The 115343-nt window shown below is 61.3% G+C and carries 108 protein-coding genes, 5 tRNA genes and 1 pseudogene (1 of these 114 running past the window's edge); 56 read left to right on the top strand and 58 right to left on the bottom strand.

The features are described from left to right. The 7 genes from LUB09_RS10215 to LUB09_RS10185 all read left to right on the top strand — a co-directional run. Positions 1-988, top strand: partial view of an ABC transporter substrate-binding protein gene (locus LUB09_RS10215; protein WP_209988547.1) — the 3' portion only. 617 nt of this gene lie to the left of the window's left edge; 988 of the gene's 1605 nt are visible here — the last part of the coding sequence; its start codon lies off the left edge, out of view; its stop codon occupies positions 986-988. 170 nt (positions 989-1158) lie between these two features. Then, positions 1159-2574: an OprD family outer membrane porin gene (locus LUB09_RS10210; RefSeq protein ID WP_231422508.1), complete on the top strand. Its 1416-nt coding sequence runs from the start codon at positions 1159-1161 to the stop codon at positions 2572-2574. A 79-nt stretch (positions 2575-2653) separates the two neighbouring features. Further along, complete coding sequence (locus LUB09_RS10205) at positions 2654-4249, top strand: ABC transporter substrate-binding protein (protein ID WP_209988541.1); 1596 nt, start codon at positions 2654-2656, stop codon at positions 4247-4249. 76 nt (positions 4250-4325) lie between these two features. After that, on the top strand, positions 4326-5336 hold the full coding sequence (locus tag LUB09_RS10200) for an ABC transporter permease subunit (RefSeq protein ID WP_003171721.1): 1011 nt from the start codon (positions 4326-4328) through the stop codon (positions 5334-5336). A 10-nt stretch (positions 5337-5346) separates the two neighbouring features. Beyond that, a complete protein-coding gene (locus tag LUB09_RS10195) occupies positions 5347-6258 on the top strand; it encodes an ABC transporter permease subunit (RefSeq protein ID WP_209988538.1) in 912 nt (303 codons plus the stop codon). Between the two features lie 10 nt (positions 6259-6268). Beyond that, positions 6269-7237: an ABC transporter ATP-binding protein gene (locus LUB09_RS10190; RefSeq protein ID WP_209988536.1), complete on the top strand. Its 969-nt coding sequence runs from the start codon at positions 6269-6271 to the stop codon at positions 7235-7237. Next, complete coding sequence (locus LUB09_RS10185; RefSeq protein ID WP_106578631.1) at positions 7237-8208, top strand: peptide ABC transporter ATP-binding protein; 972 nt, start codon at positions 7237-7239, stop codon at positions 8206-8208. Before LUB09_RS10190 ends, LUB09_RS10185 begins: the two co-directional genes overlap by 1 nt. Positions 8209-8365: 157 nt before the next feature. Here the strand turns inward: LUB09_RS10185 and LUB09_RS10180 are convergent, their stop codons facing one another. After that, a complete protein-coding gene (locus LUB09_RS10180; protein WP_209988534.1) occupies positions 8366-8611 on the bottom strand; it encodes a hypothetical protein in 246 nt (81 codons plus the stop codon). A gap of 659 nt (positions 8612-9270) precedes the next feature. After that, positions 9271-10854 (bottom strand): peptide chain release factor 3, encoded by a 1584-nt coding sequence (locus LUB09_RS10175; protein ID WP_209988531.1) that lies wholly within the window; start codon positions 10852-10854, stop codon positions 9271-9273. Between the two features lie 329 nt (positions 10855-11183). Between LUB09_RS10175 and LUB09_RS10170 the strand changes: the two genes are divergently transcribed. The 6 genes from LUB09_RS10170 to LUB09_RS10145 all read left to right on the top strand — a co-directional run bounded on the left by LUB09_RS10170 (position 11184) and on the right by LUB09_RS10145 (position 18925). Further along, the gene (locus LUB09_RS10170; RefSeq protein ID WP_004372306.1) at positions 11184-11900 is read left to right on the top strand and encodes an ABC transporter permease; all 717 of its coding nucleotides are present in this window, start codon (positions 11184-11186) and stop codon (positions 11898-11900) included. A gap of 20 nt (positions 11901-11920) precedes the next feature. Then, positions 11921-12814 carry a glycine betaine ABC transporter substrate-binding protein gene (locus tag LUB09_RS10165; RefSeq protein ID WP_209988528.1) on the top strand — a complete coding sequence of 298 codons (894 nt, stop codon included), beginning with the start codon at positions 11921-11923 and terminating at the stop codon, positions 12812-12814. A 12-nt stretch (positions 12815-12826) separates the two neighbouring features. Further along, entirely contained in the window at positions 12827-13480 is a 654-nt protein-coding gene (locus LUB09_RS10160) for an ABC transporter permease (protein WP_004372310.1), read from the top strand. Further along, entirely contained in the window at positions 13477-14634 is a 1158-nt protein-coding gene (locus LUB09_RS10155) for an osmoprotectant ABC transporter ATP-binding protein OsmV (protein WP_004372312.1), read from the top strand. The genes LUB09_RS10160 and LUB09_RS10155 overlap by 4 nt, the downstream gene beginning before the upstream one ends. Before the next feature lie 475 nt (positions 14635-15109). Continuing rightward, a complete protein-coding gene (locus LUB09_RS10150; protein WP_032861941.1) occupies positions 15110-16273 on the top strand; it encodes a type III PLP-dependent enzyme in 1164 nt (387 codons plus the stop codon). A 126-nt stretch (positions 16274-16399) separates the two neighbouring features. Further along, a complete protein-coding gene (locus tag LUB09_RS10145; RefSeq protein WP_231422507.1) occupies positions 16400-18925 on the top strand; it encodes a PepSY domain-containing protein in 2526 nt (841 codons plus the stop codon). Positions 18926-19103: 178 nt separating this feature from the next. Here the strand turns inward: LUB09_RS10145 and LUB09_RS10140 are convergent, their stop codons facing one another. The 4 genes from LUB09_RS10140 to ptsP form a co-directional block, all read right to left on the bottom strand. Continuing rightward, the gene (locus LUB09_RS10140; RefSeq protein ID WP_231422506.1) at positions 19104-20645 is read right to left on the bottom strand and encodes an alkaline phosphatase D family protein; all 1542 of its coding nucleotides are present in this window, start codon (positions 20643-20645) and stop codon (positions 19104-19106) included. A gap of 190 nt (positions 20646-20835) precedes the next feature. Beyond that, the gene (locus tag LUB09_RS10135) at positions 20836-22542 is read right to left on the bottom strand and encodes a PTS fructose-like transporter subunit IIB (RefSeq protein WP_209988519.1); all 1707 of its coding nucleotides are present in this window, start codon (positions 22540-22542) and stop codon (positions 20836-20838) included. Between the two features lie 11 nt (positions 22543-22553). Beyond that, positions 22554-23474 (bottom strand): 1-phosphofructokinase, encoded by a 921-nt coding sequence (gene pfkB / locus LUB09_RS10130; RefSeq protein WP_209988516.1) that lies wholly within the window; start codon positions 23472-23474, stop codon positions 22554-22556. After that, complete coding sequence (gene ptsP, locus LUB09_RS10125; RefSeq protein WP_231422505.1) at positions 23475-26333, bottom strand: phosphoenolpyruvate--protein phosphotransferase; 2859 nt, start codon at positions 26331-26333, stop codon at positions 23475-23477. A 294-nt stretch (positions 26334-26627) separates the two neighbouring features. On the opposite strand from ptsP, the gene cra reads away from it, so the two are divergent. Beyond that, positions 26628-27623: a catabolite repressor/activator gene (cra, locus tag LUB09_RS10120; protein WP_231422504.1), complete on the top strand. Its 996-nt coding sequence runs from the start codon at positions 26628-26630 to the stop codon at positions 27621-27623. A 2-nt stretch (positions 27624-27625) separates the two neighbouring features. Then, positions 27626-28402, top strand: a complete 777-nt coding sequence (locus LUB09_RS10115; RefSeq protein ID WP_209988508.1) for a TatD family hydrolase — start codon at positions 27626-27628, stop codon at positions 28400-28402. Here the strand turns inward: LUB09_RS10115 and LUB09_RS10110 are convergent. From LUB09_RS10110 to LUB09_RS10095, 4 genes are all read right to left on the bottom strand, one after another. Continuing rightward, positions 28349-28786, bottom strand: a complete 438-nt coding sequence (locus LUB09_RS10110) for a hypothetical protein (RefSeq protein ID WP_209988505.1) — start codon at positions 28784-28786, stop codon at positions 28349-28351. The two genes, LUB09_RS10115 and LUB09_RS10110, sit on opposite strands and share 54 nt — an antisense overlap. A gap of 241 nt (positions 28787-29027) precedes the next feature. Further along, entirely contained in the window at positions 29028-29864 is an 837-nt protein-coding gene (gene ampE / locus LUB09_RS10105) for a regulatory signaling modulator protein AmpE (RefSeq protein WP_209988502.1), read from the bottom strand. Beyond that, positions 29861-30424, bottom strand: a complete 564-nt coding sequence (ampD, locus tag LUB09_RS10100) for a 1,6-anhydro-N-acetylmuramyl-L-alanine amidase AmpD (RefSeq protein WP_231422503.1) — start codon at positions 30422-30424, stop codon at positions 29861-29863. Before ampD ends, ampE begins: the two co-directional genes overlap by 4 nt. A gap of 61 nt (positions 30425-30485) precedes the next feature. Then, complete coding sequence (locus LUB09_RS10095; RefSeq protein WP_231422502.1) at positions 30486-32636, bottom strand: DUF1631 domain-containing protein; 2151 nt, start codon at positions 32634-32636, stop codon at positions 30486-30488. Between the two features lie 235 nt (positions 32637-32871). Here LUB09_RS10095 and nadC point away from each other — a divergent pair, with 235 nt between their 5' ends. Then, on the top strand, positions 32872-33720 hold the full coding sequence (gene nadC, locus LUB09_RS10090) for a carboxylating nicotinate-nucleotide diphosphorylase (protein WP_209988493.1): 849 nt from the start codon (positions 32872-32874) through the stop codon (positions 33718-33720). A gap of 50 nt (positions 33721-33770) precedes the next feature. Here nadC and LUB09_RS10085 read toward each other — a convergent pair whose 3' ends face one another. Next, entirely contained in the window at positions 33771-34076 is a 306-nt protein-coding gene (locus LUB09_RS10085) for a DUF6388 family protein (RefSeq protein WP_209988490.1), read from the bottom strand. 262 nt (positions 34077-34338) lie between these two features. On the opposite strand from LUB09_RS10085, the gene LUB09_RS10080 reads away from it, so the two are divergent. Beyond that, entirely contained in the window at positions 34339-35334 is a 996-nt protein-coding gene (locus tag LUB09_RS10080; protein ID WP_231422501.1) for a hypothetical protein, read from the top strand. A gap of 10 nt (positions 35335-35344) precedes the next feature. Then, positions 35345-35896, top strand: a complete 552-nt coding sequence (locus LUB09_RS10075; RefSeq protein ID WP_209988485.1) for a transferase — start codon at positions 35345-35347, stop codon at positions 35894-35896. An 11-nt stretch (positions 35897-35907) separates the two neighbouring features. Here LUB09_RS10075 and LUB09_RS10070 read toward each other — a convergent pair whose 3' ends face one another. Continuing rightward, entirely contained in the window at positions 35908-37317 is a 1410-nt protein-coding gene (locus LUB09_RS10070; protein ID WP_231422500.1) for an O-antigen ligase family protein, read from the bottom strand. Between the two features lie 3 nt (positions 37318-37320). After that, complete coding sequence (locus LUB09_RS10065; RefSeq protein WP_122456787.1) at positions 37321-37734, bottom strand: pilin; 414 nt, start codon at positions 37732-37734, stop codon at positions 37321-37323. Between the two features lie 201 nt (positions 37735-37935). On the opposite strand from LUB09_RS10065, the gene LUB09_RS10060 reads away from it, so the two are divergent. The 7 genes from LUB09_RS10060 (at position 37936) to pdxR (ending at position 44656) form a co-directional block, all read left to right on the top strand. Continuing rightward, positions 37936-39144 carry a type II secretion system F family protein gene (locus LUB09_RS10060; protein WP_209988479.1) on the top strand — a complete coding sequence of 403 codons (1209 nt, stop codon included), beginning with the start codon at positions 37936-37938 and terminating at the stop codon, positions 39142-39144. Next, entirely contained in the window at positions 39141-40007 is an 867-nt protein-coding gene (locus tag LUB09_RS10055) for a prepilin peptidase (RefSeq protein WP_231422498.1), read from the top strand. Before LUB09_RS10060 ends, LUB09_RS10055 begins: the two co-directional genes overlap by 4 nt. After that, a complete protein-coding gene (coaE, locus tag LUB09_RS10050; protein WP_209988473.1) occupies positions 40004-40627 on the top strand; it encodes a dephospho-CoA kinase in 624 nt (207 codons plus the stop codon). Before LUB09_RS10055 ends, coaE begins: the two co-directional genes overlap by 4 nt. Beyond that, positions 40624-40824 (top strand): DNA gyrase inhibitor YacG, encoded by a 201-nt coding sequence (gene yacG, locus LUB09_RS10045; RefSeq protein ID WP_209988470.1) that lies wholly within the window; start codon positions 40624-40626, stop codon positions 40822-40824. Before coaE ends, yacG begins: the two co-directional genes overlap by 4 nt. Before the next feature lie 55 nt (positions 40825-40879). Next, a complete protein-coding gene (locus LUB09_RS10040) occupies positions 40880-41509 on the top strand; it encodes a DUF1780 domain-containing protein (protein WP_209988466.1) in 630 nt (209 codons plus the stop codon). Between the two features lie 150 nt (positions 41510-41659). After that, the gene (locus LUB09_RS10035) at positions 41660-42958 is read left to right on the top strand and encodes an NAD(P)/FAD-dependent oxidoreductase (RefSeq protein ID WP_209988463.1); all 1299 of its coding nucleotides are present in this window, start codon (positions 41660-41662) and stop codon (positions 42956-42958) included. Positions 42959-43240: 282 nt separating this feature from the next. Beyond that, positions 43241-44656: a MocR-like pyridoxine biosynthesis transcription factor PdxR gene (pdxR, locus tag LUB09_RS10030; RefSeq protein WP_231422497.1), complete on the top strand. Its 1416-nt coding sequence runs from the start codon at positions 43241-43243 to the stop codon at positions 44654-44656. A 9-nt stretch (positions 44657-44665) separates the two neighbouring features. On the opposite strand, the gene LUB09_RS10025 is transcribed toward pdxR, so the two are convergent. The 14 genes from LUB09_RS10025 to LUB09_RS09960 all read right to left on the bottom strand — a co-directional run bounded on the left by LUB09_RS10025 (position 44666) and on the right by LUB09_RS09960 (position 57680). Beyond that, a complete protein-coding gene (locus LUB09_RS10025) occupies positions 44666-45055 on the bottom strand; it encodes a RidA family protein (RefSeq protein WP_057006952.1) in 390 nt (129 codons plus the stop codon). Further along, positions 45052-45486 (bottom strand): acyl-CoA thioesterase, encoded by a 435-nt coding sequence (locus LUB09_RS10020; RefSeq protein WP_231422496.1) that lies wholly within the window; start codon positions 45484-45486, stop codon positions 45052-45054. The genes LUB09_RS10025 and LUB09_RS10020 overlap by 4 nt, the downstream gene beginning before the upstream one ends. Before the next feature lie 21 nt (positions 45487-45507). After that, complete coding sequence (locus tag LUB09_RS10015) at positions 45508-46113, bottom strand: anthranilate synthase component II (protein ID WP_057006954.1); 606 nt, start codon at positions 46111-46113, stop codon at positions 45508-45510. After that, entirely contained in the window at positions 46094-47617 is a 1524-nt protein-coding gene (locus LUB09_RS10010; protein ID WP_231422495.1) for an anthranilate synthase component I family protein, read from the bottom strand. Before LUB09_RS10010 ends, LUB09_RS10015 begins: the two co-directional genes overlap by 20 nt. Continuing rightward, entirely contained in the window at positions 47611-49236 is a 1626-nt protein-coding gene (locus LUB09_RS10005) for an AMP-binding protein (RefSeq protein WP_231422494.1), read from the bottom strand. The genes LUB09_RS10010 and LUB09_RS10005 overlap by 7 nt, the downstream gene beginning before the upstream one ends. Before the next feature lie 73 nt (positions 49237-49309). Further along, positions 49310-50518, bottom strand: a complete 1209-nt coding sequence (locus tag LUB09_RS10000; RefSeq protein WP_231422493.1) for an iron-containing redox enzyme family protein — start codon at positions 50516-50518, stop codon at positions 49310-49312. A 79-nt stretch (positions 50519-50597) separates the two neighbouring features. Further along, the gene (locus LUB09_RS09995) at positions 50598-51809 is read right to left on the bottom strand and encodes an MFS transporter (protein WP_231422492.1); all 1212 of its coding nucleotides are present in this window, start codon (positions 51807-51809) and stop codon (positions 50598-50600) included. Between the two features lie 33 nt (positions 51810-51842). Next, the gene (locus LUB09_RS09990) at positions 51843-52901 is read right to left on the bottom strand and encodes a 2Fe-2S iron-sulfur cluster-binding protein (RefSeq protein WP_069665390.1); all 1059 of its coding nucleotides are present in this window, start codon (positions 52899-52901) and stop codon (positions 51843-51845) included. A 17-nt stretch (positions 52902-52918) separates the two neighbouring features. Further along, positions 52919-53449, bottom strand: coding sequence for a 1,2-phenylacetyl-CoA epoxidase subunit PaaD (gene paaD / locus LUB09_RS09985; protein WP_269325486.1), 531 nt, complete (start codon positions 53447-53449; stop codon positions 52919-52921). Next, positions 53443-54213, bottom strand: a complete 771-nt coding sequence (gene paaC / locus LUB09_RS09980) for a 1,2-phenylacetyl-CoA epoxidase subunit PaaC (protein ID WP_231422490.1) — start codon at positions 54211-54213, stop codon at positions 53443-53445. Before paaC ends, paaD begins: the two co-directional genes overlap by 7 nt. Then, on the bottom strand, positions 54210-54494 hold the full coding sequence (paaB, locus tag LUB09_RS09975) for a 1,2-phenylacetyl-CoA epoxidase subunit PaaB (RefSeq protein WP_231422489.1): 285 nt from the start codon (positions 54492-54494) through the stop codon (positions 54210-54212). The genes paaC and paaB overlap by 4 nt, the downstream gene beginning before the upstream one ends. Continuing rightward, complete coding sequence (paaA, locus tag LUB09_RS09970; protein ID WP_231422488.1) at positions 54484-55461, bottom strand: 1,2-phenylacetyl-CoA epoxidase subunit PaaA; 978 nt, start codon at positions 55459-55461, stop codon at positions 54484-54486. Before paaA ends, paaB begins: the two co-directional genes overlap by 11 nt. Beyond that, a complete protein-coding gene (locus LUB09_RS09965) occupies positions 55458-57194 on the bottom strand; it encodes a class I adenylate-forming enzyme family protein (RefSeq protein ID WP_057006961.1) in 1737 nt (578 codons plus the stop codon). Before LUB09_RS09965 ends, paaA begins: the two co-directional genes overlap by 4 nt. Positions 57195-57224: 30 nt before the next feature. Next, complete coding sequence (locus LUB09_RS09960) at positions 57225-57680, bottom strand: hypothetical protein (RefSeq protein WP_057006962.1); 456 nt, start codon at positions 57678-57680, stop codon at positions 57225-57227. A 300-nt stretch (positions 57681-57980) separates the two neighbouring features. Between LUB09_RS09960 and LUB09_RS09955 the strand changes: the two genes are divergently transcribed. Next, entirely contained in the window at positions 57981-58709 is a 729-nt protein-coding gene (locus LUB09_RS09955) for an NAD-dependent epimerase/dehydratase family protein (RefSeq protein ID WP_231422487.1), read from the top strand. A 92-nt stretch (positions 58710-58801) separates the two neighbouring features. Next, the gene (locus tag LUB09_RS09950) at positions 58802-59602 is read left to right on the top strand and encodes an isocitrate lyase/PEP mutase family protein (protein WP_231422486.1); all 801 of its coding nucleotides are present in this window, start codon (positions 58802-58804) and stop codon (positions 59600-59602) included. 82 nt (positions 59603-59684) lie between these two features. Here the strand turns inward: LUB09_RS09950 and LUB09_RS09945 are convergent. The 7 genes from LUB09_RS09945 to rluD all read right to left on the bottom strand — a co-directional run bounded on the left by LUB09_RS09945 (position 59685) and on the right by rluD (position 64775). Then, positions 59685-59761, bottom strand: a tRNA-Pro gene (locus tag LUB09_RS09945). A gap of 94 nt (positions 59762-59855) precedes the next feature. Next, positions 59856-59931 (bottom strand) — tRNA-Lys (locus LUB09_RS09940). Positions 59932-59936: 5 nt separating this feature from the next. Beyond that, positions 59937-60013 (bottom strand) — tRNA-Pro (locus LUB09_RS09935). Between the two features lie 9 nt (positions 60014-60022). Continuing rightward, positions 60023-60098 (bottom strand) — tRNA-Asn (locus LUB09_RS09930). A 296-nt stretch (positions 60099-60394) separates the two neighbouring features. Beyond that, complete coding sequence (gene clpB / locus LUB09_RS09925) at positions 60395-62959, bottom strand: ATP-dependent chaperone ClpB (RefSeq protein WP_057006965.1); 2565 nt, start codon at positions 62957-62959, stop codon at positions 60395-60397. 131 nt (positions 62960-63090) lie between these two features. Next, the gene (pgeF, locus tag LUB09_RS09920; RefSeq protein ID WP_231422485.1) at positions 63091-63816 is read right to left on the bottom strand and encodes a peptidoglycan editing factor PgeF; all 726 of its coding nucleotides are present in this window, start codon (positions 63814-63816) and stop codon (positions 63091-63093) included. After that, complete coding sequence (gene rluD / locus LUB09_RS09915; RefSeq protein WP_015371141.1) at positions 63813-64775, bottom strand: 23S rRNA pseudouridine(1911/1915/1917) synthase RluD; 963 nt, start codon at positions 64773-64775, stop codon at positions 63813-63815. The genes pgeF and rluD overlap by 4 nt, the downstream gene beginning before the upstream one ends. A gap of 149 nt (positions 64776-64924) precedes the next feature. On the opposite strand from rluD, the gene LUB09_RS09910 reads away from it, so the two are divergent. Both LUB09_RS09910 and LUB09_RS09905 read left to right on the top strand, forming a co-directional pair. Then, on the top strand, positions 64925-65950 hold the full coding sequence (locus LUB09_RS09910; protein WP_004372374.1) for an outer membrane protein assembly factor BamD: 1026 nt from the start codon (positions 64925-64927) through the stop codon (positions 65948-65950). 126 nt (positions 65951-66076) lie between these two features. Further along, positions 66077-66310, top strand: a complete 234-nt coding sequence (locus tag LUB09_RS09905; RefSeq protein WP_231422484.1) for a PP0621 family protein — start codon at positions 66077-66079, stop codon at positions 66308-66310. Here LUB09_RS09905 and thiO read toward each other — a convergent pair. The 5 genes from thiO to pilV all read right to left on the bottom strand — a co-directional run bounded on the left by thiO (position 66297) and on the right by pilV (position 69587). Continuing rightward, entirely contained in the window at positions 66297-67406 is a 1110-nt protein-coding gene (thiO, locus tag LUB09_RS09900; protein ID WP_231422483.1) for a glycine oxidase ThiO, read from the bottom strand. The genes LUB09_RS09905 and thiO overlap by 14 nt on opposite strands. Before the next feature lie 62 nt (positions 67407-67468). Then, positions 67469-67870, bottom strand: a complete 402-nt coding sequence (locus LUB09_RS09895) for a type IV pilin protein (RefSeq protein WP_231422482.1) — start codon at positions 67868-67870, stop codon at positions 67469-67471. A gap of 11 nt (positions 67871-67881) precedes the next feature. After that, positions 67882-68373: a pilus assembly PilX family protein gene (locus LUB09_RS09890; RefSeq protein WP_231422481.1), complete on the bottom strand. Its 492-nt coding sequence runs from the start codon at positions 68371-68373 to the stop codon at positions 67882-67884. A gap of 36 nt (positions 68374-68409) precedes the next feature. After that, the gene (locus LUB09_RS09885; RefSeq protein WP_231422480.1) at positions 68410-69117 is read right to left on the bottom strand and encodes a PilW family protein; all 708 of its coding nucleotides are present in this window, start codon (positions 69115-69117) and stop codon (positions 68410-68412) included. Further along, positions 69114-69587 carry a type IV pilus modification protein PilV gene (gene pilV / locus LUB09_RS09880; protein ID WP_269325485.1) on the bottom strand — a complete coding sequence of 158 codons (474 nt, stop codon included), beginning with the start codon at positions 69585-69587 and terminating at the stop codon, positions 69114-69116. Before pilV ends, LUB09_RS09885 begins: the two co-directional genes overlap by 4 nt. Positions 69588-69793: 206 nt before the next feature. Between pilV and LUB09_RS09875 the strand changes: the two genes are divergently transcribed. Further along, entirely contained in the window at positions 69794-70375 is a 582-nt protein-coding gene (locus LUB09_RS09875) for a GspH/FimT family pseudopilin (RefSeq protein ID WP_209988428.1), read from the top strand. Here the strand turns inward: LUB09_RS09875 and ispH are convergent. The 6 genes from ispH to murJ form a co-directional block, all read right to left on the bottom strand. Beyond that, positions 70329-71276, bottom strand: a complete 948-nt coding sequence (gene ispH, locus LUB09_RS09870; RefSeq protein ID WP_209988424.1) for a 4-hydroxy-3-methylbut-2-enyl diphosphate reductase — start codon at positions 71274-71276, stop codon at positions 70329-70331. The two genes, LUB09_RS09875 and ispH, sit on opposite strands and share 47 nt — an antisense overlap. A gap of 165 nt (positions 71277-71441) precedes the next feature. Next, positions 71442-71894 (bottom strand): FKBP-type peptidyl-prolyl cis-trans isomerase, encoded by a 453-nt coding sequence (gene fkpB / locus LUB09_RS09865; RefSeq protein ID WP_231422478.1) that lies wholly within the window; start codon positions 71892-71894, stop codon positions 71442-71444. Beyond that, complete coding sequence (gene lspA, locus LUB09_RS09860) at positions 71872-72399, bottom strand: signal peptidase II (RefSeq protein ID WP_231422477.1); 528 nt, start codon at positions 72397-72399, stop codon at positions 71872-71874. The genes fkpB and lspA overlap by 23 nt, the downstream gene beginning before the upstream one ends. Next, the gene (ileS, locus tag LUB09_RS09855) at positions 72392-75223 is read right to left on the bottom strand and encodes an isoleucine--tRNA ligase (protein WP_231422476.1); all 2832 of its coding nucleotides are present in this window, start codon (positions 75221-75223) and stop codon (positions 72392-72394) included. The genes lspA and ileS overlap by 8 nt, the downstream gene beginning before the upstream one ends. A gap of 14 nt (positions 75224-75237) precedes the next feature. Then, positions 75238-76176: a bifunctional riboflavin kinase/FAD synthetase gene (gene ribF, locus LUB09_RS09850; RefSeq protein WP_209988410.1), complete on the bottom strand. Its 939-nt coding sequence runs from the start codon at positions 76174-76176 to the stop codon at positions 75238-75240. A gap of 119 nt (positions 76177-76295) precedes the next feature. Beyond that, positions 76296-77834, bottom strand: a complete 1539-nt coding sequence (gene murJ, locus LUB09_RS09845; protein ID WP_231422475.1) for a murein biosynthesis integral membrane protein MurJ — start codon at positions 77832-77834, stop codon at positions 76296-76298. Between the two features lie 253 nt (positions 77835-78087). Between murJ and rpsT the strand changes: the two genes are divergently transcribed. Then, complete coding sequence (gene rpsT, locus LUB09_RS09840) at positions 78088-78366, top strand: 30S ribosomal protein S20 (RefSeq protein ID WP_003188401.1); 279 nt, start codon at positions 78088-78090, stop codon at positions 78364-78366. Between the two features lie 281 nt (positions 78367-78647). Here the strand turns inward: rpsT and LUB09_RS09835 are convergent, their stop codons facing one another. Next, positions 78648-79133, bottom strand: a complete 486-nt coding sequence (locus LUB09_RS09835) for an FKBP-type peptidyl-prolyl cis-trans isomerase (protein WP_004372402.1) — start codon at positions 79131-79133, stop codon at positions 78648-78650. On the opposite strand from LUB09_RS09835, the pseudogene LUB09_RS09830 reads away from it, so the two are divergent. The 3 genes and pseudogenes from LUB09_RS09830 to LUB09_RS09820 all read left to right on the top strand — a co-directional run. Then, positions 79102-79230: pseudogene (locus tag LUB09_RS09830) on the top strand (DUF3565 domain-containing protein); the annotation flags it as partial. The gene LUB09_RS09835 and the pseudogene LUB09_RS09830 overlap by 32 nt on opposite strands. Positions 79231-79307: 77 nt before the next feature. Next, a complete protein-coding gene (gene pta / locus LUB09_RS09825) occupies positions 79308-81407 on the top strand; it encodes a phosphate acetyltransferase (RefSeq protein WP_209988404.1) in 2100 nt (699 codons plus the stop codon). Further along, positions 81408-82307 (top strand): acyltransferase, encoded by a 900-nt coding sequence (locus tag LUB09_RS09820; protein WP_209988401.1) that lies wholly within the window; start codon positions 81408-81410, stop codon positions 82305-82307. A gap of 98 nt (positions 82308-82405) precedes the next feature. On the opposite strand, the gene cysN is transcribed toward LUB09_RS09820, so the two are convergent. The 4 genes from cysN to LUB09_RS09800 all read right to left on the bottom strand — a co-directional run bounded on the left by cysN (position 82406) and on the right by LUB09_RS09800 (position 86673). Further along, positions 82406-84304: a sulfate adenylyltransferase subunit CysN gene (cysN, locus tag LUB09_RS09815; RefSeq protein ID WP_209988397.1), complete on the bottom strand. Its 1899-nt coding sequence runs from the start codon at positions 84302-84304 to the stop codon at positions 82406-82408. A gap of 53 nt (positions 84305-84357) precedes the next feature. Next, on the bottom strand, positions 84358-84699 hold the full coding sequence (locus tag LUB09_RS09810; RefSeq protein WP_209988394.1) for a four helix bundle protein: 342 nt from the start codon (positions 84697-84699) through the stop codon (positions 84358-84360). Between the two features lie 104 nt (positions 84700-84803). Next, the gene (gene cysD / locus LUB09_RS09805) at positions 84804-85721 is read right to left on the bottom strand and encodes a sulfate adenylyltransferase subunit CysD (protein WP_231422474.1); all 918 of its coding nucleotides are present in this window, start codon (positions 85719-85721) and stop codon (positions 84804-84806) included. A 193-nt stretch (positions 85722-85914) separates the two neighbouring features. Next, on the bottom strand, positions 85915-86673 hold the full coding sequence (locus tag LUB09_RS09800; RefSeq protein WP_231422473.1) for a Nif3-like dinuclear metal center hexameric protein: 759 nt from the start codon (positions 86671-86673) through the stop codon (positions 85915-85917). 102 nt (positions 86674-86775) lie between these two features. On the opposite strand from LUB09_RS09800, the gene algW reads away from it, so the two are divergent. Next, entirely contained in the window at positions 86776-87930 is a 1155-nt protein-coding gene (gene algW / locus LUB09_RS09795) for a Do family serine endopeptidase AlgW (protein ID WP_209988388.1), read from the top strand. A gap of 108 nt (positions 87931-88038) precedes the next feature. Next, a complete protein-coding gene (locus LUB09_RS09790) occupies positions 88039-90132 on the top strand; it encodes a TonB-dependent siderophore receptor (protein ID WP_231422472.1) in 2094 nt (697 codons plus the stop codon). Positions 90133-90506: 374 nt separating this feature from the next. Here LUB09_RS09790 and hemH read toward each other — a convergent pair whose 3' ends face one another. Further along, a complete protein-coding gene (gene hemH / locus LUB09_RS09785) occupies positions 90507-91532 on the bottom strand; it encodes a ferrochelatase (RefSeq protein WP_209988381.1) in 1026 nt (341 codons plus the stop codon). A 15-nt stretch (positions 91533-91547) separates the two neighbouring features. Continuing rightward, complete coding sequence (locus LUB09_RS09780) at positions 91548-92447, bottom strand: TIGR01777 family oxidoreductase (protein WP_209988379.1); 900 nt, start codon at positions 92445-92447, stop codon at positions 91548-91550. A gap of 213 nt (positions 92448-92660) precedes the next feature. Between LUB09_RS09780 and LUB09_RS09775 the strand changes: the two genes are divergently transcribed. The 12 genes from LUB09_RS09775 (at position 92661) to LUB09_RS09720 (ending at position 102670) form a co-directional block, all read left to right on the top strand. Beyond that, positions 92661-93647 carry an NAD(P)/FAD-dependent oxidoreductase gene (locus tag LUB09_RS09775; protein WP_209988375.1) on the top strand — a complete coding sequence of 329 codons (987 nt, stop codon included), beginning with the start codon at positions 92661-92663 and terminating at the stop codon, positions 93645-93647. Continuing rightward, positions 93644-93859, top strand: coding sequence for a TIGR02450 family Trp-rich protein (locus tag LUB09_RS09770; RefSeq protein ID WP_231422471.1), 216 nt, complete (start codon positions 93644-93646; stop codon positions 93857-93859). The genes LUB09_RS09775 and LUB09_RS09770 overlap by 4 nt, the downstream gene beginning before the upstream one ends. Positions 93860-93972: 113 nt before the next feature. Beyond that, on the top strand, positions 93973-94932 hold the full coding sequence (locus tag LUB09_RS09765) for a YbgA family protein (protein WP_209988368.1): 960 nt from the start codon (positions 93973-93975) through the stop codon (positions 94930-94932). A gap of 3 nt (positions 94933-94935) precedes the next feature. After that, positions 94936-95862, top strand: coding sequence for a MerR family transcriptional regulator (locus LUB09_RS09760; protein WP_209988365.1), 927 nt, complete (start codon positions 94936-94938; stop codon positions 95860-95862). Further along, positions 95863-97305, top strand: coding sequence for a deoxyribodipyrimidine photo-lyase (phrB, locus tag LUB09_RS09755; protein WP_231422470.1), 1443 nt, complete (start codon positions 95863-95865; stop codon positions 97303-97305). Continuing rightward, positions 97298-97723 carry a nuclear transport factor 2 family protein gene (locus LUB09_RS09750; protein WP_231422469.1) on the top strand — a complete coding sequence of 142 codons (426 nt, stop codon included), beginning with the start codon at positions 97298-97300 and terminating at the stop codon, positions 97721-97723. The genes phrB and LUB09_RS09750 overlap by 8 nt, the downstream gene beginning before the upstream one ends. Continuing rightward, on the top strand, positions 97720-98502 hold the full coding sequence (locus tag LUB09_RS09745) for an SDR family NAD(P)-dependent oxidoreductase (protein ID WP_231422468.1): 783 nt from the start codon (positions 97720-97722) through the stop codon (positions 98500-98502). The genes LUB09_RS09750 and LUB09_RS09745 overlap by 4 nt, the downstream gene beginning before the upstream one ends. Beyond that, on the top strand, positions 98499-99746 hold the full coding sequence (locus tag LUB09_RS09740) for an NAD(P)/FAD-dependent oxidoreductase (protein WP_231422467.1): 1248 nt from the start codon (positions 98499-98501) through the stop codon (positions 99744-99746). Before LUB09_RS09745 ends, LUB09_RS09740 begins: the two co-directional genes overlap by 4 nt. Next, positions 99743-100552 carry a DUF1365 domain-containing protein gene (locus LUB09_RS09735; protein ID WP_231422466.1) on the top strand — a complete coding sequence of 270 codons (810 nt, stop codon included), beginning with the start codon at positions 99743-99745 and terminating at the stop codon, positions 100550-100552. The genes LUB09_RS09740 and LUB09_RS09735 overlap by 4 nt, the downstream gene beginning before the upstream one ends. Beyond that, on the top strand, positions 100539-101810 hold the full coding sequence (locus tag LUB09_RS09730; RefSeq protein WP_231422465.1) for an SAM-dependent methyltransferase: 1272 nt from the start codon (positions 100539-100541) through the stop codon (positions 101808-101810). Before LUB09_RS09735 ends, LUB09_RS09730 begins: the two co-directional genes overlap by 14 nt. Further along, the gene (locus tag LUB09_RS09725; protein ID WP_231422464.1) at positions 101803-102312 is read left to right on the top strand and encodes a DUF2878 domain-containing protein; all 510 of its coding nucleotides are present in this window, start codon (positions 101803-101805) and stop codon (positions 102310-102312) included. Before LUB09_RS09730 ends, LUB09_RS09725 begins: the two co-directional genes overlap by 8 nt. 52 nt (positions 102313-102364) lie before the next feature. Then, positions 102365-102670 (top strand): YkgJ family cysteine cluster protein, encoded by a 306-nt coding sequence (locus LUB09_RS09720; protein ID WP_231422463.1) that lies wholly within the window; start codon positions 102365-102367, stop codon positions 102668-102670. Positions 102671-102726: 56 nt separating this feature from the next. Here the strand turns inward: LUB09_RS09720 and LUB09_RS09715 are convergent, their stop codons facing one another. The 6 genes from LUB09_RS09715 to hemA form a co-directional block, all read right to left on the bottom strand. After that, on the bottom strand, positions 102727-103245 hold the full coding sequence (locus LUB09_RS09715; RefSeq protein WP_209988344.1) for an acyloxyacyl hydrolase: 519 nt from the start codon (positions 103243-103245) through the stop codon (positions 102727-102729). Positions 103246-103357: 112 nt separating this feature from the next. Continuing rightward, on the bottom strand, positions 103358-104152 hold the full coding sequence (murI, locus tag LUB09_RS09710) for a glutamate racemase (protein ID WP_231422462.1): 795 nt from the start codon (positions 104150-104152) through the stop codon (positions 103358-103360). Then, positions 104145-104900 (bottom strand): molybdopterin-synthase adenylyltransferase MoeB, encoded by a 756-nt coding sequence (locus LUB09_RS09705; RefSeq protein WP_231422461.1) that lies wholly within the window; start codon positions 104898-104900, stop codon positions 104145-104147. The genes murI and LUB09_RS09705 overlap by 8 nt, the downstream gene beginning before the upstream one ends. After that, positions 104894-105724, bottom strand: coding sequence for a peptide chain release factor N(5)-glutamine methyltransferase (prmC, locus tag LUB09_RS09700; protein ID WP_231422460.1), 831 nt, complete (start codon positions 105722-105724; stop codon positions 104894-104896). Before prmC ends, LUB09_RS09705 begins: the two co-directional genes overlap by 7 nt. Then, positions 105725-106807 carry a peptide chain release factor 1 gene (gene prfA / locus LUB09_RS09695; protein ID WP_209988336.1) on the bottom strand — a complete coding sequence of 361 codons (1083 nt, stop codon included), beginning with the start codon at positions 106805-106807 and terminating at the stop codon, positions 105725-105727. After that, positions 106804-108093 (bottom strand): glutamyl-tRNA reductase, encoded by a 1290-nt coding sequence (gene hemA, locus LUB09_RS09690; protein WP_209988334.1) that lies wholly within the window; start codon positions 108091-108093, stop codon positions 106804-106806. Before hemA ends, prfA begins: the two co-directional genes overlap by 4 nt. 182 nt (positions 108094-108275) lie before the next feature. On the opposite strand from hemA, the gene LUB09_RS09685 reads away from it, so the two are divergent. The 8 genes from LUB09_RS09685 (at position 108276) to ychF (ending at position 115197) form a co-directional block, all read left to right on the top strand. After that, positions 108276-110000: a tetratricopeptide repeat protein gene (locus LUB09_RS09685; protein ID WP_231422459.1), complete on the top strand. Its 1725-nt coding sequence runs from the start codon at positions 108276-108278 to the stop codon at positions 109998-110000. Between the two features lie 4 nt (positions 110001-110004). Beyond that, positions 110005-110622: a lipoprotein insertase outer membrane protein LolB gene (lolB, locus tag LUB09_RS09680; RefSeq protein ID WP_231422458.1), complete on the top strand. Its 618-nt coding sequence runs from the start codon at positions 110005-110007 to the stop codon at positions 110620-110622. A gap of 1 nt (position 110623) precedes the next feature. Further along, positions 110624-111472: a 4-(cytidine 5'-diphospho)-2-C-methyl-D-erythritol kinase gene (gene ispE, locus LUB09_RS09675; protein ID WP_231422457.1), complete on the top strand. Its 849-nt coding sequence runs from the start codon at positions 110624-110626 to the stop codon at positions 111470-111472. Between the two features lie 37 nt (positions 111473-111509). Next, a tRNA-Gln gene (locus LUB09_RS09670) sits at positions 111510-111584 on the top strand. A 46-nt stretch (positions 111585-111630) separates the two neighbouring features. Next, the gene (locus LUB09_RS09665; RefSeq protein WP_003171603.1) at positions 111631-112572 is read left to right on the top strand and encodes a ribose-phosphate pyrophosphokinase; all 942 of its coding nucleotides are present in this window, start codon (positions 111631-111633) and stop codon (positions 112570-112572) included. A 138-nt stretch (positions 112573-112710) separates the two neighbouring features. After that, entirely contained in the window at positions 112711-113322 is a 612-nt protein-coding gene (locus LUB09_RS09660) for a 50S ribosomal protein L25/general stress protein Ctc (RefSeq protein ID WP_004372493.1), read from the top strand. Between the two features lie 168 nt (positions 113323-113490). Next, entirely contained in the window at positions 113491-114075 is a 585-nt protein-coding gene (pth, locus tag LUB09_RS09655; protein WP_003171596.1) for an aminoacyl-tRNA hydrolase, read from the top strand. Between the two features lie 21 nt (positions 114076-114096). Further along, positions 114097-115197 (top strand): redox-regulated ATPase YchF, encoded by a 1101-nt coding sequence (gene ychF / locus LUB09_RS09650; RefSeq protein WP_057007010.1) that lies wholly within the window; start codon positions 114097-114099, stop codon positions 115195-115197. Positions 115198-115343 lie beyond the last annotated feature (146 nt).

The raw sequence follows: 115343 nt of genomic DNA, 5'->3' as shown, positions 1-115343 counted from the left end.
CGGCACCGGGCCGTTTGTGTTCCAGCGCTACCAGAAGGATTCGCAGATCCGTTATGTGGCCAACAAGCAGTATTGGGACCCGAGCCGGGTCAAGCTCGACCAGTTGATCTTCGCCATCAACACCGATGCGTCGGTGCGTGTGCAGAAGCTCAAGGCCGGCGAATGCCAGGTCACCCTGCACCCGCGCCCGGCCGACGTCGACGCGCTCAAGGCCGATCCGAACCTGCAGTTGCTGACCAAGCCCGGCTTCAACCTGGGCTACATCGCCTACAACGTGCGCCACAAGCCGTTCGACCAGCTCGAAGTGCGTCAGGCGCTGGATATGGCGGTGAACAAGCAGAGCATCCTCAACGCCGTGTACCAGGGCGCGGGGCAACTGGCGGTGAACGCCATGCCGCCGACGCAGTGGTCCTACGACGACAGCATCAAGGACGCCGCCTACAACCCGGAAAAAGCCAGGGAACTGCTCAAGGCCGCCGGCGTGAAGGAAGGCACCGAGATCACCCTGTGGGCGATGCCGGTGCAACGTCCGTACAACCCCAACGCCAAGCTGATGGCCGAAATGCTGCAGAACGATTGGGCCAAGATCGGCCTGAAAGTGAAGATCGTCAGCTACGAGTGGGGGGAATACATCAAGCGCACCAAGAACGGTGAGCACGATGTGAGCCTGATCGGCTGGACCGGTGACAATGGTGACCCGGACAACTGGCTGGGCACGCTCTACAGCTGCGACGCCATCGGCGGGAACAACTACTCCATGTGGTGCGACCCGGCGTACGACAAGCTGATCAAGCAAGCCAAGGTCGTGACCGACCGCGAACAACGGACTGTTCTGTACAAACAGGCGCAGCAACTGCTCAAGCAGCAGGTGCCGATCACGCCAGTCGCCCACTCGACGGTCAACCAGCCGTTAAGCGCCAAAGTCGAAGGCTTCAAAGTGAGCCCCTTCGGCCGCAACGTGTTCTCGGGCGTCAGCATTACCCCATAAGAAAATAACCGGATTGCAGAGAGCGAATCGGGCTCTCGCGCAAACGTACGGCCTTTTGTAGGGAAATTTCCTACAGCAAACGTTTGCAACAGCTTGAACGAGTTACACACCCAATAGCCGGATCACCAAAAAAGACCGGCATTAAAAAGAGAACCAAAGGAGCTCCACCCATGAAACTGAGCAACAAAGCGCTTCTGGCCCTGGCCATCAGCAGCATCACGGCAACCGCCTTCGCTGACCCGATCAGCCAGGACTTCGTGCCGACCACACTGGCCGGTACCAGCGCCCAAAGCGAAGCCAAGGGCTTTATCGACGGTCAAAGCCTGGGCGGTACCACGCGTAACTGGTACTCCAATGAAATGAAGTTCCGCGGCCAGAAGTTCAGCTATTACAAAAATGCCGCCGATGAAACCGCTAAAGCAAAAACCAACGTTTCGCGCCGCTACAACTGGGCTCAGGGCACCATTCTCAACTACACCTCGGGCTTCACCCAAGGCACCGTTGGCGTCAGCACCGAAGTAGCCGCCTACAACTACATCGCGCTGATCGATGATCAAAAAGACATCGCTGGCGGCTCCAACCGCACGCTGGCTCACAAATATGGTGATGCTGTCGGCCAGTGGAGCAAACTGGGCCTGGCCAACGTCAAATTCCGCGTATCGAACACCACCTTGACCGCCGGCCGCCAGAACTTCAGCAGCGGCATCATGGACACCATCGGCAACCGTGCGCTGCCTTCGAGCTTTGAAGGTGTGAGTTTCAACAGCGAAGAGTTCAGCAACTTGTCGTTCCAGGGCGGCGTGTTTGACCGCGTTTCGCCACGTACCGAACAGAGCCTGTCGAAATTCCGCAGCGAATACAGCAGCAGCGGCGTTGAGACCGACAAGGTCTACACCCTGGGTTTCAACTACCAGCCGCTTAAAAGCCTGAAAACCAGCGTCTTCGCCGCCAACGTCAAAGACTTCTGGAACCAGTACTACTTCGGCGCGACCCACGAACTGGGTGATGCGCAGACGCTGAGCCTGACCACCGGCCTGAACTACTACAAGACCGTGGATGAAGGCAAAAAGCTGATGGGCGATATCGACAACGACACTTACTCGTTGTCGCTGGGCCTGACCCACCAGGCCCATAGCCTGACCTTCTCGTACCAGCAAGTGAACGGTAACGAGTACTTCGATTACCTGCACGAAACCAACGGCATCTACCTGGCCAACTCCCTGACCTCTGACTTCAACGGTCCGAACGAGAAGTCCTTCCAGGTTGCCTACGGCATCAACATGGCCGAATACGGCGTGCCAGGCCTGAAGTTCAACATCTACTCCGCTCGCGGCTGGGGCATCGACGGTACTCACTACCGCGGCGACAACGGTATCAAGGACTTCGCTTACAACGGCATCCAGTCCCAGGACGGCGAACACCACCAGGAATACGGCGTCGGCAGCTCCTACGCCATCCAGAGCGGCCCTCTGAAAGCCACCACCGTTCGTGCTACCTACGTGACACACCGCGCCAGCGAGAACCAGTCTGACGGCAACATCAAGGAATTCCGTCTGGTCACCACCATCCCGTTCAACATCCTTTAATTAGCACCAGGTAGACGGCGGGCTCCCAGGAGCCCGCCGTCTACGTTTGTCTGGTCCCATCGATTGCAGAGGGCTCTGAATGAAAATGCTCCCGCTACAAGCCGCCATTGCTGCTGCGCTGTTGAGCGTTGCGATCGGCGTTTCGGCCAAACCGCTGGTGGTCTGCACCGAAGCCAGCCCGGAAGGTTTTGACCCGGTGCTGTACACCACCGCCGTCACCGCCGACGCGGCGGCCGAAACCATGTTCAACCGTCTGGTAGACTTCAAGCCCGGCACTACCGAGATCGTGCCCGCGCTCGCCAACGCCTGGGAAATCAGTGAGGACGGCCTGACCTACACGTTCCATCTGCGCGACGACGTCAAGTTCCACACCACCGACTACTTCAAACCCACGCGCAACATGAATGCCGATGATGTGCTTTGGAGCTTCCAGCGCCAGCTGGACCCGAAACACCCATGGCACAACAAGTCCAACGTGGGCTACCCGTACTTTGAAAGCATGGGCTTCAAGGATCTGCTCAAGAGCGTGGAGAAGACCGACGACCACACCGTGGTCTTCACGCTGACGCGCCCTGAAGCACCGTTCCTGGCCGATGTTGCGATGCCGTTCACCGCCATCCACTCCGCCGAATACGCCGACAAGCTGCTCGCTGCCGGCAAGACCGAAGAGCTCAACAGCAAACCGATCGGCACCGGGCCGTTCATCTTCACCCGCTACCAGAAAGACGCCCAGGTGCGCTTCAAGGCCAACCCGGAGTATTTCCGTGGCAAGCCTCCAGCCGACCCGTTGATCCTGGCCATTGCGGTCGACAACAACGTGCGCCTGCAAAAGCTCAAGGCCAATGAATGCCAGATCGCGCTGTATCCCAAGCCCGATGACCTGCCCAGCATCAAGAACGATCCGAACCTGAAGGTCGCTGAACTCGCGGCGATGACCACCGCCTACACCGCCCTGAACACCACCCACAAATACATGAGCGACGCGCGGGTGCGTCACGCGATCAATATCGCGTTCGACAAAAAGGGCTACAACGAATCGCTGTATGGCAAAGGCAACGCCGTTGACGCCACCGGCCCGTACCCGCCGACCCTGCTGGGCTTCAGCGACAAGCTGAAAAACCCGCCGCGTGACCTCGACAAGGCCCGCGCCCTGCTCAAGGAAGCCGGCGTACCGGAAGGCACTGAGTTCACCCTGTTCACCCGTAACGGCGGCGGCCCGACCAACCCGAACCCGATGCTCGGCGCACAGCGCATGCAGGCGGATCTGGCGCAGATTGGCCTGAAGGTGAATATCAAAGTTATGGAATGGGGCGAAATGCTCAAGCGTGCTAAAAACGGCGAGCACGACATGGTTTCCGCCGGCTGGGCCGGTGACAACGGTGACCCGGATAACTTCCTCACGCCTAACTTGAGTTGCGATGCAGCGAAAAACGGCGAAAACTACGCCCGTTGGTGTAACAAAGAGTTTCAAGACTTGATCGACAAGGCGCGCGCCATCGCTGAACCCGCTCAGCGCGCCGCACTCTATGAACAAGCCATGGACGTTTTCGACAAGGATCAACCGTGGATTCCCATGGCCTACCCGAAAATGTTCACCGCCATGCGTAAAAACGTCGAGGGTTATATCCAAAGCCCTCTGACCACAAATAACTTCGCCACCACCCAGGTGAAGTAAATAAGAGAAACGCTCGGCACCGTCGACATTGACGGTGCCGAACCTGCCTAACCGGCTGATTGAGGTAAACGACAAGATGTTTAGTTTTATTGCCCGCCGACTGGGGTTATTGATCCCCACGTTCTTCGGCATCACGTTGCTGACGTTTGCGTTGATTCGCATGATCCCCGGCGACCCCGTAGAAGTCATGATGGGCGAACGCCGCGTCGACCCCGAGATGCACGCACAGGCAATGGAACGCCTTGGCCTTAACAAGCCCCTGTATGCGCAATACCTGGACTACGTCGGCAAGCTCGCCCAGGGCGACCTTGGCGAATCGCTGCGCACGCGCACCAGCGTGTGGACCGAGTTCACCGCCCTCTTTCCCGCGACCCTGGAACTGTCCATGGCCGCCCTGTTGTTCGCCGGCATCCTGGGCCTTCTGGCCGGGGTGATCGCGGCACTCAAGCGAGGATCCCTGTTCGACCACGGGGTGATGGGCATCTCCCTGGCGGGATATTCGATGCCAATCTTCTGGTGGGGCCTGATCCTGATCATGTTCTTCTCGGTGAGCCTGGGCTGGACCCCGGTGTCCGGGCGTATCGACCTGCTCTACGACATCGAGCCGCGCACCGGCTTCATGCTGATCGACACGCTGCTGGCTGACGAGCCGGACGCGTTCTGGGACGCGCTGCACCACCTGATCCTGCCGGCCATCGTGCTCGGCACCATCCCACTGGCGGTGATCGCGCGGATGACCCGTTCGTCCATGCTCGAAGTGCTGCGTGAGGACTACATCCGTACCGCCAAGGCCAAGGGCCTGTCGCCGGCGCGCGTGGTATTCGTCCACGGCCTGCGCAACGCGCTGATCCCGGTGCTTACCGTGGTCGGCCTGCAAGTCGGCACCCTGCTGGCCGGTGCGGTCCTGACCGAAACCATCTTCTCCTGGCCCGGCATCGGCAAATGGCTGATCGAAGCCATTGGCGCGCGGGACTACCCGGTGGTGCAAAACGGCATCCTGCTGATCGCCTGCCTGGTGATCCTGGTGAACTTCGTGGTGGATATCCTCTACGGCTTCGCCAACCCACGCATCCGTCACCAGCGCTGAGATCATGACCATGACCACACCTACTCCAGTGTCAGCAGTCGATCAAAGCCTGCTGTACCCGTCCCCGTACAAAGAATTCTGGCAAGCCTTCTCCAAGAACAAAGGCGCAGTTGCCGGCCTGGCGTTTATGTTGCTGATCGTGTTCTGCGCGATCTTCGCCCCCTGGGTTGCACCGCATAACCCCAGCGAGCAATACCGTGACTTCCTGCTGACCCCGCCGTCGTGGCTCGAAGGTGGGCAGATCCAGTTCCTGCTCGGCACCGACGAACTGGGCCGCGATCTGCTCTCGCGCCTGATCCAGGGCTCGCGCCTGTCGCTGCTGATCGGCTTGTCGTCGGTGGTGATGTCGCTGATTCCGGGCATCCTGCTGGGCCTGTTCGCCGGGTTCTTCCCGCGTTTGCTTGGCCCCACCATCATGCGTTTGATGGACATCATGCTGGCCTTGCCTTCACTGCTGCTGGCCGTTGCCATCGTCGCGATCCTCGGCCCTGGCCTGATCAACACCGTGATCGCCATCGCCATCGTCTCGCTGCCGTCCTACGTGCGTCTGACCCGTGCTGCGGTGATGGGCGAACTGAACCGCGACTACGTGACCGCCGCGCGCCTGGCCGGTGCCGGCCTGCCACGCCTGATGTTCATCACCGTGCTGCCCAACTGCATGGCACCGCTGATCGTGCAGGCCACGCTGAGCTTCTCCTCGGCGATCCTCGACGCAGCCGCCCTGGGCTTCCTCGGCCTTGGCGTACAACCGCCAACGCCTGAGTGGGGCACCATGCTGGCCTCGGCCCGTGACTACATCGAACGCGCCTGGTGGGTCGTGAGCCTGCCGGGTCTGACCATTTTGCTCAGCGTGCTGGCAATCAACTTGATGGGCGACGGCCTGCGCGATGCGCTGGACCCGAAACTCAAGAACGCCGCCTGAGGAGATTCCCATGTCACTGTTAGAAATCAAGAATCTCAATGTGCGCTTCGGCGACTCGACCGCCGTGCCGGTGGTCGACGGCCTCGACATTTCGGTCGACAAAGGCGAAGTGCTGGCCATCGTTGGCGAGTCGGGCTCGGGTAAATCCGTGACCATGATGGCGCTGATGGGCCTGATCGAGCATCCAGGCATTGTCACCGCCGATGCGCTGACCTTCGACGGCAAGGACATGCTCAAGCTGAGCAACCGCCAGCGCCGCCAGATCGTCGGCAAAGACCTGGCGATGGTGTTCCAGGACCCGATGACTGCGCTGAACCCCAGCTACACCGTGGGTTTCCAGATTGAAGAAGTGCTGCGCCTGCACCTGAAAATGTCCGGCAAGCAAGCGCGCAAACGTGCCATCGAGCTGCTGGAAAAAGTCGAGATCCCGGGCGCCGCCAGCCGTATGGACGCCTACCCGCACCAACTGTCCGGCGGGATGAGCCAGCGTGTGGCAATCGCCATGGCAATTGCCGGCGAGCCCAAGCTGCTGATCGCGGATGAGCCGACCACCGCGCTGGACGTGACCATCCAGGCGCAGATCATGGAACTGCTGCTGGCCCTGCAGAAAGAACAGAACATGGGCCTGGTGCTGATCACCCACGACCTCGCGGTGGTGGCCGAAACCGCCCAGCGCGTCTGCGTGATGTATGCCGGCCAGGCCGTGGAAGTCGGCCAGGTGCCGCAACTGTTCGACATCCCGGCGCACCCCTACAGCGAAGCGCTGCTCAAGGCGATCCCCGAGCACAGCCTGGGCGCCACGCGCCTGGCCACGCTGCCGGGCATCGTGCCGGGCCGCTACGACCGTCCGCAGGGCTGCCTGCTGTCGCCACGCTGCCCGTACGTGCAGGAAAACTGCCGCACCCAGCGCCCGACGCTCGACCCTAAAACCAACAGCCTGGCGCGCTGCTTCTACCCCTTGAACCAGGAGGTGGCGTAATGGCCGTCGTTCTTACCGCCCGCGACCTGACCCGTCACTACGAAGTGTCCCGTGGCCTGTTCAAGGGCCATGCACTGGTACGCGCGCTCAATGGTGTGTCGTTCGAACTGGAAGCCGGCAAGACCCTCGCCGTGGTAGGCGAGTCGGGTTGCGGCAAGTCCACCCTGGCCCGTGCTCTGACGCTGATCGAAGAGCCGTCTTCGGGCTCGCTGAAAATCGCCGGCCAGGAAGTCGCCGGCGCCGACAAGGCCCAGCGCAAGCAACTGCGCAAAGACGTGCAGATGGTGTTCCAGAGCCCGTACGCCTCGTTGAACCCGCGCCAGAAAGTCGGTGACCAGCTCGGCGAACCACTGTTGATCAACACCAACCTGTCCGCCGCCGAACGCCGCGAGAAAGTGCAGGCGATGATGAAGCAAGTGGGCCTGCGCCCTGAGCATTACCAGCGCTACCCGCACATGTTCTCCGGCGGCCAGCGCCAGCGCATCGCCCTGGCTCGCGCGATGATGCTGCAACCGAAAGTGCTGGTGGCGGATGAACCGACCTCGGCGCTCGACGTGTCGATCCAGGCCCAGGTGCTCAACCTGTTCATGGATCTGCAGCAGGAATTCAACACCGCCTACGTGTTCATCTCCCACAACCTGGCGGTGGTACAGCACGTTGCCGATGACGTCATGGTGATGTACCTCGGCCGCCCGGTTGAGGTGGGCCCCAAGGAAGACATCTACGCGCGTCCGCTGCACCCGTACACCCAGGCGCTGCTGTCGGCCACCCCGACGATTCATCCGGACCCGAACAAGCCGAAGATCAAGATCGTCGGCGAACTGCCCAACCCGCTGAACCCGCCGTCCGGCTGCGCGTTCCACAAGCGCTGCCCTTACGCGACCGCACGGTGCAGCAGCGAGGAGCCGCTGCTGCGGCCGCTGGATAATCGGCAGGTGGCTTGCCATTACGCGGAGCAATTCGTTGCTTAGGTAACCTGTGGGAGAGGGCGTGCCCGCGAAGGCGGTGGGTCAGTCGACAGCGCCGCGACTGACACTCCCGGATAGGTCAGCTCCCCTACATAGCGTTCTACAGCCCTTCCCGTCAGGTTGCGCATCAGCCTGGCGGGAGGGGCTTTCTTTTGGCGACTCAGGTGTCGCCGTCGTCGTAGGTTTCGCTGTCTTCCCCTTCGTTAAGCGGCTGCTCCGGATCTACCTGAGGCTGGGGTTGGGCTTGGGGTTGCCAACTGCCGGAATTGACTTCGTTCTGCTTTCTCTTGGTGACTGGGCCGGTGTCTTTCCATTGTGGGGTTCCTCTGTCCGCCGACGCGGGGAGAGCCGTCAGTCCCAGGGCCGCGGCCAATGCCAGATGGATTGCGTATTGAAGGTTTCGCACGGGGGGCTCCTTTTCAGTCGATAGGTAGACGCTAGACCCTATGTGGGGTTAGCGCCAATGGCTGGGCAGGGTGGGGTTGGATCGGGGGCATATCCGTTTTCGGGTGATAGCGGATATGGGTTCCGCCCTTACGGCGGGTCACTTTGGAAAGCCCCCAAAGTAACCAAAGGGCGCTTGCCCCACCACTCGGCACCTCGCTCAGGCTCGGTGTGCCCGCACACAGGCTTGAATCCGTGGGCCGCCGCAATGGGCCATCCCTGGCCCAGTGCGGCTAACCCGGCGTCCTGCCGGGTTACCCACGGATTCAAGCCTGCGTTCGGCCAGCGTGGTTAACGGGGCGCCTAAGATCAAGATCAAAAGCCAGAGCCAGAGCCAGAGCCAGAGCCAGAGCCAGAGCCAGAGCCAAGCAGATCAAAAACGGTGTGATACCTATCAGACAAATGGAGATCCAAATGTGGGAGGGGGCTTGCTCCCGATGGCAGTGGGTCAGCTACACATAAGTTGACTGACCCACTGCCATCGGGAGCAAGCCCCCTCCCACATTTTGTACAGCTTTCGGCAGACACTTGCAGCCGTTACCGCAGCAACGTATAGGTACACCCCACCCTAAAAAAGGGTGAAGCCATCACAGCTTCACCCTTCTATTTACCGCTCAGACTTTAGTGATGCTCACGCGTCGCGCGGAATTTCACATCCGGCCAGCGCTCTTCCATCAGCGCCAGGTTCACCCGCGTCGGCGCCAGGTAGGTCAAGTGCCCACCGCCGTCAATCGCCAGGTTTTCCACGGCCTTGTTGGAGAACTCTTCCAACTTCTTCTTATCGGCGCAATCGATCCAGCGCGCCGAATACACGGTGATCGGCTCATACGAGCACTCAACCTTGTATTCCTCTTTCAAACGGCTGGCGACCACGTCGAACTGCAGCACACCCACAGCGCCGAGGATGATGTCGTTGCTGCGCTCGGGGAAGAACACCTGGGTAGCCCCCTCTTCCGCCAGCTGCTGCAAACCCTGGCGCAATTGCTTGGACTTGAGCGGGTCACGCAGGCGTACGCGACGGAACAGTTCCGGGGCGAAGTGCGGGATGCCGGTGAAGCCCAGCGCTTCGCCTTCGGTGAAGGTGTCGCCGATCTGGATGGTGCCGTGGTTGTGCAGGCCGATGATGTCGCCGGCGTAGGCCTCTTCGAGTTGTTCACGCTCGGAGGAGAAGAACGTCAGGGCGTCGCCGATGCGCACGTCCTTGCCGGTGCGCACGTGGCGCATCTTCATGCCTTTTTCGTAGCGACCCGAGCAGATGCGCATGAAGGCAATACGGTCGCGGTGCTTGGGGTCCATGTTCGCCTGGATCTTGAACACGAAACCGCTGAATTTCTCTTCGACCGGCTCCACGGTGCGCTCGTTGGCGACACGGGCCAGCGGTTTCGGCGCCCAATCCACCACGGCATCAAGCACATGGTCGACACCGAAGTTGCCCAAGGCCGTCCCGAAAAACACCGGGGTCAGTTGGCCGTCGAGGAATTCCTGCTGGTTGAACGCGTGGCAGGCGCCCTGCACCAGTTCCAACTGGTCGACAAAGCGGTCGTACTCGTCACCCAGGTGGGCTCGGGCTTCATCGGAATCGAGCTTCTCGATGATTTTCACATCGGTGCGTTCATGACCGTGGCCGGCGGTGTAGACAATGATGTAGTCGTCGGCCAGGTGGTACACACCCTTGAAGTCGCGGTAGCAACCAATCGGCCAGGTGATCGGCGCGGCCTTGATCTTCAGGACGGCTTCGATTTCATCCAACAATTCGATCGGGTCGCGGATGTCGCGGTCGAGTTTGTTGATGAAGCTGACGATCGGCGTGTCGCGCAGGCGGCACACGTCCATCAGCGCGATGGTGCGTGGCTCGACGCCCTTACCGCCGTCGAGCACCATCAACGCCGAGTCCACCGCCGTGAGGGTGCGGTAGGTGTCTTCGGAGAAGTCTTCGTGGCCCGGGGTGTCAAGCAGGTTGACCATGTGGTCGCGATACGGGAACTGCATGACCGACGTGGTAATGGAGATACCCCGTTGTTTTTCCATTTCCATCCAGTCGGAGGTGGCATGGCGGTCGGATTTACGCGATTTCACCGTGCCGGCCACTGCGATTGCCTTGCCCATCAGCAACAGCTTCTCGGTGATGGTGGTCTTACCGGCATCGGGGTGGGAAATAATAGCGAAAGTGCGGCGTTTCGCGACTTCGGCGGCCTGGTGGGTCATGGGAAATCGCCTGGCAGGTGAGTCAAAAAAGGGGCGCGAGTATAGCGCAAACCCCACGGGTCGGACCACCGTTCACCCGATCAGGGGTGGCTAAATGCTGCCAAGTGTGGAACCTTTTAAAAGGTGGAGACGTCCACTCCCCTGTTATCGCACTCGTAACAGGGCTGAAAAATCAGCAAGTTAGCCTGACGGGGCTGCGCTCATGGCTCGATACATACCGCGTTGCCGGTATCGACGAGCTGCTTTTCGCGAACGCTTTCGCCGACAGCCAGCAATGGCATTGCCGCCGGAGAATGTGTTCGCCGACAAAAGAAAAAAGGAGTCCGCCTGTGGCTATTCGCTATGGCAAAGGGCTGATAGGAGGTGCGGTTGTCGTCGCGCTCCTGGCCCTGCTGGTCCACTGGATCGGCATCAACACGATCGAACTGTACCGCGACGATTTGTTGTTTTACCTGCAAGCTCATCTGATTCTGGTTTTAGTCTCCATGCTGGCCGCCCTGATTGTGGGCATCCCTGCCGGCATCCTGCTGAGCCGACCGAACATGGTCGGGCGCGCCGAGCGCTTCATGCAGATCTTCAATATCGGTAACACCGTCCCTCCCCTGGCCGTACTGGCCATCGCCCTCGGCGTCCTCGGCATCGGCAGCGGCCCGGCCATTTTCGCGCTGTTTCTCGCCTCCCTGCTGCCCATCGTGCGAAACACCTACGAAGGCCTGAAGAATGTGCAGGGCTCGCTGAAAGAAGCCGCCACCGGCATCGGCATGACCCCGCGCCAGGTGCTGTTTCGCGTGGAATTGCCCAATGCCGTGCCGATCATCATCGGCGGCGTGCGCGTGGCCCTGGCGATCAACGTCGGCACCGCACCGCTGGCGTTCCTGATCGGCGCCAACAGCCTGGGCAGCCTGATCTTCCCCGGCATTGCCCTGAACAACCAGCCGCAACTGCTGCTCGGCGCCGCGTGCACCGCGCTGCTGGCGTTGCTGCTTGACGGTCTGGTGACCATGGCCAGCCGCCTCTGGCTGGAACGCGGGCTGCGTCCGTCTTAAGGCTGGGTAAAGGAATTCACATGAAAAAACTAACGTTGATATTGAGCTGCGTCCTGCTGTGTGCAGGCATCGCGCAAGCCGCCGAAAAACCGGTCATCCGTATCGGCGCCCGGGTGTTCACCGAACAGACCCTGCTCGCCGAAATCACCTCCCAATACCTGCGCACCAAAGGCTATGACACCCGCGTCACTGGCGGCCTGGGCAGCAACCTGGCGCGCAGTGCCCAGGAAAGCGGGCAACTGGACCTGCTCTGGGAATACACCGGCGTGTCGCTGGTGGCCTACAACCACATCGACGAGAAACTCGACAGCGCACAGTCCTACGCCCGTGTGAAAGAACTCGACGCGAAAAAAGGCCTGACCTGGCTGTCGCCGTCGCGCTTCAGCAACACCTACGCCCTGGCGCTGCCGGACAAGGTGGCCAGGGAACATCCCGAAATCAACACTATCAGCGACCTCACCAAGGCCATGGCGGCAGATACCCGGGAACACCGCCTGGTGGCGCTGGACACCGAGTTCGCCAACCGCTCCGACGGCCTCGCCGGCATGGTCAAGCTCTACGACATGAACCTGACCCGCGAGAACACCCGGCAGATGGACGCAGGCCTGGTATACACCGCACTGCGTAACGGCCAGGTGTTTGCAGGGCTGGTCTACACCACCGACGGTCGCCTCAACGCGTTCAAATTGAAGCTGCTGGAAGACGACCTGCACTACTTCCCGGACTACACGGCCGCGCCGGTGATCCGTCAGGAATACCTCGACCAGCATCCGCAACTGGCCGCCGAGCTCAAGCCACTGGCCGATCTGTTCGACGATACAACCATGCGCCAGCTCAATGCGCGGGTCGACGTGGACCATGAGAGCCCGTCCGCCGTTGCCGCAGATTTCCTGCGCCAACATCCCATCAACTAACGAGGAGAAGACATGGAATTTTTAAACGCCTTTTCCCATCTTGATTGGGCCCAGGTGCTGCAACTGACCTGGCAGCACATCACTCTGGTCGGCATTGCCGTACTGCTGGCGATCTTCATTGGCGTGCCCCTGGGCGTGCTGATGACACGCTTCCCGACGCTCGCCGGCCCCTTGCAGGCCAGCGCCACGGTGCTGCTGACCGTGCCGTCGATTGCGCTGTTCGGCCTGTTGCTGCCGTTCTACTCCAAATTCGGCCAGGGCCTGGGACCGATGCCGGCGATCACCGCCGTGTTCCTCTACTCGCTGCTGCCGATCATGCGTAACACCTACCTCGCCCTGACCGGCGTGGAACCGGGCATCCGCGAGGCCGCCAAAGGCATCGGCATGACCTTCGGCCAGCGCCTGCGCATGGTCGAGCTGCCGATTGCAGTGCCGGTGATCCTCGCCGGCGTGCGCACCGCCGTGGTGATGAATATCGGTGTGATGACCATTGCCGCCACCATCGGCGCCGGTGGTCTGGGTGTACTTATTCTGGCTTCCATCAGCCGCAGCGACATGTCGATGCTGATCGTCGGCGCCGTGCTGGTCAGTCTTCTGGCCATCTTCGCCGACCTGCTTCTGCAATGGCTGCAACGCTCGCTGACTCCAAAAGGACTGCTCAAATGATCGAACTTCAAAACCTGACCAAGACTTTTCAAAGCAACGGCAAGACTGTCTCCGCCGTGAACGACGTAAGCCTGACCGTCAATGAAGGCGAAATTTGCGTATTCCTCGGCCCGTCGGGCTGCGGCAAGAGCACCACGCTGAAAATGATCAACCGCCTGATCAAGCCCACCTCGGGCAAGATTTTGATCAATGGCGAAGACACCACCGACCTCGACGAAGTGACCTTGCGTCGCAACATCGGGTATGTGATCCAGCAGATCGGTCTGTTCCCGAACATGACCATCGAGGAAAACATCGTGGTGGTGCCCAAACTGCTGGGCTGGGACAAGCAGAAATGCCACGACCGCGCCCGCGAATTGATGAGCATGATCAAGCTCGAACCCAAGCAATACCTGCACCGTTACCCGCGTGAATTGTCGGGCGGCCAGCAGCAGCGCATCGGCGTGATCCGCGCACTGGCGGCCGATGCGCCGCTGCTGCTGATGGACGAACCGTTCGGCGCGGTCGACCCGATCAACCGCGAGATGATCCAGAACGAGTTCTTCGAGATGCAACGCGCGCTGAACAAGACCGTGATCATGGTCAGCCACGACATCGACGAAGCCATCAAGCTGGGCGACAAGATCGCGATCTTCCGCGCCGGCAAGCTGCTGCAGATCGATCATCCGGACACGCTGCTGGCGCACCCGGCTGACGAGTTCGTGAGCAACTTCGTCGGCCAGGACAGCACCCTCAAGCGCCTGCTGCTGGTGAAGGCCGAAGACGCGGCAGACAACGCCCCGTCGGTAAGCCCGGAAACCCCGGTGGCCGATGCGCTGGAACTGATGGACGAGCATGACCGCCGTTATGTGGTGGTCACCTGCGCCGAGAACAAGGCGCTGGGTTATGTACGCCGCCGCGACCTGCACCGCCAGGCCGGTACTTGCGGCCAATACCTGCGCGAATTCAACGCCACGGCGGCGTATGACGAGCACTTGCGCATCCTGTTGTCGCGCATGTACGAGTTCAACCGCTCATGGCTGCCGGTAATGGACGCGGAGCGGGTGTTCCTGGGTGAAGTGACTCAGGAGTCGATTGCCGAGTACCTGAGTTCCGGCAAGTCCCGTGGGGGCAAGACCAGCATCGTTTCGCCTGCCGAGACTGCCCTGGCCTGATCTGACACCCTACGGTTAAAAATGTGAGAGGGGGCTTGCTCCCGATGGCGGTGTGTCAGTCACTTCATCTGTCACTGATCCACCGCTATCGGGAGCAAGCCCCTCTCACATTTCCCTCTCGGTGAGTCAGGGAAATCGCCTCGATTACCACTCAGCGGGGAACATCATTCCGTCACACCGGTCGGTTACATAAGTAGCTGCACGCGGTCGCGCGACGAACGCGTGCAAAAACGCGACATTTTTAGTTGATCCCACGCCCATCAAGCCCTAAAGTTCGCGCCGAACGTCCATGCTGGAAACGATCCATCCGGCTCAAGTACTGACGACGAGACAGCAAGGCCAAGGGACGCGTAAATCCCATGGCCTTTTTGCTTTCGGCGACATGCCTTGGGAAGTAGGCGAACCAAAGTGGGGATACGGAGGACGTTCATTTGCACCCATTGCTCAAATCAGTTTGCCCTTAGGAGTTCCCAGCATGTCGATCAACGTCGAAGATTATTTCGCGCGCGCCACCTTTGACAAAATGAAGGCGTTCGCCGACAAACAGGAAACCCCGTTCGTGGTGATCGACACCGCGATGATCAGCCAGGCCTACGATGACCTGCGCGCCGGTTTCGAATTCGCCAAAGTCTATTACGCCGTCAAGGCCAACCCTGCCGTCGAGATCATCGACCTGTTGAAAGACAAAGGCTCGAGCTTCGATATCGCCTCGATCTACGAGCTGGACAAGGTCATGGACCGCGGCGTCAGCGCCGACCGTATCAGCTACGGCAACACCATCAAGAAATCCAAAGACATTCGCTACTTCTACGAGAAAGGCGTGCGCCTATTCTCCACCGACTCCGAAGCCGACCTGCGCAACATCGCCAAGGCCGCACCGGGTTCGAAAGTGTACGTGCGCATCCTCACCGAAGGCTCGACCACGGCCGACTGGCCTTTGTCGCGCAAATTCGGCTGCCAGACCGACATGGCCATGGACCTGCTGATCCTCGCCCGTGACCTGGGCCTGGTGCCTTACGGCATCTCCTTCCACGTCGGTTCGCAGCAGCGCGACATCAGCGTATGGGACGCGGCCATCGCCAAGGTCAAAGTGATCTTCGAGCGTCTGAAGGAAGAAGACGGCATCCACCTCAAGCTGATCAACATGGGCGGCGGCTTCCCGGCCAACTACATCACCCGCACCAACAGCCTGGAAACCTACGCCGAAGAAATCATCCGCTTCCTCAAGGAAGACTTCGGCGACGAACTGCCGGAGATCATTCTCGAACCCGGCCGTTCGCTGATCGCCAACGCCGGCATCCTGGTCAGCGAGGTGGTACTGGTGGCACGTAAATCGCGCACCGCCGTCGAGCGTTGGGTGTACACCGACGTGGGCAAATTCTCCGGTCTGATCGAAACCATGGACGAAGCCATCAAGTTCCCGATCTGGACCGAGAAGAAAGGTGAGATGGAAGAAGTGGTCATCGCCGGCCCCACCTGCGACAGCGCCGACATCATGTACGAAAACTACAAGTACGGCCTGCCGCTGAACCTGGCCATCGGTGATCGCCTGTACTGGCTGTCGACCGGTGCCTACACCACCAGCTACAGCGCGGTTGAGTTCAATGGCTTTCCGCCGTTGAAATCGTTCTACGTGTAACCTCTGCCCGATCAAAAAGCCCACGCCTTGGCGTGGGCTTTTTGCATGTAAAAAGGAATGTTTCTCGACAACCCACGGCATACTACGCGCCGTCAATCCCTATCCTGCTTTGCGAGGCCGTACGACGTGTTGAAGAAAACCCTGTTCCAGTTGCACTGGTTCTTCGGCATCACGGCCGGGCTGGTGCTGGCCCTGATGGGGATTACCGGGGCAGCGGTGTCGTTTCAGGATGAAATACTCAGGGCGCTCAACCCCAGCGTATTGACGGTCGAAAAACGCGAAGCCGGCGTGCTGCCACCCGCCGAACTGGTGCGCAAGCTGCAGGCCACCGAAGGCAAGACCGTGGCGATGCTCTGGGTGGAAAGCGACAGCGGCAACGCGGCACGGGTGTTCTTCAGCGCGCCACCGGGTGAGCGACGTGGCCAGATGCGCTACTTCGACCCTTACACCGGCGACTACATGGGCGACGCGGTGGGCCAGGAGCTGTTCGGCTTTATCCTGCAAGTGCACCGCTTCCTCGCCATGGGTGAGACCGGGCGGCAGATCACCGGCGCCTGCACGCTGATCCTGCTGTTCTTTTGCCTGTCCGGCCTGTATCTGCGCTGGCCGCGCCAGGTGAAGAACTGGCGCGCCTGGCTGACCCTGGACTGGCGCAAAAAGGGCCGCAGTTTCAACTGGGACCTGCACTCGGTGTTCGGCACCTGGTGCCTGCTGTTCTATCTGTTCTCGGCGCTCACCGGCCTGTACTGGTCCTACGACTGGTACAACAAGGGCCTGACCCAACTGCTGTCCGACGCGCCGCAGAACGAACGGGTACGCACGCGTAACCCGGCGCCTGCAGACGCCCTGCCTGTGGCCAATTACGCCGCGATTTGGAGCAGCATCTACAGCAACGCCGGCCCCGGCTTGAGCGCCTACAACATCCGCATGCCGACCGTCGCCGGGCAGCCGGCCATCGTGTATTACCTGCTGCGCAACGCGTCCCATGACCGCGCACTGAATCAGATCAATCTCGACCCGGCCACCGGCGAGGTCAAATCCCATGACCGCTACGCCGGCAAAAGCCTCAAGTCGCAGCTGCTCACCAGCATTTATGCGCTGCACACCGGCAGCTACTTCGGCGTCGTGGGGCGGGTCATCCTCACTGTCAGCGCGCTGTGCATGCCGTTATTCTTCATCACCGGCTGGCTGCTGTACCTCGACCGCCGCCGCAAAAAACGCCAGGTGCGCGAGGCCCGCAGCGGCTTTGCGAACCACCACAGCCAGGCACCGGCCTGGCTGATCGGCTTCGCCAGTCAGAGCGGCTTTGCCGAACAACTGGCCTGGCAGACCGCCGGGCAACTGCAGTCCGCCGGCCTGCCGGTGAATGTGCAGCCCTTGGGCAGTCTCAGCCAGGATGAGTTGAGCCAGGCGCAAAACGCACTGTTCGTAATCAGCACCTTCGGCGATGGCGAAGCCCCCGACAACGCCCGTGGTTTCGAGCGCAGCATCCTGGGCCAGGACGTGTCCCTCACAGGCTTGAACTACGCCGTGCTGGCCCTGGGTGATCGCCAGTACCCACACTTCTGCGGCTTTGCGCGGCGCCTGCAGTTCTGGCTGACCCAACAGGGCGGCAACCCGCTGTTCGCCGCGGTGGAAGTCGACAGCGGCGACACAACCGCCCTGCTCGACTGGCAACAACAACTGGGCCAACTCACCGGCCACGCGCCACCAGCGGCCTGGCCGGTGGCGCAGTATGAACAGTGGACGCTGAGCCAGCGCACGTTGCTGAACCACGACAGTGCGAGCGCGCCGGTGTACCTGCTGGGTTTGACCTCAGCGTCGCCCCACGCCTGGCTGGCCGGTGATCTGGTGGAAATCCTGCCGTGCAATGGCCAGCACGCCATCGAACAGTTTCTCCAGGGCCTGGGCCTGAACGGCAGCGAAGGCGTGCTGATCGACGGCCTGCCACAACCACTCGCCCAAGCGCTGGCCACACGCCAGTTGCCGGCCAACCTTGCGCACATGGTCGGCCTGCACGCCCAGGCGCTGGTGGATGCACTGGTGCCGCTGGGCATGCGCGAGTATTCCATCGCCTCGATTGCCAGCGACGGTGTACTCGAACTGATCGTGCGCCAGGAACGCCACGCCGACGGCAGCCTGGGCCTGGGTTCCGGCTGGCTCACCGAACACGCCGCCATCGGCTCGGCAATCCGCCTGCGTCTGCGCCGCAACAGCGGCTTCCACCTGCCCGACGTACCGGTGCCGCTGATCCTGCTGGGCAACGGCACCGGCCTCGCCGGCCTGCGCAGCTTGCTCAAAGCGCGCATCGCCGAGGGCCAGCAGCGCAACTGGCTGTTGTTTGGCGAACGCACGCGCCAGCATGACTTCCTCTGCCAGGACGAGCTTCAAGGCTGGCTGGCCAGTGGTGACCTGGCGCTACTGGACCTGGCGTTTTCCCGCGACCAGGCGGAAAAAATCTACGTGCAGGACCGCCTGCGCGAATCGGCCGACGTGCTGCGCAAATGGCTGGCCGAGGGTGCAGCGATCTATGTGTGCGGGAGTTTGCAAGGGATGGCGACGGGGGTGGATCAGGCGCTGGCGGACATACTGGGCAGTGAGGCCGTGGCGCGGTTGATTGAGCAAGGGCGTTATCGGCGGGATGTGTATTGATGTGCCGAACGCTGTGCAAAATGTGGGAGGGGGGCTTGCTCCCTCCCACATTTGGATCTGCATTGGTCTGATGGAAATCACACTTTGAGGCTTTTTTTCCAAGGTGACCCGCGTAAGGGCGGACCCCATATCCGCCATCACCCAGAAACCGGATATACGCACCCAAAATGCCCCCGCATCAAACAGGCTGCAACCTCTGCTCAAACACAGAAACCCCATCCAGATCCCGCAAAACCACCGTCAACTCTCCCGTCTGCCCATCAATCTGCACCTCACCAAAAAACTGAAACCCGGCAAACGGTGAGGTGTTCTGCGCTGGCGGCGCCTTCTCGAACACCACCTCGGGGCCAAAGGTCTTGTCCAGTGGATTCGGCCCAAAACTCCCCGCATTCAAGGGCCCGGCGACAAACTCCCAGAACGGTTCAAAATCCTGAAACGCCGCGCGGTCCGGGTGGTAATGATGCGCGGCGCAATAGTGCACATCCGCCGTCAGCCACACATGGTTGCGCACCTGCTGCGCCCGCAGAAACCCGAGCAGTTCGGCGATTTCCAGTTCACGCCCCTGCGCCGGGCCCGGGTCGTTGTTGGCGATGGCCTCCCAGCGCGGCACGCCGGGGCTGACTTCGCCGTCGGGCACGCCAAGGCCGATGGGCATGTCGGCGGCAATGACTTTCCATTGGGCCGTCGAGGCCTTGAGTTCGCGCTTGAGCCAGTCCAGCTGCTCACGCCCGAGAAAGGGCTTTTCACCGCCCAGGTTGTCATCGTTGGGGCCGCGATAGCTGCGCATGTCGAGCACGAACACGTCCAGCAACGGGCCGTAGGCGAGCTTGCGATAAATCCGCCCGCCGGCATCGGCGCCCTGCCTGCGCATCGGCGAATATTCCAGCCAGGCCTGGCGTGCACGGCCGACCAGGGTGTTGATGTCCTTGACCTTGTAACGCTCGTCGAGCTGCTTGCCGGGCGACCAGTTGTTCACCACTTCGTGGTCGTCCCACTGCCAGATCTGCGGCACCTCGGCGTTAAAGCGCCGCACGTTTTCGTCCAGCAGGTTGTAGCGATAATTGCCGCGATAGTCGTCGAGGCTTTCGGCGACCTTGCTCTTGGACTCGGTGGTGAGGTTGCGCCAGATGCGGCCGCCTTCGGTGGGCAGTTGCGCCGGCACCGGGCCGTCGGCATAGATGGTGTCGCCGCTGTGGATAAAGAAGTCCGGCAGGCGCAGGCGCATGGCCTCGTAGATGCGCATGCCGCCGATGTCCGGGTTGATGCCGAAGCCTTGGCCGACCGTGTCGCCGCTCCACACAAAGCGAATGTCGCGGCGTTGTTGCGGCACGCTGCGCAGGTGGCCGAACCACGGTTCGCTGGCGACGCCGCTCTGGGCGTCCTCGAAATGCACGCGGTAGAAAATCGCCTGGTCGACCGGCAGGCCGGTGAGTTCGACGCGGGCGGTGAAGTCGTTGCGGCTGTCGGCCAGCGCCGAGACAAACCGGCGCGGGTTGCTGAACACGCTGCGGGTGTCCCACTCCACCACCATGCGCGCAGGGCGGTCGCTGCGGCTCCAGACCATCGCGCGGTCGCCCAGCAGGTCGCCGGACTGCACACCCTCGGTGAGCTGCGGCCGGTCCTTGACCGACGCGATCACGGCCGGGGCCAGGCCAGGCAACAACAGGCCGGCGCCGACGACTTGCATCACGCGGCGACGGCCGAGATCGAAGTGGCTCATGCGGGTGCCCTCTGGGTAGCAAAGAGGCCACTAAACCATGCCGATATGACACCGACCTTACAGCCAATAACGCGCTGAATGTGGGAGGGGGCTTGCTCCCGATCGCGGTGGGTCAGTCAGATATTCATCGACTGATAGACCGCTATCGGGAGCAAGCCCCCTCCCACATAAAGCTTCCCTGCCGAATCTTCTAGGCGGGCGCGACTGCCAGCTCTACCGCCTCCGGGCGTTTGATCAGCGCATACACGACACCGGTCACCACACTGCCGGCCACAATCGCCAGCAAATACAGCAACGCGTGATTCATCGCATTCGGAATGATCAGCACAAACAATCCGCCATGGGGCGCGGCCAGTTTGCAGCCGAAGTACATCGACAGCGCACCGGTCAACGCGCCGCCGGCGATGCTGGCCGGGATCACCCGCAGCGGGTCCTTGGCCGCGAAGGGAATCGCGCCCTCAGAGATGAAGCACATGCCCAGAATCATCGCCGCTTTGCCGGCCTCGCGCTCGGTCTGGGCAAACTTGCGCCGCGCCAGGAAGGTGGCGATGCCCATGCCAATCGGTGGCACCATACCGGCGGCCATGGTCGCGGCCATCGGCGCACCGCTGGAGGCCGCCAGCAGGCCGACCGAGAACGCATACGCGGCCTTGTTGATCGGGCCGCCCAGGTCGACGCACATCATGCCGCCCAGCAGGATGCCGAGCAGCACGGCGTTGGTGGTGCCCATGGTGCTGAGAAAGTCCGTGAGGCCGGTCAGCAGCCGCGCCACGGGCGGGCCCACCAGGTAAATCATCGCCAGACCGGTGAACAGACTGGCCAGCAGCGGAATGATCAGGATCGGCTTGAGCGCTTCCAGGCTCTGGGGCAACTTCACCGCGCGGGTGATCAGCTTGACGCAGTAACCGGCGAGGAAACCGGCGAAAATCCCACCGATGAATCCCGCCCCCAGCGTGCCGGCCAACAGGCCGCCGATCATGCCGGGCGCGATGCCGGGACGGTCGGCAATCGAGTAGGCGATATAGCCTGCGAGCAACGGCACCATCAGCATGAAAGCCTGGTCGCCGACGCTCTTGAGGGCCGCCGCCAGGGTGCCCTTTTCTTCGAAGGCATGGATGCCGAACACAAAGGACAACGCGATCAACAAGCCGCCCGCCACCACCATCGGCAACATGAACGACACCCCGGTGAGCAGGTGCTTGTAGACCCCGGTTTTTTCCTGCCTGGCCACCGCGCCGCTGGCGGCGCTTTCCACCGCACCTTCGGCCAGCGCCTTGTTGAGGGTCGCTTCCGATTGCTTGAGGGCGATGCCGGTGCCGCAGCGATAGATCTTCTTGCCGGCGAAGCGCTCGGTGGCGACTTCGATATCGGCCGCCAGCAACACTACGTCGGCCTCGGCGATGGCCTGCGGGCTCAAAGGTGTCCGTGCGCCGACCGAGCCCTGGGTCTCCACCTGCAGGTCGTACCCAAGGCGCTTGGCCGTCTGCTGCAAGGCTTCGGCGGCCATGAAGGTGTGCGCCACGCCCGTAGGGCAGGCGGTGATCGCGACGATACGCGGCGCCTGACTGGCCGCCTCCTGCGTGGCGACGTACACCTGAGCCTCTTCGGCCCCACGGCGCAATACCGCCTCGACATCGGCCAGCGCCTGGGCCGGCGTGCTCTGGAACACGCGCTTGCCGATGAACCGTTGCATGTCCACCGGCGTGCTGCTGACCAGCAACACCCACTCGGCATCGTTGAGGGTCGCTTCGGACAACTGACGTTCAGGGTGCTGCACATCGATCACTTCGACGCTGGTGCTCCACCCCTGGCGCTGCGCGGCGGCGTCCAGCAAGCGGGCGCACAGCACACTGGTGACCATGCCGTTCGGGCAGGCGGTAACGATGGCTAATTTCATGACAAACCCTCTTATTGTTCTGTCAGCGCGCGCACTTGGACGCCGCTCTGCAAAATGTCCAGCTGTGCGTGGTCGCCGATGCCGAAACCGACCTGCGTCACCGCCATCGCGGCAATCGCCGTGGCGCGGCCCAGGGTTTGCTCCGGCGTATCGCCACTGAGCAGGCCGTGGAGCATTCCGGCCAGCAGCGAATCGCCGGCGCCCACGGTACTGGCCACCGTTACGTTGGGCGGCGTGGCGTGCAGGGTTGCGCCGGGGCTGTACCAGCTCACGCCCGCAGCACCGTCGGAAACCACCACATGTTGCACGCCCAGCTGATGCAGACGGCTGATGGCATCCGGGGCATTGCCCAGCGCTTCGGCCAGCTCTTCGGTATTGGGTTTGACCAGCCATGGCCCGGCCTGGAGCCCTGCGCGCAGGGCTTCGCCGCTGGTGTCCAGAGCGACTTTCAAGCCTTGCGCCTTGAGCGTTTCCAGCAAGGCCTGAAACCACTGCGGGCTGACGCCGCGCGGCAAGCTGCCGGCGACCACCACCGCGTCGAACCGGGGGCCGATCTCTGCGAGCAGCTCGAGCAATTGCGCTTGCGCCTGCTCACTCACCAGCGGGCCCGGGGCATTGATGTCGGTGACGCGGCCATCGTGTTCGGCAATCTTGATATTGCTGCGGGTTTCGCCCGGCACGCGCACGAATGCGTCGCCGAAGCCACGGTGGGCGATCAGCGCATCGAAGGCCTGGGGGTTGGCGTCGCCGAGAAAGCCGCTCACGCTCAATTGATGCCCCAGGTCGGCGAGCACCTGGGCAACGTTCACGCCCTTGCCCGCCGCATGGGTGAGCATGTTTTCGCTGCGGTTGACTTCGCCCGGTGCCAGGCGCGGCAGGCGTACCGTGAGGTCCAACGCCGGGTTCAGCGTCAGGGTCAAAATCTTCGCCATTTACACGGCCTCCACAAGGGCTCGCACTTCGGCGGGCGAACCCACCGCCAGTGCTTTTTGCGCCAGGCTCTGGGCCTCGCTCAGGCTGAATTCACGCACCCGCGCTTTCACTTCAGGAATGCTGCGGGCCGACACGCTCAACTCGTCCACTCCCAGGCCCACCAGTACCGGCACGGCCAACGGGTCGGCGGCCAGCTCGCCGCACACACCCACCCATTTGCCATGGGCATGGGCCGCGCGCACGGTGATGTCGATCAGTTGCAAAACGGCCGGGTGCAGACCATCGGCCTGGGCGGACAACGTCGGGTGGCCACGGTCGATGGCCAGGGTGTACTGGGTGAGGTCGTTGGTGCCGACGCTGAAGAAGTCGACTTCTTTGGCGAGTACCGGTGCCAGCAGCGCGGCCGACGGTACTTCGATCATGATGCCCAACTGCAAGTCGGCCACCGGGATTTCCAGGCGCAGGCGCTCGGTCATGTCGCGGGCCGCGCGCCACTCATCGACGCTGCCAACCATGGGGAACATGATGCGCAGCGGGCGGTTGTCCGCCGAACGCAACAGGGCGCGCAGTTGCGCTTCCATGATCTGCGGGCGTTGCAGGGTCAGACGGATGCCGCGCACGCCGAGGAAGGGGTTTTCTTCCTGGGCAATGGGCCAATACGGCAGCGGTTTATCGCCGCCCACATCCAGGGTGCGCACCACCAGCGGGCGGCCGTCGAGGCCATCCAGCACGCGGCGGTATTCGGCTTCCTGGGTGGCTTCGTCCGGAGCCTGGGAGTGGGCCATGAAAATCAGCTCGGTGCGCAGCAGGCCGATGCCTTCGGCGCCCTGCTCCACCGCGCTGGCCACGCCGGCGCTTTCGCCGATATTGGCGAACACTTCCACCGAATGACCGTCGCGGGTGCAGGCCGGCTCGTGGCGCTGGGCCGAGGCGGCTTGCAGGCGTTGCTCGCGGGTGTCGCGCTCCACGGTGGCACGCTGCAGCGTGGCGGCATCGGGGTCGACATGCAGGCGACCGCGCTGGCCATCAAGCAGCAACGGCGTACCGGCAGCCAGCAGCAACACGGCCGGCCCGGCGCCGACCAACGCGGGAATCCCGAGCGCACGGGCGACGATGGCGCTGTGGGCCGTGGCGCCGCCACGGGCGGTGAGGATCCCGGCCACGCGAGTCGGGTCCAGACGTGCGACGTCCGAAGGGCCGACCTCGTCCATCACCAGAATGTAAGGCTCGCTCGGCTCCTGGGCGCTTTCGACGCCGCACAGTTGCGCCAGCACACGGCGGCCGATGTCACGCAGGTCGGCGGCGCGCTCGGCGAGCAAGGCGTCCTGCAGCGACTCCTGCTGTTTGGCGGCGCTTTCGATCACGCTCATCCACGCCGCCTGCGCGCTTTCGCCCTGCTTGAGGCGGGTGTCGACGTCGTCGGTGAGTTCCGGGTCGTCGAGCATTTCCTGGTGGGTGATAAAAATCTCGCGAATCGCCTTGGCCTGGCTGCGCTCGATCAGGCCCTGAATATCGCTGCGCACATCGGCCAGCGCGTCCTGCAGGCGCTGGCGCTCGATGGCGCAGGACTCGCCGCGCAACGGGTAATCAAACACCTGTTGCACCTGAATATGCGCAGGACCGATGGCGATGCCCGGCGCGGCGGCGATGGCCTGGCTCTGACTGCCGGCAACAGGTGCGCTGATCACCGGCTCGATATCGACCATTGCGGGCTCGGCGCTCACGGTCGGCAGCGGTTCGACGTCTTCGCCAAGGCCCTGCTCGACGGCGGCCAGCAAGGCCGGCAACGCGGCGCCGGCAATGCCTGGTTCGGCGACAAATTCCAGCACCTGGCCGCGACGAGCGCCGAGGCTGAGCAGCTTGCTCAAGCTTTTTGCCGACACGGCGCCCACGGCCCCATCGACAATGCGCAGGCGAATATCGCCGTCAAAGCTTTTCGCCAATTGCGCGAGAATCTTCGCCGGGCGCGCATGCAGGCCGTGGGCGTTGGCCAGGGTGATGCGCGCACTGGGCCAGTCTGGCGGCAGTTCGCCGCCGAGCACTTCGAGCACCGCGCGACTGCTGGTGGCGCGCCCCAATTCCTGGCCGCGTCCTTCGATCAACAAGGCGCACAGGCGTTCGAGCAAGGCCTGATGCGCTTCGCCCAGGCTCGCCAGGCAGAACAGGCCATTGAGGGGCTGGCCGAGGTAGCGCATGGGTTTGTCCGGGGTGACGAAGGCCAGGCCCGGACGCTTCACCGTTTGCTCGCTGTGCAGCCACCACAGGCCATCGCCCAGGGGCAGCGCCTCGACCTGCTGCAGCACCGCGGCGAAACCATTGCTCACGCAGTCGGCCTGGCGCAGCAGCCGGGCACCGCGCCATACGAGTTCTTCAAAATCATCGGCGGACACACCCAGGCTGATCATCTGGGCGTCCAGCGCCAGTTCCTGTGGCGCGCCTTGCAACAGTTTCAACAGCGCTTCGGCGCTTTCGGCGCGGCGCAGCGCCTGGCCCAGGTCGGTTTCACCGAGGGCGCGGGTCAAGAGTTGCAGCAGGCGCAGGTGTTCATCGGACTTGGCGGCGATGCCGATCGCCAGGTAGACGATCTGGCCGTCGCCCCAATCCACCCCTTCGGGGAACTGAAGCAGGCGCACGCCGGTGGAAAATACCTGGTCGCGGGTTTCCGGGGTGCCGTGGGGAATGGCGATGCCCTGACCAAGGAAGGTCGAGCCTTGGGCTTCACGGGCTTGCAGGCCACTGAGGTAGCCCTCGGCGACCAGGCCGTCGGTCACCAGTGTGTCAGCGAGCAGTTGCAAGGCAGCAGATTTATCCACAGCCACCTGGCCCATGGATATCTGCTCTACAGTGAGCTCAAGCATGCCGATCTCCTAGTTAGTGCGCGCAACGCACTAGGTATTGTTTTGAATAAAACAGTGTAAGCGTGTTTATGAACCAAACGGCTGATGGTCAATTGGCAGTAGCCAGTCAGTCGCGAACGTCGTAAAAATACGCTGGCTGAAACGTTTAATCTAGAATTTATGGCAGATTACGCGTTAATTGCGCAAGCTTGAAGGACCACTCGGCACTTGAGCTTGGACATTGGTCGCATGCCGGAATCGGTTACGATTGGACAAAATGTCGGGGCAAGCGCCAAAAAACAAGGAAATCCCGCTTTGAAACTCAGCGATATCGCACGCCTGGCCGGTGTTTCCGTGACCACCGCCAGCTACGTCATCAACGGCAAGGCCACACAGCAGCGCATCAGCAGTGCGACGGTCGAGCGGGTGCGTGCCGTGGTCGAGGCCCATGGCTTTACTCCTAACCCTCAGGCCGCCGGGTTGCGCAGCCGGCACACGCGCACCTTGGGCTTTATCCTGCCGGACCTGGAAAACCCCAGTTACGCACGCATCGCCAAGCTGCTGGAGCAAGGCGCGCGGGCGCGTGGCTATCAGTTACTGATCGCCAGCTCAGACGATGACGCCGACAGCGAGCGCCAGTTGCTGCAACTGTTCCGTGCGCGGCGCTGCGACGCGCTGTTCGTCGCCAGTTGCCTGCCGGCCAGCGATGACAGTTACCGCGAGCTGCAAGCCAAGGGCCTGCCGGTGATTGCCATCGACCGGGTGATGGAGGCCGAGCAGTTCTGTTCGGTGGTCAGCGACGACCGCCAGGCGTGCCAGCAATTGACCAGCAGCCTGCTGCGACCGCTGCCCGGTCAAATCGCGCTGATCGGCGCGCGGCCCGAGCTGAGCATCAGCCAGGAACGCGCCGCAGGTTTTCACCAAGCGCTGCAAGGCTTTACCGGCGACGTGATCATCGAACAGGGCGAGGCCTTCAGCCGTGAATGCGGCCGACAGTTGATGGAGCAATTACTGCAACGCCTGGGGCATTTGCCTGACGCGCTGGTGACGACGTCCTACGTGCTGCTGCAAGGCGTGTTCGATGCGCTGCACGATTATCCGCTCAAGTCGCAACCGCTGCGCCTGGGCACCTTCGGTGACACGCAACTGCTGGACTTCCTGCCGCTGCCGGTCAACGCCATGGCCCAGCAACATCAGTTGATTGCCGACGCGGCACTGCGCCTGGCCCTGGCCGCCATTGAAGCGGAACATTACCAGCCCGGCGTGCACGCCATTGGCCGCACCTTCAAGCAGCGCATTATCGAGGCCTGAGCGTGGAGCTGATCGACACCCACACCCACCTCGACTTTCCGGACTTCGACAGCGACCGCCGTGACGTCCTTGCGCATAGCCGACAGCTCGGCGTGCAGCGCATGGTGGTGCTCGGGGTGTATCAGCAGAACTGGCAGCGTGTGTGGGATATGGTGCAGACCGATGCCGGCCTGTTCGCGGCTTTTGGGCTGCACCCGGTGTACCTCGAGCAACATCGCACCGCCGACCTGACTGAACTCGGTGACTGGCTGACGCGCCTGCAAGGCCATCGGCAACTGTGCGCCGTGGGCGAGATTGGTCTCGATTACTTTCTTCAGACGCTGGACCGTGAGCGCCAGCAACCACTGTTCGAAGCCCAGTTGAAGTTGGCGGTGGACTTTCAGTTGCCAGCGCTGGTACATGTGCGCCGCAGTCATGCTGCCGTCATCGCCACGCTCAAACGCATCCGCCTCTCGAGGGGCGGCATCATCCACGCGTTTGCCGGCAGCCTGGAAGAAGCCCGCGAATACATCAGGCTGGGCTTCAAACTGGGCCTGGGCGGCGCAGCCACCTGGCCCCAGGCCCTGCGCATGCATCGGGTGCTTGCGCAACTGCCACTGGAGGCCGTGGTGCTGGAGACGGATTCGCCGGACATGCCGCCGGCCATGTACCCAGGCCAGCGCAACAGCCCGCAGCACTTGCCCGCCATCTGCGCGGCCCTGGCCGAACGCATGGGCATCAGCCCCCTAGTGCTGGCTGAGACGAGCACACGCAATGCGCGCGAGCTGTTCAATTGGTAGCACGTGGGCCGGGCTGACCACTTGCAGCTCCAGGATCATCCGCTGCTGGTGACGGACATAACGCAACACCAGAAAATGCACCAGCACCACGCCCAACGACAGGTTCAGTTGTTCAGTGAAGCGGATGAACCCGACCCACTGCGCCACCAGCGCCGCGATCAGCGTGGCACAGGTCAGCACAATCATGCCCGGCCGCACCAGCGCCCAGTGGTCCAGGGCCTTGAACCGGCGCAACTGCCTGGGGCAACTCAACTGCAGGATGCGCTGACAGTAAGGGCAGTCGAAGGGCTCCTGGATGGCGATGGCATTCATTTGCCAGGGCTTGAGTTCAAAGGTGATGTCGCAATGGGCGCAGTGCCCCTTGATGCCGATTGCAGCGGTCATCGTCGTGCCTCCATTGGAACGTGAGTGAATGATATAAATTCTCACTCATCCTCGTCGCCAAAAGCGCCACGCGGGGAAATCAGGATATAAACCACAACGCCGGACGAAACTGCTTACAACCTTCTCTCACCTACAAAATATGGAAAGCGCCGCCAAGCTTTCGACCTGGCTCTGCCACGCAGCAAACAGAGCCTCTGTGGTTGACTGAATCAGCTCATGCCCCACCAAAAGAGGCGCTTGATCAAGGCAACACGGTCCAGATGGCGAAGCCGGCATACCACAGCACGGCGGCGCGCAGCAGCAATTCCCACAGGCGATCGAGGCTGTTGATGCCTTCTGCACCCACGGCTGGCGGCGGGATTTCGGCGGCGACCAGGCCGACTTTTTCCACCAGCTGTGCGGCGCTGATGTCCCAGCTCAGCAATTCGTGAAGCATCACCCGGCCAACCGCGACGAAGTTGCCCACCAGGGCAAAACTCGCGGCCAGCAGGCGTACCGGCACCCAGTCAAACGCATGCCGCAGTTGCCCGGCACGCTCGGCGACCTGGGGGTTCTGGCTGTGCTCACTGGCCAGGGCCAGCAGGCGATACGCCAGGGCTGCGACCGGGCCCAGCAGGAAATACCAGAAAATCACCGCAAAAAAACTCTGGTACGCCTGCCACAGCAGGTGGCCCTGGACGCGCTCCAGCAACTGCTCGCCACTGTCGGCACCCACGTTCAAATCACGTTCGGCCACATGTTCGGCGGCCTGCAAATCGCCGCGCCGCCAGGCGTCACGGAACGGGCCGAGCGCCGCCAGCAGATCGCCACGCCCGAGGCTGTAAATCAGCACCAGCAAGTGCACCGGCAGTGCCAGCAGGCCGTATGCCACTGGTTCCAGAACCAGCAACAGCAACGCCAGCAACGCGACCGGCAACAGCACCAGCACGACCAGAACCAGCCAGGGCTGCTTGCCCAGGCGCGGGTTCGCTTCCAGCCTGGCCAGCTCACGCAGCCAGCCACCATCGCGCTGCAACCGCTGACGCAGGGCCGAGAATTTCTCGATCCATACCGCCAGTACCAACACCAGGAAACTCATTGTGTGCGTTCTCCTTGCTGCAGGGCGCTGCGAAAGCGCGCCCAATCAAAAGCCGGACCGGGGTCGGTCTTGCGTCCCGGCGCGATATCGCTGTGACCCCGGATACGTTGAGAGGTGATGCCCGTGTAAGCCGCCAGCAACTGGCGCGTCAGCCTGATCAGCGATGCGTACTGGGCATCGGTGTACGGCAGGTCGTCCGTGCCTTCCAGCTCGATGCCCAGGGAAAAGTCATTGCACGTCTCACGCCCCTCAAAGCATGAGACACCGGCATGCCAGGCCCGGTCGAGGCAGGACACAAACTGCGTCACCGCGCCGTCACGCTCAATCAGAAAATGCGCAGACACCCGTAGGTCGGCAATCCCTTCAAAGTAGGCATGTTCCGTGACATCCAGGCGATTCTGAAAAAACTCCTGCACCTTGCCGGTGCCGAACTGCGCCGGCGGCAAACTGATGTTATGCACCACCAACAGTGAGATTTCGCCTGAGGGGCGCTCGTTGAAGTTGGGCGAAGGGCAGTGACGAATGCCCTGGCACCAACCACTGACGGGGTCCAGTTGCATGCAGGATCCTTGAACGTGACTAAGTGTGACCAGTATGCCGCGTTCCACCCCGCCGTTGCGATCACTTGCCGCGATTGAGTTGGCGCAGTTTGCCGGTCACCGCAGTCAATGCACGCTCAAACAGCGGGCCATCATCCAGCAGGCGCAGAGCGTCATGCTTGAATGCCAACGCCAGTTGGCCGACGCTTTTCTCCATGACCTTGAGCCCCGAGCGGTTGACGAACACGTAGCTGCCGGCAGGTGCCATGATCGCCAGCAGCTTGCAGCGCACGGGGGCTGGCCGCTCGTCCTGCCATTCGATCCAGCCTCCGATCCGCAGTTGCAACGCCTTGAGCAGATCAGGGTCGTCCGCCGGCAGGCCTTCGGTGGCATCGACGGCACCGGGGCCGAGCACAAGCGGCTCACGCACCTCGATCAGTGCCTCGACACCCTCGGCCGGTGGTAGATGCAACGCCTGCAGGCGCACAAAGAAATCGCGCGTGCTGAACGGATCGAACGCTGCGCTGGTCAAGCCGTCCCGCAATGCCTTGAGCAACCCCGGCAAGTGCTCCACCAGATGCCGACCGGCCTCGGTGTCTTGCTGAAGGCTGACGCTGCAGATCAACTCGTCCATGGTGCGCAGCCCCGCCTGCCACTGCACCGACTGCTCACCATGGTTGAGGCTGGCCAATAACAACACCTGGCTCCAGGCCTGTTGCAGAAACTGCACCACGGCCTGCGGCAACACCTTGCCCATCAGCCGGCGGTTGAGCACGTCAGCCACACGCTGGCGTGCAGCATCGGCACGAATACGCCCGTCTTCAGCGTCGTGGGTGTGTTGCTCGATCAACTCGCGGCGCCGCTGCTCCTCGGCGCGCAACGTGCTGAACTGCGTCAGCAACCGGGAAAAAATCGCCGGGTCGTCGACGTATTCATTGAGCAGGCACTGCACGGCCTGTTCGATGCGCAGGTACAAGCTGTCGCGCAGATAATCCTCGCACGGGTTCCAGCCCAGGGCCGAGGCGGCTATTTCATTGAGCAACTGCCGCGCGGGATGACTGGCGCAACTGAAAAGACGCTTGTCCAGCAACGCCACCTTCAGCATTGGGATCTGCAAGCGCGCAATCAACGCCTTGAAGGCTTCAGGCACCGCAGGGTCATTGAGCATGAATTCGAACAGCAGGGCGACCAGGTTGATCACGTCTTCGTCGGCGCCCTCCACCACGCGGGACTTGCCACTCTTGACGCTGAAGCGGGTCAACAGTTGCTCAAGCTGATTACGCAGGTCGAAATCATCCTCGGCCTGTGGCTCCGGGACGTATTGCTGCAGATGGGAAAGCAGGCGCAGCAGGTCGCGGGTGGCTATCGGCTGAGGTTCGGCGCTGGCTTCCAGGGTGGGCGCCACACTGCCGCGTACGGCCGCGAGCAACTGCTGCAGCGCAGCGAAGTCCTGCTGGCCGCTTTCATCCAGAGCCTGGTCGGTTCCTGGCAAGCTGCCTGGGGGGGCAGGCTCACTCGCCACGCATCCAGCACGACGACGGGAAGGCACACTATTGAGTTCGGGTAAAACACCGGTCGCCACCAGCAACTGATTGGCCTCGCCGTACAACAGGTCGGCGTCGCTGAGCACGTATTTTTCAAACAGCTTGAGCATGATCAGCTTGACGCGGATTTCCACGCCGAGACTGCGCCCGGCGCGCAGGAAGAACTCGCACAACAGGGCCGGGCCCAAAGGGTTCTCGCGCTCGGCCAACTGCGTACCGAGCACTGCGTTCAGACGCGCGGTCAACTGCCCGAGGGCCAGTCCATCACGGTGCCGCACCCGACCGAGCATCGCGTCGAGCGCCACGGCTTTTTCGCGGGCATCGCCAGTGGTCCCTGGCAGCGACTCGTAGGACACCACCGGCACCATTCTTGGATCACCGCAGCCCACCTGGCCAAGATGGGCAAAGGCCTGGAACAGCTGCGCCATGAAGACGCGTTCGAAATTCTTGCGCTTGAGCCGCAGGTCGCGCATGGCCTCAAAAAAGATATGGTGATCGGCGTTACTGCGGGCCTTGTCGGCCATTTCGAACAAGGTGTCGTCGGCGTTATCAAACAGCTCCTGCAAGCCGCGTTGCAACTGTTGGGCAGCCTTGTCGCGAACCTGCAGCAACACCACCGGCAGGCGCGCGAGCGGCGATGGCGTAGCCTGTGCCCTGTTGATGGGCACCACCTTTCCGTCATTGTGCATCCTGGCCTCCTGAAACGGCGGTGTAAGGGGGTAGGACGATCAGGCGGGCACCGCCGATATCCGATTATCACCGGGACGTCAAAGCTATGACGCCAATTGCAAGGCGCGGGATTATCTTGCAAATAGGGGGCGTTACGCCAGCAAACTCTGAGATTCACCGGCAAAAGAGCAGGCGGCGGTGGGTTCGGCCACGCAGTGCCCCTATAATCGGCGCACATTGTTTGTGGAGCCTGTTATGCCGAATCTCCGTCTTGCCGACCTCACCGCCGAAATCGAAGCCAACGTGCGCCGCGCACTGCTGGAAGACATTGGCAGTGGCGACATCACCGCGCAGTTGATCCCGGCTGAACGGTTGGCCAAAGCCACGATCATCACCCGCGACGCGGCGGTTATCAGTGGCACAGCCTGGGTGGATGCCGTATTTCGCCAACTGGACCCGCGAGTCGCCGTGCATTGGCAGGTGGCCGACGGCGAGCGCGTCAGTCCCAATCAGGCGCTGTTCCACCTGGAGGGTCCGGCCCGCTCGCTGCTCAGCGGTGAACGGTGCGCGTTGAATTTTCTGCAACTGCTGTCAGGCGTTGCCACGCGTGCCCAGTACCTGGCGGACTTCGTCGCCAGCACCCAGGTCAAGTTGCTCGACACGCGCAAAACCCTGCCGGGCCTGCGCCTGGCGCAGAAATACGCGGTGACCTGCGGCGGCTGTCATAACCACCGCATCGGTTTGTACGACGCCTTCCTGATCAAGGAAAACCACATCGCGGCGTGCGGCGGCATTGCCCAGGCGGTTACCGCCGCGCACAGAATCGCGCCGGGCAAGCCGGTGGAAATCGAAGTGGAAAGTCTGGATGAACTGCGCGAAGCTCTCGACGCGGGAGCCGACATCATCATGCTCGATGAATTGAGCCTGGACGACATGCGTGAAGCGGTGCGCCTGAACGGCGGCAAGGCCAGGCTGGAAGCCAGCGGCGGGATCAACGAAAGCACCTTGCTGCCCATCGCCGAAACCGGAGTGGACTACATTTCGATTGGTGCGATGACCAAGGATGTGAAGGCAGTGGATTTGTCGATGCGACTGAGTATCTGACGCCGGTTTGATGCAGGAGCGAGCAAGCCCGCTCCTGCGCAGGTTCGCGTTCAGACGACCAGGTTGTTCATCTCGCAGTACTCGTCCCATTCGACACCCAGCACTTCGGCCGCCTCTTTGTGCAAAGCCAGGCGTGCGGTCTCGAACTCTTCAGATGTCGAGGTGTACTTGAGGGTCAGTTCCCAGGGCTGGAGACTCTGGCTCTCGGCCTCATCCTCGAATGCCCACTGGATCTGGTCGCGCTGATCATCAGCGCTCAGGTCCTTGATCTCTTCTTTGAGCTGCGGCGTGTCCTCAAGGTATTTTTTGAGGGCCTCTTCGTGCCGGGCTTCCTGGGTCACTTCAGTCGTGGTCATGATGTTCTCTCAGATCTGGGAATGGAAATGCATCTGGGTCATCAAGGTTGCGCAGATACAAAAGAGCGGGCATCAATACCTGCTCGTCTGGCCTTCAGAAACCATTCTGGGATCAGCTGAAAACAGTGTTGCTGTTGAAACCGTTCGCGCGTCGGGCGCTCAGCCCGACACGCTGATCGATAATAGGCACTCTGCCGAAAGATCGCCACCCTCAGAATGTGACTGGCGAAACCTCATTCGTTCGTTGACTACCTGATGTTTCATGAGTGACGATCGAACCAAGATTCCTACGTGGAGAATGCATTTGCCCGCCGCCCCGAAGACCTTCTCACTTGCGCAGGTCCAGCACCAGCTCCGGCAAATGGGTGTTGCCTTTGTCTGCCACGGCACAGATGCGCAAAGCGCCTTTGCATTCAAGAGCCTGCGTCAGGTTGAGCCAGGCGGGATTTACTTTTTATCGCCAGGCATTGGTCATCCGCCGCACATAACCCATTCCATTGTCCTGCGCGAAGAAGCCGATGCGTGCGGGGAAGGCAATGTGATACTCCAGGTCGATCATCCACAGCTTGTGTTTTATCGCCTGATGGAAGCCATGGTGGCAGACCGTAAAAAACGTCAGGGCATCCACCCTACCGCCGTTATTGGGGAGGATTGCGAAGTCGACCCTGCGGCTTACATAGGACCTTTCTGTGTACTGGAGGACTGTGTTGTGAAGGCAGGTGCGAACCTTCACTCCCACGTGACCGTGATGCGCGGAAGCACCATCGAAGAAAATGTCACGATTGAATCGCACTCCACTGTCGGCGCAACGGGAGCGGCCTGGATCTGGGATCCGGCCACGCGCCAAAGAGTGATTCAGCCGCAGATCGGCTACACCCGAATCATGGAAGGCGTCTTCCTCGGCACGGATGTGACCGTGGTGCGTGGCTCGGTCAACGAGACAACCACCATTGGTCAGGGGTGCGTCATCGCACACGGCAGCAAAATTGGTCATGGCTCACTGATCGGCGACGAGTGCCACTTTGCCAATAACGTATCGATTGCCGGCAACGTCACGCTCGGAAATCAGTGCTTTCTTGGCTCGGGTGCTATCGTAAGACCACAGACGCGCATAGCCGAGCGCACGGTGGTTGGCGCCGGAGCGGTAGTGGTGAAACACATCGACAAGCCCGGACTTTTAGTAATGGGTACGCCAGCCAAAACGGTGAAGTCGGCAACTGACGATCTGTCAGGTGTCCCAAAATCATTGAAAAACTAAAAGTATCGAAATGAACAATTACTCAATCGTTTCAGACAAGGCAGTAATAGGCGACGGTGTTGTGATCGGCCGATTCTGCATCATTGAAGATGATGTTGAAATCAAAGAAGGCACTGTGATCGAAGACTATGCCATGGTGCTCAAAGGCGCCAAAATCGGCAAACACACAAAAATCGGCACCTATACGAAAATCGGACGGAATGCAGTGATTGGCGATGATTGCTCATTCACCTCCTACTGTGAAATTCGAGACAACTGTCGGTTGGGCAACCGCGTATTAATGGGCAGTCGAGGCACACTTTCCGCCAACACCATTGTTGAAGATGATGTGGTGATGAAATATGCATTCGTGGTCACTGATACGCCCGACCTGACCAAAAATGACGAAAAATGCGTAGGCACACTCAAGAAAGGCTCACGCTTCGGCGCCAGCGTCGTGATCATGCCGTCTGTGACCATTGGGGAAAATGCCGAAATTGGTGCGTGCTCTCAGGTGCGCAAGGACGTGCCCGATAATCAGGTGTGGTTTGGCATACCGGCCAAGTACTATCGGGACGTTTAAAAACCGCTGCCTCAGGGCTTTGGCAGAGCAATCACGCCCTGGGCCCAGAAGCGCGGCTGCAAATGATCACCACGCCCGCCCAGATAGCTTTGCCGGGCTTGCTCCAGATGCGGAACGTCGCGGATCACCACATACACCAACAGCCCCACTGCCAGCACCGTTGCTACTTTCCATGCGCCAACAGCCAGCGGCACAGCAGCCGGCTCGGGGGCTCGCCGCACATGCAGCGCCATCAGCCAGCCCACCACCAGCGCCAGCCACACCTGCGAGTTGGGCATCACGATCACGCCATCGACCATGGACTGCGTCAGTGCACCGACCAGCGCCGCAAACAGGCATAAACGCAGAAGATCGGCACGCGTGGCAAGCACGGCACGCTCACGGATCAGGCCAATAGTGGCCCAGCCGCCCCAACCTGTGAGAATGGCCACGCACACTGCCGACGGCACTCCCCATTCACTGGCCCATTGCAAGATGGCCTGGTGAGGGTGGGCGGCAATGGGGTTGGCCACATCGGCAAAATGCATGGGCCCGAAGCCCAGCCACGGGCGTTCGGCAATCATCTGCCAGCCCTGCCACCAGATCGGGCCACGTCCCGACAGCGACGTAGTGAGACGGTCACCGGCGGCACTGGCAATCTCGTTGCCGAAATGGTGCGCCACCAGCATGAACAAACAACCGTACAGCAACAGCCCACCGCACACGCCCGCCAATTGCCAGGCTACCCAGCGCCGCCCCCAGGGGCCAAGCCACATCAGCACGGCCGCAGCGGCTGCCATGCCGAGCCATGTACCGCGGGTGCCGCCGCTGATTGCAATCAACCACCAGACACACAATAACGCCAACGCGGCCGCACGGGCCGGGCGGGAGACCTTGGGGATCAGCAGGGACAGCGCGAGCAATGGCAGGGTGAACGTCTGGAATTGACCATAGAAGCGCTTGTTGGAAAACCCGGACAGCAGCAGGTCAAGGTTGAGCAGGCGCTGACCACTGCCGAACGCGAGTATCAGCGCATACAGGTACTGCACTGACTTGATCACGCACAACATCAGTACTATCAACATCAGCGCGCTATCGATCGACTCACCGCCGTGGCGCCTGAGCGAGTTGACCGCCAGCGCAATCGCCCCACTGCAGATGAACAGCGCCACTTCGGTGAGTGCCCACAGGGGCTGATGCGCAAGCGCCGACGACACCAGGCCCACTACCATAATCAGTGCCAGGCCGGCAGCGGCATGCCGATTCACCGGCGGCTCGGGTGAAGAGACCGACAACCCGTACAGCACTGCGCACAGCCCCAGGCAGATCTGCGTGCCCCTTTGCAGGTCGTGCCCGCTGAACGGCGCACAGATGCCCAGCGCCAGCAGGCACGCCATGGCGATCAGAAACAGGCTGTCGCGCTGAGTGCGGGTTAGCAACACGCTTTATGCCCCTGTGACGCCACACCCTTTGGCGACGTATTTCGCCTCGGCGGTGGTCACGCACTTCCAACCTTCGGTGGCACTGCGCGTGAGAGTAATGCTCTTGCCCAGCACTGGCGCCGGGGCGTCGAGTATTTCGCAACTGATGGAGCCGATGCCGGTGGCGACATCGCCTGTCACGTCGATTCTGCAGTTGGCGGTGGGGCTGGTGCCGCCGATCAAGGCGACGGTGGGTACGGTCCCCTGGTTGAGGGTATCTTCGTAGCCGGCCTTCAACGCGCTGATTTCAGCCAGCCCGGCCGTGAACTTGGCCTTGGCCTGGTGCGTGGTGTACATGGGCAGGCCAATGGTGGCCAGGATGCCGATAATTGCCACGACGATGAGCAATTCGATCAAGGTAAAGCCTTTTTGACGTATCACATTCACTCTCCAGAATAGAACCATGACAAGGCGCGTCCTGCGCCCCGCAGTCTGCAACGGCGCCAGTGTACTCATGCGCAGGCGCTCAATCGCGCCTTCGTCGCACATTCTGACATTTTGCCGCTCAGCGCGAGCCTGCCCGAGTCATTCCCCTGACTAAGCTGTAGGTCTTCAACGACCTGTGTGCGGAACCGTGACATGAACAACGCTTCAACGATGTACGACTGGGAAGGCATCAATCGCAAAGGCCGCAGGGTGTCAGGGCAGACCACGGCGCACAACCCTGCGCTGCTCAAGGCGCAATTGCGCCAGCAGGGGATCAGCCCTGGCCGCGTGCGTAAAAAGCACCCAGGGCTGCCAGGCCTCACCCAGCCGATCAAACCATCCGATATAGCGCTGTTCACCCGCCAGTTGGCCACGCTGCTCAAGGCCGGGATTGCGCTGTTGCAAGCCTTCGACATCATCAGCGAAGGCTTTGAGAATCGACAGATGCAGGCGCTGGTCAAAGGTTTGAAACAGCAGGTTGCCGCCGGTAACAGCCTGACGCAGGCGCTGCGTAAACAGCCGCGCCACTTCGATGATTTGTACTGTCATCTGATAGCGGCGGGCGAGCAGGCCGGCGCACTGGAAACCCTGCTGGAACGCGTGGCCATCCATCAGGAGAAGACTGAGCAGCTCAAGGCCAGGGTCAAAAAGGCGATGACGTACCCCATCGCCGTCATCGTGGTCGCCGGCGTCGTGTGCAGCGTGCTGCTGATCCACGTGGTGCCACAGTTCGAGCAATTGTTCGCCGGGGTCGGCGGCACGCTGCCTGGCTTTACCCAGCAGGTCATCGCGCTGTCGGCGTTCATGCAGCAAGCCTGGTGGATCATCGCGCTGGGCCTGGCGGCGGGGGTTGTTGGGCTGCGCCACGCCTGCCGCACCTCACCAGGTTTTCGTCATGGGCTGGACGCCAGTGTGTTGAAACTGCCCCTGGCAGGTACACTGCTGAAAAAATCCGCAGTCGCCCGCTACGCCCGTACGCTTTCAACCACCTTCGCGGCCGGTGTGCCGTTGGTGCAAGCCCTGGAGTCCGTGGCTGGCGCGGTGGGCAATGAGCTGTTCAAACAGGCGATAGAGCATATGCGTCACGATGTATCCACGGGCATGCAACTGCATCAGTCCATGGCAAACAGCGGGCTATTCCCGCGCATGGCGATCCAGATGACCGCCATCGGCGAAGAATCCGGCACCCTGGAGCACATGCTCGAAAAGGTCGCGAGCCACTACGAATCCGACGTGGATAACCGGGTGGACAACCTCACCAGTCTGATGGAGCCGTTGATCATGGTGGTGCTGGGCGGCATCGTCGGGGCGCTGGTGATCGCCATGTACCTGCCGGTGTTCCAGTTGGGTACGGCCTTTTGAACCTGCTATTGATCGGGCAGCCCTGGGCTTTTGTCACCTTGGCGGTGGTGCTCGGCCTTGTCGTCGGCAGTTTCCTCAATGTGCTGGTATGGCGCCTGCCAAAGATGCTCGAACGGGACTGGCGCGAGCAGGCCCGCGAGATGCTCGGCTTGCCCGTGGAGCCCGCCGCGCCGCCGTACAACCTGATGCACCCGAACTCCTGCTGCCCTCAATGCGCTCAGCCAATTCGGCCCTGGGAAAATATTCCACTGCTCAGCTACCTCATGCTCAGGGGACGCTGCGCCCATTGCCATCAACCGATCAGTGCGCGCTATCCGCTTACCGAGCTGGCATGCGCCGTGGTCTCGGCCGTGGTCGCGTGGCATTTCGGTTTCGGTTGGCAGGCCGGCGCCGTGATGCTGTTGAGCTGGGGATTGCTGGCGATGAGCCTGATTGATGTGGATCATCAATTGCTGCCGGATGTGTTGGTGCTCCCCCTGCTCTGGCTGGGACTGATCGGCAACAGCTTCGACCTGCTGGTGCCACTGCCCGAGGCGTTCTGGGGCGCAGTGTTTGGTTATATGAGTCTGTGGACGGTGTTCTGGCTGTTCAAGCTGATGACCGGCAAGGACGGCATGGGCTACGGCGACTTCAAGCTGTTGGCGCTGCTCGGTGCCTGGGGCGGCTGGCAAATCCTGCCAATGACGCTGTTGCTTTCATCGCTGCTGGGCGTGATTACGGGGCTGATCCTGATGCGTCTGAACAAGACCCAAACCTCCACGCCGATACCGTTTGGTCCCTATCTGGCAATTGCCGGCTGGATTGCGCTGCTCTGGGGTGGTCAAATAACCGACTTCTATTTGCAGTTCGTCGGTTTCAGATGACCTCTTCTGTCGCAACACCCTGGATTCTCGGCCTCACCGGCGGCATCGGCAGCGGTAAAAGCGCGGCGGCCCAGCACTTTATTGACCTGGGCATCGATTTGGTCGACGCCGACCACGCCGCCCGCTGGGTGGTCGAGCCCGGCCGCCCGGCGCTGGCACGCATCGCCGAACACTTTGGTGACGGCGTGTTGATGCCCGACGGCAAGCTGGACCGTGCCGCGCTGCGCACGCTGATCTTTGAGGTTCCCGAACAACGTCTGTGGCTGGAAGCCCTGCTGCATCCGCTGATCGCCGAGGAAATCCGCAGCCACCTGGCGCGTGCGCAGTCCCCCTACGCCATCCTGGTGTCGCCGCTGCTGATCGAATCCGGGCAGTACAGCATGACCCAGCGCATCCTGGTGATCGACGTGCCGCAATCGCTGCAGATTCAGCGTACCCTGCAGCGCGACGGCATCAGCGAGCAACAGGTGCAGGCGATTCTCAAGGCCCAATCCAGCCGCGAAGACCGCCTGAACCATGCCGATGACGTACTGGTCAATGACCAGGACCTCGCCTGGCTGCACGCCGAGGTCGAGCGACTGCACCACTTTTACCTTACTTTGCGTGGAGGCCGATCATGAGCCAACCCTTGACCGTCGACTGCCCAACCTGCGGCGCCCCCGTGGAATGGAATGCGACCAACCTCAACCGGCCGTTCTGCTCGGACCGCTGCAAACTCATCGACCTGGGCGCCTGGGCTGCCGAAGAGCACAAGATTCCGGTGGCGCCGGACGCCGAAGACGAGCTGTTCTCCGAGGATCTGACGCCGCGACACTGAGGTCGTATAAAGGTGGGACTTCCTGCGGTCATCGTTTGAACGCTAAGCTGCAGGCATGGACGACTCAGATTATTTGCGCCTGCTCACCGTGGCGGCCGAACAAGCCAATGCTTTCCTGTCCAATGCGCGCAAATGGGAGCGTGAGCGTTGGGTCTGCCAGCGCCTGCTGCAAGGCCTGAACGTGCCCTTCCGTGCCGAAGAGTTTCACGCCGCCGGGCAGGAACCGCCGGACGTGCTGTTTCGCGACGCCAGTTTCGAGGTGTTCTTCGTGCTCGATGAGGGACGCCGTCTTAACGATGAGTGGCGCGATGAATTGCTGCGCAGGCGCAGTGCGTTTTCCCTCAGCCAATTGGTGCGGCGCGAAGCCAAGCCACGACGCATTCCCGCCCATGAGTTCCTGCTGCGTCTGGCGCCAACGTTGCGCAAAAAAGCGCATAACTATAAAGAGCGCGGCATGGACCTGGGCGAACTGGATATCGTCGCGTTCACCAGCCTCAAGCGCGAAGTGCTGGACCTCAATAGCCATTTCCCTCCGCCTACCGAATACCTGCGCCAGGGCTGGCGCTCACTGTCGCTGGTAGGGCCGACGTTTGCACGCGTACTGTTCGCCCACCCGAACGCCCCGGATTTCTTGCGCAACAATCTGGGGCGCAGCATAGTGTTCGATGTGGGCATCAGCCTCTGAGACCGCGCCTGTAACGTGGCGCCCGTTTGCAACGTCTACCAGACGAGGCTCGTATGCCCAGCCGCCTTTTTGAGTTACCTGACGCTATGAGCTGCCTGGCGCTCGCGAGGGTAACGGCTCCGATTTCCTTTAGCCTTGCGAGATATCCCCATGACCCATCGTATTATCATCGTCGGCGGCGGCGCCGGCGGCCTGGAGTTGGCTACCCGCCTGGGTAAGACTCTGGGCAAGCGCGGTACTGCCAGCGTCACACTGGTGGATACCAACCTGACCCATATCTGGAAACCGCTGCTGCATGAAGTGGCTGCCGGCTCCCTGAACTCTTCGGAGGACGAACTCAATTACGTCGCCCAGGCCAAATGGAATCACTTCGAGTTCCAACTGGGCCGCATGAGCGGGCTGGACCGTGAGCAGAAGAAAATCCAGCTGGCTGCCACCCTCGACGAAGAAGGTCGCGAACTGGTGCCGGCACGGGTGCTGGGCTATGACAGCCTGGTGATTGCAGTGGGCAGCACCACCAACGATTTCGGCACCGAGGGCGCGGCGCAGCACTGTTTGTTTCTCGACACTCGCAAACAGGCCGAGCGTTTCCACCAGCAGTTGCTCAATCACTACCTGCGCGCCCATGCCGGGCAGACCGATGCCGTTGAGCAGATCAGCGTGGCCATCGTTGGCGCCGGCGCCACGGGAGTGGAGCTGGCCGCCGAGCTGCATAACGCCGCCCATGAACTGGCCGCCTATGGCCTGGACCGCATCAAACCGGAAAACATGCACATCACCCTGATCGAAGCAGGGCCGCGAGTGTTGCCGGCGCTGCCGGAACGCATCGGCGCGCCTGTGCATAAAACCCTGGAGAAGCTCGGCGTGACGGTGCTGACCAATGCAGCGGTGAGCGAAGTGACCGCTGACGCATTGATCACCAGCAGCGGCCAGGCGATTCCCGCAAGCCTCAAGGTGTGGGCAGCCGGCATTCGCGCACCGGCCTTCCTCAAGGAGATTGATGGGCTGGAGACCAACCGCATCAACCAGTTGCAAGTATTGCCAACCTTGCAGACCACCCGCGATGAAAACATCTTCGCCTTCGGTGACTGCGCCGCCTGTCCGCAACCGGGCACCGACCGCAACGTGCCGCCCCGTGCGCAAGCAGCGCACCAGCAGGCGTCGTTGCTGGCCAAATCGTTGAAGCTGCGCATCGAAGGCAAGGATCTGCCCCACTACACATACACCGACTACGGTTCGCTGATCTCGCTGTCGCGGTTTTCGGCGGTGGGTAACCTGATGGGCAACCTGACCGGCAGCGTGATGCTGGAGGGCTGGCTGGCGCGCATGTTCTATGTGTCTCTGTACCGCATGCACCAGGTGGCACTGTATGGGTTCTTTCGTACAGCGATGTTGATGCTGGGCAGCAAGATCGGGCGGGGCACGGAGCCGCGCTTGAAGCTGCACTGACGTTATCCGCACAGGAGCGAGCTTGCTCGCTCTCTGCCCGCTAATGCCTTGCTGACGGCATGAATGGTTCAATACAGGCGACGACCGGCGGGAATAATGCGCCTTAAGAGTCATTATTATTCGATAAAGTTATAAAAAAACAGAAGTTGCGCACTTTAGATCGTAAAAATAAGATACAATTCACGGGTTTCGTTATCGCTCGACATCCGTGCCCACGCGGATTTTGTGAGCCCGAAACGGGTCGGACATGGGCGGCAATCGGCAGAGTTAATAAGGCAGATCATGGAAAGACCAAGCCTGTATAGACAAGTTTATTCCAGAATCGCCCGATCCATTTACCAGGAGACTTTAAGACCTGGGCAGCGAGTTCCCTCCATACGTTCGCTGGCAAGCGAGTTGAACGTGTCAAGGAACACCGTTGAAATTGCCTACAACATGCTCATGAGCGATGGATATCTGGAAGCCCGCGGTCAGGCGGGCACCTACGTTTCAACAACGCCCTCCATAAGAAAACCCCAGCAGGGACACCCCCAAACTTCAAAGCCACTCATAAAGAGTACCGGCCCTGGCGCGCGGCATGAAAAGGCAGTGCCAGACAGCCCACTCTTTTATCAGTTGGGTTTACCGGCACTGGACCTGTTCCCGCACAAGTTGTGGTCCAGTTTGAGCGCCAGGCAAATGCGGCTGCAGAACAGGATGCTCAACTATCCAACCCCGACAGGCTATCAACCGCTCAGAGACAGCGTATGCGCCTACCTTCAACTATCGAGGGGAGTGGATTGTTCGCCGGAGCAGGTATTCATCACGGCGGGCTATCAAGGCGCACTCAGACTGGTAGGCCGCACGCTGATAAAACCCGAGGACGAGGTGTGGATAGAAGATCCGTGTTTCCCGCCTAACCGTCACTTGCTGACGCAGATGGGCGCCAAACTTGTACCCGTACGCGTGGACGAAGAGGGCCTCAGAGTGGAGGACGGAAAAGCCCGCGCCCTGCATGCGAAGTTCGCACTGGTCACACCCGCACATCAAAGTCCGCTCGGCGTCACGTTATCCCTTAAACGGCGATTTGAACTATTGGCATGGGCCACTCACAACGACGCCTACATCATTGAAGACGACTATGACAGTGAATATTGCTATGACGCGCGGCCGCTGCCGGCACTGTCCAGCCTGGACGCGAATGGCAAGGTGCTGTACCTGGGTACATTCAGCAAAGTGCTGAGTCCGTCATTAAGGCTTGGTTATCTCGTCGTTCCCAAAAAGCTGGTTTCAGTATTTGAAAATGCGTGCCATCAACTCAACGATGGCTGTCCATTGTTGAGCCAGGCTGTTGTCGCCGAATTCATGCAAAATGGTTATTTCGCCCGACACTTGCGCAAGATGCGAGCGGCTTACTCACAACGAAGAACCCTGGTAATCGACAGCCTCACGGCAGAGTTTGGCGGGCGAGCAACGTTCAGCGCCCCGGCGACAGGATTGCATCTCCTGGCCAGGCTCGCTCCGGAAGACGACGACCAACTGATGGCGCAGCGTGCCCGTGACCACCAGTTCGGCATAGCGTCATTGTCGGCACGCAGCATCGAACATGATTGTGGAAAAGGGCTGCTATTGGGATTTGCCAATATCGCTACGCCGGAGCAGGCCGCCAGTCTGGCTCGACAACTGCGCTTGAGTGTGGAGCCACACCGGCAACGTTGATGACCCGCGTTAGTCAGGAATAACCGCCATGGCCTCAATCTGCACTTTGGCGCCCTCCACCATCAAACCTTGCACCTGGAAAGCGCTCATGGGTGGGTAATGCCCTATTAACGTCTTGTAAACGAGCCCTACTTCACGACCTTCGGAAAAATAGGCATCCCGATCACTGACATACCAGGTGAGACGAACCAGATGCTCCGGACGAGCGCCCGCCTCTGCCAGCACCGTGACTATGTTACGCAGCGCCTGTATCGCCTGCTCTGCGTACCGATCACTGACCAGACGGCTCTGAGCGTCCCAGCCGAACTGCCCAGACAGGCAAATCAGCGTCCCGCGGGCGACAATACCGTTTGCGTAGCCACGCGGACGATCCCAGCCGGGTGGTTGAAGGATATTCATAAGGCACCCTCGGCCACGGGAATAAAGTGACCCAGCGAACGGCGAATATCTGCCGGTATTGGCGTGGACGTTCCGTCCGTCAAGCAGGTTTGGACCATCGTTTGTTGGCTGCGCATGCGCAAAGCGCCGTTGACATGCCCTTCGATAACAACAGTCAACGAGCTTCGACCCAGGCGCTCAACGCGTAAATCAAATGTCAGCTGGTCTCCATGACGCGAGGGCGCTGTAAATTCACAGTTCAGTTTTACCAGCGGAAGTCCCAACTGGCGCTTACCGATAAGGTCAGAGAAATCGATGTTCAAGCCTTCGGTAAACCAGTCCTCCACAAGCCAGTTTGTTAACACCAGATATTGGGGAAAGTAAACGATGCCTGCCGGGTCGCAGTGTTGAAAACGGATCAGATAGGTTTTGGAGAAATGCGGATTTTCCATGATGTGTTCCACGGGGTCTGTTCAGGCAACAGTGCGAAGGGCCTGACCCTGCGCAACCTGTTGGAGGTAATTTGCCAACATCGTCATGCCGGTTGGCGTCATCAATGACTCGGGGTGAAACTGCAGGCCATAAATGGGCAGTTCCCTGTGACGCAGCGCCATAATTTCGCCCCGCTTGCCGTCCTGATCCAGGACGTGTGCCGTCGCCACCAACTCACTCGGCAACTCGCCGGCAACTAACGAGTGATACCTCGCCACTTGCAACTCTGTCGGCAATCCCTCGAACAGATCGCGTCCGTCATGACAGATACGCGACACCTTGCCATGTAACACCTCGCGGGCACGGCGCACTTCGCCGCCAAAAGCTGCGGTAATACTTTGATGCCCCAGGCAGATGCCCAGTATCGGTAAACGCTGTGCGAAGTGTTTGATGGCTGACAGCGATATACCCGCCTCGGCGGGCGAACAGGGACCCGGCGAAATGATCAGCGACTCGGGCTTCATGTCCTCTATCTGTTGCAGTGAAATATCATCGTTACGGCGCACGTCTATATCGGCGCCGAGCATGCGCAGATATTGCACAACGTTATAGGTAAAAGAATCGTAGTTATCGATCATTAAGTGCATACGCTACCTCCTGGTAGGGCGTGGCCGTTTTGCACCGCGCTGCTGCGACGCGAATGATCTGGCTTTTTTCAATGGTCTCCTGCCATTCCCGTTCGGCCACTGAGTCTTGCACCACGCCCGCGCCCGCCTGCACGTAAAGACGCCCCTCATGCAGAAGTCCCGTTCGAATGGCGATGGCGAGGTTGGCCCGGCCACTCCAGTCCAGGTACCCGATCGCTCCCCCATAAACGCCTCGGGCGTGCGGTTCAAGTTCGGCGATGATTTCCAGTGCGCGCACCTTCGAGGCACCGCTGAGCGTGCCTGCCGGAAAGAGGCTCTTGAGCAGTTCCAGGCCGCTGACACTGTCGGGCACGTCGCCAATAACCGTAGAAACGATGTGCATGACATGGGAGAAATATTCGACGTCCAATAGTTGCGACACTTGCACGCTCCCGACGCTGGCAAGGCGGCCCAGGTCATTGCGTGACAAATCCACAAGCATCATGTGCTCGGCCACTTCCTTGGGGTCGGCCAGTAGTTCTTCCTTGAGCCGAGCGTCTTCGGCTGCCGAATCGCCGCGGCGCCGAGTACCTGCCATTGGCCGGGTCGTGACCCGTTGGCCGGCTTGTCGGAACAGCATCTCCGGAGACGCGCCGACCACCTGGTGATCACCCAGGTTCAGCAGATAGCGATACGGCGTATGCCCCAATTGCGCCAGTGAGCGATACAAACTGATCGCATCCTGCTCGAAGGGCTGGCTCATGCGTTGGGACAGGACAACCTGCATCACATCGCCCGCCGCAATGTAGTCCTTGATGCGCGTCACAGCCTCAATGAAGGCTGGCCGTGGGAAGGACGATTCGGCCTCTGAAAGCGGGGTGGGCGCTGCCCGCGTGCTCGGTGCGCTCGGGACAAGCAGAGGACGAACACGGGCCACCAGCTGATTGAGTCGATCCTGCCCTGCCTGATAGTCGCCAAGCGCCCTGGGCCGTTCATGCACGATGCAATAAATCTGCTGCTCGACATGGTCCAGTACGATCAAGTCGGTGCTGATCAACTGCAGCACGTCGGGAAGACCGAAGCCCGAAGGTTTGCGAGGCGCGTTGCGCAAGCGAGGTTCGATAAGCCGCGTCGTCTCAAAGCCAAAATAGCCGAAGAAGCCGCCGCTGAATGGCGGCAGGCCCGGGCACTGAGGAATGCGGAACTCATCCTGCAGCGCAGAGAACGCTGCCAGTGGGTCTGGCGACTCGGTGACGCTAGCCAGTTGCCCGTCGCTGTAAACACGCATGACACCTTCGTCCAGTTCTACACGCTGCCTGCAAGGCAGGCCGATCACAGAGCAGGTCTGCGCGTACGTGCCTTGCTGCCACTGCCCCGTCTCGAACAGGTAATCCTGTCCCCGGTTGGCCAGCGCCTCATACAGCGAAAGCGCCTGAACGCCTGCCGGCAAAGTCAACTGTTGCCAAAGTGGAACGTGGCTATAACCTGCGTCGCCGTAAGCAAAAAAATCTTCAGGACTCAACATGCGGGGGTCTCCACTTCGCTACGCAGCAACTGATCGGCCATGTGCGCCATCGCCCTGCGGTCAGGCTTGCCGTTGCGGTTCAAAGGTAGTTCGTCAAGCCATGCAATACGAACCGGGCGCTTGTAGCTCTCCAGCTGCGTTTGCAGGATGTTTTCGATGCGGCCTGTCAGATCGTTTACCGCACCCGAGGCTCGCACCAACAGCACCGGGCGACACTCATCCTCGGTGCAACCCGCCACCAGATAACAATCGCGCAGCTCTGGCAGCCGGCTGATCAGCAGGTTTTCGACTTCCACGGGCACCACCCAGCGACCGAAGACCTTGAAACGGTCATCTTCTCGGCCATGAAAGCTCAGTAGCCCCTGCCGGTCCTGGCTGAATAGATCGCCGGTGCGGTACCAGCCGTCGTTGAAGCGCTCTGCCTGATCGTCCGGGCGCTCCCAGTAGCCCACGGCCATGCCGGGCGCCTTGACCAGCAGCACGCCACACTCACCGGGTACGACACTCTGGCCGCCTGCGTTCACAATCCGTGACTCCCAGCCCGGCAACATGCGCCCGACCTTGCCAGGGTGCTGGGCATCCGGGTAACTGGTCGCAAACACATGACCCAGCTCGGTCGCACCAATGCCGTCGTGCAAGCCGATTCCAAAGCGCTGCTGCCAGCGCAGGGCGATATTGGCTGGTAGCGGTGCGCCTGCGCTGAAGGCCAGTCGCAGTGCCAGCTCAGTCGGCTCGATTGCCTCGTCCAGCAACATTGCGTACAGCGTCGGCACGGCAAACAATACGCTGGGTCGGTATTGATTCAGCAGGGCGCGCACGCGCTGTGCGCTTGGCCAGGCACTGTCCAGCACCGCACTGGCGCCTGTGTAAAGCGGAAAAAACAGGCTGTTGCCCATCCCGTAACCAAAAAAGGTTTTGGGCACTGAATACAACACATCGTTTTCGTCCAGCCCCAATTGCCTGACGGCGAAATCCTCGCAGCAGGCCAGGATGGAACGGGCACTGTGCAACACGCCCTTGGGTTGACCCGTACTGCCGGAGGTGTACTGGATCAGGGCCGGCGCTCCGGGGTCCTTGAGCGCAAACGCCTGGCAATGAGTCTTCGGCGAGTACGCGCTCAACCAGCCGCTGTAAGCGTCGCCTTCCAGCACATGCAGGCCTGGCGCGCCGCGCCATTGCTCGGCAGCCGCTGAATGGACAAAACACAGTGTCGGCCGGGCATCCGCTACCAACTGAACAACAGCGGCCGCGTCCAGCCTGGGATTGAGCAAGACAGGCAGCGCACCCATTGCCAATGCGGCGAAGAACAGGATGGCCAGTTCAGCACCATCGTCCAGTGCGATGAACATGCGGTCATCGACCCTGGCGCCCTTTTGGCACAGCTCAAACGCCTGGACTCGCACTGCCTGGTCCAACTGACGGTAGCTCAATTGAAAACCCGGCCCATGAAAACAGAGGCGGTCGCTGTCGCTGCGGCTCGCGATGAGCCGCGCGGCCAGGTTCACGGGTGCGGGGGCCTGCGCCCTGAAAGGCAGCGTGCCTTCAGGGCCGCTGCTTCCCGTTGCCGAATATTCGGCCTTGCCATTATCGGGATGCCTGGCGGAGGGAGAAATCAGCATGGTCGATCTCAGTCCTGTGGAGTTTCAGAGGCGGAGACTGCCGCGCGCAGTCAATCACGCGGCAGACGGTTTTTCAGGCGTGGACCGGACCCAGTTCTTCGCGCAGCGCGATACCGCCCAGGTTTTGCAGCATGGGAGCGTTTTCACACGCCAGGTACACGCATTCTCCGCCACCGGTATTGACATGCTGATGCTCGGCCCAGACCGGGACGTAAAACGCATCACCGGCACACCACGGCACATTGCGGTCGCCAATGCGTGAATAACCCTCGCCCTGGATCACGTAAATCAGTGTCTCGTAGTTATGTCGGTGCAGCCGCGTGGCTTCGGTCACGTCCAACCGTCCCAAAGTCATGCTGATGCTGTGGCTCGGCAGGTCGACGATATGCACCTTGTGTTTGCGCTGGGAAGAGAAGGTTGCGTCGCGTTGATCGCTGGCCTGCATGACCTGGCTGTGGCTGAGCCGTTCAGGCAGGCGTGCCTGCAAACGGCTGGGAACGCGCCAGAAATCGGCAGAGCTGAAGCGACTTGCCTGTTCACGGTGCCCGGTCTCGGCCACCGCCACGACCAACGACTGCGCCCAGATCGCGTCGAACATTGCGATGCGGCAGTCGATCAGTTCGCGGCCAATGCGCGTGGCGAGCGCATGACGCTTTTCGTCGCCCTGAATCAGGCGCTGCATGATCGCCAGCATGGTCAGCGCGTGATCTTCGTCCTCTTCGATGTGCAGCTTGAAAAACTCCGTGACGTCTTCGCCGTAACCCTTGTGCTCCAGGGCCTGAAGGATGGGGCGATAGATCAGCGGAACAATGGCTTCGGCCCCCAGGCACAGGGCGGCCAAGCCCACCAGTGCGTCGCTGTTCTGGCAATGGTCGAGCATGGTGCGCGCCATCGCAGCCGTCTCGGGCAGCGCCGCTTCATCAGCGGTCGACACGCCCAGGACGCGCAATGCACGTTGGTAAAGCTCGGCATGGGTAATACGGTCCTGACCGTCTACACCCATCTCCTCGCGCATGTTAGCCATCAACGCCAGCACATCTTCGGCATGCTCCAGCTGCCCCATCAGGGCACACAGGTAGCGCGTGAAATGGCGCGAGTAGTGGCTATGCTGGATCAGCATCGTCTTGAGGGACGCGAGACTGACCTCATTGCGCGCCAGTGCCACAAGCAGCGGGTGTTGAACCAGTCGAGTCAGGTCCTGCTCGACAAGCCAGTCAGACCAGAGCGGGCTGATGCCTGTCAACGACGTTACTTCCTGAGGTTTGATCGCAATAGCTTGCACAGGGGGATCTCCTTGAAAAATCGGACTACAGGGTTGGGGCTGGAAGCAACTTGTTGGGTGCATGTGCACATCGAAAATCTCAGGGACGAGGCTGCTGGGGCAGCACCGGCGACAGTGTGGGGTCTGACTCGTCATGCCCGCTGAACACCAGAAGCCCAAGACCTGCCAGCGTGCAGAACAGCGGAAACAGGTACATGCCCAGCCAGCCAAGGTGGTGCACAGCCACGCCGCCAAGCCATGAGCCAACGGCCGCCCCGAGAAAAAACACGGTCATGTAAAGGCTGTTGAGACGGGAGGCGGCAGCTGGATTGATCGCCAATACCCGCGATTGGGTCAGGGCCTGCACCGACCGAACGGCAATATCGGCAACCACCAGGAATACGACGATCATCACGACATGCGCACCCATCAAGGCCCCGGCCAGCGAGACGAGCATGAGACCTGTGCCCAGCAGCATGACCACGGCCTGCCATCGCATCTTGCGTTGCAGGTAGTCGGCCAGCATGGGAGAGCGCAATGCCGCCAGTGATGTGAAGGCGAGCAAGCCTGTCTGCGCGGTGCTCCATTGAAGCGTGGTGTGGGTGAGCGAACCCAGGTTGGCCCAAATACCGTTGGACGCCGCAAAGAAGCAGGCCGCGATCAGTGCGAGTCGGCGCAGCGGGGCATGGGCCATCCACAGTCGATATTGCCGGATCAGTATCACGCCATAGCCGATGGGCTCACTTGGCGGCACGATGCGCAGGTGCGCACGGATCAAAAGCCCGAGTGTCATCGTAAGCATGCCCACCACCAGATACATGCCACGCCAGCCAACCACCTCCCCACCCCAACCTGCCAACACCCGAGCCAGCAGCAATCCGGCAAAGAGGGAAGACAGCAGACTGCCGATCACAGCTGCCCGCTCGGTGGGCAGACAGGTCCTGGCGCAATGCGCAATCAACAGCTGACCCCCGACTGAAAGCACGCCCGCCACTGCACACAGAACAATCACCACCGTCAGCGTCGGGGCCACCGACAGCAGCAGCAATGTCACGCCGAGCAACAGGAGTGCGCCAGGAATCAATACGCGCGGTGGATGCACATCACCCAGAGGCAGACACAAAACAAGACCCGCGCCGTAGCCCAACTGAGTCGCCAGCGAAAGGCTCCACAGTGCGTCGACTGGCAGGCCGAAAGACGCCGCAATCAGAAAAGTCATTGACTGGTGATACACCACGGCGGCCACGGAGAAACCTGTCGCCAGGCAATACAAGGCCAATACGCCGCGAGACATCGATGTGTCGGAGTTCATTGAGCGGTCTTCCTGAGTGCGGATAAAAGTCACTTAATCGAATGCCAGCTCAAGTGTCGGGGATTGCACGCTGCTCATGCAGGCCAGCACGTAGCCCTGAGCGACTTCCGAAGGTCCCAGCGCATGCGGCGATTGCATCTGCACCTCGCCTTCCAGCACCTTGCAGCGGCAGGTTCCACAGACGCCGGCCTTGCAGCTGTAAGGCGGCGCCAGTCCGGCAGCGAGCATGCTGTCGAGCAAGGAGCTGGCACCCGACGCCAGCCGCAATCGTCGCGTGGCACCGTCAATGCGAACGGTCAGTTGGACCCCGGACGCCGAGACAGTCACACTCGAAGGCGGCCGCACGGCGGGATCGGTGCCGAAACGCTCCTGGCGGATTCGTCCGGCCGGAAACCCTTTGGCCAGCAAGGCCGAGCTGACGCCTTTCATCATGGCGGCCGGACCACATAGATAGACGTGGTCGATGGTGGACACTTGCACGCAACTGGTGAGCAGTGACCCGCAACGGCGCTCATCCAGGCGACCACTGAACAGTTCGACGTCCTGCGGTTCATTGCTGAAAAAGTGAAAAATGGAAAGCCTGGTCAAGTAAGTGTTCTTGAGCTGGCACAAGCGCTCGCGAAATTGCACGGAGGCCAGATCGCGATTGCCATAGACCAGGGTAAAGCGACTGGTTGGCTCATCGCGCAGCGCCGTTTCCAGAATGGACAGAATCGGCGTAATGCCTGATCCGGCCGCGAAGGCGACGTGATGACGTGGGGCGCCGCACGGACTTTCAAGCCCGAAGCTTCCGGTCGGTGGCATTGCTTCGATCACCGCGCCCGCCTGCAGATGCCGATGCGCCCACTGGGAAAACTGCCCGTCGGCGATGCGCTTGATGGCCAACTGTGGGGACCCATCACCCTGCACATTGCACAGCGAATAGGAGCGGCGCAGCTCCTGCCCATCCACCCAGGCGCGCAGTGTCAGGTGCTGCCCCGCCCGATGGGCGAAACGCGCCCGGTGCTCGTGGGGAACATTGAGCGTGAGCACCATGCTGTCCGGGGTATCACGGCGTACGTGGGCGAGCGTCAGAGCAAAGAACTGCGACATGGTCATTCCCTTGAAAGTCAAAAGCTCTTGAAATACTCGAACGGATTACGGCAGGCATCGCAGTGGTAGAGCGCTTTGCAGCGGCTGCCTGAACACGGGTTTTGCAGCCGTGTCTGCGCCGCGCCGCAGTGGGGGCACTGCGGTCGGGGCGCGTCACTGGACGTGGGCCAGAACGTCAAGGTTTGCCACTCTGCGAGCACTGCCAGGGGCGGCGCGATACCCGCAGCGCGCATCTTTTCTCTGCCCTGCGCGGTGACCCACTCGGTGGTCCATGCCGGGTGCAGGCGAGTCTCGATGCACAGCGTCTGAATACCGTTTCGGTGCAGCGCATCACGCACGCTTTGCTCAATTTCACGGCGCGCCGGACAGCCGCTGTAGGTGGGTGTCAGCACCACGTTCAAGGCATCGGGTTGCCAGCGCACTTCGCGGACAATGCCCAGGTCAACGATGGATATGTAGGGCATTTCCGGGTCTGGAATCTCAGCTAACAGTGCCCAGATTCCCGACGTGCCCTGCTCCTGCGTGGCGTCCTGATGAGGGTTCACCATTGAGCCCCCGGATAACTGCGTGCCAGGTGCTGCATTTCCATCAGCAGCCCCACCAGCAATTCGCTGTGCTGGCCGTGTCTGCCACCTTGAACGCTGATCGCACTCGCCGGGTAGACCAGATTGCCTGCTGCCAGAACCTGCTCCACGTAGGCCTGCCACTGTGGTCGCAGTGCGGCCAGGTCGGCACCTATGCCAAGACGCACCATCTCGTGATCAACCGCGTCCATTGCAAACAGTTCGCCGACGTAGTCAACGCACTGTTCCAGCGCACGCTGAGCGTATCGATGACTGCGCTCGGTACCATCGCCCAGGCGCACTATCCACTGGCTGCTGTGCTGAAGATGGTAGGTGGCTTCCTTGCGCGCCTTGATTGCTATGGCGCTTATGCGCGGCTCCGTGGAGCGGGACAATTCGGTCAGAAGCAGGCAATGCCAGCTATCGAAAAGAAACTGCCGAACCTGGGTGTCCGCGAAGTTACCGTTGGGTTGCTCCACCAACAGCACATGTGTGAATTGATGGGCGTCGCGGTGGTAGGCCAGGTCATCCTCATCGCGAACGGGAACCATGCTGGCGCCGGCGTACTCCAGCCACAGCCTGGCTTGCCCCAGCAGATCGAGCGCGATGTTGCTCAGTGCGACGTCCTCTTCCAGCGTCGGTGCGTGCCCGCACCAGCCACACAGCTGCTGAGACAGGATCAGGGCGTTGTCGCCCAGGCGCAGCAGGTAGTCGGACAACGAGGTGTCGCAGGAGGCCGACAGGTTCATAGATGCTGCACTCCGTCGGGAACCGGGTAATAGGTCGCCTGGCGATAATCCTTGTCGTGAGCGGTTTCGAACCAGGCAGCCTGGTCTTGACCGGCGCTGCTGATCACGTGTTCGGAGGCCACGACCCACAGGCTGACAAACGCATCCCGCCGGGTGTACACGTCGCGCGCGTACTGCAGGGCCATCTGCGAATCACTGGCCTGGACGCTGCCGATATGACGGTGGGCAATACCGTTCTGGCTACGCACGAAAACTTCCCAGGTGTTCAGTTCATTCGGCATGCTCATCACCCCCGTTCGCAGATTGGGCTGCCTGTTTGGCGGCATGGCAGGCAGCGGCCTCGCGAACCCAGGCGCCCTGATCCCAGGAGCGCTGACGGCTGTTGAGGCGATGCCGGTTGCACTGCCCGTTACCCGCAATCACGCGCCGGAATTCAGACCAGTCGATAGGGCCGCTTTCATAGTGGCCCGTGTGCGGGTTCAGGTGCAGATCAGGGTCGGGCACGCTCAAGCCCAGGTGGTGAATCTGCGGGACCGTCTGGTCGATGAATTTCTGACGCAGGGTGTCGTTGGAGTACAGCTTGATGCCCCATTTCATCGATTGCCGGGAATGGGGTGAATCCGCATCCGGCGGACCGAACACCATCAGCGTCGGCCACCACCAGCGATCCAGTGCCTGCTGCGCCATCAGCCGTTGCTCGGGCGTGCCTTCCACCAGCTTGCGGACCAAATCAAAACCCTGGCGATGGTGAAAACTCTCTTCCTGGCAGATGCGCACCATGGCCCGGGCGTAGGGACCATAAGAGCTGCGAGACAGCGGGACCTGATTGACGATGGCAGCGCCGTCGGTCAACCAGCCGATCATGCCAACGTCTGCCCAGGTGAGCGCGGGATAATTGAATATGTTCAGGTACTTCGCGCGCCCGGCCAGAAGCTCCTGATACGCCTCGTCGCGATCGACACCCAGGCTTTCCAGCGCGCTGTAAAGATATTGGGCGTGACCGGCCTCGTCCTGAACCTTGGCCAACAGCACGCATTTACGGTGCAGGCTGGGCGCACGTGTCAGCCAGAAACCTTCGGGCAACATGCCCACGTATTCCGAGTGGGCATGCTGCGAGATCTGGCGCAGCAACGTGCGCCGGTAGCCTTCGGGCATCCAGTCCTGGGACTCGATTTTGTCGCCTCGGTCGATCCGCTGTGCAAACGCGGCCTCTGACACAGCACTGTCCTGACTCGATACGGTGCTCATGGCTGCAGATATTCCAGCAGGCTGACCGGCGTCGTCGCCAACGGCGGCTCACGCAGAAACTGGTTCCAGACCAGGTCGCTCAGCACTGAACGGTCGCCCTCGTCAAAGTCGCGCTGCCAGTTCCAGAAGTGCTCACGTATCTGGCGCTTGAGGATCTTTCCGGTCGAGCCGGCCGGCAGCGCATAAGTGTTTGCCAGAATGCCAGCACAGAGGGTGTAGCCTGGCAGCTCGCCTCGTCCCTGGAAGGGGTAGCAGGTCATGGCATGCTGCAGCACCTCATCGGCATCCACACCCGCGTCCTGCCCACGAACCAGTATCAGCACGGCTTCTTCACGGGTAGGTCCGCGGGACACCCCCACGACACTGACGTCGAACACGCCTGGCAGCGCCAGCAAATGCTCTTCGAGCAACAGGGTGTAGACAGAAACGCCAAGGTTGCTCGGCACGGTGTCAACGATGCGGTCAAGGTGAACGAATTCGCCATTGGCCATGCGCAAGCCCACGTCGCCTGTCAGCCAGTAATCGTTCAGTTCGGTCAGCGCCGTGAGATGCGGTTGACCGTAGTAGCCCGGTGTAACCGTGGGGGAGCGCACGCCGAAATAGCCCGCGGTGCCATCCGGCAACAATTCGCCCTGCGCTGAAAGAATGTCGCAGCGGGCATAGCTGGCGGCATGTCCGACGGTACGCTTGCTCGCGACGCTGCCCTCACGAGACACCTTGAAAAACTGCGACATCCCAAGCTCCGAGGCGCCGAACATGTCAGTGAATCGAGCCTCGGGCGCCAGACGCAACAACGCTCGAATATGCGCCTCGTGTGCGGTATCACCGGTGTTGTAGAAACGTTGAATACTGCCCAGGTAGCCATCAGGCAAATTCAGTTCGGCAAGGGAGGCATAACTCTGCGAAAACGCTGTCACGATCGTGGGCTGAAAGCTCGCCAGCATGTGAGCGAGCACCGAACCCGTTTGAGTATTGAGCGACAGGGTTGGCAACTGCAGCATCACGGCCGTCATCAGGTAACTGATACCGGCGGCATGAGTGGGCGGCATGGCGGTGGCCAGTTTGTCGTCGGGGCCTTCCACGAAGCTGCGCAGGCGCTCGCGCTTGCCATTGAAGAATTGTTCATGGCCGAACAGCACGGCTTTGGGAATCCCGGTGGTTCCCGAGCTGTGGCACACCATGATGATGTCTTCAGCTTTTCTCGTGACCGGCCAGCCTTGTTCGGGAACCGGCAGACAGGCGACTGGCGAGCCTTCGCGAAAGTGGGCATCCAGCACCGTCAGACCTTCGAGTTCTGTGGTCAGATTCCAGCGCGAGCGGGTCTCCTGATCGCACACAAATATATCGAACCGATTACGTTGTGCGTACAGCGTGGCGATGTCGGCGCGCAGATGCCCGTTGATCAACACGGGAACGCAACCCAACGTGCCCAACGCCAGAAAGTGCAGAAAAGACGGGATGCCATCTCCCAGATACAGACACACGTGACGCCCTGCACTCACCCCGCAGCCCAGGTACCAGCCTGCCAGTTGCTTCACCTGGTGGTGCAGGCTGTCCAGAGAGAATGCCTCGTGCGACTCACCACTGGGCCCCACGAACGCCTTCTCCAGGAACAGAAAATCAGCTTCAAGCCGACCGTAGGCTGCTACCGACTTGGACAGGAAGTTTCCTGCACCAAGTTCCGGATCTGCGAACAATGTGTCCCATGCCTGCTGCTGGGTAATCGGGTTCATCCTTGGATCTCTCGTGTGAAGTGAAATAGCTCAAACGTCTTTCGGGGGCACAGCCACAGGCTCGACGTCGCGCGGTGCGGCGTAGGCCAGATAGAGGAGGAAGGAGCAGGCACTGCAGGTCAGCACACTGAAGTTCAGGGCCAACTTCAGGCTTTGGAACAGCACCATGCTGATGGCGAACACCAGCAACAGGACACCGCTGACCCATGCGGTGCGACGCAGTTGAATGCCTGCCAACAGAAGAATGCCGAGCACTGCTTCCAGAATGTCGACGAACCAGGCCAGCGCGGGCACGGCCATGTCTGGTGCCCATGGCACCAACTTGGCCACGTGCAGATAAAAGCCTTGCATGCTGCCCCACGACACGCCGGGCTGACCCATCGCGCCCCAAAAGCCGAATCGATCGGCAACCGCAGAAAGGAATGCACTGGCTAATGCGACACGGGCAAGGATCAGCGCGAATTTCCAGGAGGGGTATACGGGCATGTCAGCTTCTCATTCTTGACTGGTCGTCCGATTCAGACGCCAGGGTGTCTTCGATGCGGCGACTGTAGGCCGATCTACCTGGCCGTTTAAGGGACAAGATTCGACAACTGGAACACGACAAGAAATCGAATTTGAAACAAGGCTGGGCGCCCGCAGCCTCGGGACTGACAACTCTTGTCATGGGCTGTTTTACGTTTTTTGCCCCTAGGAGAATCACTCACAGCAGCTAGGATGGTTGTCTCTGAAGTGTTGGCCGCAGGCCTGCTTCGTTCCCGATGAATGCTCAAAGAGGTAATTGCAATGTCGCGTAAAGTTCTGGTCGCAGGCGCATCCGGTGTCATCGGTACCGCCTTGATCAAGTTGTTGGTCGAGGCGCAATTCGAGGTGTACGGCACCACGCGTCACAGCGAGAAAGTGAAGGACATCGAAGCGGCAGGTGCAACGGCGGTGGTCGTTGACGTTTACGACGCGAAACGCCTGGAGGAAGCGTTGATTTCCATACAGCCCTGGGGGGTCGTGCATCAACTTACGGATCTGCCACGCGGGCTGAGTCCCGAGCTGATGGCCAAGGCCGTGGAAAACAACGCACGCATCCGCACCGAAGGGACGCACAATCTGGTGGCTGCGGCAAAGGCCGCGGGTGCCAGTCGCCTGGTCGCCCAAAGCATTGCCTGGGCCTACTGCCCAGGCGAAACGCCCTATCTGGAAACCCATCCCCTGGACGTAGAGGCCGAGGGTGCCCGCCGCATAAGTGTGGGAGGCGTGGCAGCATTGGAACATCAGGTACTGAGCGAACCCACACTGCATGGTACGGTTCTGCGTTATGGCCAACTGTACGGGCCCGGCACCGGCACGGATGAGCCCAGCGGTGCAAGTCCCGTGCATGTAAACGCCGCAGCGCGCGCCGCCTTGCTGGCCTTGCAGACAGAGGAAGGGGGTATTTTCAACATTACCGAGGACAATCCAACCGTCAGCAACGAGAAAGCCAAGCGCGTGCTGGGCTGGTCTGCCGAGGTGATAAAGGCTTGATCCTCACAGGTGCGGCGGACGTAAGGACAGCGCCCGCGTCCACCCGCGCCGCCAACACCAATGACCCGTAAAGCTGCACGGAGGTACATAACATGACGTCACTGGACACTGTTTTTCATGATTTGCACAACCAGGGCCTACTGATTCTGGCCAACGTAAGCGACGCAGGTGGCGCACGGATTGTGGAGTCACTGGGCGCCGCAGCAATCGCCACCACCAGTGCCGGTATGGCATGGTCGAATGGCTACGCAGACGGCAATCAGCTCCCTCTGGCACTGTTGGCCGCCAACGTTGAGTCCATGACGCGGGTGCTGCGTGTGCCGCTGACCGTGGACATCGAAGGCGGATACTCCGACGACCTGCAGCACGTTGCACACGTCATCGATGCCGTTGTCGCGGCAGGTGCGGTGGGGATCAATATTGAAGATGGCGTTGGGCCGCCCGAGCAACTGGTGCGCAAAATAAATGTCGCCCGGGAGGTAGCCGAAAAACGCGGCGTTAACTTGTTTGTGAATGCGCGCAGCGATGTTTACCTGAAAAACCTTTTGCCCAATGATCGAAAGCTCGAAGAGATCATCAGGCGTGCTGCGCTTTATGCAGAAGCGGGCGCCAATGGCTTGTTCGCCGTCGGGATGCTCGACCCGGCCGAGATAGGGATCCTGTGCAAAGAATCGAGCCTGCCCGTGAATCTTTTGGCGCGTGACGCCCTGCCCCCGCCGGATGAGCTGGCGCTTCTGGGCGTCAGGCGCTTGAGTGCAGGCTCAAGCATCGCGGAATTTCTATACGGAGCAATGGAAGGACTCGCGCGCTCATTTCAGGAACGCGGCAGGCTGGATACGCAGGCACTGAAGGGTTTCACGTATGGGGAGTTGAACGGCTTGATGCCTGAATAGAAAACCCTGGCAGCATCAATTCCCAACTGCCAGATTCAGAGCAAAAAAAAGGCGCCTCATGGAGGCGCCTTTTTTCTGAATATGGTCGGGGTAAGGGGATTCGAACTCCTGACATCCTGCTCCCAAAGCAGGCGCGCTACCGGACTGCGCTATACCCCGGTAAAAAAAAGGCGACCTTTCAGTCGCCTTCTTCGATCAGCGCTTTTGGCCTCTGATCTTAAGATTCGATTCCAGCGCTAACTGGTCTCAAAAATGGTGGGTCGTGTGGGATTCGAACCTACGACCAATTGGTTAAAAGCCAACTGCTCTACCAACTGAGCTAACGACCCAAATATGGTCGGGGTAGGGGGATTCGAACTCCCGACATCCTGCTCCCAAAGCAGGCGCGCTACCGGACTGCGCTATACCCCGGTTTGAAATTGGCTCCGTGACCAGGACTCGAACCTGGGACCCAATGATTAACAGTCATTTGCTCTACCGACTGAGCTATCACGGAACTGAATATTTCAAATTTTACTGCGGTGTAACTTCCTCTTCAGCCCCGTCCGTATCGCTACGTTAGTGCCTCTGAGGCGCGCTATTCTACAATCTTAAAAACCTCTGTCAACCCTTTAAATTGCTTTCAAGACAAGGATTTGCGCTTCTTTCTGATTTCTTCCTGGGGGGAAGAAACCCGTGGGCTGACATTGCTGCGGGGCGCACTTTACAAGCCTTTGCCTTACAGTTCAACGCCCTATCGAAAAAAAAGGCCCCGCAATGCGGGGCCTCTCTTTATTTGCGTACAGACCGGGCTTAATGGAAAACGATTTCGTCGTTCTCCACCGTCGCCTCGACGCTGGTGCCCGGCATGAAGCTGCCCGACAGGATCAACTGCGCCAGCGGGTTCTCGATCCAGCGCTGGATGGCGCGTTTGAGCGGCCGCGCGCCATACACGGGGTCGTAACCGACCGCGATCAGCTTGTCCAACGCCTCTCGGCTCAGCTCCAGCGACAGTTCTCGCTCGGCCAGACGTCCACGCAGGCGCCCCAGTTGGATCTCGGTAATGCCCGCGATCTGATCCCGCGCCAATGGCTCGAAGATCACCACCTCATCGACCCGGTTGATAAATTCCGGACGGAAGTGTGTGGTCAACGCATCCATGACCGCCGCACGCTGGGCTTCGCGATCACCCACCAATTCCTGGATCTGCGCCGAGCCCAGGTTGGAGGTCATCACGATCACCGTGTTGCGAAAGTCCACGGTACGCCCATGACTGTCGGTCAGGCGACCGTCTTCGAGCACTTGCAGCAAGATGTTGAACACATCCGGATGCGCCTTCTCGACCTCATCCAGCAGGATCACCGAGTAAGGCTTGCGCCGCACGGCTTCGGTCAGGTAACCGCCCTCTTCATAGCCGACATAGCCTGGCGGTGCGCCGATCAGGCGCGCCACCGAATGTTTCTCCATGAACTCGGACATGTCGATACGCACCATGGCCTCTTCGGTATCGAACAGGAACTCCGCCAGCGCCTTGCACAGCTCGGTCTTGCCCACACCGGTCGGGCCCAGGAACATGAATGAGCCGCTCGGACGGTTCGGATCGGACAACCCGGCGCGCGAACGCCGTACCGCGTTGGAGACCGCCACCACCGCCTCGTCCTGACCGATGACGCGCTGGTGCAACAGGTGCTCCATCTTCAGCAACTTGTCGCGCTCGCCTTCGAGCATTTTCGATACCGGGATACCGGTCCACTTCGAGACGACTTCAGCGATTTCTTCCTCGGTCACCTTGCTGCGCAGCAACTGGTTCTCGGACTTGCCGTGCTGGTCGACCATCTGCAGGCTGCGCTCCAGGTCCGGGATCACCCCGTACTGCAACTCGGCCATGCGGTTCAGGTCGCCTTTGCGGCGCGCAGCTTCCAGTTCCTGGCGTGACTGCTCGATCTTTTGCTGGATCTGCGCAGAGCCCTGCACTTCGGCTTTTTCCGAGGTCCAGATTTCTTCGAGGTCTGAATACTCGCGCTCCAGGCGCTGGATTTCTTCCTGGAGTTTTTCCAGGCGTTTCTTCGCAGCGTCGTCTTCTTCTTTCTTCAGGGCCTGGGATTCGACTTTCAGTTGAATCAGGCGCCGGTCCAGACGGTCGAGCACTTCCGGCTTGGAGTCGATCTCCATGCGAATGCGGCTGGCCGCTTCATCGATCAGGTCGATGGCCTTGTCCGGCAACTGCCGGTCGGTGATATAGCGATGGCTCAACTTGGCCGCCGCAATGATCGCGCCGTCGGTGATCGCCACCTTGTGGTGCACCTCGTAACGCTCTTTAAGGCCACGCAGGATTGCGATGGTGTCCTCTTCGCTCGGCTCCTCCACCAGCACTTTCTGGAAACGCCGCTCAAGGGCCGCGTCCTTTTCAATGTACTGGCGGTATTCGTTGAGCGTGGTTGCCCCGACGCAGTGCAACTCGCCGCGCGCCAACGCCGGCTTGAGCATGTTGCCGGCGTCCATGGAGCCCTCGCCCTTACCGGCGCCGACCATGGTGTGCAGTTCGTCGATAAACAGAATGATCTGCCCTTCCTGCTTCGACAGTTCGTTGAGCAGGGATTTCAGGCGCTCTTCGAACTCGCCACGGAACTTGGCGCCGGCGATCAGCGAGCCCATGTCCAGCGACAGCAGGCGCTTGCCCTTGAGGCCGTCCGGCACTTCGCCATTGATGATGCGCTGGGCCAGGCCTTCGGCAATCGCGGTTTTACCCACGCCAGGTTCGCCGATCAGCACCGGGTTGTTCTTGGTGCGGCGTTGCAAGACCTGAATGGTGCGACGGATCTCGTCATCACGGCCGATCACCGGGTCGAGCTTGCCCTCTTCGGCGCGCTTGGTCAGGTCGACAGTGTATTTGTCCAGGGCCTGACGCGACTCCTCATGATTGGGGTCGTTGACAGCATCGCCGCCACGCAGGTTGTTGATGGCATTTTCCAGGGCCTTCTTGCTCACGCCCTGCCCCAGCAACAACTTGCCGAGCTTGCTGTTCTCGTCCATGGCGGCGAGCAGCACCAGTTCGCTGGAGATGAACTGGTCGCCTTTCTGCTGGGCCAGGCGATCAGCCTGGTTGAGCAGGCGTGCCAGGTCCTGGGACATATTCACGTCGCCAGTGGGGTTCTGGATTTTTGGCAGTTGGTCGAGCTCTTTGCTCAGCTCCTTGCGCAGGCTGTTGACGTCAAAGCCCACCTGCATCAACAAGGGCTTGATAGAACCACCTTGTTGTTCCAGGAGTGCCTGCATCAGATGAGCAGGCTCAATCGCCGGATGGTCGAGGCCGACCGCCAGAGATTGGGAGTCCGATAAAGCCAACTGTAATTTGCTGGTTAAACGATCAATACGCATTAGTCACCTTCCTTTTGAGCAGGCCGGAGCTGTAAACACATCCTGAATGAAGAAACCTGCCAGATACCCTTATAGATGGGGTGGATTCTGGAAGATTCAAGCGGGCGACACGTGACGTGGATCAGGAGAGTCTAGCGTTCAAGCCAGATAAGGGAGGCAAATCGGCCGGTGCGAGGGCTGCGACGGTAGGAGAAGAAACGCGGGTCGGTCACGGTGCAAAAACCGCCGCCGTAGACCGCTGTTACGCCCCGAGCAGCAAGGCGCAGGCGGGCCAGTTCGTAGATGTCGGCCATGAACTTGCCGGGATTGCGACTGGGTACAAAGGCTCGTTCGGTGATCGGCAGTTGGTGCATGAACGCTTCGCGCACCTCCGGCCCCACTTCAAAGGCTTGCGGGCCGATTGCCGGACCGAGCCAGACCAATACGTCGGCCGGCTCGGTGGCCAGGCTTTCGACCGCCGTCTCCAACACGCCAGCCGCCAAGCCACGCCAACCGGCGTGGGCCGCCGCGACACGGGTGCCGGCGCGATTGCACAACAACGCCGGCAAGCAGTCGGCGGTCATGGCCGTGCAGGCGATACCCGGCGTGCTGGTCCAACTGCCATCGGCTTCGGCAATGCGACCAGGGTCTGCCTCGACCACGCTAACCCCATGGACCTGGCGTAACCAGGCCGGCTCGATAGCGAAGGCATCGGTAAGGCGCCGCCGATTTTCCAGCACGGCCTCTAGAACGTCGTCGACATGATCGCCCAGATTGAGGCTGTCGAACGGCGCCAGACTGACGCCGCCCGCCCGGGTGGTAACGCAGGCTTTAACCTGAGACGGCGCAGGCCAGTCAGGAATCAGCCAGTCACTCATCCGACAAACGCCTCGCGATCCTGCTTGAGCAACGACAACAACCAGACCAGATCGTCTGGAAGCGGCGATTCCCAGCTCATCCGCTTACCGCTCGTCGGATGATCCAGCTCCAGGAAGCGGGCATGCAGTGCCTGGCGCGGGAAAGTTTTCAGCGATTCAACCATGGTCTGGCTCGCCGCAGGAGGGATGCGGAAGCGACCGCCGTAGGCCGGATCACCGACCAACGGGAAGTTGATATGGGCCATATGCACGCGAATCTGGTGGGTACGCCCGGTTTCCAGCTTCACCCGCACATGGGTGTGGGAGCGGAAACGCTCCAGCACGCGGTAGTGGCTGACGGCCTGCTTGCCGCCTTCCATGACCGCCATGCGCTGGCGCTGCTGGCCGTGGCGACCGATGGGCGCGTTGATCTTGCCGCCCGCCACCACCACACCGATCACGATGCATTCGTAGATCCGGCTGACGCTGCGGCTCTGCAATTGAGTAACAAGCTGCGTCTGCGCCTGGATGGTCTTGGCCACCACCATCAGGCCGGTGGTGTCCTTGTCCAGGCGGTGCACGATGCCGCAGCGCGGGACGTTGACGATGTCCGGCACGTGGTGCAGCAAGGCATTGAGCAAGGTGCCATCAGCGTGCCCGGCGGCCGGATGAACCACCAGGCCTGCGGGTTTGTTGATGACCAGGATGTCGTCATCTTCATAGACGATATCCAGCTCGATGTCCTGGGCGACCCATTCTCCCTGGGCTTCCTGCTCGGCAGTCAGCTCAAGAATCGCACCGCCATGGACTATGTCTCGCGGGCGGATAACCGCTCCATCCACAGTCAGGCGGCCGTCTTTGATCCAGGCGGAAAGGCGCGAGCGCGAGTGCTCAGCGAATAATTGTGCGGCGACTTGATCGAGGCGTTGGCCGCCCAATTCGGACGGCACCTCTGCGCGAAGTTCAATTTTATCGGACATGCTCAGACTAGGCGTGGCACAGCCTTTGGTTTCGGCTGCGCGCTTGTGGTTAAATACGGCGTCTTTTGCCCCGAGGCTTTCAACGGGGCGCTCATCATAACAGGACGGCCCCGCCCAAGACAGCGGCCGTCATAGGGACGCAAGCCGCCATGCAAGTGAAACACCTGCTGCTGATCGCCATCCTCGCCATGACTGCTGCTTGCTCGTCAACAAAGGACGTCGTCGACGAAAACCTGAGCGAAGTCGAGCTGTACCAGCAAGCTCAGAAAGACCTGGACAATAATAGCTACACCAGTGCCACAGCCAAGCTGAAGGCCCTGGAGTCGCGTTATCCGTTCGGGCGCTACGCCGACCAGGCGCAGCTCGAGCTCATCTACGCGAACTACAAGAACGCCGAGCCGGAAGCTGCCAAGTCCGCTGCAGAGCGGTTCATCCGCCTGCACCCACAGCACCCGAACGTAGACTATGCCTACTACCTCAAGGGCCTGACCTCGTTCGATCAGGACGTAGGCCTGCTGGCGCGCTTCCTGCCGCTGGACATGACCAAGCGTGACCCGGGCGCTGCCCGCGACTCCTACAACGAGTTCGCCCAGCTGACCAGCCGCTACCCCAACAGCCGCTACGCGCCGGACGCCAAGCAGCGCATGATTTACCTGCGCAACCTGCTGGCGTCCTACGAGATCCACGTCGCCCACTACTACCTGACCCGTCAGGCTTATGTAGCGGCCGCCAACCGTGGTCGCTATGTAGTGGAAAACTTCCAGGAGACCCCTTCGGTGGGTGACGGCCTGGCGGTAATGACCGAGGCCTACCAGCGCCTGCACCTGGACGAGCTGGCCAACACCAGCCTGGAAACCCTGAAGCTCAACTACCCTGATCACCCAAGCCTGAAAGACGGTCAGTTCGTGCCTCAGGTGGCTGAAGCCGACAATCGTTCGTGGCTGAGCAAGTACACCCTGGGCCTGATCGACTCCCGTCCACCGCTGCCGCCGGGTGAAACCCGCGCCAACCAGGACGTGATCAAGCAGTACCAGGACGCCAAGGATGCCATTCCTTCCGAGCTCAAGCCCCATGACGAAAACGGTGACGTGATCGAGGAGCAGGAGCCACAGGCCCTGGGCAATAACCAGGACCGCTCGTGGTTCAGCTACATGACCTTCGGCGTGTTCGACTGACCTGTCCAACGCAACGCAAAAGGGAGCTCTCGGGAGCTCCCTTTTTCATGGGCGCGTATTTATGCACTGTGCGCCCGTCGCGTCCTTGGCTAAACTGCCGCATTCCCTGTCGAGAAACTGCCCATCATGGTTCGTCTACTGTTCTGGATTGCCGTCATTGCTGCCGCGGTATGGTTATGGCGCACGTTCAAAAGCCCGGCAGCTCGGCAGCAACGCCCCGGCGAGCCCGGCGCGGCGCTGATGGTGCGCTGCGCCCACTGTGGCGTGCATTTGCCGCAGGATCGCGCCATCAGTTCGCACCAGGACTGGTATTGCACCCAGGCGCACCTGGAGCAGGGGCCGAAATCTATCCAGCGTTGAGCCGACCTGCCGGCGCATAGGGCGCAGGGTCGATGATCGGCACCTGCTCAAGCAGCAAGTCCGCGAACAACTGACAGGATGCCGGGGCAAGCACCAGGCCATTACGGTAATGCCCGCAGTTGAGCCACAGCCCCTTGAAGCCAGGCACCTCGCCGATATACGGAATGCCCTCCGGCGAGCCTGGGCGCAAACCCGCCCAATGGCCAACCACTTCGGCATCCGCCAACCCGGGTATCAACTCCACAGCCGACGCCTTGAGACTGTCCAGCGCGAACCGGGTTGGCGTCTTGTCGAACCCTGCGTGCTCCAGGGTGCTGCCGATCAGAATGTGACCGTCGCGTCGGGGAATCGCATAACGCCCCTTGGCCAACACCATGCTCGATAAAAAGTCAGGCGCACAGCTGTACAGAATCATCTGACCCTTGACCGGCTCCACGGGCAGCAACAAGCCCAGTTTGGCCAGTAGCTCCCCGCTCCAGGCGCCGGCCGCGAGCACCACCTGATCACCCAGGATCGGACCCGCTGGCGTGTTCACACCCACCACGGTGTCACCGTCCAGAACGAACCCATCGACCTCGCACTGCTCTTGAATGGTCACACCCGGCAATGCCAACAACGCGGCCTTGAGGGATTTGACCAGGCGCGGATTGCGCACATTGGCCACGTTTGCCATGTAGATGGCCTGGGAGTAACCGCCGCCCAATGCGGGAACGGCATCGTGCGCCGCCGAAACATCGACTTTGCTCAACGGTCGCCCTTCGCGGGCTGCCCAGGCCAGCGCTGCGTCTTCGTCATCCAGGTCCAGCCAGTACAAACCGGTGGTGTACACCTCTGGATCGACGCCGGTTGCGGCAAATAATTGCGCTGCCAGCTGTGGATAAAAATCCTGGGACCAATGGGCCAGTGCAGTGACTGCCGGGCTGTAGCGCCAAGGGTACAGCGGCGAAACGATCCCGCCACCCGCCCACGAAGACTCCTGACCAAGGTCGGCGCGGTCCAACAAAACCACCGCCCGCCCTTGAGTGGCAAGGTTGAACGCCGTCAGCAATCCAATTACACCGCCGCCGACAATCACCACTTGCTGTTGCTTAGCCATTATTTGATCCAGCCAATAAAAGGGGAAAGGCGCGCCCGGCGCCCATTCTTCCTGCACGCTCATCACTGCCCCCAGCATGTCTTGCGCGACATGTCGGGAGTCGCCCCCGGGTTGGTGCGCTCCCCCGTGCTGGCGAGACCGAATGCCCCGCAGGGATCAGCCGCCATCACCGAATCGGCGACAGGCGTCGCGAGCAGGCTGAATGCGTAGAGATCCAATGCAGCCGTGATTCTATAGCGATCATTGCCATCACTGACGCCGCTCGCATCAATAAAGGTGCCGCTTCGGCTGTAAAAGCGCTCGAGATGCTGCGCCTGCTGCGTCAACAACGCGACGATTTCTGCACGGTATGCCTTTTTTACATGGCTGGTGTAGCCGGGATAGGCAATACCGGCCAGCAACGCGATGATCGCCACGGCGATCAGTAACTCGATCAGGGTAAATCCCCTGCTATCCCTGCCCATTTACACGCTCCCTAGTGCAATTGCCGCCACAGGACCCGCCGATACTGCGCGTCCTCCCCCTCTCCCACCTGCGCGTACATGGCCTCCAGCACGGTACGCACCTGCCCACTGATCCCCACGGCCGTGACCCGAAACAGCGGCGCCGCGGCCTGGGGCAGCAGATGCGGCAACCCCGTTGTCGGCCCCAGCGACTGAACCCCATAGAAACCGTTCGTCATGGCAAGCCATTTCACTGCCGAAACAGGATGGGTCCCAGGCCCCGTCACTGAAGCCGACTCCCCCGGTGGCCCACAGGTCATGACCGATGCGCACAACGGCCACGCGGCAGCGGCTCGACGCAGGCTCGACTCACCCAATCTCAGGCCGCTTTCGGCACTTTGCAGCGATTGATTGCGATGCCACGCACTGCCCGCGCTTTTCTGCTGCGACACAGCGTCCTGCATCGACGACAGGCCGGCCAGTGACAACAGCAGCAGGAATACCAGGCTGATCATTAACGCCATGCCCTTCTGCCGATGATCAATTGCGCACATACGCCCCTATCCCACCCGATTACGCAGCGCCGCAACGACGCTGTAGGTCTGGTTTTTCACGCGCCCGGTGGGGTCCTGCAGTGTCAGGCGGATACGCACGCTACGGATCAACGACTCGTCCGCCGGGCTCTGTTCATAACGCACAACATGGCGCGACTCGGATCGAGCGGCCACGCCAAAGCTCAAGTCGAACGCCTGCACGTTATCCACCAGCACCGTTTTCGCCGGAGCTGCCGGGGTGCTGACCTTCAACTGGCCCGACTCGAAGGTGTAGGTCAATTGCCGTATCGCGAAACGTATCTGCCCTGGGGTTAACGAAGGCGGTGCACCGGCAAAGGCTTGCGCATGGCCGGAACAGTCGGACAGCACCGTCCAATCCTGTAGGCCGTTGCCCTCTCCCACATCGGCCGTCACCAACGTCAGCGACTTCGAGCCTCCCGTCGCACGCCAACTGATCGGCCGATCAAACGCCACCGGCGCATTGTCGACAAACGCCGTGGCCTGGCAGCCAAACATGCCCACCTGCCGAATATCCTGAATCATTTTGCCGAGCACGAAGCGTGCATCATCCTGCAGCAGCATTGCCGCCTGCTGGCTGGCCTGGGACGCTCGAGCACTGATCGCCACATGGCTGACACCCAGGGTCAGCAGCAGGCCGACTGCCAACGCCAGCAGCATCTCCACCAGGCTGAAACCTCGAACAGCGCGATTCATCGGGTCACGTCCGCGTCGCCGCTGATGCGGCTGGTCAGGGTGAAGGTTTGCCGTGCCCCCTGGATGTTCGAGCCCCGCGTGTCATCCCAACTGAGACTGACGGTCACATCGCTACCGCGAATGGCGACCGCGCCTTTGGCACTTTCACCGGCAAACTCGGTGATGTTGGCGTCGAAATCATGCAAGTCGAGGTCACGCACACTGGCGCTCGAGCTGGCCGGTGGCGCGTGCTCGGTGCGCGCCCATGCGTAATCAGCCCCGGCATTGGCGCGCATGCGGTCCAGCATGTCGTAGGCGATAAAGCTGGCCTGACTGATCATGCGTGCGCTGTCGGTGTACTTGAGCGCGTTGAGCTGGACCACCGCCGCGCCCAGCAGGCCGACGGCGAGTATGAGCATCGCCACCAGCACTTCGATCAAGGTCATGCCCGCTTGGCACTTGGGGCAAAAGGGAGTTGGGCAGCCAGGCATTTACCGTCGTTATCCATGTCGAGGGCCGAAAACAAGCAGGAAGATCCTGCGGTGCGACCCAAGACTAGCGGCGCTTTTCGAACCCCGCCGCTGCCGGAACAAAGGGAAATACTTTGGACATGAAGGCCATCATTCAGCGCACGGACTGGCGCGCTATACCTGAACAGGCAACCTCAATCCCCATCGCGTCCACGGAGGGACGACTTATGAAACAGCGAGGCTTTACCCTGATCGAACTGCTGCTCGGGTTAATCATGAGCGGCATCCTGGCGCATTTGGCCGTGCCGAGCTTCAAGGGTTTGCTGGAGTCCCGGCACCGCCAGGACGCCGCGCAATCCCTGGCCAGCGGCATGCGCTACGCGCGCACCGAGGCCATCGCACGGAATCGGCCAGTGATCATTCACGCCGTGGACGACGACTGGAGCCGTGGATGGCGCGTGGTAGTGGACATGAGCGGACGCGGCTATAAGGACGACGATAATCCGGTGCTGCGGGTACGCCAGGACGGCGCACGCGTACCGATGGTAGGTAACAGCCCGGTCAGAAGCCAGGTGCGTTTCAGTGGGATGGGCGAGCCGGTCTTCGCCGGCGGGGGATTTCGTGCTGGCACTGTGCATGTATGCGACGCGGATCAGGCGCTGAGCCTGTATCAGGTGGTGCTGGCGCCCAGCGGACGCATCAGCCTGCGCAGCGACAGGGCCGAGCAGGCGTTGTGCCGGAGTGGCTCCGGCACCCTGGCAATCAGAGCAGCGAGCGAACCCGCAGCTCCTTGGGCATGGAGAAAGTGATGTTTTCTTCACGACCGGCCAGCTCGTCGGCACCGGTGGCACCCCAGGCGTGCAGTTGCTGGATCACGCCGCGCACCAGCACTTCCGGAGCCGAGGCGCCAGCGGTGATGCCGATGCGCTCGACACCGTCGAACCAGCTGCGCTGCAGGTCTTCGGCGCCGTCGATCAGATACGCCGGTGTCGCCATGCGCTCAGCCAGCTCGCGCAAGCGGTTGGAGTTGGAGCTGTTGGGGCTGCCGACCACCAATACCACATCGCATTCGTCGGCCAGTTGCTTGACCGCATCCTGGCGGTTCTGCGTGGCGTAGCAGATGTCGTCCTTGCGCGGGCCGCCAATGGCCGGGAAGCGGGTGCGCAAGGCATCGATCACACGGCTGGTGTCGTCCATGGACAACGTTGTCTGGGTCACGAAAGCCAAACGCTCGGGATTCTGCACCTGCAAGCTGGCGACGTCTTTTTCGTCTTCCACCAGATAAATGGAGCCGCCGTTAGTGGCGTCATACTGGCCCATGGTGCCTTCGACTTCCGGGTGACCGGCATGGCCGATCAGGATGCATTCACGGCCGTCGCGGCTGTAGCGCGCCACCTCGATGTGCACCTTGGTGACCAGCGGGCAGGTGGCGTCGAATACTTTAAGGCCCCGCCCCGCCGCTTCGGTGCGCACGGCCTGGGAAACTCCGTGGGCGCTGAAGATGACGATTACGTCGTCCGGCACCTGGTCAAGCTCTTCGACAAAAATGGCACCGCGTGCGCGCAGGTCTTCGACCACGAATTTGTTGTGGACGACCTCATGACGCACGTAAATCGGTGGCCCGAAGACTTCCAGGGCGCGGTTGACGATTTCGATCGCCCGGTCCACGCCGGCACAGAAGCCACGGGGGTTGGCGAGTTTGATTTGCATGCTGTGCCTCGTGTCTTGCAGCCAGTTTGAGTCAGGTGTTGACGCTGGCCGAACTGCCTGTGGAGATCAAAGGTGGGAGGGGGCTTGCTCCCGATGGCGGTGCGTCAGTCAATTTTTTCATACCTGACCCACCACTATCGGGAGCAAGCCCCCTCCCACATTTAGTTACAGCGCTTTAACGTCGATGATTTCAACGTCGAACGTCAAGGTTTTACCGGCCAACGGGTGGTTGAAGTCGATGGTCACTTGCGCGTCATCGAAGGTTTTGACCACGCCGGGCAATTCGGTATTGGCCGCATCATTGAAGATCACCAGCAAACCTTCCGACAGGTCCATGTCCTGGAACTGCGAACGCGGGATGATCTGCAGGTTCTGCGGGTTGGGCTGGCCAAAGGCGTTTTCCGGCAGGATCTGCAGGGTGCGCTTGTCGCCGGCCTTGAACCCGAACAGGGCCGCTTCAAAACCCGGCAGCAGGTTGCCGTCGCCGACCTTGAAGGTCGCCGGGGCCTTGTCGAAGGTGCTGTCGACCGTGTCGCCATTTTCCAGGCGCAGTGCGAAATGCAAGGTAACTTGGGTGTTCTGGCCGATGCGTTGTTCAGTCACTGCATGATAAGTCATTGACGGGCTCCCCGGTCTTCTTGCTCTTGAACATATCCAGCGCGAGCATGATTGCACCGACGGTGATGGCGCTGTCGGCAAAGTTGAACGCCGGGAAATAGTGGCGGTTCTGCCAATGCACCAGGATAAAGTCGATCACATGGCCGAGGGCAATGCGGTCGTACAGATTGCCCAGCGCGCCACCCAGCACCAGCGCCAGGGCGACGGCCAGCCAGGTGTCATCGCGGCCCAGACGCTTGAGCCACACTACCAGCACCGCACTGACCACCACGGCGATCAGGGCGAACAGCCAGCGTTGCCAACCGCCGCTGTCAGCCAGGAAGCTGAAGGCGGCGCCGGTGTTGTAGGCCAGGGTCCAGCTGAAGTAATCCGGGATTACCACGATTTGCTGGAACATTTCCAGGGAGCCTTCGAAATGAGCTTTGCTGACCTGGTCGATGACCAGCACCAGCAAGCTCAATACGAGCCAGCCCAGGCGCCCGAAACGGCTGCTTGCCTCAGGCATAGTGGCGTACCTCGCCACTGCCTGTGATGTTGTCGACGCAACGACCGCAGATTTCCGGATGCTCATGATTCACGCCGACATCTTCACGGCAGTGCCAGCAACGGGCGCACTTGGGGAAGGCCGACTTGACCACTTTGAGCTTGAGGCCCGGCACTTCGGTGGGGACCGCGTCTGCCGGGGCCTGGGCGAACGGTGCCAGGCTCGCGGTGGAAGTGATCAGCACGAAGCGCAGTTCGTTGCTCAGCTTGCTCAGGTCGGCGGTCAGGCCTTCCTCGGCAAACAGGGTGACTTCGGCTTGCAGGTTGCCACCGACGGCCTTGGCCGCACGCTGGACTTCCAGCTCCTTGTTCACCGCGACCTTGACGGCCATCACGCCTTCCCAGTACTCGCGGCCCAGTTCGAAGTCGGCCGGCAGTTCGGTCAGGCCTTCGTACCAGGTGTTGAGCATCACGGACTCGTTACGCTCGCCCGGCAGGTATTCCCACAGTTCGTCGGCGGTGAACGCCAGGATCGGCGCGATCCAGCGCACCAGCGCTTCGCTGATGTGGTACAGCGCAGTCTGCGCCGAGCGGCGCGCCGTGCTGTTGGCGGCGGTGGTGTACTGGCGGTCCTTGATGATGTCGAGGTAGAAACCACCCAGCTCCTGCACGCAGAAGTTGTGGATCTTCGAGTAGACGTTCCAGAAACGGTATTCGCCGTAGTGTTCCTGCAACTCGCGCTGCAGCAACAGGGTACGGTCCACAGCCCAACGATCCAGGGCCAGCATGTCCTCGGCCGGCAGCAGGTCGGTGGCCGGGTTGAAGCCGGTCAGGTTGGACAGCATGAACCGTGCGGTATTGCGGATGCGCCGGTAGGCATCGGCGCTGCGCGCCAGGATCTGCTCGGAAACAGCGATCTCGCCCGAGTAGTCGGTCGACGCCACCCACAGACGCATGATGTCGGCGCCCAGGGTGTCGTTGATCTTTTTCGGCTCGATCACGTTTTTGAGCGACTTGGACATCTTGCGGCCCGTCTCGTCGACGGTGAAGCCGTGGGTCAGCAGCTCGCGGTACGGCGCGTGGTTGTCGATGGCGCAACCGGTCAGCAATGACGAGTGGAACCAGCCACGGTGCTGGTCGGAACCTTCCAGGTACAGGTCGGCACGCGGGCCGGTCTCGTGGCCCATCGGGTGCGAACCGCGCAGCACGTGCCAGTGGGTGGTGCCGGAATCGAACCACACGTCGAGGGTGTCGCTGATCTTGTCGTACAGCGGCGCTTCGTCGCCCAACAGCTCGGCAGCGTCCATCTTGAACCAGGCTTCGATGCCTTCCTGTTCAACGCGCTGGGCCACGACTTCCATCAGTTCGACGGTGCGCGGGTGCAGTTCGCCGCTTTCCTTGTTGAGGAAGAACGGGATCGGCACGCCCCAGTTGCGCTGGCGGGAGATGCACCAGTCCGGACGGTTGGCGATCATCGAGTGCAGACGCGCCTGGCCCCAGGCGGGGACGAACTGGGTGTCTTCGATGGCGCTGATTGCGCGCTTGCGCAGAGTGTCGCCGCTGACAGGCTCTTTATCCATGCCGATAAACCACTGCGCGGTGGCGCGGTAGATCAGCGGGGTCTTGTGGCGCCAGCAGTGCATGTAGCTGTGCTTGATGGTTTCGGTGTGCAGCAGCGCACCGACTTCCGTCAGTTTTTCGATGATCGGTTCGTTGGCCTTGAAGATGAACTGGCCGCCGAAGAACTCCAGGGACGGCGCATAGACGCCGTTGCTCTGTACCGGGTTGAGGATCTCGTCGTTGACCATGCCATAAGCCTTGCAGGTCACGAAGTCGTCCACGCCGTAAGCCGGCGCGGAGTGCACCACGCCAGTACCCGAACCCAGCTCGACATACTCGGCCAGATACACCGGCGACAGGCGGTCATAGAACGGATGGCGGAAATTGATCAGCTCCAGCGCGGAGCCGGTGGCGGTGGCGATCACCGACCCTTGCAGTTCGTAGCGCGCCAGGCACGCCTCGACCATTTCCTCGGCCAGCACCAGCAGGCGATCACCCACATCCACCAGGGCATAGGTGAACTCCGGGTGAACGTTCAACGCCTGGTTGGCCGGGATGGTCCACGGGGTGGTGGTCCAGATCACGATGGCCGCCGGCTTGCTCAGGCTCGCCAGGCCGAACGCCTGGGCCAGTTTGGCTTCATCGGCGATCGGGAAGGCCACGTCGATGGTCGAAGACTTCTTCTCTTCGTACTCGACTTCCGCTTCGGCCAGCGCCGAACCGCAGTCGAAGCACCAGTTCACGGGCTTGAGGCCCTTGAACACGAAACCGCCCTTGACGATTTCGGCCAAGGCGCGAATTTCACCGGCCTCGTTCTTGAAGTTCATGGTCTTGTAGGGGTTGTCCCACTCGGCCAGTACCCCCAGGCGGATGAATTCGGACTTCTGCCCTTCGATCTGCTCGGTGGCATAGGCACGGCACAGCTCGCGGGTTTTATCGGCGCCCAGGTTCTTGCCGTGGGTCACTTCGACCTTGTGTTCGATCGGCAGGCCGTGGCAGTCCCAACCCGGGACATACGGCGCATCGAAGCCCGACAGGGTCTTGGAACGCAGGATCATGTCCTTGAGAATCTTGTTCAGCGCATGACCGATGTGAATCGTGCCGTTGGCATAAGGAGGGCCGTCGTGCAGGACGAATTTCGGACGATCCTTGCCAATTTCGCGCAACTTACCGTACAGGCCAATACTGTCCCAGCGCTGCAGGATCTGCGGTTCGCGCTGTGGCAGGCCGGCCTTCATTGGGAAGGCGGTGTCCGGAAGGTTTAGCGTGGCTTTATAGTCGGTCATTTAAGGCTCTTCGGTTAGCGATGGGCGCTAGGTGCGGCTAGTGCACGGGCGGCGGCGACATCCGCATTGATCGCCGTTTTCAATGCCTCAAGCGAGGCGAAGCGCTGCTCTTCACGCAGCTTCTGGTGGAAAACCACCGTAATGCGCCGGTCGTATAAATCGCCGGCAAAATCCAGCAGATGAACTTCCAGGTGGGCCTTGCCATCACCTGCAACCGTGGGCCTGACGCCTATGTTGGCGACTCCCGGCCACGATTGGCCGTCAATGTCCACGCCAACCAGATAGACCCCGGTCAGCGGCACACGGCGGCGCTTGAGTTGCACATTGGCCGTTGGCGTGCCCAGTTGGCGCGCCAGCTTCTGACCGTGCAGGACCCGCCCGGCAATGCGGAACGGGCGACCGAGCAAACGCTCGGCGAGGGCGAAGTCGGCAGCGGCCAGGGCGTTACGCACCTGGGTACTGCTCACGCGCAGGCCGTCCAGTTCGACGGTTTGCGCGGCTTCAACGGTGAATCCCTGGTTGACGCCGGCGTGTTGCAGGAAATCGAAATCGCCCACGCGGTCGCAGCCAAAACGGAAGTCGTCGCCGACCTCCAGGTGCTGCACGCCCAGGCCGTCGACGAGGATACGGTCGACGAATTCAGCAGCGCTGAGGCTTTGCAAGCGCTGGTTGAAGGCCAGGCAAAGCACGCGGTCGACGCCTTCTTCGGCCAGCAACTGCAGCTTGTCGCGCAAACGCGCCAGACGCGCAGGCGCTGTATCGGGGCTGAAAAACTCCCGCGGCTGTGGTTCAAAAATCACCACGCAGCTGGGCACGCCCAGCTCGACAGCACGCTCACGCAGCCGGGCCAGGATAGCCTGGTGACCACGGTGAACACCGTCAAAGTTGCCAATAGTGGCGACGCAGCCCCGATGCTCGGGGCGCAGGTTGTGGAGACCTCGAACCAGCTGCATAACGCGCTTCTTGCTCATAAAGTGGTCGATTATAACCACACCCGGCCCCGGACGACAGGCAACAGCGCAGGCCAAATGGGTCGAATCGATAAAACAGCTGTTTTATCGCGGCAAACTCTCTATTGCAGGGACTTGCGATTGAAATCGCGCAAGCGGAAACCCTGCAGCAGCAACATCCCGAAGTACGCCCCCCCCCCGGCCACCACCAATACGCCAAGACGCATGAAGCGCTCCAGCATGAAGCCCTGGTCCCACGCCGGCATGAAGTGCATCAGCCCGAGCAGCACCGCCGACATCACCACCACCGCCACCAGCAGCTTGAGCGCAAACAGGCCCCAGCCCGGTTGCGGCTGATACATCTGCTGCTTGCGCAACTGGTAGAACAACAGGCCTGCGTTGATGCAGGCACCTGCGCTGATGGCCAGGGCCAGGCCGGCATGGGCCAGCGGGCCGATAAACACCAGGTTGAGCAGTTGCGTGACGACCAGCGTGAAAATGGCGATTTTCACCGGTGTGCGGATGTTCTGCTGGGCATAGAAGCCCGGCGCCAGCACCTTGATCACGATGATGCCGAGCAGGCCCACCGAATAGGCGATCAGTGCGCGCTGGGTCATCAAGGCGTCATGCGCGTCGAATTGGCCGTACTGGAACAGTGAGACGGTCAATGGTTCGGCCAGGATTCCCAGGGCCAGGGAGCACGGCAGCACCAGCACGAAACACAGGCGCAGGCCCCAATCGAGAATGCGCGAGTACTCCTGGCGATCCTTGCTGGCGTAAGTGCGCGCCAGGGTCGGCAACAGAATCGTGCCCAGCGCCACGCCGAGCACGCCGGAGGGAAGCTCCATCAGACGATCGGCGTAGTACATCCATGACACCGAGCCCGAGACCAGCAGCGAGGCGAACGCGGTGTTGATGATCAGAGAGATCTGGCTCACCGACACGCCAAGGATCGCCGGCAGCATATTGCGCATGACGCGCCAGACGCCGGTGTCCTTGAGATTCAGGCGCGGCAGCACGAGCATGCCGATTTTTTTCAGGTGCGGCAGCTGGTAAAGCAGCTGCGCCAGGCCACCGGCGAGGACAGCCCAGCCGAGCGCCATGACCGGCGGGTCGAAGTAGGGCGTGAGGAACAGCGCGAAAATAATCATGCTGACGTTGAGCAGGGTCGGCACGAACGCCGGCACCGAAAAGCGGTTCCAGGTGTTGAGGATAGCGCCGGCCAGGGACGACAGGGAGATCAGCAATATATAAGGAAAGGTCACGCGCAGCAGATCGGTGGTCAGCGCGAATTTTTCCGGGGTATTGGCAAAGCCGGGGGCCGTGGCCCAGATCACCCAGGGCGCGGCGAGCATGCCCAGGATCGTTACCAGCATCAGCACGAGGGTCAGCAGGCCTGAGACGTAGGCAATAAAGGTGCGGGTGGCCTCCTCGCCCTGCTGGGTTTTGTATTCGGCCAGGATCGGCACAAACGCCTGTGAAAACGCACCCTCGGCAAAGATCCGTCGTAGCAGGTTGGGCAGTTTAAAGGCGATGAAGAACGCATCCGTGGCCATGCTGGCGCCGAAAATGCGCGCCAGCAGGGTGTCGCGCACAAACCCCAAAACCCGGGAGATCATCGTGATAGAGCTGACGGCAGCCAACGATTTGAGCAGATTCATTGAAAGAGTTTGCGCCTATAGATAAAGAGCAGGCGAACTAAGCGCCTACTTATGCGATACTGCGCGCCTGCAACAGCACAGCGCCAAAGCTCGCGAGTTTACAGGTCAAGCGCCGGAAATAAATCACCCGCCTCTTCAGATCGACCACTCAGCAGTTCGCATCAGCCGCCCTTGACAACCCGTCAAGTCATCGGCATGATTCGCGGCCTATTTTGTTTGCTATTTCCTAAAAAGTCTTTCGAGGAGCTCGACGGTGGCCAACACACCTTCCGCCAAAAAACGTGCAAAACAGGCTGAGAAGCGTCGCAGCCACAACGCCAGCCTGCGTTCCATGGTTCGTACCTACATCAAGAATGTAGTTAAAGCCATCGACACCAAAGACGCTGAAAAAGCTCAAGCAGCCTACGTTCTGGCTGTGCCGGTTATCGACCGTATGGCTGATAAAGGCATCATCCACAAGAACAAGGCCGCTCGCCACAAGAGCCGCCTGAATGGCCACATCAAGGCTCTGAGCGTTCCTGCTGCAGCCTGAGTGGTAACAACTGCACACGCGACGTCAGTTGCGTAACAGTTAGAAAATGCCCCGTATCGAAAGGTCCGGGGCATTTTTGTGTGTGCCTGAAAATCACCACAGCTCCACCTGTGGTAGGGGGCTTGCTCCCGATGCCGGAGGATCAGTCACCAGATGTGCTGACTGACCCTCAGCCATCGGGAGCAAGCCCCCTCCCACATTTGGATCGCGTACATTCTCAGGACAAAAAAACGCCCCGAACCAGTCGGGGCGTTTTTGCTGCCAGCTGATTAACGCATCAATCAGTGCTGGTGACCGCCTTCGCCGTGAACGTGGCCGTGAGCCACTTCTTCCTGGGAAGCGTCGCGGATGGCCACGATCTTCACCTGGAAATTCAGACGCTGGCCAGCCAGCGGGTGGTTACCGTCGACGGTGACGTCATCGCCGTCCAGGTCGCGGATGGTGACGATCTGCATCTGGCCATCCGGCGCTGAAGCGTGGAACTGCATACCCACTTCCAGCTCGTCGACACCTTCGAACATGCTGCGGCTCAGGGTGCTGACCAGTTCGGCGGAGTATTCGCCGTAGGCATCTTCAGGTTCTACGGCAACGGTCAGCTCATCACCCACCTCTTTGCCTTCCAGAGCCTTTTCCAAGCCTGGGATGATGTTACCTGCGCCTTGCAGGTAGACCAGCGGCGCGCCGCCGGCGGAGCTGTCGATGACCTCACCAGCGTCGTTGGTCAGGGTATAGTCAATGGAGACAGCCTTGTTGGCGGCGATCGGCATGGGGCGAGACCTTTTGCAGAAGAATGAAGAACGGACAAGTCTAAACAAGGATTTGCCCGAAAGCGAACAGAACCCGGACGGACGGAACCGAATAACGATAACCTTGGCACCTGATTTACGGTAGACGCTCACGCATAGAGCGCCACCCAAGCCATGCACCTCCAGAGAATTCGCATGCAGACTTTTTTTATCGCGCCCACCGATTTTGGTGTGGGTCTGACCTCCATCAGCCTCGGGCTGGTGCGCACCCTCGAGCGGGCCGGGCTCAAAGTCGGCTTCTTCAAGCCGATCGCCCAGCCGCACCCGGGCGACACCGGCCCTGAACGTTCCACCGAGCTGGTCGCCCGCACCCATGGCCTGAAACCACCGCAACCGCTGGGCCTGGCCCATGTGGAACGCATGCTCGGCGACGGTCAGCTGGATGAGCTGCTCGAAGAAATCATCACCCTTTACCAGCAGGCTGCCGTGGGCAAGGACGTGCTGATTGTCGAAGGCATGGTGCCGACCCGTAGCGCCAGTTACGCGGCGCGGGTCAACCTGCACCTGGCCAAGAGCCTGGATGCCGAAGTGATCCTGGTGTCGGCCCCGGAAAACGAAGTGCTCACCGAACTCTCCGGCCGCGTCGAATTGCAGGCCCAGCTGTTTGGCGGGCCGAAAGACCCGAAAGTGCTCGGCGTGATCCTCAACAAGGTGCGCACCGATGAAAGCATGGAAGCCTTCTCGGCGCGCCTTAAAGAGCACTCGCCTTTATTGCGCAGCGGTGATTTCCGCCTTCTGGGCTGCATTCCCTACCAACCCGAACTCAACGCCCCGCGTACCCGCGACGTGGCCGACCTGATGGGCGCGCAGGTGCTCAACGCCGGCGATTACGAAACCCGGCGCATGACCAAGATCATCATCTGCGCCCGCACCATGCGTAACACCGTGGAGCTGCTCAAGCCCGGCGTGCTGGTGGTGACCCCCGGTGATCGCGACGACATCATCCTCGCGGTGAGCCTGGCCGCCATCAACGGCGTGCCGCTGGCCGGCTTGCTGCTGACCAGCGACACCCTGCCCGACCCACGCATCATGGATTTGTGCCGGGGCGCCTTGCAGGCCGGGCTGCCAGTGCTGTCGGTGAGCACCGGCTCCTACGACACGGCCAACCAGCTCAACAGCCTGAACAAGGAAATCCCCATCGACGACCGCGAGCGCGCCGAGATCATCACCGATTTCGTCGCCAGCCACCTCGATGCGCGCTGGCTGCACCAACGGTGCGGCACGCCACGGGAGATGCGCCTGTCGCCGGCGGTGTTCCGCTACCAGTTGATCCAGCGCGCCCAGGCCGCCAACAAGCGCATCGTATTGCCCGAAGGCAGCGAGCCACTGACCGTGCAGGCCGCCGCCATCTGCCAGGCGCGGGGCATCGCCCGCTGCGTGTTGCTGGCCAAACCTGCGGATGTGGAAGCGGTGGCTCGTGCCCAGGGCATCGAACTGCCCGCCGGCCTCGAGATTCTCGACCCGGACCTGATTCGCCAACGCTATGTCGAACCGATGGTGAAGCTGCGCAAGAGCAAGAGCCTGAACGCACCGATGGCCGAGCAGCAACTGGAAGACACCGTGGTGATCGCCACCATGATGCTCGCGCTGGATGAAGTCGACGGCCTGGTCTCCGGCGTGATTCACTCCACCGCCAACACCATCCGCCCCGCCCTGCAGTTGATCAAAACCGCACCGGGCTGCACGCTGGTGTCGTCGGTGTTCTTCATGCTGTTCCCCGAGCAGGTGCTGGTGTACGGCGACTGCGTGATGAACCCGCACCCGAGTGCGGCGGAGCTGGCGGAAATCGCCTTGCAAAGCGCCGACTCGGCGGCCGCGTTCGGCATTACCCCGCGAGTGGCGATGATCAGCTACTCCAGCGGCGACTCGGCCAGCGGCGAAGAAGTGGAGAAAGTCCGCGAAGCCACCCTGCTCGCCCAAGAACAGCAAAGCGCGCTGCTGATCGACGGCCCGCTGCAATACGACGCCGCCGCCAACGAAGCGGTGGCCCGGCAACTGGCGCCCAACAGCCAGGTGGCCGGCAAGGCCACGGTGTTCGTGTTCCCTGACCTGAATACCGGCAACACCACCCACAAGGCCGTGCAACGCAGCGCTGATTGCGTGAGCCTGGGGCCGATGCTTCAGGGCCTGCGCAAACCGGTCAACGATCTGCCGCGCGGCGCGCAGGTAGACGATATCGTGTACACCATCGCACTGACTGCGATCCAAGCCGCCAACCGACCTATGGATATCTGAATGCTGGATTTTCTGCCTGCTGCCGTGCGCGGGGTGATTGCTTCCCTGCTGCTGGCGTTGAATACGATCCTGTTGTGTTCGTTCCTGTTTATCGTCGCGCTGTTCAAGGCGCTGCCCTTCGCCAAGCGTTTCAGCGAATGGCTGATGAACCACACGCATGAAGCCTGGGTGACCAACAACAAGGGCTGGATGAACCTGGTGCGCCGCACGCGCTGGCACCTGAGCGGCCTTGAGGGCCTGGACTACCAGCACTCGTACCTGGTGACCAGCAACCACCAGAGCTGGGTCGATATCATGGTGCTGCAATACGTGTTGAATCGGCGGATTCGCCCGCTGAAGTTCTTCCTCAAGCAGGAGCTGATCTGGGTGCCGGTGATTGGTCTGGCCTGGTGGGCACTGGGCTTTCCGTTCATGAAGCGCTACACCAAGGCTTACCTGGAAAAGCACCCGGAGAAGAAAGGCAAGGACCTGGAAACCACCCGCAGGACCTGTGCGAAGTTTCGTCACAATCCGGTGGGAATTTTCAATTTTGCCGAAGGCACGCGGTTTACACCGGGCAAGCATGCCCAGCAGAAATCGCCGTTTCGCTATCTGCTCAAGCCCAAGGCTGGCGGGATCGCGTTTGTGCTGGATGCGATGGGTGAACAGCTCAAGTCACTGGTCAATGTGACCATTCACTATCCTGGCGGACGTCCGGGGTATTGGGATTTGCTGTGCGGGAATGTGAAGGATGTTGTTGTGCACTTTGAAGAGGTGCAGATCCCGGCCGGGTTCATTGGCAAGAATTATGAGCAGGATGGCGAGTATCGGCTGGCGTTCCAAGGGTGGATCAACCAGCTGTGGGAAGACAAGGATGCGCTGCTGGACAGGCTGCACACCGATTTCCCAGCTAAAAGATGACCAAAATGTGGGAGGGGGCTTGCTCCCGATAGCAGTGGATCAGTGACAGATGTACTGCCTGACACACCGCCATCGGGAGCAAGCCCCCTCCCACATTTTTAGATCGCGCCGCGCTGACGCAACAACTCCAGCACCTGCTTGACGCTGTCTTCCAGCGACACGGCCTGGGTGTCGATCACCAGATCGGCGTTCAACGGCACGTCGTACGGGAAGGACTCACCGGGGATGTTGTCCCCGCCCGCCGCGTACAAGCCTTGCGGATCACGTTCGGCACACACCAGCGGCGAAGCCTGTACATACACGGTCAGCAAGCGGTCACTGCCGATCAGCGCCTTGGCCTGTTCACGACCTTCGGCATCCGGGGCGACAAACGCGGCCAGGGTCAGCAGACCGGCTTCGTTGAACTGGCGCGCCACATGGGCGGCGCGACGCCAGTTCTCGGTGCGACCGGCGCGGTCCTGCGGCAAGCCCTTGTTCAGATCGTGACGCAGGTTCTGGCCATCCAGCACGAACACCGCGCGGCCCATGTCGAACAGCTTGCGCTCGACCGCATAGGCCAGCGTGCTCTTGCCGGCGCCGGAGAGGCCGCTGAACAACACGGTGGCCGGCTGCTGGCCGAAGCGCTGGGCGCGTTCTTCGGTGCCCACGTGGGCGAGGCTGCCGTGTTGCGCCGCGCCGCCATGACCGACCGGTGGCGCGATGATCATGCCCGCCGCCACGGTGCCGTTGGTCAAGCGGTCGATAACGATAAACGCGCCGGTGGTGCGGTTGCTGTCGTAACCGTCCAGGGCGATGGCGGCGTCGAGGCTGACCTTGACCCGGCCAATCTCGTTCAACTGCAGGGAACTGGCCGGGCCTTCGGCCAGGGTGTTCACGTCCACACGGTGCACGATGCTGGTGATGGAACCCGGCACGTAGCTGGTGGCGCGCTTGATGTCGTATTTCTTGCCCGGCAGCATCGGCTCTTCGGCCATCCACACCAGCATGGCGTCGAAGGCGTCGGTCACTTGCGGCACGTTGCCTGCGTGTACCAGCAGGTCGCCACGGGAGATATCGATTTCGTCTTCCATGGTCAGCGTCACGGCCTGGCCGGGGCCTGCCTGCTCCAGTTCACCCTCAAAGGTGACGATGGATTTGACGCGGCTGCTTTTACCGGACGGCAGCACCACGATCTCGTCACCCTTGTGCACGATGCCGCTGGCCAGGGTGCCGGCGAAACCACGGAAGTTCAGGTTTGGACGGTTGACGTACTGCACCGGGAAACGCAGGTCGGTGTAGTTGCGATCGTTGGCGATCTCGACGGTTTCGAGAATCTCCATCAGCGACTGCCCGGTGTACCAGGGCGAACGCTCGCTCTTGTTCACCACGTTGTCGCCCTTGAGCGCCGACATTGGCACGAAAGCCAGGGTGCTGGGCTTGAAGGCGATACCGTCGGCGAACTTCAGGTAATCGGCCTTGATCTGCTCGAATACGCTTTGGTCGAAGCCATTGATGTCCATCTTGTTGACGGCCACCACGATGTGTTTGATGCCCAGTAACGAGGCGATGAAGCTGTGGCGACGGGTCTGGGTCTGCACGCCATAGCGGGCATCGATCAGGATGATCGCCAGGTCGCAGGTGGAGGCACCGGTGGCCATGTTGCGGGTGTACTGCTCATGCCCCGGGGTGTCGGCAATGATGAATTTGCGCTTGGCGGTGGAGAAGTAGCGGTAGGCAACATCAATGGTGATGCCCTGCTCGCGCTCGGCCTGCAGGCCGTCGACCAGCAAGGCCAGGTCGATGTCATCGCCGGTGGTGCCAGACTTCTTCGAATCGCGGGTGATGGCTTCCAGGTGATCTTCGTAGATCATCTTGGAGTCGTGCAGCAGGCGCCCGATCAGGGTGCTCTTGCCGTCGTCGACGTTGCCGCAGGTCAGGAAGCGCAACATCTCTTTGCGCTCGTGCTGGCCCAGGTAGGCGAGGATGTCCTCGCTGATCAAATCAGATTGATGGCTCATTGGGTTCAAGCTCCAAGCTGTAAGCTTCAAGCGGCAAGCTTGTCGGCGTACAGCTAGTCAGAAATTTTGTTGATCAGGCCGCAGAGCATTTTTGACAGCTCGCGAGTTTCTGTAATCCAGTTGTCAGCCAGCGGCTGGGCGATGTAAGCAACGTCACTACCAATGAGAATTTGTGTCCGTAACTCTCCACAGGAAGCCTTCGCAATCCAAAGAAAACGGATCTTTTCTTTGGCACTGCAACGCTCCATGCCTTCGGCAATATTGGAGGGTATTGAGAGTGCCGAGCGAGTAATCTGGTCTTTGAAGCCAAAATCCTTGCATCGCGCAAACTCTCGATAGATTCCCACCGCCAAACCCTTGCTTCTTTGCCAAACAAGCAACTTCTCGAAGTCCATTACGAGTCACACAATCGCGGCTCGCAACAACCGGCTGCAAGCACCAAACCACAAAGCTACGCATACCGCCTTTAACTTGCAGCTTGCCGCTTGTAACTCAAAGCTTAGAAATACCCTTGCCGTTTTTTATCTTCCATGGAGCCGGCGCCATCGTGGTCGATGACCCGGCCCTGGCGCTCGGAAGTTCGCGTCAGGAGCATTTCCTGAATGATGTCCGTCAGCGTCTCCGCCTCGGACTCCACCGCGCCCGTCAACGGGTAGCAGCCAAGGGTGCGGAAACGCACTTTCTTTTTGACGATGCGGGCTTTGTCTTCGTCGGACAGGTGCTCGAGGATGCGGTCGTCGTCGATCATGATCAACGTGCCGTTCTTCTCGATCACGTCGCGCTCGGCGGCGAAGTACAGCGGCACAATCGGGATGCCTTCCAGGTAGATGTACTGCCAGATGTCCAGCTCGGTCCAGTTGGACAGCGGAAACACACGGATCGACTCGCCCTTGTTGACGTTGCCGTTGTAGACGTTCCACAGCTCGGGGCGCTGGTTCTTCGGATCCCAGCGGTGCTTGCTGTCGCGGAACGAGTACACGCGCTCTTTGGCACGGGATTTCTCTTCATCGCGACGGGCACCGCCGAACGCTGCGTCGAAACCATGCTTGTCCAGGGCCTGCTTGAGGCCCTCGGTCTTCATGATATCGGTGTGCTTGGCGCTGCCGTGGGTGAAGGGGTTGATGCCTTGCGCCACGCCGTTCGGATTGATGTGGGTGATCAGGTCCAGGCCCAGTTCTTCAACCATCTGGTCGCGGAACTTGTACATTTCCTGGAATTTCCAGCGGGTGTCGACGTGCATCACCGGAAACGGCAGTTTGCCCGGGAAGAAGGCCTTGCGTGCCAGATGCAGCATCACGGCGGAGTCTTTACCGATCGAGTAGAGCATCACCGGGTTATCGAACTCGGCGGCGACCTCGCGGATGATGTGGATGCTTTCCGCCTCCAGCTGTTTCAGATGCGTCAGTTTGTCGACCATGGTTACTCACGGAAAAACGATCTTATGGACGGCCTGCGGGCCGTGTTCGAGCGGGGCATGCTAGCACAGCGACTTCTTCTATTCAGGGAGCCAGCTAGATCGAAACGGTATATGAATATGCCGCCGAGTTTGGCAGTGCAATGCAGTCAATGTGGGAGGGGGCTCGCTCCCACATTTGCCGCAAATTAGTGGCTTAGATTGGATTGGGGCAGTCGATGAACAGGTGTTCCAGGGCGAAGCGCCGCGCCAGGTAATCGCCCAGCGCCTGCACGCCATAGCGTTCGGTGGCGTGATGGCCGGCGGCGATGAAGCTGATGTCGTTTTCCCGCGCGCTGTGGAAGGTTTGCTCGGAGGCTTCTCCGCTCAGGTACAGGTCGACACCTGCGGCAATCGCCTGGTCGATGTAGCCCTGGCCACCCCCGGTGCACCAGCCGATACGGCGGATCATCGGGCTGCCTTCGATCAGCAACGGCTCGCGGCCCATCACGTCCTGCACACGACGGGCGAAGTCTCGGGGCGACAATGGCTCGGCCAGGGAGCCGACCAGACCGACCACCTTGGGGTTGCTCGGGTCCAGCGGGCCTTCGACCGTGATATCCAGCTGCCGCGCCAGTTGCACGTTATTGCCGACATCGGCGTGCAGGTCCAGCGGCAGGTGGTAGGCCAGCAGGCTGATGTCGTGCTGGAGCAGGGTTTTCAGGCGGCGCTGCTTCATGCCGGTGATGCATGGGTTTTCGCCCTTCCAGAAATACCCGTGGTGCACCAGCACCAGGTCAGCGCGCGCGTCGACCGCCGCGTCCAGCAGGGCCTGGCTGGCGGTGACGCCGCTGACGATGCGCATCACCTGCGGGCGCCCTTCCACCTGCAGGCCATTGGGGCAGTAATCGGCGATTTTTGCGCTGGCGAGGTAGCGGTCCGCTTCCTCGACGAGGGTAGTAAGGGGGACGGCCATAAAAGACTCCTAAATATCCGGTTCCGAGGCGCTCGCAGCCTCGTATAATGCGCGACATTATGGGCGCTCCCCCGCCCCCTGCAACCTGTCAGGACTTACTTGATGCTCAAGGCACTGCGTTTTTTTGGATGGCCATTGCTGGCTGGCGTGCTGATCGCGACGCTGATCATTCAGCGTTTCCCCCAGTGGGTGGGCCTGCCAAGCCTTGACGTAAACCTGCAGCAGGCGCCGCAAGCCACCACGGTGGTGCAAGGCCCGGTGACGTATGCAGACGCGGTCGTCATCGCCGCTCCGGCGGTGGTCAACCTGTACACCACCAAGGTCATCAACAAGCCGGCCCATCCGCTGTTTGAAGACCCGCAATTTCGTCGCTACTTCGGCGACAACGGGCCCAAGAAACGCCGTATGGAATCGAGCCTCGGTTCCGGGGTGATCATGAGCCCCGAAGGCTACATCCTTACCAACAACCACGTGACCACCGGCGCCGACCAGATTGTGGTAGCCCTGCGTGACGGCCGCGAAACCCTGGCGCGCGTAGTGGGCAGCGACCCGGAAACCGACCTCGCGGTGTTGAAAATCGACTTGAAAAACCTCCCCGCGATCACCCTCGGCCGCTCCGACGGCCTGCGCGTGGGCGACGTGGCGCTGGCCATCGGTAACCCGTTTGGCGTGGGCCAGACCGTGACCATGGGCATCATCAGCGCCACCGGGCGTAATCAGCTGGGTCTTAACAGCTACGAAGATTTCATCCAGACCGACGCCGCCATCAACCCCGGCAACTCCGGCGGCGCGCTGGTGGACGCCAATGGCAACCTGACCGGGATCAACACGGCGATTTTCTCCAAGTCCGGCGGCTCCCAGGGCATCGGTTTTGCGATCCCGGTGAAGCTGGCGATGGAAGTGATGAAGTCGATCATCGAGCACGGCCAGGTGATTCGCGGCTGGCTGGGTATCGAAGTGCAGCCGTTGACCAAGGAGTTGGCGGAATCGTTCGGCCTCACCGGGCGCCCGGGGATCGTGGTCGCCGGAATTTTCCGCGACGGCCCGGCACAGAAAGCCGGCCTGCAGTTGGGCGACGTGATCCTCAGCATCGACGGCGCACCTGCAGGCGACGGGCGCAAGTCGATGAACCAGGTGGCGCGCATCAAGCCGACCGACAAGGTGGCGATCCAGGTAATGCGCAATGGCAAGGAGATCAAGCTGATGGCGGAAGTCGGCCTGCGTCCGCCGCCTGCGCCGGTGAAAGAAGAGGAATAAGCCGTTCAGGTGCTCCTTTCGCGAGCACCTGTAACTTTATGTTTCGCCGCAAAAACCTCTCTATTGGCATGTTATATTGTTTCAATATAGTCCTTGGAACGCTCTCTCATGTCGTCTCGAAAGTTTGCCCCCCTGGCCGGCCTTGCCCTGGGTTTGCTGCTCGATCCCGCCTACGCCGAAGAAAACACCGTGGAACTGGACACCATCAGCGTCACCGGTGATACCTATGAGTCCGCCACCAGCCCGGTCACTGGCTACCGCGCCAGCCGCTCTGCCAGCGCGACGAAAACCGACACAGCTCTGCGCGACATCCCGCAATCGATCAGCGTGATCCCCGCCACAGTGCTCAAGGACCTGGGCAGCACCAGCGTGGAACGCGCGCTGGAATTTGCCGGCGGCGTGTCCAAGCAGAACAACTTCGGCGGCCTGACCCTCTACGAATACAGCGTGCGCGGTTTCACCACCTCGGAGTTCTACCAGGACGGTTTCAGCGCCAACCGCGGCTACCCGAGCACACCGGATGCGGCCAATATCGAACGCATCGAAGTGCTCAAGGGCCCCGCCGCCAGCCTCTATGGGCGTGGCGATCCCGGCGGCACGGTGAACATCGTCACCAAAAAGCCCCAGCCCGAAGCCTTCACCACCCTGCAAACCAGCGCTGGCAGCTGGGACCGCTATCGCACTGCGCTGGACGTCAACACTCCGCTCGACGCCGAAGGCAAGGTGCTGTCACGGGTCAACCTGGCCGTGGAGGACAACCACAGCTTTCGCGATCACGTCGAGAGCAAGCGCGTGTTCGTCGCGCCCTCGTTCAGCTGGCAGCTGGACCCGGACACCAGCCTGCTGGTGGAAAGTGAATTCGTGCGCCACAGCTCCACCTTCGACCGTGGCATCGTCGCCGCCCCCGGTGTTTCGCGTTCCACCTTCCTCGGCGAACCCGATGACGGTGACATCGACAACCACAACAACCGTATCCAGGCCACCCTCGAACACCACCTCAATGACGCCTGGAAACTGCGCCTGGCCAGCCATTACAAACAGGGCAGCCTGTGGGGCGATGCGTCGGAAAACCGCGCGCTGAATCCCGACGGCCACACCCTCAACCGTCGTTACCGCGAACGCTCCATGGGTTGGCACGACAGCATCACCCAGCTGGAATTGCGCGGCCTGTTCGACATTGGCAGTTGGCAGCATGAGGTGCTGATCGGCACCGAATACGAGGACTACCGCAAGAAGGAACGCGTGACCGCCATCGGCGGCAGCAATTACGCCATCGACCTCTACAACCCTGTCTACGGCCAGCCCAAGCCCAATGGCCTGCGCTCCGGTACCGACTTTTTCGAACAGACCAAAAGCCACGCGCTGAACCTGCAGGACCAGATCATCTTCACCGACCGCCTGCGCGGCATGGTGGGCGCGCGTGTTGAGCATTTCGAGCAGAGCACCGACGATTTCACCCGCAACGTCACCAGCCAGCAGACCCACGACGCCCTCACCCAGCGCGCCGGCCTGCTGTATCAGCTCACGCCTGAAGTCGGAGTGTTCGCCAACGCATCCACCTCGTTCAAGCCCAACAGCGGGCTGGATGCCGGCGGCAACACGTTCAAGCCGGAAGAAGGCGTGGGTTACGAGGTGGGGATCAAGACTGAGCTGTTCGAAGACCGCCTGAGCGCCACCGTCGCCGCGTTCCATATCGAGAAGGAAAACGTGCTCGCCCTGGACCCGGCCACCAACACCAACCGCGCCATGGGCAAGGCTCGCAGCCAGGGCGTTGACCTGCAACTGAGCGGGCAACTGACCGACGCCGTGCGGGTGATCGGCGCCTACGCCTACATCGATGCCGAAGTGACCAAGGGCGACGCTACCATTCCAGCCGGCAGCCGCATTCTCGGCGTGGCCAGGCACAGCGGCAGTCTGCTGGGGGTGTATGAATTCCAGGATGGCGCGCTGCGCGGATCAGACCTGGGCGCGGCGTTTACCTACGTGGGCGATCGCTCCGGCGAGGCGGGTACCCGCTTTGAATTGCCCGCCTACCACACCGTGGATTTGCTGGCCCACTACAAGGCCAGCAAAAACGTGACCGTGGGTTTGAACCTGAACAACCTGTTCGATGAAAAGTATTACGAACGGTCCTACAGCACTTACTGGGTGAATCCGGGCGAGCCGCGCAACCTCACGGTCAGCCTGACCCTCAACCTGTAAACACAGAGCAAAAATGTGGGAGGCCCCGCCAAGTCTTCGACTTAGCGCTGTCGCGCAGCAAACTGGGGCCTCTGTGGCGAGCAGGCTTGTCCTGCGTTGGGCTGCGCAGCAGCCCCAAAACCAGACGCTGAGCCGTATCAGGTACACCGCGTTTTGCTTGATTGGGGGCGCTTCGCACCCCAACGCGGGGCAAGCCCGCTCGCCACAGGAATGTGGCTGCCTGAGACTTCAGGCTTTAAAATCAATAAGCTATTTTGTGTTTGATAAGAGGGGGCTTGCTCCCGATAGCAGTGGATCAGTCACCAGATGCAGTGACTGACCCTCCGCAATCGGGAGCAAGCCCCCTCCCACATTTGGAGCTGTGCCGGTTTCGATTACAGTGACACCGGCGCGCGCTCGCAGAGCGTGTTGAGCGCCGCCGCCCATTGCGGGTCATCGTTGAGACACGGCACCAGCACCAATTCCTCGCCCCCCGCTGCGCAAAACTGCTCGCGCCCGCGATCGCCGATCTCTTCCAGCGTCTCGATGCAGTCGGCCACAAATGCCGGGCACATCACCAGCAGCTTTTTCACACCCTGTTGGGCCAGCGCTTCAAGGCGCGCTTCGGTGTAGGGCTCGATCCACTTGGCGCGGCCCAGGCGCGACTGGAACGCCACCGACCACTTGCCGTCCGGCAACCCCAGCCGCTCGGCAAAATTACGCGCAACGCTGAAGCATTGCGCGCGATAACAGGTGGCGAGCACCGCAGGCGAAGCATTCCTGCAGCAATCGGCGTCCTTGAAGCAATGCTGGCCAGTGGGGTCGAGTTTGGTCAAATGGCGCTCGGGCAGCCCGTGAAAACTGAGCAACAGGTGATCGTAATCCTGCTCCACATACGCCCGCGCGCTCTGCGCCAGGGCGTCGAGGTATTCCGGCTGATCGTAGAACGGCTGCAGGATCGAGAGTTGCACCTTCAGCTGCTTCTCACGTATCACCCGCCAGGCCTCTTCAATCACCGTGGTGACCGTGCTGTCGGCAAACTGCGGGTACAACGGCGCCAGCGTTACCTTTTGGATGCCCTGCGCGGCCAGGCGCGTCAGCGTGGTTTCCAGAGACGGCTCACCGTAACGCATCGCCAGTTCGACCGGGCCCTGGGTCCATTGCCGGGTCATCTGCTCTTGCAGGCGACGGCTGAGCACCACCAGGGGCGAGCCCTCGTCCCACCAGATGGAGGCGTAGGCATGCGCCGACTGCTCGGGGCGCTTGATCAGGATCAGCGACACCAGCAGGCGCCGCACCGGCCACGGCAGGTCGATCACATAAGGGTCCATCAAAAACTGGTTGAGGTAGCTGCGCACATCGGCCACCGAAGTGGACGCGGGAGAACCCAGGTTGACCAGTAACAACGCGTGATCCGTCATGCAACTTCCTATGGCTTAAAGGCGGCTGGACAAATCGTCCAGGGCCGCATGCAACTGCGTGAACTGAAATGTAAAACCGGCGGCCAGCAGCCGTTCAGGCACGGCCTTCTGCCCGCCCAGCAGCAATCCCGACAACTCGCCCAACCCCACCTTCAACGCAAACGCCGGCATCGGCATGAAGGCCGGGCGATGCAGCACCTGGCCCAGGGTCCTGGCAAACTCGCGGTTGCGCACCGGGTGTGGCGCGCAGGCATTATAAGGACCGCTGGCGCCTTCCTTGTGCAGAAGAAAATCAATCAGGGCGATTTGGTCCTTGATGTGCACCCACGGCATCCACTGCCGCCCATTGCCGATAGGCCCGCCCAGCGCCAGTTTGAACGGCAGCAGCAGGCGCGACAAAAAGCCGCCCTCGGCCGCCAGCACCAGGCCAGTGCGCACCAGCACCACGCGCACCCCGAGGGCTTCGGCGCGCTGGGCGGTTTCTTCCCAGGCGATGCACAGCTGGCTGGGGAAATCGTCCTGCACCGGGCCACTGGCTTCGGTCAATTCGCGCTCACCACCGTCGCCGTACCAGCCCACCGCCGAACCGGAAATCAACACCGCCGGTTTCTGCGCCAGGCCTTCGATCCACGCCAGCAGGCTTTCGGTGAGGCTGATGCGACTGCTCCACAGCAACGCCTTGCGCTTGTGCGTCCACGGACGGTCGGCGATCGGCGCGCCGGCAAGGTTGACCACCGCGTCCACCTCGCCGATCACGTCCTGCAAACGGCCAACGCCCAGTACCTGGGCGCCACACAACCTGGCCACTGTTTCCGGCTGACGGCTCAAGACAGTCAGGCGATGGCCCTGGGCAAGCCAGTGGCGACACAGTTGGCGGCCGATCAAACCTGTACCGCCGGTCAGCAAAATATGCATGGGATCTTCCTCATGTAACGTTCACCGCCCGTCACTGGTCTATTTTACTAATTAGGGACAATGTTGAATTCGGACGTAACGTTGGTTAAGTCACCGACGTTAACCATAGGTCACGCCACACAATCAGGCACGCCAAAACTTATACCAAAAAACGAGATTGTACAGCTATTGGTGTCGGCGTAGGCTGTACCCAACGGTAAAACGAGGCCTCCCATGAGTGTTCCCATCGCAATCATCGGCACCGGCATCGCCGGCTTGTCCGCTGCCCGAGCGTTACGAGACGCGGGGCAGGTCGTACACCTTTTCGATAAAAGCCGCGGCAGCGGCGGCCGCATGTCCAGCAAGCGCAGCGATGCCGGCGCGCTGGACATGGGCGCGCAATACTTCACCGCACGCGACCGCCGCTTCGTCAACGAAGTACAGCGCTGGCAGAGCAACGGTTGGGCCGAGCAGTGGAAGCCGCAGTTGTACAACTCCAAGGCCGGCCAGCTCACGCCCTCCCCCGACGAGCAGATCCGCTGGGTCGGCACACCGCGCATGAGCGCCATCACCCGTGCGCTGCTCGACGACCTGCCGGTGACATTCGGTTGCCGCATCACCGACGTATTCCAGGGCGAACAACACTGGAACCTGCTGGACGCCGACGGCGGCAACCATGGCCCGTTCAGCCACGTCATCATCGCCACGCCCGCTCCCCAGGCCACTGCGCTGCTGGCGGCCGCGCCCAAGCTGGCGAGTGCCGCTGCCGGCGTGAAGATGGACCCGACCTGGGCCATCGCCCTGGCCTTCGACAAACCTCTGGATACGCCGATGCAAGGCTGTTTCGTGCAAGACAGCCCGCTGGACTGGCTCGCGCGCAACCGCAGCAAGCCCGGGCGCGACACCACCCTCGACACCTGGGTGCTGCACGCCACCAGCGCCTGGAGCAAGGCGCACCTGGACCTGTCCAGGGAAGCCGTGATCGAACACCTGCACGGCGCCTTCGCCGAGTTGCTGCACTGCGCCATGCCGGCGCCGTCGTTCAGCCTGGCTCACCGCTGGCTCTATGCCCGCCCGTCCGGCAGCCACGAGTTCGGCGTACTGGCCGACGCCGACCTGGGCCTGTTCGTGTGCGGTGACTGGTGCCTGTCCGGCCGTGTCGAAGGCGCATGGCTCAGCGGCCAGGAAGCGGCGCGACGCCTGATCGAGCATCTGCAATGAACCGCATCAATCCGGCCAAGCTGCTGCTGTCGAAATGGACCGCGACCGCGCCGAAGAACAAGGAAAAGCATTTCCTCGTCACCGAGCTGTTTCGTGACGAGGAAAACACCGTACTGGAAATCGAACTTCAGGCAGTAATGACCCGGCGCACCCAACGCCTTGCGTGGCAAACCCTGCAAGACGCTGACCACTGGATCATGGGCTGGAAGTAACCCCCGCCGCAAAACCTATACAAAATATTTGACTTGTACACCATCAAACCTATGATGAGATTAGTTGTACAGAGCCTTAAGCCTGTACAGGATTTTTTTGCCGAGGTTTGCCCATGCCCAGCACCGCAAAACCCAGGATTGGCATCAGCGCCTGCTTGCTGGGCGAGAACGTGCGCTTCAACGGCGGACACAAACAATCCCAGCTGTGCAGCGAGACGCTCGCCGATTACTTCGACTTCGTGCCGCTGTGCCCCGAAGTCGCCATCGGCCTGGGTATCCCGCGTGAAACCATCCGCCTGGTCGGCGACGCCGCCAACCCGCAGGCGGTGGGCACCGTGCACCGTGAGCTGAACGTCACCCAGCCTCTCGACGAATACGGCCAGCAGATGGCCCGTGAACACACCGACCTGTGCGGCTACATCTTCATGCAGAAGTCGCCGTCCTGCGGCCTGGAACGGGTCAAGGTGTACCGTGACAACGGCGCCCCGGTCGACGGCGGCGGGCGCGGCATCTACGCCCAGGCATTCTGCGCGCGCCACCCCAACCTGCCGGTGGAAGAAGACGGCCGGCTGAACGATCCGGTGCTGCGGGAAAATTTCCTCACCCGTGTGTTCGTTTACGACAGCTGGCAACAGCTGCTGGCCGAAGGCCTGACGCGTCATCGCTTGCTGTCCTTCCATGCGCGCTACAAATATTTGCTGATGGCCCACAGCCCGGCGCATTACAAAAGCCTGGGTAACCTGCTGGGCAGCATGAGCAAGGGCGATAACCTCTCGGAGTTGGCCGACTGTTATTTCAGCGACCTGATGACCGGCCTGAAAAAATGCGCCACCCGCGGCACCCACACCAACGTGCTGCAGCACATCAGTGGCTACCTCAAGCAGGCCATCAGCAGCGACGACAAGCAGGAAATGCAGACCGTCATCGACCAATACCGCCACGGCATCGTGCCGCTGGTGGTGCCACTGACCCTGCTCAAGCACCACTTTCGCCAACACCCGGATCGCTACATCGCGCAGCAGGCCTACCTGCAACCGCACCCGGAAAACCTCAGCCTGCGAAATGCGATCTAAGCCATGAAAGCCGCCCTGCTAGACGAACCCGATGACATCGCCCAAGCCCTCGAAGACGGCTGGCTGCCGATTCGCGAGGTGGCGCGCCAGACCGGCGTCAACGCGGTCACCCTGCGCGCCTGGGAGCGGCGCTACGGCCTGATCGTGCCGCAGCGTACGCCCAAGGGGCATCGGCTATTTAGCGATGTCCATGTGCAACGCATCCACACCATCCTTACGTGGCTCAATCGAGGCGTGCCGGTCAGCCAAGTGAAAAACCTGATCGACTCTGCGCAGACCGGGCCGGACGCCGTGGAAAACGAATGGCACGCGCTGCACCAGAACCTGCTGACCGCCATCAGCGAACTGGCCGAGCGCCGGGTCGACGACGCCTTCAACCAGGCCATGGCGCTGTACCCGCCGCGCACGCTCTGCGCGCAATTACTGTTGCCGCTGCTGCAGGCGCTGGAGCAACGCTGGCAGGGCCAGTTCGGCGCGCAGATGGAGCGGGTATTTTTCCTGTCCTGGCTACGCAGCAAGTTCGGTGCACGCATCTACCACACCAATCGCCAGTTACAGGGCGCGCCACTGCTGCTGGTCAATCACTCCGACCTGCACCTGGAGCCGCACCTGTGGCTCAGCGCGTGGCTGGCCAGCAGCGCCGACTGCCCGGTGGAAGTCTTCGACTGGCCGCTGCCTGCCGGCGAACTGGCCCTCGCGGTAGAACACCTGCAACCGCGCGCGGTGTTGCTGTATTCGAGCAAGGCCCTCAATGTGCCGGCGTTGACCAAACTATTGGGCGGCGTCAGTTGCCCGATTTTGCTCGCCGGACCAACGGTGTGCATCCACCACGCCGAACTGGCCGTACTAACCCAGGACATCCCTGACCTGTTCGTCGCCGAAGACCCCTTGGCGGCCCATCAGATACTGATTGAGCGTGGAATTGTCTAAATGCATTTGATCTGGCTGCGCACCGACTTGCGCCTGCACGACAACACCGCCCTGGCCGCCGCGAGCCAGCGCGGCCCGATGGCCGCCGTGTACCTGATCACGCCCGAGCAATGGCTGGCCCACGACGATGCCGCGTGCAAGGTCGACTTCTGGCTGCGCAACCTGCAGTCCCTGAGCCAGGCGCTGGGCACACTCAACATTCCCTTACTGATTCGCACCGCCCCGACCTGGGACCAGGCACCCGCCGTGCTGAGCACGCTGTGCCAGGAACTGTCGGTGGAGTCGGTGCACATCAACGAGGAATACGGCATCCACGAAAGCCGTCGCGACCAGGCCGTGGCCCAGGCGCTGGAAGCCTGCGGCGTGACGTTCCACCGCTACCTCGACCAACTGTTTTTCCAACCCGGCAGTGTGCTGACCAAGACCGGCACCTACTTCCAGGTCTTCAGCCAGTTTCGCAAGGTGTGTTACAGCCGCTTGCACAGCGCGCTGCCGCGCTTGGTGGCAACGCCGAAAGCCCAGCAAAAACTGCCGTTCGCCAGCGACCCGATTCCGCACAGCTTGCCCGGCTTCGAAACGCCCAGCGACAGCCTGCGCGCACTCTGGCCGGCCGGCGAAGACGAAGCCCGACGCCGCCTCGACGCCTTCACCGACCAGCAGATCGGCTATTACAAGGACGAGCGCGACTACCCGGCCAAACCGGGCACCAGCCAGCTCTCCGCCTACCTCGCCGCCGGTGTGGTGTCGCCGCGTCAGTGCCTGCACGCGACGTTGCAGAGCAACAGCGGCGAGTTCGAAACGGGCAACGTTGGCGCCGTCACCTGGATCAACGAATTGCTGTGGCGTGAGTTCTACAAACATATTCTGGTCGGCTACCCACGGGTATCGCGCCACCGCGCATTCCGGCCCGAGACCGAAGCCGTCGCCTGGCGCCACGCGCCCGAGGACCTGGCGGCGTGGCAGGAAGCGCGCACCGGCCTGCCGATCATCGACGCGGCCATGCGTCAGTTACTGGAGACCGGCTGGATGCACAACCGCCTGCGCATGGTGGTGGCGATGTTCCTGACCAAGAATCTGCTGATCGACTGGCGCGAGGGCGAGCGTTTTTTCATGCGCCACCTGATCGACGGCGACCTCGCCGCCAATAACGGCGGCTGGCAGTGGAGTTCTTCCACCGGCACCGACTCGGCGCCCTATTTCCGCATTTTCAGCCCGCTGAGCCAGTCGGAAAAATTCGACGGCGAGGGCGTGTTCATCAAGCACTGGCTGCCGCAGTTGGGGGCGCTGAACAAAAAGGACGTGCACAACCCCGAGGCCGCCGGTGGGCTGTTCGGCGTGGCGGACTACCCGCGTTCGATCGTCGACCTGAAAAAATCCCGCGAGCGCGCCCTTGCCGCCTTCCGCAGCCTGCCGTCCCGTCAAGCGGTGGCCGCGCATGAGTGACTTTCTGCGCCGCTTCGCCCAGGCCTTCGCCACGCTGGACAAGCACAACCTGCACCTGCTCGACAGCCTGTACAGCCAGGACATCGCCTTCGCCGACCCGCTGCATCAGGTGCATGGCCTGCCTGAACTGCGCCGCTACTTCAGCGAGCTGTACAGCCAGATCAGCCAGCTGCGTTTCGACTATCAGGGTTTCGATGAGGTGGCCGAAGGCGAAGGCTACCTGCGCTGGAAAATGAGTTTTTGCCACCCGCGCCTCAACGGCGGCAAGGTCATCCGAGTGGAAGGCTGCTCGCACCTGATGTGGCGCGACAACAAGGTGTACCGCCATCGCGACTATTTCGATGCCGGCGCCATGCTCTATGAACACCTGCCGGTAGTCGGCCGAGTCATAAGCTGGCTGAAAAGGAGAATCGCATGAGCCTGACCTCGCCCCGCCGTTACTGGTTGACCGGCGCCAGCAGTGGCATCGGTGCCGCCCTGGCCCTGGAGTTGCTCGACAGCGGCGCCCACGTGGCCGTCAGCTCGCGCTCCCAAGGCCCACTGGACGCGCTAGCCCGGCGCTACCCCGGCCAGGTGCTGGTGGTGGCCGGCGACCTGACCAACAGCCAGACCGTGCGCGAAATCGGCGAGCGCATCGGCGAGGCCTGGGGCGCGCTGGACACCGTGATTCTCAATGCCGGCACCTGCGAATACGTGGATGCGCGCCAGTTTGATTCGTCCATCGTCGAACACGTGGTGCGCACCAACCTGTTGGCCAGCAGCTACTGCATCGAAGCCGCCCTGCCGCTGCTGCGCGCCGGGCGGGCGCCGCACCTGGTGGGCGTCGCCAGCGCCGTGACCTACTTACCGATGCCACGGGCCGAAGCCTATGGCGCGTCCAAGGCCGGCTTGCGTTATCTGTTCGAATCCCTGCGCATCAGCCTGTCGCCGGAGCATATCGACGTCACCGTGATCAGCCCGGGCTTTGTCGATACACCGCTGACCGAGCGCAATGATTTCCCGATGCCCTTGAGCTGGCCGGCCGACAAAGCGGCACGGCACATTTTCGCCAAGCTGGACAAACGCCCGCTGGAGATCGCTTTCCCGGCCATGTTCATCGCCGCCCTGTGGCCACTGTCGAAACTGCCGAACCGCGCGCAACTGATCATCGGCAAGCGCATGCTGCGCAGCCCGCCGCCGCAGAAGGACGACCTGTGAAGATCGCCATCATCGGCAGCGGCATCGCCGGCCTGACCAGCGCCTACCTGCTCAGCCGTCGCCACGACATCAGCGTCTTCGAAGCCAACGCCTGCATCGGCGGGCATACCCATACCGCCCATGTGACGGTCGACGGCCAGCCTTACGCGGTGGACACCGGTTTTATCGTGTTCAACGACTGGACCTACCCCAATTTCATCCGGTTGCTGGGGCAGATCGGGGTGACATTCAAACCCACCGAAATGAGTTTTTCGGTGAACGACCAGCGCAGTGGCTTCGAATACAACGGCAACAACCTCAATAGCCTGTTCGCCCAACGCCGCAATGTTCTCTCGCCGGGGTTCTGGGGCATGTTGCGCGACATTCTGCGCTTCAACCGCCAGGCGCCGCTGGACCTTGAACAGCAACGCATCAGCGCCGACATGACCCTGGGCGACTACCTGGCAGCCGGCGGCTACGGCCCGCGATTCATCCGGCATTACATCGTGCCGATGGGCGCGGCGATCTGGTCGATGTCCCTGGCGGACATGCTCGGTTTTCCGTTGCAGTTCTTTGTGCGTTTCTTCAAGAATCACGGCCTGCTGTCGGTGAACAACCGCCCGCAATGGTGCGTGATCGAAGGGGGCTCCAGCGCCTACATCGAACCGCTGACCCGCGGCTTTCGCGAAAAAATCCGTCTCGATTGCCCTGTGCACAAGGTCGAGCGCAACGCTGATGGCGTGGTGATCCACAGCGCCGCTGGCAGCGAGACATTCGACCGCGTGGTGTTCGCCTGCCACAGCGACCAGGCCCTGGCCCTGCTGGCCGACCCGAGCGAGGCCGAGCAAGCCATCCTTGGCGCCCTGCCCTACGCCGACAACGACGTGGTGCTGCACACCGACACCCGCCTGCTGCCCACGCGCAAGCTGGCCTGGGCCAGCTGGAATTACCGCCTCACCGGCAGCGCCGACACCCAGGCCGCCGTCACCTACGACATGAACATCCTGCAAGGCATCGACAGCGCCACCACGTTTTGCGTCAGCCTCAACCAGACGCCAATGATCGATCCGCGCAAAATTCTTGCGCGCTTCACCTACGCCCATCCGCAATACAGCCTGGCGGCGGTGGCCGCGCAGGAACGCTGGGAAGAGTTGAACGGCGCGCGCAATACCTTCTACTGCGGTGCCTACTGGGCCAACGGCTTTCATGAGGACGGCGTGGTCAGCGCGCTGCGCGTGGCCCAGGCCTTCGGGGAAACCCTGTGAACAGCGCCCTGTACAGCGGCTGGATCGCCCATCGCCGGTTTGCGCCCAGGGCCCACGCCTTTCGCTACCGCATCGGCCTGCTGTACCTGGACTTAAGCGAGCAGGACCAGGTGCTCGCGCTCTCGCCCCTGGCCGGCACTCATCGCCTGGCGCCGTTCGGCTTTCGCCAGCAGGACTACCTGCGCACCTTGACCCGCCAGGGCATGAGCCTCACCGACGCGGTGCGTCTTGAGGTGGGCAAGGCGCTGGGGCGCACGCCCCAGGGCGCGATCTGCCTGCTGACCCAGGCCCGCAGTTGGGGCCTGGCGTTCAACCCGGTGAGTTTCTTCTACTGCTACGAGGCAGGTGGGGAGCTGGCCGCGATTTTGTGTGAAGTCACCAACACCCCGTGGCGCGAGCGCTATCACTATGTGCTGCCGGCCCTGGCCCTTGGCGCAGGCGAACATCAGCACTTCGCGGTGGCCAAGGCGTTCCATGTGTCGCCATTTTTGCCGCCCGACCTCGAATACCGCATGAGCTTCAGCCCGCCCGCCGACCGGCTGGGCGTGCACATGGCCGACTGGCAAGGCGAACTCAAAGTCTTCGACGCCACGTTGAGCCTGCAAAAAGAGCCGCTCACCCGCGCCAGCCTGCACCGTTACCTGCGGCGCTTCCCGTGGATGACCGCCAAGACCTGCCTGGCCATTTACTGGCAGGCCGTGCGCCTGTTGCTCAAACGCACACCGATTTTCCCCCACCGAGCCGCCGATGGCGCCTCTCGCACTGCAGTTGGGTATACCAAGGATCGCCGCCATGAAATCCCCTAATGTATCGGTCAAGGCCACCCGCCTGAACGTCAATGGCATGACCAGTGCGCTGCTGCGCAAGGGCGTGCTGCGTCAGCTCAGCCAATTGCGCCACGGCCAGTTGGTGCTGATCGAGGACGGCGAGCGCCACGTATTTGGCGCACGGGAAGCGCATCTGTTGGGGGAGATCCATATCCTCGACGCCGCCGTGTGGGGCCTGGTGGCGGCCAACGGCTCTATCGGTGCGGGTGAGGCATTTATCCACGGTTATTGGACCAGCCCCGACCTCACCGCCGTGGTGCGCGTGATGGTCAGCAACCTCGACGTGCTCGATGCGATGGAAGGCGGTCTGGCGCGCCTCGCACGGCCGTTCACCCAGGGCCTGCACTGGCTCAACCGCAATACGCGCAAGGGCTCGCAGAAAAACATCGCGGCGCATTACGACCTGGGCAACGACCTGTTCGAGGAATTCCTCGACCCAACCATGATGTACTCGGCGGCGCAGTTTCTTAAGGCCGACGACACCCTGGAACAGGCGCAACTGAACAAGCTGGAACGCATCTGTCAGAAACTGTCGCTCAAGCCCGGCGACCACCTGCTGGAAATCGGCACTGGCTGGGGCAGCATGGCGCTGTACGCGGCGCAGCATTACGGCTGCAAGGTCACCACTACCACCTTGTCCAAGGAACAGTTCGCCTACACCGAACAGCGCATTGCCGCCCTGGGTTTGCAGGACAAGGTGACACTGCTGCTGAGGGACTACCGCGACCTCACCGGCCAGTTTGACAAGCTGGTGTCCATCGAGATGATCGAAGCGGTAGGCCACCGCTTCCTGCCGACCTACTTCAAGCAATGCGCGCACCTGCTCAAGCCCGACGGGCTGATGCTGCTGCAGGCCATCACGATTCGCGAGCAACGCTTCGAGCAGGCCAGGAACAGCGTCGATTTCATCCAGCGCTACATTTTCCCCGGTGGGGCGCTGCCCAGCGTGCAGAACATGTTGCACATCGTCAGCCGCGACACCGACATGAACCTGCTGCACATGGAGGATTTCGGCCTGCACTACGCGCGCACCCTGCGCCTGTGGCACGAGAACTTTCGCCGTGCTCATGGCCGTCTTGCGGAATTGGGCTACGACGAATACTTCCTGCGCCTGTGGGAATTTTATCTGTGCTACTGCGAAGGCGGCTTCATGGAACGCACCATTGGCACGGCGCAGTTGCTGTTGGCCAAGCCGGCGGCGATCAACCCGCCATTGCTCGGGCGCTTCGATGCTTAAATCGTTGGCCAACGCGGCGCTGTTCCAGTGCGGCTGGTTCGCCTGCGTGCTGGGCGGTGACAGCCTGTGGTTGCTGGTGGGGCTGGCGGTACTGGCCATTCACCTGCTGTGGATCAGTTCGTCGGCCGAGGATGGCGTGCTGATCATCAGCGTCACGCTGGTGGGCACGCTGTTGGACACGGCGTTACGTGCCCTTGGCGTGTTTCACTTCAACGAGCCGGGCCCACTGATTCCGTTCTGGTTGATGTTGCTGTGGGCTCTGCTGGCAACCACGCTGCACCATTGCCTGGCCTGGAGCGCGCGGCCATGGTGGCGCGCGGCATTGCTGGGGGCGATGGGCGGCCCGGCGTCCTACTACGCGGGGAGCCAATTGGCCGGCGTGCAGTTCGGTTACGCCACAGGCCCGACGATGGCCGGGTTGGCGGTGCTGTGGGCGTTTGTGTTCACGCTGCTGACCGCAGCAGCCACCAGCGACAAGTTTCAAGCGGCAAGCAAAAGATGAAGCCGGTCGGCTTCTACTTGCAGCTTGCCGCTTAAAGCTGGAAGCTGCCCCCATGACCACCATCCCTCACACACAGCTCAACGAACCCGCCGTCACCTGCTCGACGTGCGCGGCCTGTTGCTGTCAGCTGGAAGTGCTGCTGATCACCGACACCGGCGTGCCGGAACGCTACATCGACACCGATGACTGGGGCGGCGAAGTGATGCTGCGCCTGGATGACGGCTGGTGTGCAGCGCTGGACCGCGACACGATGATGTGCACGATCTACGAGCGACGCCCGCTGATCTGTCGAGAGTTCGAAATGGGTGCACCGGAGTGCCTTGAAGAGCGCCAGGGTATTGCGACGGCGTATCGCTGAGGCTTGATCGAAAGTCGCCATGTGGGAAGGGCTTGCCCCCTCCCACACTTCAAGCATTACAGCGGCAGGGTGTAGTGCACCGCGTAGCTTTCCACACCATCGTTGTTGCTGCTCATGCCGGCATTGGAATAGTGCGTGGCACGAATGCCCACTTCATGCCCGCCGGCAAAGCGCAGACCAAAGCCGATACGGTCTTCGAACTGGAAGGCCTGGCCGATGTTGTTGTCTTCCAGCTGAGTGCGCGAGAAGACGGCCAGGCCGATGCCCGCTTCGATGTAAGGCTTGACCGACTGCCCGGCAAACTCATACACAAACACTGGCGAGAACGACAGGCTGCTGGCACCGGCAGTCTTGTCGCCGTCCCAGTAGGTGTAGGCGCCGCTCCAGTAGCCGGTCAGCCGACCCACGTCGCTCTGCCACCAGCTTTTGTCCCAATCGGAGGTCAAGCCAAGCCGATAGGTCATGGTTGAATCGCTCGTTCCCCCCACTCCAAATTCCAGGCCGGCAGCATTGGCCGAAACAGAGTGTCCTACCACAGCGGCCACAATCGCGGCCAAACAGAACAAGCGCTTCATGAGAAACATCCTTTCCAAACGAAGTTATAGAGTGTTGTACAGGCTATCTCGCTATAGAAGCTGGCACATAGACGGAAGTTCCACACCAATAGCGAGCTATTTCACGAATTTTTCACGCGCCAAATATTCGCACAACGCTCGGATGTTTCCATAGTGTCGGTAGGATATTTCTTAGGTGATACAGATCACCGCTGGTCCAGAACTGGGCCGGACTCGGGTTGCCCGTCGCTAAAAGGTCGCGCTGGCCCAGTAAATGCTTGAGCTGACGGGCCACGGCGGCGCCGGTATCGATGAGGATGACGCTGGGTGGGAGCATCTGCGCCAGCAGCGGTTTGAGAAAGGGATAGTGGGTGCAGCCGAGAATAATGGTGTCGCAGCCCGCGTTGAGCAACGGCTCGATATAGCCCTGCAACAGCTGGCGCAGGGCCGGGCTGGTCAAGTCGCCGGTTTCAATCAACTCCACCAGACCCGGGCACGGCTGCGTGATCACCCGCACATCGGTGGCGAACCGATCAAGCAAGGCGGCGAACTTGGCGCTTTGCAGGGTGCCGGTGGTGGCAAGCACTCCGACGACCCCGCTGCGGGTGGCGGCGGCGGCAGGTTTGACGGCGGGCTCCATGCCCACCAACGGCCAGTCCGGGAAGTCCAGACGCAGGTCGGCCACGGCCGCCACTGTCGCAGTGTTGCAGGCAATCACGAACGCCTTGGCGCCTTGACTGCGGAAAAACTCGGCCACCAGGCGCGAGCGTTCGAGAATGAACGCGGGGGTTTTCTCGCCATAGGGAATATGCCCGCAGTCGGCCACATACAGCAGTGATTCGTGGGGCAGTAACTGCTGGATTTCGTCCAACACCGACAGGCCGCCGACGCCGGAGTCGAACACGCCGATTGGCGCATCCTTAAGCATGCGGCGCCCCGCATACGCGGCAAGCGGGATCGCGCTTGACGCGCAACTCACGAAAACGCGTGGTCAAGGCATCGATCAGCAGCAAACGGCCCACCAGCGGCTCACCGAACCCGGCCAGCAGTTTCAGCGCCTCCAGGGCTTGCAGGCTGCCAACCAGTCCCACCAGCGGGCCTATCACGCCGGCTTCGCTGCAGGTGAGTTCGGTATCGCTGCCGTGCCCGTATAAACAGTGATAGCAGGGGCTGTTGGCGCGGCGCGGGTCGAACACCGACAATTGCCCTTCCAGGCGAATCGCTGCGCCGCTGACCAATGGCCTGGCGGCGGCCACGCAGGCCGCATTGACCGCTTCGCGGGTGGAGAAGTTGTCGCTGCAATCGAGCACCACGTCTACGGCCGCCACGGCGGCGGCCAGGGAGTCGGCGTCCAGCGCGCTGCGGTGGGTAACCAGCCTGACCTCAGGATTGACGGCGGTCAGGCGGCGCACGGCCGAGTCGACCTTGGTCTGCCCGACGCTGTCGGTGTCGTGGATGATCTGGCGTTGCAGGTTGGTCAGGTCGACCGTATCGAAGTCGGCCAGGTGCAGCTCGCCCACGCCGGCTGCGGCGAGGTAAAGCGCCACCGGCGCGCCCAGGCCACCCAGGCCGACGATCAATGCGCGGCTGTTTTTCAGGCGCAACTGGCCTGCGATGTCCACCTGCTGCAACAGAATCTGCCGGCTGTAGCGCAACAGCTCCTGGTCGGTCAACACGGCCGTTGCCCCAGGCTGATGCGTTCGTGGCCGCCGAGGTCGATGCGGCTGTGAACGTCCTCGAACCCCTGGCTCAGCAGCAGATCGCGCACGGCCTGCGCCTGGTCGTAACCGTGTTCGAGCAACAGCCGGCCTCCGGCATTCAGGTGAGTCCCGGCCTGCTGGATGATCAAGCGCAGATCGTCCAGGCCATCGCGGCCTGCCACCAGCGCGCTGGCCGGCTCGAAACGCACATCGCCCGCCACCAGGTGCGGGTCGTTGTCGGCAATGTAGGGCGGGTTGCTGATGATCAGATCAAATGTACGACCGCCAAGGGCGCTGAACCAATGACTGCTCAGCACCGTGGCGTTATCAAGGTGCAGCCGCTGGCGATTGCGCTCGGCCAGGGCCACCGCCTCCAGCACGCGATCAACGGCGGTCACCTGCCAGGCCGGGCGCTCGCTGGCCAGGGCCAGGGCAATGGCGCCGCTGCCGGTGCCCAGATCGAGCACCGTAGCGGGCGTGGCCGGCAGCAATTCCAGCGCGGCCTCCACCAGCAGTTCGGTGTCCGGGCGCGGGATCAGCGTGTGCGGCGCCACTTCCAGGTCCAGTTTCCAGAAACCCTGCTGGCCGAGGATATAGGCCACCGGCTCGCCGGCTCGGCGCCGTTGCAGGTAACCGGCAAACGTGAGCGCCGCTTCGCTGCTGACGATTTTTTCCGGCCAGGTGTGCAGGTAGCTGCGCGACTTGCCCAGCGCAGCCGCCAGCAGCAGCTCCACATCCAGACGCGCGGTGGGCGAGTCTGGCAGGTCGGCGGCGCGCAACAGGCTGGCGATGATGGTCATTTATTCACCAATGGCTGCGAGTTGATCGGCCTGGTATTCGGCCAGCAACGGCTCGATCACCGCGTCCACGCCGCCGGCAAGAATTTCGTCGAGCGAATAAAGGGTGAGGTTGACGCGGTGGTCGGTGACCCGGCCCTGGGCAAAATTGTAGGTGCGGATACGCTCGGAGCGATCGCCCGAGCCCACCAGCAGCTTGCGCTCGCTGGCAATGGCGTTGGCGGCGGCGCTGGTCTGCTGGTCGTTGAGCTTGGCCGACAGCCAGGACATGGCCCGCGCACGGTTCTTGTGCTGGGAGCGTTCTTCCTGGCATTCCACCACGATGCCCGACGGCAAGTGGGTGATGCGGATCGCCGAGTCGGTCTTGTTCACGTGCTGACCACCGGCGCCCGAGGAGCGGTAGGTGTCGACGCGCAGATCCGCCGGGTTGATCTCGATGGTTTCCTGCTCGTCCGGCTCGGGCAACACCGCCACGGTGCAGGCCGAGGTGTGGATACGGCCCTGTGACTCGGTCGCCGGCACCCGCTGCACGCGATGTGCGCCGGACTCGAACTTGAGCTTGCCGTAGACGTTGTCGCCCTCGACCCGCGCGATGACTTCTTTATAGCCACCATGCTCGCCTTCGTTTTCCGACAGGATCTCCACCCGCCACCCGCGCCGCTCGGCGTAGCGCGAGTACATGCGGAACAGGTCGCCGGAGAAAATGGCCGCTTCGTCGCCGCCGGTGCCGGCACGGATTTCGAGGAATACGTTGCGCCCGTCGTTGGGGTCCCTGGGCAGCAGCATGCGTTGCAGGTCGCCTTCCAGCTCAGTCAGCTTTTCCTTGGCCTCGCGGACTTCTTCCACGGCCATTTCGCGCATGTCCGGGTCGTTGTCCTTGAGCAGCGCCTGGGCGCCTTCGAGGTCGGCCTGCACTTTCAGCAAATTCGTGTAAGTGGCAACCACAGGCTCAACTTCGGCGTATTCCTTGGAATAGGCGCGGAATTTGGTCTGATCGGAAATGACTTCGCCATCGCCAAGCAAGGCGGTCAGTTCTTCGAAACGGTCCTGGAGCACGTCCAGTTTATTGAGCAGTGAGGCTTTCATTGCGGTTTTTTATCCGAAGAGCTGTCTGACGCGCCCTCACCGAGGGCAAAGAGTTCCTGGGCCATGGCCAGCGCATCGAGGCGGCCTTCGGCAGTCAATTTTTTTAGCTGTACGCTGGGCGCGTGGAGCAGTTTGTTGGTCAGGCCACGCGCCAGCTGCATCAGCACCTCTTCGGCGCTGCTGCCGTTGGCAAGCAGACGCTGGGCCTTGATCAACTCCTCGTCACGCAGGCGTTCGCCCTGTTGACGATAGGCCTTGAGCACGTCCACCGCCGCCAGTTCGCGCAGGCGCACCATGAAATCTTCGGCGCCGACGCTGACCATCTCCTCGGCGGCCTGGGCGGCGCCCTGGCGGCTCTTGAGGTTTTCGGCGACCACTTCGTGCAAGTCATCGACGCTATAGAGGTAAACGTCGTCCAACTCGCCGACTTCGGGTTCGATATCCCGTGGAACGGCAATGTCCACCATGAAGATCGGCTTGTGCTTGCGCAGCTTCAGTGCACTTTCTACCGCGCCTTTGCCCAGTATCGGCAATTGACTGGCGGTGGAGCTGATCACGATGTCACTGCGCACCAGTTCGGCCGGAATATCCGACAGCAACACCGCGTGGGCACCGAACTGTTCGGCCAGGCTGCTGGCGCGTTCCAGGGTGCGGTTGGCGACGACGATGCGCTGCACACCCAGCTCGTGCAGATGGCGGGCGACCAGGGTGATGGTCTCGCCGGCGCCGATCAGCAGGGCCTGGCTGCGTTGCAAATCGCTGAAAATCTGTTTGGCCAGGCTGACCGCCGCAAAAGCGACGGACACCGGGTTTTCGCCGATGGCCGTGTCGGTGCGCACCTGCTTGGCAGAATTGAACGTGGCCTGGAACAGACGGCCCAACAGCGGGCCGACCGTGCCGGCCTCGCGCGCGACGGCATAGGCGGACTTCATCTGACCAAGGATCTGCGGTTCGCCCAGTACCAGCGAATCAAGCCCGGAGGCGACGCGCATCATGTGACGAACGGCCGCATCCTCTTCGTGCACATACGCGCTGGCGCGCAGGTCGTCGAGGCTCAAATGGTGATAATCGGCGAGCCAGCGCAGCACTACATCCGCTGACAGATGTTCCTGCTCTATATAGAGCTCGCTGCGATTGCAGGTCGAAAGGATTGCAGCTTCGCGGCTGTCGGTGAGCCGGCAGAGCTGTTGCAAGGCCTCAACCAACTGCTCCGGCGTAAACGCCACGCGCTCGCGCACGTCGACTGAGGCAGTCTTGTGGTTAATACCGAGTGCGAGGAAGGCCATTCAATATCGCTGATGAGGTCGGGAAGCCGGCAATTGTCCTACTTCGAAAGATCCAGAACAACCACCGTCGTCTATTGTCCTAGTAGCTTGTGCCTATAAAGGCGCCCACTGAGACTCGGTTATGTTTGGCCGAAGGCTTGTGTCATGATGATCCGACCGCAGGTTAGTCGTCCTCTTCCTATATGAATAGATCCTCCGCGTTGCTCCTAGCTTTTGTCTTCCTCAGCGGCTGCCAGGCCATGGCACCCGTGTCGCCGGGCGATACGCCGCCGGCAGAAGACACCGCCCCCGCGCCTGAAAAGCCCAAGGTTTACTCCTCGTTCAGTGAGGAAACGGTGTTCAGCCTGCTGAGCGCTGAACTGGCCGGGCAGCGCAATCGCTTCGATATTGCGCTGGATAACTATGTGACTCAGGCCATCAACACCCAGGACCCGGGTATTTCCGAGCGGGCGTTTCGCATCGCCGAGTACCTCGGAGCCGATCAGGCGGCGCTGGACACGTCGCTGATCTGGGCGAAAAACGCGCCGGATGACCTCGAAGCGCAACGGGCCGCGGCTGTCCAGCTGGCGCGCGCCGGGCGCTACGACGACTCCATGGTGTATATGGAAAAAGTCCTGCAGGGCAAGGGCGACACGCACTTCGATTTCCTCGCGCTGTCGGCCGCCGACACCGACCAGGACACGCGCAATGGCCTGATGAAGAGCTTCGACCGCCTGCTGCAAAAGCATCCGAAGAACAGCCAGCTGATTTTTGGCAAGGCCTTGCTGCTGCAACAGGATGATGAAGCCGAAGCCGCCCTCAAGCTGCTGGAACAGAACCCGCCGGAAGACGGCGAAATCGCGCCGATCCTGCTGCGCGCGCGCCTGCTGCAGAACCTCAATCGCGGCAAGGAAGCGATTCCATTGCTGGAAAAAAGCATCAAGCGATACCCGGAAGACAAGCGCCTGCGCCTGACTTACGCGCGCATGCTGGTGGAACAGGACCGCATGGCGGACGCCAAAGTGCAGTTCGCCAACCTCGTCCAGCAATACCCCGACGATGACGAATTGCGTTATTCCCTGGCACTGGTGTGCCTGGAAGCCAAGGCGTGGGAGGAAGCCAAGGGGTATCTGGAAGAACTGATCCAGCGTGAGAGCCACGTTGATTCGGCTCACCTGAACCTTGGCCGCATCGCTGAAGAGCGCAACGACCCGCAGGCCGCCCTGCTCGAATATGCCCAGGTCGGCCCGGGCAATGACTACCTGCCGGCTCAGCTGCGCCAGGCCGATATCCTGATGAGCAACGGTCGTACCGACGAGGCGGAAAAACGCCTGGCGGCGGCGCGCGATGCCGAGCCGGACTACGCCATCCAGCTGTACCTGATCCAGGCCGAGACACTGTCGGCCAACAAGCAGGGCGAACGCGCCTGGAAATTGCTGCAACAAGCCTTGCTGCAATACCCCGACGACCTGAACCTGCTGTATACCCGCGCCATGCAGGCAGAAAAACGCAATGACCTGGCGCAGATGGAAAAAGACCTGCGCCTGATCATCAAGCGCGACCCGGACAATGCCATGGCCCTCAACGCTCTGGGCTACACCCTGTCCGACCGCACCACGCGCTATGCCGAGGCCAAGGCCCTGATCGAGCAGGCCCACAAGCTCAATCCGGAAGACCCGGCCGTGCTCGACAGCCTGGGCTGGGTAAATTATCGCCTGGGCAACCTGGACGAGGCCGAACGCCTGCTGCGCCAGGCGCTGGAGCGTTTTCCCGATCAGGAAGTCGCTGCCCACCTGGGTGAAGTGCTGTGGGCCAATGGCAAGCAGCGCGAAGCCCGGCAAGTCTGGGAAAAATTCCTCAAGGAACAACCCGAAAGCCCTCTTTTGCGCGGCACCATCAAGCGCCTGACCGGATCCGAGACCCTTTAAGCTTATGTTCCTGCGCCACATTGTTGTATTCAGTCTTATCGCCCTGCTCGCCGGTTGCGCGGGCACAGGCAGCCGCGAATCCGTTGAAGGCCAGGGCAACCCGGCGCAATGGCAACAGCACAAGGACCAGCTCGGCAGCATCGACGGCTGGCAGATAGAAGGCAAGGTCGGGGTGCGCGCGCCGAAAGATTCCGGCAGCGGAACCCTGTTCTGGCTGCAACGTCAGGATTACTACGACATTCGCCTGTCCGGTCCGCTGGGCCGCGGCGCGGCACGCCTGACCGGCCGCCCGGGGCAGGTGAGCCTGGAAGTCGCCAACCAGGGCCGCTACGAGGCGACGTCTCCGGAAGCATTGCTGGAGCAGCAGATCGGCTGGAAGTTGCCCGTGTCGCATCTGGTCTGGTGGGTGCGCGGGCTGCCGGCACCCGACAGCAAGAGTCGCCTGAGCCTCAACGGCGACAGCCGTCTGGCCACGCTGGAGCAGGATGGCTGGGAGGTCGAGTATTTGAGTTATGTACAGCAAGGCGGCTACTGGCTGCCCGAACGCATCAAGCTGCATGGCACCGACCTTGACGTCACGCTGGTGATCAAGGACTGGCAACCGCGCAAGCTGGGGCAGTGACGTGAGCGAGCGCCTGACCCTGCCCTCCCCGGCCAAGCTCAACCTGATGCTGCACATTCTGGGTCGCCGTGAAGACGGCTACCACGAGTTGCAGACGCTGTTTCAATTTCTCGACTATGGCGATGAACTCACCTTTGCCCTGCGCGACGACGGCGTGATTCGACTGCACACGGAATTTGAAGGCGTACCTCACGACAGCAATCTGATCGTGAAGGCAGCCCGCAGACTTCAAGCGCAATCCGGCTGCACATTGGGCATCGATATCTGGATCGACAAGATCCTGCCCATGGGCGGCGGTATCGGTGGCGGCAGTTCGAATGCGGCGACCACCCTGCTGGGTCTCAATCACCTGTGGCAACTGGGCTGGGACCAGGATCGCCTGGCAGCCTTGGGCCTGACACTGGGTGCCGACGTTCCGGTTTTCGTGCGCGGGCACGCGGCTTTTGCCGAGGGCGTGGGCGAGAAACTCAGCCCCGAATACCCCGAAGAGCCTTGGTATGTTGTGCTTGTTCCGCAAGTATCTGTAAGTACAGCAGAAATTTTTTCAGATCCGCTGTTGACACGTAACTCTCCTCCCATTAAAGTGCGCCCCGTTCCCAAGGGAAACAGTCGAAATGACTGCTTGCCGGTTGTGGCAAGGCGTTATCCAGAAGTACGTAACGCTTTGAATTTGTTAGGTAAATTTACCGAAGCAAAATTAACCGGCACTGGAAGTTGTGTGTTTGGGGGCTTCCCAAGCAAAGCTGAAGCTGATAAAGTCTCGGCCCTTCTTACAGAGACCCTTACAGGGTTTGTAGCAAAGGGAAGCAACGTTTCGATGTTGCATCGCAAGCTGCAAAGTCTGCTCTAAAAGGAATCGAGTACTGGGTACTCGTTGCAACAGATACAGGGGCGTCGCCAAGCGGTAAGGCAGCAGGTTTTGATCCTGCCATGCGTTGGTTCGAATCCAGCCGCCCCTGCCATTTTCCTATACTCATCCAGGTTACCCTCAGCCTCTAGGTACTGCGCGTGTCCAAGATGATGGTCTTTACGGGGAACGCCAACCCCGATCTGGCTCGACGTGTCGTACGTCAGCTGCATATCCCTCTCGGTGACATCTCTGTCGGTAAATTCTCCGACGGCGAAATTACAGCCGAGATCAATGAAAACGTTCGCGGTAAAGACGTCTTCATTATTCAGCCGACCTGCGCTCCGACCAACGATAACCTGATGGAACTCGTCGTGATGGCTGATGCCTTCCGCCGCTCCTCAGCAACTCGAATCACAGCTGTAATCCCTTACTTTGGTTATGCCCGTCAGGATCGCCGTCCGCGCTCCGCACGTGTGGCCATCAGCGCGAAAGTCGTTGCTGACATGCTGACCGTGGTAGGCATCGACCGTGTGCTTACAGTTGACCTGCACGCTGACCAGATCCAGGGGTTCTTCGATATTCCGGTAGATAACATCTACGGCTCCCCCGTTCTGGTGGATGACATCGAAGACCAGCGCTTTGAAAACCTGATGATCGTGTCCCCGGACATTGGCGGCGTCGTGCGTGCACGGGCTGTTGCCAAATCCCTGGGCGTTGATCTCGGGATCATCGACAAACGCCGCGAGAAAGCCAATCACTCTGAAGTGATGCATATCATCGGTGATGTCGAAGGGCGTACCTGTATTCTGGTTGATGACATGGTCGACACCGCCGGCACCCTGTGCCATGCGGCAAAAGCCTTGAAAGAGCACGGTGCGGCCAAAGTCTTCGCCTATTGCACACACCCTGTGCTGTCGGGCCGAGCGATCGAGAACATCGAGAATTCCGTGCTGGACGAACTGGTGGTGACCAACACCATCCCGTTGTCCGCCGCTGCTCAAGCCTGTGCGCGTATCCGTCAACTGGATATCGCACCGGTCGTTGCCGAAGCGGTTCGCCGTATCAGCAACGAAGAATCGATCAGCGCGATGTTCCGTTAAGGCTCAGGCCTTGGCGACATCAACCTGACGAAAAGCGCCCCGCCCCAGCATTCTGTTGGGGCGGGGCTTTTTTGCCCATATCGCCTTTAGCGCTGGTCGCAAACGCTGGGGCGAATGTGGTTAATTTGGAGATACAACATGAACGATTTTACTTTGAATGCTGAACTGCGTTCCGACCTGGGGAAAGGTGCGAGCCGCCGCCTGCGTCGTCTCGCAAGCCTGGTTCCAGCTGTAGTCTACGGTGGCGACAAAGCCCCTGAGTCCATCAGCATGCTGGCCAAAGAAGTTGCCAAACTGCTCGAAAACGATGCTGCCTACAGCCACGTTATCGAACTGAACGTTGGCGGCAAGAAGCAGAACGTTATCATCAAGGCTCTGCAGCGCCACCCGTCCAAGGGTCACGTCCTGCACGCTGACTTCATCCGCGTTGTAGCCGGCCAGAAACTGACCGCTATCGTGCCTGTGCATTTCATCGGTGAAGAAGCTCCGGTCAAGAAAGGCGGCGTTGTATCGCACACCACTACCGAACTGGAAGTGACCTGCCTGCCGAAAGACCTGCCTGAGTTCATCGAAGTCGACCTGTCGGCTGCTGAAATCGGCACCATCATTCACTTGTCCGACCTCAAGGCCCCTAAAGGCGTTGAGTTCGTTGCACTGGCTCACAACGACGACAAGGCTGTTGCCAACGTCCACGCGCCACGTGTTGTAGAAGAAGATGATGCTGCTGAAGGCGAAACCGCTGCAGAGTGATGCACTCTGTAACGTCGGAGCTTGAGGAAACATCGCGGACCGGAACGTAGCGAGAAAGCGGGCGATAACGCGAAGTTTATCTCTGGATAAGTGAGCTCCTGTCGTCCCCTTTCGCCGCACACCTGGCGCGGCGATGTTATCCACAACTCCAAAGGAAGGGCCCCTGTCGTGACTGCCATCAAACTGATCGTTGGCCTGGGAAATCCAGGCGCCGAATACGAACAGACCCGGCATAACGCGGGGGCCCTTTTTGTTGAGCGTATTGCCCACGCCCAAGGCGTAAACCTTGCGGCCGACCGCAAATATTTTGGCCTGACCGGGCGCTTCTCGCACCAGGGTCAGGATGTTCGTCTGCTGATTCCCACCACCTACATGAACCGCAGCGGCCAGGCTGTCGCGGCGCTTGCGGGATTCTTCCGGATCAAACCCGAAGAGATCCTGGTGGCCCATGACGAACTGGACCTGCCACCCGGCGTCGCCAAGCTCAAGCTGGGCGGCGGGCATGGCGGGCACAATGGTCTGCGCGACATCATCGCGCAGTTGGGTAATCAGAATAATTTCTACCGCCTGCGGCTTGGCATTGGCCACCCGGGCGTTGCCAGTATGGTTTCAAATTTCGTCCTGGGTCGTGCGCCACGCGCCGAACAGGAAAAACTCGATGCCAGCATCGACTTTGCCCTCGGCGTGCTGCCGGATATCTTCGCCGGTGAATGGAACCGCGCGATGAAAAACCTGCACAGCCAGAAGGCCTGACTCTTACCGAGGGGAAACACCATGGGATTCAATTGCGGCATCGTCGGCCTGCCCAACGTCGGCAAATCCACCTTGTTCAACGCTTTGACCAAGTCCGGTATTGCGGCGGAGAACTTCCCCTTCTGCACCATCGAACCCAACAGCGGTATCGTACCGATGCCGGACCCGCGCCTGGACGCCCTGGCGGCTATCGTCAACCCCAAGCGCGTCCTGCCGACCACCATGGAGTTCGTCGACATCGCAGGCCTGGTGGCCGGCGCGTCGAAAGGTGAAGGCCTGGGCAACAAGTTTTTGGCCAACATCCGTGAAACCGATGCCATCGCCCACGTGGTCCGCTGCTTTGAAGACGAGAACGTGATTCACGTCTCCAACAGCGTCGACCCGAAACGCGACATCGAGATCATCGACCTGGAGCTGATCTTTGCCGACCTCGACAGCTGCGAGAAGCAACTGCAGAAAGTCGCGCGCAATGCCAAGGGTGGAGACAAGGACGCCGTGGTCCAGAAAGGCCTGCTGGAACAGTTGATCGCACACTTCACCGAAGGCAAGCCGGCACGCAGCCTGATGAAAAAAATGGGCGTCGACGAGAAGGCGGTGATCAAGGGTTTCCACCTGCTGACCACCAAGCCGGTGATGTACATCGCCAACGTCGCCGAAGACGGCTTTGAGAACAACCCGCTGCTCGACGTGGTCAAGGCCATTGCCGACGAAGAAGGCGCCATTGTCGTTCCGGTGTGCAACAAGATCGAAGCAGAAATCGCCGAACTCGATGACGGCGAAGAAAAAGACATGTTCCTCGAGGCCCTGGGCCTGGAAGAGCCTGGCCTGAACCGTGTAATCCGTGCCGGCTACGAAATGCTCAACCTGCAGACCTACTTCACCGCTGGCGTTGAAGAAGTCCGCGCGTGGACCGTCAAGGTTGGCGCTACCGCGCCACAGGCTGCCGGCGTGATCCACACCGACTTCGAAAAAGGCTTTATCCGCGCCGAAGTGATCGCCTACAACGACTTCATTCAGTACAAGGGCGAGGCGGGTACCAAGGAGGCCGGTAAATGGCGCCTGGAAGGCAAGGAATACATCGTCAAAGATGGCGACGTGATGCACTTCCGTTTCAACGTCTAAAGATTGCCTGCGGCGTTGACCGTGTCTAGTCCTGAAATAGGTTTACACCTGTTTCAGTCTCAAAACGCCTGATGCACCGCATCGGGCGTTTTGTATTTCAGGGATAAGTGCGGCCGCTCCCCGTTGTAGATCAGCACCGACTCATC

It is taken from the genome of Pseudomonas sp. Leaf59 (genome assembly GCF_920984685.1).
Taxonomy (GTDB): Bacteria; Pseudomonadota; Gammaproteobacteria; order Pseudomonadales; family Pseudomonadaceae; genus Aquipseudomonas.
This window is presented reverse-complemented; position numbering and strand designations above follow the sequence as displayed.

What these genes read in the sequence shown, in the direction of transcription:
- LUB09_RS10210 (WP_231422508.1), top strand. Translation starts at nt 1,159, where the DNA reads ATGAAACTGAGCAACAAAGCGCTTCTGGCCCTGGCCATCAGCAGCATC.
- LUB09_RS10205 (WP_209988541.1), top strand. Translation starts at nt 2,654, where the DNA reads ATGAAAATGCTCCCGCTACAAGCCGCCATTGCTGCTGCGCTGTTGAGC.
- LUB09_RS10200 (WP_003171721.1), top strand. Translation starts at nt 4,326, where the DNA reads ATGTTTAGTTTTATTGCCCGCCGACTGGGGTTATTGATCCCCACGTTC.
- LUB09_RS10195 (WP_209988538.1), top strand. Translation starts at nt 5,347, where the DNA reads ATGACCACACCTACTCCAGTGTCAGCAGTCGATCAAAGCCTGCTGTAC.
- LUB09_RS10190 (WP_209988536.1), top strand. Translation starts at nt 6,269, where the DNA reads ATGTCACTGTTAGAAATCAAGAATCTCAATGTGCGCTTCGGCGACTCG.
- LUB09_RS10185 (WP_106578631.1), top strand. Translation starts at nt 7,237, where the DNA reads ATGGCCGTCGTTCTTACCGCCCGCGACCTGACCCGTCACTACGAAGTG.
- LUB09_RS10175 (WP_209988531.1), bottom strand. Translation starts at nt 10,854, where the DNA reads ATGACCCACCAGGCCGCCGAAGTCGCGAAACGCCGCACTTTCGCTATT.
- LUB09_RS10165 (WP_209988528.1), top strand. Translation starts at nt 11,921, where the DNA reads ATGAAAAAACTAACGTTGATATTGAGCTGCGTCCTGCTGTGTGCAGGC.
- LUB09_RS10160 (WP_004372310.1), top strand. Translation starts at nt 12,827, where the DNA reads ATGGAATTTTTAAACGCCTTTTCCCATCTTGATTGGGCCCAGGTGCTG.
- LUB09_RS10155 (WP_004372312.1), top strand. Translation starts at nt 13,477, where the DNA reads ATGATCGAACTTCAAAACCTGACCAAGACTTTTCAAAGCAACGGCAAG.
- LUB09_RS10150 (WP_032861941.1), top strand. Translation starts at nt 15,110, where the DNA reads ATGTCGATCAACGTCGAAGATTATTTCGCGCGCGCCACCTTTGACAAA.
- LUB09_RS10140 (WP_231422506.1), bottom strand. Translation starts at nt 20,645, where the DNA reads ATGAGCCACTTCGATCTCGGCCGTCGCCGCGTGATGCAAGTCGTCGGC.
- LUB09_RS10135 (WP_209988519.1), bottom strand. Translation starts at nt 22,542, where the DNA reads ATGAAATTAGCCATCGTTACCGCCTGCCCGAACGGCATGGTCACCAGT.
- pfkB (WP_209988516.1), bottom strand. Translation starts at nt 23,474, where the DNA reads ATGGCGAAGATTTTGACCCTGACGCTGAACCCGGCGTTGGACCTCACG.
- ptsP (WP_231422505.1), bottom strand. Translation starts at nt 26,333, where the DNA reads ATGCTTGAGCTCACTGTAGAGCAGATATCCATGGGCCAGGTGGCTGTG.
- LUB09_RS10110 (WP_209988505.1), bottom strand. Translation starts at nt 28,786, where the DNA reads ATGACCGCTGCAATCGGCATCAAGGGGCACTGCGCCCATTGCGACATC.
- ampE (WP_209988502.1), bottom strand. Translation starts at nt 29,864, where the DNA reads ATGAGTTTCCTGGTGTTGGTACTGGCGGTATGGATCGAGAAATTCTCG.
- ampD (WP_231422503.1), bottom strand. Translation starts at nt 30,424, where the DNA reads ATGCAACTGGACCCCGTCAGTGGTTGGTGCCAGGGCATTCGTCACTGC.
- LUB09_RS10095 (WP_231422502.1), bottom strand. Translation starts at nt 32,636, where the DNA reads ATGCACAATGACGGAAAGGTGGTGCCCATCAACAGGGCACAGGCTACG.
- nadC (WP_209988493.1), top strand. Translation starts at nt 32,872, where the DNA reads ATGCCGAATCTCCGTCTTGCCGACCTCACCGCCGAAATCGAAGCCAAC.
- LUB09_RS10085 (WP_209988490.1), bottom strand. Translation starts at nt 34,076, where the DNA reads ATGACCACGACTGAAGTGACCCAGGAAGCCCGGCACGAAGAGGCCCTC.
- LUB09_RS10080 (WP_231422501.1), top strand. Translation starts at nt 34,339, where the DNA reads ATGAGTGACGATCGAACCAAGATTCCTACGTGGAGAATGCATTTGCCC.
- LUB09_RS10075 (WP_209988485.1), top strand. Translation starts at nt 35,345, where the DNA reads ATGAACAATTACTCAATCGTTTCAGACAAGGCAGTAATAGGCGACGGT.
- LUB09_RS10060 (WP_209988479.1), top strand. Translation starts at nt 37,936, where the DNA reads ATGAACAACGCTTCAACGATGTACGACTGGGAAGGCATCAATCGCAAA.
- coaE (WP_209988473.1), top strand. Translation starts at nt 40,004, where the DNA reads ATGACCTCTTCTGTCGCAACACCCTGGATTCTCGGCCTCACCGGCGGC.
- yacG (WP_209988470.1), top strand. Translation starts at nt 40,624, where the DNA reads ATGAGCCAACCCTTGACCGTCGACTGCCCAACCTGCGGCGCCCCCGTG.
- LUB09_RS10040 (WP_209988466.1), top strand. Translation starts at nt 40,880, where the DNA reads ATGGACGACTCAGATTATTTGCGCCTGCTCACCGTGGCGGCCGAACAA.
- LUB09_RS10035 (WP_209988463.1), top strand. Translation starts at nt 41,660, where the DNA reads ATGACCCATCGTATTATCATCGTCGGCGGCGGCGCCGGCGGCCTGGAG.
- pdxR (WP_231422497.1), top strand. Translation starts at nt 43,241, where the DNA reads ATGGAAAGACCAAGCCTGTATAGACAAGTTTATTCCAGAATCGCCCGA.
- LUB09_RS10025 (WP_057006952.1), bottom strand. Translation starts at nt 45,055, where the DNA reads ATGAATATCCTTCAACCACCCGGCTGGGATCGTCCGCGTGGCTACGCA.
- LUB09_RS10020 (WP_231422496.1), bottom strand. Translation starts at nt 45,486, where the DNA reads ATGGAAAATCCGCATTTCTCCAAAACCTATCTGATCCGTTTTCAACAC.
- LUB09_RS10015 (WP_057006954.1), bottom strand. Translation starts at nt 46,113, where the DNA reads ATGCACTTAATGATCGATAACTACGATTCTTTTACCTATAACGTTGTG.
- LUB09_RS10010 (WP_231422495.1), bottom strand. Translation starts at nt 47,617, where the DNA reads ATGTTGAGTCCTGAAGATTTTTTTGCTTACGGCGACGCAGGTTATAGC.
- LUB09_RS10005 (WP_231422494.1), bottom strand. Translation starts at nt 49,236, where the DNA reads ATGCTGATTTCTCCCTCCGCCAGGCATCCCGATAATGGCAAGGCCGAA.
- LUB09_RS09995 (WP_231422492.1), bottom strand. Translation starts at nt 51,809, where the DNA reads ATGAACTCCGACACATCGATGTCTCGCGGCGTATTGGCCTTGTATTGC.
- LUB09_RS09990 (WP_069665390.1), bottom strand. Translation starts at nt 52,901, where the DNA reads ATGTCGCAGTTCTTTGCTCTGACGCTCGCCCACGTACGCCGTGATACC.
- paaD (WP_269325486.1), bottom strand. Translation starts at nt 53,449, where the DNA reads ATGGTGAACCCTCATCAGGACGCCACGCAGGAGCAGGGCACGTCGGGA.
- paaC (WP_231422490.1), bottom strand. Translation starts at nt 54,213, where the DNA reads ATGAACCTGTCGGCCTCCTGCGACACCTCGTTGTCCGACTACCTGCTG.
- paaB (WP_231422489.1), bottom strand. Translation starts at nt 54,494, where the DNA reads ATGCCGAATGAACTGAACACCTGGGAAGTTTTCGTGCGTAGCCAGAAC.
- paaA (WP_231422488.1), bottom strand. Translation starts at nt 55,461, where the DNA reads ATGAGCACCGTATCGAGTCAGGACAGTGCTGTGTCAGAGGCCGCGTTT.
- LUB09_RS09965 (WP_057006961.1), bottom strand. Translation starts at nt 57,194, where the DNA reads ATGAACCCGATTACCCAGCAGCAGGCATGGGACACATTGTTCGCAGAT.
- LUB09_RS09960 (WP_057006962.1), bottom strand. Translation starts at nt 57,680, where the DNA reads ATGCCCGTATACCCCTCCTGGAAATTCGCGCTGATCCTTGCCCGTGTC.
- LUB09_RS09955 (WP_231422487.1), top strand. Translation starts at nt 57,981, where the DNA reads ATGTCGCGTAAAGTTCTGGTCGCAGGCGCATCCGGTGTCATCGGTACC.
- LUB09_RS09950 (WP_231422486.1), top strand. Translation starts at nt 58,802, where the DNA reads ATGACGTCACTGGACACTGTTTTTCATGATTTGCACAACCAGGGCCTA.
- clpB (WP_057006965.1), bottom strand. Translation starts at nt 62,959, where the DNA reads ATGCGTATTGATCGTTTAACCAGCAAATTACAGTTGGCTTTATCGGAC.
- pgeF (WP_231422485.1), bottom strand. Translation starts at nt 63,816, where the DNA reads ATGAGTGACTGGCTGATTCCTGACTGGCCTGCGCCGTCTCAGGTTAAA.
- rluD (WP_015371141.1), bottom strand. Translation starts at nt 64,775, where the DNA reads ATGTCCGATAAAATTGAACTTCGCGCAGAGGTGCCGTCCGAATTGGGC.
- LUB09_RS09910 (WP_004372374.1), top strand. Translation starts at nt 64,925, where the DNA reads ATGCAAGTGAAACACCTGCTGCTGATCGCCATCCTCGCCATGACTGCT.
- LUB09_RS09905 (WP_231422484.1), top strand. Translation starts at nt 66,077, where the DNA reads ATGGTTCGTCTACTGTTCTGGATTGCCGTCATTGCTGCCGCGGTATGG.
- thiO (WP_231422483.1), bottom strand. Translation starts at nt 67,406, where the DNA reads ATGGCTAAGCAACAGCAAGTGGTGATTGTCGGCGGCGGTGTAATTGGA.
- LUB09_RS09895 (WP_231422482.1), bottom strand. Translation starts at nt 67,870, where the DNA reads ATGGGCAGGGATAGCAGGGGATTTACCCTGATCGAGTTACTGATCGCC.
- LUB09_RS09890 (WP_231422481.1), bottom strand. Translation starts at nt 68,373, where the DNA reads ATGGCGTTAATGATCAGCCTGGTATTCCTGCTGCTGTTGTCACTGGCC.
- LUB09_RS09885 (WP_231422480.1), bottom strand. Translation starts at nt 69,117, where the DNA reads ATGAATCGCGCTGTTCGAGGTTTCAGCCTGGTGGAGATGCTGCTGGCG.
- pilV (WP_269325485.1), bottom strand. Translation starts at nt 69,587, where the DNA reads ATGCCTGGCTGCCCAACTCCCTTTTGCCCCAAGTGCCAAGCGGGCATG.
- LUB09_RS09875 (WP_209988428.1), top strand. Translation starts at nt 69,794, where the DNA reads ATGAAACAGCGAGGCTTTACCCTGATCGAACTGCTGCTCGGGTTAATC.
- ispH (WP_209988424.1), bottom strand. Translation starts at nt 71,276, where the DNA reads ATGCAAATCAAACTCGCCAACCCCCGTGGCTTCTGTGCCGGCGTGGAC.
- fkpB (WP_231422478.1), bottom strand. Translation starts at nt 71,894, where the DNA reads ATGACTTATCATGCAGTGACTGAACAACGCATCGGCCAGAACACCCAA.
- lspA (WP_231422477.1), bottom strand. Translation starts at nt 72,399, where the DNA reads ATGCCTGAGGCAAGCAGCCGTTTCGGGCGCCTGGGCTGGCTCGTATTG.
- ileS (WP_231422476.1), bottom strand. Translation starts at nt 75,223, where the DNA reads ATGACCGACTATAAAGCCACGCTAAACCTTCCGGACACCGCCTTCCCA.
- ribF (WP_209988410.1), bottom strand. Translation starts at nt 76,176, where the DNA reads ATGCAGCTGGTTCGAGGTCTCCACAACCTGCGCCCCGAGCATCGGGGC.
- murJ (WP_231422475.1), bottom strand. Translation starts at nt 77,834, where the DNA reads ATGAATCTGCTCAAATCGTTGGCTGCCGTCAGCTCTATCACGATGATC.
- LUB09_RS09835 (WP_004372402.1), bottom strand. Translation starts at nt 79,133, where the DNA reads ATGCCGATCGCCGCCAACAAGGCTGTCTCCATTGACTATACCCTGACC.
- pta (WP_209988404.1), top strand. Translation starts at nt 79,308, where the DNA reads ATGCAGACTTTTTTTATCGCGCCCACCGATTTTGGTGTGGGTCTGACC.
- LUB09_RS09820 (WP_209988401.1), top strand. Translation starts at nt 81,408, where the DNA reads ATGCTGGATTTTCTGCCTGCTGCCGTGCGCGGGGTGATTGCTTCCCTG.
- cysN (WP_209988397.1), bottom strand. Translation starts at nt 84,304, where the DNA reads ATGAGCCATCAATCTGATTTGATCAGCGAGGACATCCTCGCCTACCTG.
- LUB09_RS09810 (WP_209988394.1), bottom strand. Translation starts at nt 84,699, where the DNA reads ATGGACTTCGAGAAGTTGCTTGTTTGGCAAAGAAGCAAGGGTTTGGCG.
- cysD (WP_231422474.1), bottom strand. Translation starts at nt 85,721, where the DNA reads ATGGTCGACAAACTGACGCATCTGAAACAGCTGGAGGCGGAAAGCATC.
- LUB09_RS09800 (WP_231422473.1), bottom strand. Translation starts at nt 86,673, where the DNA reads ATGGCCGTCCCCCTTACTACCCTCGTCGAGGAAGCGGACCGCTACCTC.
- algW (WP_209988388.1), top strand. Translation starts at nt 86,776, where the DNA reads ATGCTCAAGGCACTGCGTTTTTTTGGATGGCCATTGCTGGCTGGCGTG.
- LUB09_RS09790 (WP_231422472.1), top strand. Translation starts at nt 88,039, where the DNA reads ATGTCGTCTCGAAAGTTTGCCCCCCTGGCCGGCCTTGCCCTGGGTTTG.
- hemH (WP_209988381.1), bottom strand. Translation starts at nt 91,532, where the DNA reads ATGACGGATCACGCGTTGTTACTGGTCAACCTGGGTTCTCCCGCGTCC.
- LUB09_RS09780 (WP_209988379.1), bottom strand. Translation starts at nt 92,447, where the DNA reads ATGCATATTTTGCTGACCGGCGGTACAGGTTTGATCGGCCGCCAACTG.
- LUB09_RS09775 (WP_209988375.1), top strand. Translation starts at nt 92,661, where the DNA reads ATGAGTGTTCCCATCGCAATCATCGGCACCGGCATCGCCGGCTTGTCC.
- LUB09_RS09770 (WP_231422471.1), top strand. Translation starts at nt 93,644, where the DNA reads ATGAACCGCATCAATCCGGCCAAGCTGCTGCTGTCGAAATGGACCGCG.
- LUB09_RS09765 (WP_209988368.1), top strand. Translation starts at nt 93,973, where the DNA reads ATGCCCAGCACCGCAAAACCCAGGATTGGCATCAGCGCCTGCTTGCTG.
- LUB09_RS09760 (WP_209988365.1), top strand. Translation starts at nt 94,936, where the DNA reads ATGAAAGCCGCCCTGCTAGACGAACCCGATGACATCGCCCAAGCCCTC.
- phrB (WP_231422470.1), top strand. Translation starts at nt 95,863, where the DNA reads ATGCATTTGATCTGGCTGCGCACCGACTTGCGCCTGCACGACAACACC.
- LUB09_RS09750 (WP_231422469.1), top strand. Translation starts at nt 97,298, where the DNA reads ATGAGTGACTTTCTGCGCCGCTTCGCCCAGGCCTTCGCCACGCTGGAC.
- LUB09_RS09745 (WP_231422468.1), top strand. Translation starts at nt 97,720, where the DNA reads ATGAGCCTGACCTCGCCCCGCCGTTACTGGTTGACCGGCGCCAGCAGT.
- LUB09_RS09730 (WP_231422465.1), top strand. Translation starts at nt 100,539, where the DNA reads ATGAAATCCCCTAATGTATCGGTCAAGGCCACCCGCCTGAACGTCAAT.
- LUB09_RS09725 (WP_231422464.1), top strand. Translation starts at nt 101,803, where the DNA reads ATGCTTAAATCGTTGGCCAACGCGGCGCTGTTCCAGTGCGGCTGGTTC.
- LUB09_RS09720 (WP_231422463.1), top strand. Translation starts at nt 102,365, where the DNA reads ATGACCACCATCCCTCACACACAGCTCAACGAACCCGCCGTCACCTGC.
- LUB09_RS09715 (WP_209988344.1), bottom strand. Translation starts at nt 103,245, where the DNA reads ATGAAGCGCTTGTTCTGTTTGGCCGCGATTGTGGCCGCTGTGGTAGGA.
- murI (WP_231422462.1), bottom strand. Translation starts at nt 104,152, where the DNA reads ATGCTTAAGGATGCGCCAATCGGCGTGTTCGACTCCGGCGTCGGCGGC.
- prmC (WP_231422460.1), bottom strand. Translation starts at nt 105,724, where the DNA reads ATGACCATCATCGCCAGCCTGTTGCGCGCCGCCGACCTGCCAGACTCG.
- prfA (WP_209988336.1), bottom strand. Translation starts at nt 106,807, where the DNA reads ATGAAAGCCTCACTGCTCAATAAACTGGACGTGCTCCAGGACCGTTTC.
- hemA (WP_209988334.1), bottom strand. Translation starts at nt 108,093, where the DNA reads ATGGCCTTCCTCGCACTCGGTATTAACCACAAGACTGCCTCAGTCGAC.
- LUB09_RS09685 (WP_231422459.1), top strand. Translation starts at nt 108,276, where the DNA reads ATGAATAGATCCTCCGCGTTGCTCCTAGCTTTTGTCTTCCTCAGCGGC.
- lolB (WP_231422458.1), top strand. Translation starts at nt 110,005, where the DNA reads ATGTTCCTGCGCCACATTGTTGTATTCAGTCTTATCGCCCTGCTCGCC.
- LUB09_RS09660 (WP_004372493.1), top strand. Translation starts at nt 112,711, where the DNA reads ATGAACGATTTTACTTTGAATGCTGAACTGCGTTCCGACCTGGGGAAA.
- ychF (WP_057007010.1), top strand. Translation starts at nt 114,097, where the DNA reads ATGGGATTCAATTGCGGCATCGTCGGCCTGCCCAACGTCGGCAAATCC.